Annotated in this window: 107 protein-coding genes and 2 pseudogenes (2 of these 109 running past the window's edge); 54 read left to right on the plus strand and 55 right to left on the minus strand. The window is 64.2% G+C overall.

Annotated features, from left to right (window positions below):
- The 8 genes and pseudogenes from cysW to ML401_RS31275 form a co-directional block, all read right to left on the minus strand.
- Positions 1-747, minus strand: partial view of a sulfate ABC transporter permease subunit CysW gene (cysW, locus tag ML401_RS31240; protein WP_212067888.1) — the 5' portion only. The gene continues 189 nt to the left of window position 1, outside the view; the window shows 747 of its 936 coding nt (coding positions 1-747); the start codon lies at positions 745-747; its stop codon lies beyond the left edge, outside the window.
- 9 nt (positions 748-756) lie between these two features.
- On the minus strand, positions 757-1542 hold the full coding sequence (cysT, locus tag ML401_RS31245) for an ABC transporter permease (protein ID WP_376717395.1): 786 nt from the start codon (positions 1540-1542) through the stop codon (positions 757-759).
- Positions 1543-1626: 84 nt separating this feature from the next.
- Positions 1627-2628, minus strand: coding sequence for a sulfate ABC transporter substrate-binding protein (locus ML401_RS31250; protein ID WP_249156596.1), 1002 nt, complete (start codon positions 2626-2628; stop codon positions 1627-1629).
- 124 nt (positions 2629-2752) lie between these two features.
- Entirely contained in the window at positions 2753-3484 is a 732-nt protein-coding gene (locus tag ML401_RS31255) for a phosphoadenylyl-sulfate reductase (RefSeq protein WP_285807965.1), read from the minus strand.
- Positions 3481-3996: a DUF934 domain-containing protein gene (locus ML401_RS31260; RefSeq protein ID WP_285807966.1), complete on the minus strand. Its 516-nt coding sequence runs from the start codon at positions 3994-3996 to the stop codon at positions 3481-3483. The genes ML401_RS31255 and ML401_RS31260 overlap by 4 nt, the downstream gene beginning before the upstream one ends.
- A complete protein-coding gene (locus ML401_RS31265; protein ID WP_194404439.1) occupies positions 3983-5638 on the minus strand; it encodes a nitrite/sulfite reductase in 1656 nt (551 codons plus the stop codon). Before ML401_RS31265 ends, ML401_RS31260 begins: the two co-directional genes overlap by 14 nt.
- A gap of 11 nt (positions 5639-5649) precedes the next feature.
- Positions 5650-5967 (minus strand): DUF2849 domain-containing protein, encoded by a 318-nt coding sequence (locus ML401_RS31270; protein ID WP_135166566.1) that lies wholly within the window; start codon positions 5965-5967, stop codon positions 5650-5652.
- A 35-nt stretch (positions 5968-6002) separates the two neighbouring features.
- Positions 6003-7031: pseudogene (locus ML401_RS31275) on the minus strand (SAM-dependent methyltransferase); the annotation flags it as partial.
- A 244-nt stretch (positions 7032-7275) separates the two neighbouring features.
- Between ML401_RS31275 and cysD the strand changes: the two are divergent.
- The 4 genes from cysD to ML401_RS31295 all read left to right on the plus strand — a co-directional run bounded on the left by cysD (position 7276) and on the right by ML401_RS31295 (position 12801).
- On the plus strand, positions 7276-8070 hold the full coding sequence (cysD, locus tag ML401_RS31280; RefSeq protein ID WP_211415885.1) for a sulfate adenylyltransferase subunit CysD: 795 nt from the start codon (positions 7276-7278) through the stop codon (positions 8068-8070).
- A gap of 19 nt (positions 8071-8089) precedes the next feature.
- Positions 8090-10006 carry an adenylyl-sulfate kinase gene (gene cysC / locus ML401_RS31285; protein WP_211415884.1) on the plus strand — a complete coding sequence of 639 codons (1917 nt, stop codon included), beginning with the start codon at positions 8090-8092 and terminating at the stop codon, positions 10004-10006.
- 300 nt (positions 10007-10306) lie between these two features.
- Entirely contained in the window at positions 10307-12472 is a 2166-nt protein-coding gene (locus ML401_RS31290) for a malate synthase G (RefSeq protein WP_285807967.1), read from the plus strand.
- A gap of 128 nt (positions 12473-12600) precedes the next feature.
- Complete coding sequence (locus ML401_RS31295) at positions 12601-12801, plus strand: CsbD family protein (protein WP_164718867.1); 201 nt, start codon at positions 12601-12603, stop codon at positions 12799-12801.
- Between the two features lie 58 nt (positions 12802-12859).
- On the opposite strand, the gene ML401_RS31300 is transcribed toward ML401_RS31295, so the two are convergent.
- Positions 12860-13015 carry a Thivi_2564 family membrane protein gene (locus ML401_RS31300; protein ID WP_008546817.1) on the minus strand — a complete coding sequence of 52 codons (156 nt, stop codon included), beginning with the start codon at positions 13013-13015 and terminating at the stop codon, positions 12860-12862.
- A gap of 270 nt (positions 13016-13285) precedes the next feature.
- Between ML401_RS31300 and ML401_RS31305 the strand changes: the two genes are divergently transcribed.
- The gene (locus tag ML401_RS31305; RefSeq protein WP_285807969.1) at positions 13286-15379 is read left to right on the plus strand and encodes a methyl-accepting chemotaxis protein; all 2094 of its coding nucleotides are present in this window, start codon (positions 13286-13288) and stop codon (positions 15377-15379) included.
- Between the two features lie 36 nt (positions 15380-15415).
- Here ML401_RS31305 and ML401_RS31310 read toward each other — a convergent pair whose 3' ends face one another.
- Together ML401_RS31310 and ML401_RS31315 are read right to left on the minus strand one after the other, a co-directional pair.
- Positions 15416-16069 (minus strand): DUF2865 domain-containing protein, encoded by a 654-nt coding sequence (locus ML401_RS31310; RefSeq protein ID WP_212067882.1) that lies wholly within the window; start codon positions 16067-16069, stop codon positions 15416-15418.
- A 16-nt stretch (positions 16070-16085) separates the two neighbouring features.
- A complete protein-coding gene (locus ML401_RS31315; protein ID WP_285807970.1) occupies positions 16086-16862 on the minus strand; it encodes a L,D-transpeptidase in 777 nt (258 codons plus the stop codon).
- A gap of 209 nt (positions 16863-17071) precedes the next feature.
- On the opposite strand from ML401_RS31315, the gene ML401_RS31320 reads away from it, so the two are divergent.
- The 5 genes from ML401_RS31320 (at position 17072) to ML401_RS31340 (ending at position 21193) form a co-directional block, all read left to right on the plus strand.
- On the plus strand, positions 17072-18184 hold the full coding sequence (locus ML401_RS31320; RefSeq protein WP_285807971.1) for an AI-2E family transporter: 1113 nt from the start codon (positions 17072-17074) through the stop codon (positions 18182-18184).
- A 78-nt stretch (positions 18185-18262) separates the two neighbouring features.
- Positions 18263-18634, plus strand: a complete 372-nt coding sequence (locus ML401_RS31325; protein ID WP_259217658.1) for a YqjD family protein — start codon at positions 18263-18265, stop codon at positions 18632-18634.
- Between the two features lie 93 nt (positions 18635-18727).
- Positions 18728-19183, plus strand: coding sequence for a hypothetical protein (locus tag ML401_RS31330; RefSeq protein ID WP_194404448.1), 456 nt, complete (start codon positions 18728-18730; stop codon positions 19181-19183).
- A gap of 177 nt (positions 19184-19360) precedes the next feature.
- Positions 19361-20503 (plus strand): OpgC domain-containing protein, encoded by a 1143-nt coding sequence (locus tag ML401_RS31335; protein WP_285807972.1) that lies wholly within the window; start codon positions 19361-19363, stop codon positions 20501-20503.
- A 75-nt stretch (positions 20504-20578) separates the two neighbouring features.
- Positions 20579-21193, plus strand: coding sequence for a TetR/AcrR family transcriptional regulator (locus tag ML401_RS31340; protein ID WP_194404450.1), 615 nt, complete (start codon positions 20579-20581; stop codon positions 21191-21193).
- Here the strand turns inward: ML401_RS31340 and ML401_RS31345 are convergent.
- From ML401_RS31345 to urtA, 15 genes are all read right to left on the minus strand, one after another.
- Entirely contained in the window at positions 21190-22851 is a 1662-nt protein-coding gene (locus ML401_RS31345) for an HWE histidine kinase domain-containing protein (RefSeq protein WP_285807973.1), read from the minus strand. The genes ML401_RS31340 and ML401_RS31345 overlap by 4 nt on opposite strands.
- Before the next feature lie 295 nt (positions 22852-23146).
- Positions 23147-23770, minus strand: a complete 624-nt coding sequence (gene ureG, locus ML401_RS31350) for an urease accessory protein UreG (RefSeq protein ID WP_194404452.1) — start codon at positions 23768-23770, stop codon at positions 23147-23149.
- Between the two features lie 40 nt (positions 23771-23810).
- Complete coding sequence (locus ML401_RS31355; RefSeq protein WP_376717396.1) at positions 23811-24539, minus strand: urease accessory protein UreF; 729 nt, start codon at positions 24537-24539, stop codon at positions 23811-23813.
- On the minus strand, positions 24520-25155 hold the full coding sequence (ureE, locus tag ML401_RS31360; protein WP_211415875.1) for an urease accessory protein UreE: 636 nt from the start codon (positions 25153-25155) through the stop codon (positions 24520-24522). The genes ML401_RS31355 and ureE overlap by 20 nt, the downstream gene beginning before the upstream one ends.
- 12 nt (positions 25156-25167) lie before the next feature.
- Entirely contained in the window at positions 25168-25467 is a 300-nt protein-coding gene (locus tag ML401_RS31365; RefSeq protein WP_007599815.1) for a putative quinol monooxygenase, read from the minus strand.
- Positions 25468-25595: 128 nt separating this feature from the next.
- Positions 25596-27311, minus strand: a complete 1716-nt coding sequence (gene ureC / locus ML401_RS31370) for an urease subunit alpha (RefSeq protein WP_285807974.1) — start codon at positions 27309-27311, stop codon at positions 25596-25598.
- A gap of 34 nt (positions 27312-27345) precedes the next feature.
- Positions 27346-27885 (minus strand): HD domain-containing protein, encoded by a 540-nt coding sequence (locus ML401_RS31375; protein ID WP_285807975.1) that lies wholly within the window; start codon positions 27883-27885, stop codon positions 27346-27348.
- Positions 27886-27942: 57 nt separating this feature from the next.
- Entirely contained in the window at positions 27943-28248 is a 306-nt protein-coding gene (locus ML401_RS31380; RefSeq protein ID WP_035708642.1) for an urease subunit beta, read from the minus strand.
- Between the two features lie 9 nt (positions 28249-28257).
- Complete coding sequence (locus ML401_RS31385) at positions 28258-28560, minus strand: urease subunit gamma (RefSeq protein ID WP_007605424.1); 303 nt, start codon at positions 28558-28560, stop codon at positions 28258-28260.
- Between the two features lie 24 nt (positions 28561-28584).
- The gene (locus tag ML401_RS31390; RefSeq protein ID WP_285807976.1) at positions 28585-29415 is read right to left on the minus strand and encodes an urease accessory protein UreD; all 831 of its coding nucleotides are present in this window, start codon (positions 29413-29415) and stop codon (positions 28585-28587) included.
- A gap of 36 nt (positions 29416-29451) precedes the next feature.
- Complete coding sequence (urtE, locus tag ML401_RS31395; protein WP_285807977.1) at positions 29452-30147, minus strand: urea ABC transporter ATP-binding subunit UrtE; 696 nt, start codon at positions 30145-30147, stop codon at positions 29452-29454.
- Between the two features lie 3 nt (positions 30148-30150).
- Positions 30151-30912 carry an urea ABC transporter ATP-binding protein UrtD gene (gene urtD, locus ML401_RS31400; RefSeq protein WP_194404457.1) on the minus strand — a complete coding sequence of 254 codons (762 nt, stop codon included), beginning with the start codon at positions 30910-30912 and terminating at the stop codon, positions 30151-30153.
- A 4-nt stretch (positions 30913-30916) separates the two neighbouring features.
- The gene (gene urtC, locus ML401_RS31405; protein ID WP_211415869.1) at positions 30917-32086 is read right to left on the minus strand and encodes an urea ABC transporter permease subunit UrtC; all 1170 of its coding nucleotides are present in this window, start codon (positions 32084-32086) and stop codon (positions 30917-30919) included.
- Positions 32083-33690, minus strand: a complete 1608-nt coding sequence (urtB, locus tag ML401_RS31410) for an urea ABC transporter permease subunit UrtB (protein WP_285807978.1) — start codon at positions 33688-33690, stop codon at positions 32083-32085. Before urtB ends, urtC begins: the two co-directional genes overlap by 4 nt.
- A gap of 84 nt (positions 33691-33774) precedes the next feature.
- Positions 33775-35097 carry an urea ABC transporter substrate-binding protein gene (gene urtA / locus ML401_RS31415; protein WP_194404460.1) on the minus strand — a complete coding sequence of 441 codons (1323 nt, stop codon included), beginning with the start codon at positions 35095-35097 and terminating at the stop codon, positions 33775-33777.
- A gap of 505 nt (positions 35098-35602) precedes the next feature.
- Here urtA and ML401_RS31420 point away from each other — a divergent pair.
- The 3 genes from ML401_RS31420 (at position 35603) to ML401_RS31430 (ending at position 37958) form a co-directional block, all read left to right on the plus strand.
- The gene (locus ML401_RS31420; RefSeq protein ID WP_285807980.1) at positions 35603-37165 is read left to right on the plus strand and encodes a DEAD/DEAH box helicase; all 1563 of its coding nucleotides are present in this window, start codon (positions 35603-35605) and stop codon (positions 37163-37165) included.
- Between the two features lie 24 nt (positions 37166-37189).
- A complete protein-coding gene (gene infA, locus ML401_RS31425; RefSeq protein ID WP_008131890.1) occupies positions 37190-37477 on the plus strand; it encodes a translation initiation factor IF-1 in 288 nt (95 codons plus the stop codon).
- Between the two features lie 268 nt (positions 37478-37745).
- Positions 37746-37958, plus strand: coding sequence for a cold-shock protein (locus ML401_RS31430; RefSeq protein ID WP_194404462.1), 213 nt, complete (start codon positions 37746-37748; stop codon positions 37956-37958).
- Between the two features lie 97 nt (positions 37959-38055).
- On the opposite strand, the gene ML401_RS31435 is transcribed toward ML401_RS31430, so the two are convergent.
- From ML401_RS31435 to ML401_RS31450, 4 genes are all read right to left on the minus strand, one after another.
- A complete protein-coding gene (locus ML401_RS31435) occupies positions 38056-38670 on the minus strand; it encodes a TadE/TadG family type IV pilus assembly protein (protein WP_211415866.1) in 615 nt (204 codons plus the stop codon).
- Between the two features lie 23 nt (positions 38671-38693).
- Positions 38694-39275 carry a TadE/TadG family type IV pilus assembly protein gene (locus ML401_RS31440; protein WP_211415865.1) on the minus strand — a complete coding sequence of 194 codons (582 nt, stop codon included), beginning with the start codon at positions 39273-39275 and terminating at the stop codon, positions 38694-38696.
- A 231-nt stretch (positions 39276-39506) separates the two neighbouring features.
- Positions 39507-40004, minus strand: coding sequence for a pilus assembly protein N-terminal domain-containing protein (locus tag ML401_RS31445; protein WP_211415864.1), 498 nt, complete (start codon positions 40002-40004; stop codon positions 39507-39509).
- A 156-nt stretch (positions 40005-40160) separates the two neighbouring features.
- Complete coding sequence (locus ML401_RS31450) at positions 40161-40988, minus strand: sterol desaturase family protein (protein WP_285807983.1); 828 nt, start codon at positions 40986-40988, stop codon at positions 40161-40163.
- Between the two features lie 268 nt (positions 40989-41256).
- On the opposite strand from ML401_RS31450, the gene ML401_RS31455 reads away from it, so the two are divergent.
- The 10 genes from ML401_RS31455 (at position 41257) to ML401_RS31500 (ending at position 50188) form a co-directional block, all read left to right on the plus strand.
- Positions 41257-41421 (plus strand): Flp family type IVb pilin, encoded by a 165-nt coding sequence (locus ML401_RS31455; protein ID WP_194404467.1) that lies wholly within the window; start codon positions 41257-41259, stop codon positions 41419-41421.
- 76 nt (positions 41422-41497) lie between these two features.
- On the plus strand, positions 41498-41638 hold the full coding sequence (locus ML401_RS31460; protein ID WP_212063449.1) for a hypothetical protein: 141 nt from the start codon (positions 41498-41500) through the stop codon (positions 41636-41638).
- Positions 41639-41762: 124 nt separating this feature from the next.
- The gene (locus ML401_RS31465) at positions 41763-42287 is read left to right on the plus strand and encodes a prepilin peptidase (RefSeq protein WP_194404469.1); all 525 of its coding nucleotides are present in this window, start codon (positions 41763-41765) and stop codon (positions 42285-42287) included.
- Between the two features lie 128 nt (positions 42288-42415).
- Positions 42416-43216: a Flp pilus assembly protein CpaB gene (gene cpaB / locus ML401_RS31470; RefSeq protein ID WP_211415863.1), complete on the plus strand. Its 801-nt coding sequence runs from the start codon at positions 42416-42418 to the stop codon at positions 43214-43216.
- 11 nt (positions 43217-43227) lie between these two features.
- Entirely contained in the window at positions 43228-44703 is a 1476-nt protein-coding gene (locus tag ML401_RS31475) for a type II and III secretion system protein family protein (RefSeq protein ID WP_194408458.1), read from the plus strand.
- A gap of 19 nt (positions 44704-44722) precedes the next feature.
- Entirely contained in the window at positions 44723-45457 is a 735-nt protein-coding gene (locus ML401_RS31480; protein ID WP_194404471.1) for a CpaD family pilus assembly protein, read from the plus strand.
- On the plus strand, positions 45454-46722 hold the full coding sequence (locus tag ML401_RS31485; RefSeq protein WP_211415862.1) for an AAA family ATPase: 1269 nt from the start codon (positions 45454-45456) through the stop codon (positions 46720-46722). Before ML401_RS31480 ends, ML401_RS31485 begins: the two co-directional genes overlap by 4 nt.
- 21 nt (positions 46723-46743) lie before the next feature.
- A complete protein-coding gene (locus ML401_RS31490) occupies positions 46744-48213 on the plus strand; it encodes a CpaF family protein (RefSeq protein WP_194404473.1) in 1470 nt (489 codons plus the stop codon).
- Positions 48214-48226: 13 nt separating this feature from the next.
- Entirely contained in the window at positions 48227-49204 is a 978-nt protein-coding gene (locus ML401_RS31495; protein WP_194404474.1) for a type II secretion system F family protein, read from the plus strand.
- A gap of 9 nt (positions 49205-49213) precedes the next feature.
- Positions 49214-50188 (plus strand): type II secretion system F family protein, encoded by a 975-nt coding sequence (locus tag ML401_RS31500; protein ID WP_211415861.1) that lies wholly within the window; start codon positions 49214-49216, stop codon positions 50186-50188.
- A gap of 56 nt (positions 50189-50244) precedes the next feature.
- On the opposite strand, the gene ML401_RS31505 is transcribed toward ML401_RS31500, so the two are convergent.
- Both ML401_RS31505 and ML401_RS31510 read right to left on the minus strand, forming a co-directional pair.
- Entirely contained in the window at positions 50245-51060 is an 816-nt protein-coding gene (locus ML401_RS31505) for a tetratricopeptide repeat protein (RefSeq protein WP_285807984.1), read from the minus strand.
- Positions 51061-51238: 178 nt separating this feature from the next.
- Complete coding sequence (locus ML401_RS31510) at positions 51239-51442, minus strand: hypothetical protein (protein ID WP_285807985.1); 204 nt, start codon at positions 51440-51442, stop codon at positions 51239-51241.
- A 199-nt stretch (positions 51443-51641) separates the two neighbouring features.
- Here ML401_RS31510 and ML401_RS31515 point away from each other — a divergent pair, with 199 nt between their 5' ends.
- Positions 51642-53015, plus strand: coding sequence for a M17 family metallopeptidase (locus ML401_RS31515; RefSeq protein ID WP_285807986.1), 1374 nt, complete (start codon positions 51642-51644; stop codon positions 53013-53015).
- The gene (locus ML401_RS31520) at positions 53008-53862 is read left to right on the plus strand and encodes a C40 family peptidase (RefSeq protein WP_285807987.1); all 855 of its coding nucleotides are present in this window, start codon (positions 53008-53010) and stop codon (positions 53860-53862) included. The genes ML401_RS31515 and ML401_RS31520 overlap by 8 nt, the downstream gene beginning before the upstream one ends.
- A 6-nt stretch (positions 53863-53868) precedes the next feature.
- Here ML401_RS31520 and ML401_RS31525 read toward each other — a convergent pair whose 3' ends face one another.
- The 6 genes from ML401_RS31525 to ML401_RS31550 form a co-directional block, all read right to left on the minus strand.
- Positions 53869-55506 carry an ABC transporter ATP-binding protein gene (locus ML401_RS31525; protein WP_285807988.1) on the minus strand — a complete coding sequence of 546 codons (1638 nt, stop codon included), beginning with the start codon at positions 55504-55506 and terminating at the stop codon, positions 53869-53871.
- Positions 55507-55510: 4 nt separating this feature from the next.
- Positions 55511-56689: an ABC transporter permease gene (locus ML401_RS31530; RefSeq protein WP_194404481.1), complete on the minus strand. Its 1179-nt coding sequence runs from the start codon at positions 56687-56689 to the stop codon at positions 55511-55513.
- A complete protein-coding gene (locus ML401_RS31535; protein WP_194404482.1) occupies positions 56689-57798 on the minus strand; it encodes a microcin C ABC transporter permease YejB in 1110 nt (369 codons plus the stop codon). Before ML401_RS31535 ends, ML401_RS31530 begins: the two co-directional genes overlap by 1 nt.
- 2 nt (positions 57799-57800) lie before the next feature.
- On the minus strand, positions 57801-59687 hold the full coding sequence (locus ML401_RS31540) for an extracellular solute-binding protein (RefSeq protein WP_285807990.1): 1887 nt from the start codon (positions 59685-59687) through the stop codon (positions 57801-57803).
- A 14-nt stretch (positions 59688-59701) separates the two neighbouring features.
- Positions 59702-61597 carry an extracellular solute-binding protein gene (locus ML401_RS31545; protein ID WP_285807991.1) on the minus strand — a complete coding sequence of 632 codons (1896 nt, stop codon included), beginning with the start codon at positions 61595-61597 and terminating at the stop codon, positions 59702-59704.
- Between the two features lie 210 nt (positions 61598-61807).
- On the minus strand, positions 61808-62362 hold the full coding sequence (locus ML401_RS31550) for a cytochrome c family protein (RefSeq protein ID WP_194404485.1): 555 nt from the start codon (positions 62360-62362) through the stop codon (positions 61808-61810).
- A 219-nt stretch (positions 62363-62581) separates the two neighbouring features.
- Here ML401_RS31550 and ML401_RS31555 point away from each other — a divergent pair, with 219 nt between their 5' ends.
- A complete protein-coding gene (locus ML401_RS31555; RefSeq protein ID WP_194404486.1) occupies positions 62582-63322 on the plus strand; it encodes a 3-deoxy-manno-octulosonate cytidylyltransferase in 741 nt (246 codons plus the stop codon).
- 38 nt (positions 63323-63360) lie between these two features.
- Entirely contained in the window at positions 63361-64221 is an 861-nt protein-coding gene (locus ML401_RS31560) for a prephenate dehydratase (protein WP_211415851.1), read from the plus strand.
- Positions 64222-64345: 124 nt separating this feature from the next.
- On the opposite strand, the gene ML401_RS31565 is transcribed toward ML401_RS31560, so the two are convergent.
- On the minus strand, positions 64346-65359 hold the full coding sequence (locus ML401_RS31565; RefSeq protein ID WP_285807992.1) for an LLM class flavin-dependent oxidoreductase: 1014 nt from the start codon (positions 65357-65359) through the stop codon (positions 64346-64348).
- A gap of 381 nt (positions 65360-65740) precedes the next feature.
- On the opposite strand from ML401_RS31565, the gene metF reads away from it, so the two are divergent.
- A complete protein-coding gene (gene metF, locus ML401_RS31570) occupies positions 65741-66661 on the plus strand; it encodes a methylenetetrahydrofolate reductase [NAD(P)H] (protein ID WP_285807993.1) in 921 nt (306 codons plus the stop codon).
- A 6-nt stretch (positions 66662-66667) separates the two neighbouring features.
- On the plus strand, positions 66668-70516 hold the full coding sequence (gene metH, locus ML401_RS31575; protein WP_285807994.1) for a methionine synthase: 3849 nt from the start codon (positions 66668-66670) through the stop codon (positions 70514-70516).
- A 279-nt stretch (positions 70517-70795) separates the two neighbouring features.
- Here the strand turns inward: metH and ML401_RS31580 are convergent, their stop codons facing one another.
- Together ML401_RS31580 and ML401_RS31585 are read right to left on the minus strand one after the other, a co-directional pair.
- Positions 70796-71425 (minus strand): glutathione S-transferase family protein, encoded by a 630-nt coding sequence (locus tag ML401_RS31580; protein WP_285807995.1) that lies wholly within the window; start codon positions 71423-71425, stop codon positions 70796-70798.
- A 131-nt stretch (positions 71426-71556) separates the two neighbouring features.
- Positions 71557-71859, minus strand: a complete 303-nt coding sequence (locus tag ML401_RS31585) for a helix-turn-helix transcriptional regulator (protein ID WP_285807996.1) — start codon at positions 71857-71859, stop codon at positions 71557-71559.
- Between the two features lie 27 nt (positions 71860-71886).
- Between ML401_RS31585 and ML401_RS31590 the strand changes: the two genes are divergently transcribed.
- The 3 genes from ML401_RS31590 to ML401_RS31600 are packed head-to-tail and all read left to right on the plus strand — an operon-like array spanning position 71887 to position 73307.
- Complete coding sequence (locus ML401_RS31590; RefSeq protein ID WP_285807997.1) at positions 71887-72876, plus strand: threonine/serine dehydratase; 990 nt, start codon at positions 71887-71889, stop codon at positions 72874-72876.
- Positions 72877-72887: 11 nt separating this feature from the next.
- Entirely contained in the window at positions 72888-73064 is a 177-nt protein-coding gene (locus ML401_RS31595) for a hypothetical protein (RefSeq protein ID WP_285807998.1), read from the plus strand.
- A gap of 48 nt (positions 73065-73112) precedes the next feature.
- Entirely contained in the window at positions 73113-73307 is a 195-nt protein-coding gene (locus ML401_RS31600; RefSeq protein ID WP_376717397.1) for a hypothetical protein, read from the plus strand.
- A 69-nt stretch (positions 73308-73376) separates the two neighbouring features.
- Here ML401_RS31600 and ML401_RS31605 read toward each other — a convergent pair whose 3' ends face one another.
- The 10 genes and pseudogenes from ML401_RS31605 to ML401_RS31650 form a co-directional block, all read right to left on the minus strand.
- Positions 73377-73952 (minus strand): hypothetical protein, encoded by a 576-nt coding sequence (locus ML401_RS31605; RefSeq protein WP_285807999.1) that lies wholly within the window; start codon positions 73950-73952, stop codon positions 73377-73379.
- Positions 73953-73968: 16 nt separating this feature from the next.
- Positions 73969-74643, minus strand: a complete 675-nt coding sequence (locus ML401_RS31610; protein WP_285808000.1) for a pYEATS domain-containing protein — start codon at positions 74641-74643, stop codon at positions 73969-73971.
- 284 nt (positions 74644-74927) lie between these two features.
- A complete protein-coding gene (locus tag ML401_RS31615) occupies positions 74928-75521 on the minus strand; it encodes a GNAT family N-acetyltransferase (RefSeq protein ID WP_285808001.1) in 594 nt (197 codons plus the stop codon).
- Positions 75522-75632: 111 nt separating this feature from the next.
- Positions 75633-77136: pseudogene (gene glpK / locus ML401_RS31620) on the minus strand (glycerol kinase GlpK).
- 266 nt (positions 77137-77402) lie between these two features.
- A complete protein-coding gene (locus ML401_RS31625) occupies positions 77403-78176 on the minus strand; it encodes an SDR family NAD(P)-dependent oxidoreductase (protein WP_211415842.1) in 774 nt (257 codons plus the stop codon).
- A 149-nt stretch (positions 78177-78325) separates the two neighbouring features.
- Positions 78326-79468, minus strand: coding sequence for a pimeloyl-CoA dehydrogenase small subunit (gene pimD, locus ML401_RS31630; RefSeq protein WP_211415841.1), 1143 nt, complete (start codon positions 79466-79468; stop codon positions 78326-78328).
- A gap of 181 nt (positions 79469-79649) precedes the next feature.
- The gene (gene pimC / locus ML401_RS31635) at positions 79650-80840 is read right to left on the minus strand and encodes a pimeloyl-CoA dehydrogenase large subunit (RefSeq protein WP_194404498.1); all 1191 of its coding nucleotides are present in this window, start codon (positions 80838-80840) and stop codon (positions 79650-79652) included.
- A 16-nt stretch (positions 80841-80856) separates the two neighbouring features.
- Positions 80857-82044, minus strand: a complete 1188-nt coding sequence (locus ML401_RS31640; protein ID WP_194404499.1) for an acetyl-CoA C-acyltransferase — start codon at positions 82042-82044, stop codon at positions 80857-80859.
- Complete coding sequence (gene pimA, locus ML401_RS31645) at positions 82041-83723, minus strand: dicarboxylate--CoA ligase PimA (RefSeq protein ID WP_285808002.1); 1683 nt, start codon at positions 83721-83723, stop codon at positions 82041-82043. Before pimA ends, ML401_RS31640 begins: the two co-directional genes overlap by 4 nt.
- 145 nt (positions 83724-83868) lie before the next feature.
- The gene (locus ML401_RS31650) at positions 83869-85965 is read right to left on the minus strand and encodes a 3-hydroxyacyl-CoA dehydrogenase NAD-binding domain-containing protein (RefSeq protein WP_285808003.1); all 2097 of its coding nucleotides are present in this window, start codon (positions 85963-85965) and stop codon (positions 83869-83871) included.
- Between the two features lie 131 nt (positions 85966-86096).
- Here ML401_RS31650 and ML401_RS31655 point away from each other — a divergent pair, with 131 nt between their 5' ends.
- The 9 genes from ML401_RS31655 to ML401_RS31695 all read left to right on the plus strand — a co-directional run bounded on the left by ML401_RS31655 (position 86097) and on the right by ML401_RS31695 (position 96025).
- Positions 86097-86963 carry an IclR family transcriptional regulator gene (locus ML401_RS31655; protein WP_194408460.1) on the plus strand — a complete coding sequence of 289 codons (867 nt, stop codon included), beginning with the start codon at positions 86097-86099 and terminating at the stop codon, positions 86961-86963.
- A 66-nt stretch (positions 86964-87029) separates the two neighbouring features.
- Positions 87030-87827 (plus strand): ABC transporter ATP-binding protein, encoded by a 798-nt coding sequence (locus ML401_RS31660; RefSeq protein WP_211415837.1) that lies wholly within the window; start codon positions 87030-87032, stop codon positions 87825-87827.
- The gene (locus ML401_RS31665; protein ID WP_008135694.1) at positions 87824-88537 is read left to right on the plus strand and encodes an ABC transporter ATP-binding protein; all 714 of its coding nucleotides are present in this window, start codon (positions 87824-87826) and stop codon (positions 88535-88537) included. Before ML401_RS31660 ends, ML401_RS31665 begins: the two co-directional genes overlap by 4 nt.
- 13 nt (positions 88538-88550) lie before the next feature.
- Complete coding sequence (locus ML401_RS31670; RefSeq protein WP_194404503.1) at positions 88551-89429, plus strand: branched-chain amino acid ABC transporter permease; 879 nt, start codon at positions 88551-88553, stop codon at positions 89427-89429.
- Positions 89430-89431: 2 nt separating this feature from the next.
- Positions 89432-90451, plus strand: a complete 1020-nt coding sequence (locus ML401_RS31675; protein WP_211415836.1) for a branched-chain amino acid ABC transporter permease — start codon at positions 89432-89434, stop codon at positions 90449-90451.
- 38 nt (positions 90452-90489) lie between these two features.
- On the plus strand, positions 90490-91725 hold the full coding sequence (locus tag ML401_RS31680; protein ID WP_211415835.1) for an ABC transporter substrate-binding protein: 1236 nt from the start codon (positions 90490-90492) through the stop codon (positions 91723-91725).
- Positions 91726-91846: 121 nt separating this feature from the next.
- Positions 91847-93073, plus strand: a complete 1227-nt coding sequence (locus ML401_RS31685) for an ABC transporter substrate-binding protein (protein ID WP_285808005.1) — start codon at positions 91847-91849, stop codon at positions 93071-93073.
- Positions 93074-93316: 243 nt separating this feature from the next.
- Positions 93317-94546: an ABC transporter substrate-binding protein gene (locus ML401_RS31690; protein WP_285808006.1), complete on the plus strand. Its 1230-nt coding sequence runs from the start codon at positions 93317-93319 to the stop codon at positions 94544-94546.
- Positions 94547-94741: 195 nt separating this feature from the next.
- On the plus strand, positions 94742-96025 hold the full coding sequence (locus ML401_RS31695) for a glycerate kinase (RefSeq protein ID WP_285808007.1): 1284 nt from the start codon (positions 94742-94744) through the stop codon (positions 96023-96025).
- Between the two features lie 31 nt (positions 96026-96056).
- On the opposite strand, the gene ML401_RS31700 is transcribed toward ML401_RS31695, so the two are convergent.
- A complete protein-coding gene (locus tag ML401_RS31700; protein ID WP_194404509.1) occupies positions 96057-96578 on the minus strand; it encodes a MarR family winged helix-turn-helix transcriptional regulator in 522 nt (173 codons plus the stop codon).
- Between the two features lie 176 nt (positions 96579-96754).
- On the opposite strand from ML401_RS31700, the gene ML401_RS31705 reads away from it, so the two are divergent.
- From ML401_RS31705 to ML401_RS31715, 3 genes are read left to right on the plus strand one after another with little or no spacing between them, the layout of a single operon-like run.
- Positions 96755-97795: a branched-chain amino acid ABC transporter permease gene (locus tag ML401_RS31705; protein ID WP_285808008.1), complete on the plus strand. Its 1041-nt coding sequence runs from the start codon at positions 96755-96757 to the stop codon at positions 97793-97795.
- A gap of 7 nt (positions 97796-97802) precedes the next feature.
- Positions 97803-99572, plus strand: coding sequence for an ATP-binding cassette domain-containing protein (locus ML401_RS31710; RefSeq protein WP_194404511.1), 1770 nt, complete (start codon positions 97803-97805; stop codon positions 99570-99572).
- Positions 99569-100300: an ABC transporter ATP-binding protein gene (locus ML401_RS31715; protein WP_194404512.1), complete on the plus strand. Its 732-nt coding sequence runs from the start codon at positions 99569-99571 to the stop codon at positions 100298-100300. Before ML401_RS31710 ends, ML401_RS31715 begins: the two co-directional genes overlap by 4 nt.
- A 71-nt stretch (positions 100301-100371) precedes the next feature.
- Here ML401_RS31715 and ML401_RS31720 read toward each other — a convergent pair whose 3' ends face one another.
- Entirely contained in the window at positions 100372-100995 is a 624-nt protein-coding gene (locus ML401_RS31720; protein ID WP_212067848.1) for a pyridoxamine 5'-phosphate oxidase family protein, read from the minus strand.
- Between the two features lie 121 nt (positions 100996-101116).
- On the opposite strand from ML401_RS31720, the gene ML401_RS31725 reads away from it, so the two are divergent.
- Positions 101117-102001 carry a LysR family transcriptional regulator gene (locus ML401_RS31725; protein WP_211415829.1) on the plus strand — a complete coding sequence of 295 codons (885 nt, stop codon included), beginning with the start codon at positions 101117-101119 and terminating at the stop codon, positions 101999-102001.
- 147 nt (positions 102002-102148) lie between these two features.
- Here ML401_RS31725 and ML401_RS31730 read toward each other — a convergent pair whose 3' ends face one another.
- Positions 102149-102568 carry a PaaI family thioesterase gene (locus ML401_RS31730; protein WP_211415828.1) on the minus strand — a complete coding sequence of 140 codons (420 nt, stop codon included), beginning with the start codon at positions 102566-102568 and terminating at the stop codon, positions 102149-102151.
- A gap of 219 nt (positions 102569-102787) precedes the next feature.
- The gene (gene pobA, locus ML401_RS31735; RefSeq protein ID WP_212067847.1) at positions 102788-103957 is read right to left on the minus strand and encodes a 4-hydroxybenzoate 3-monooxygenase; all 1170 of its coding nucleotides are present in this window, start codon (positions 103955-103957) and stop codon (positions 102788-102790) included.
- 264 nt (positions 103958-104221) lie between these two features.
- Between pobA and ML401_RS31740 the strand changes: the two genes are divergently transcribed.
- The 9 genes from ML401_RS31740 to ML401_RS31780 all read left to right on the plus strand — a co-directional run.
- Positions 104222-105238, plus strand: a complete 1017-nt coding sequence (locus ML401_RS31740; RefSeq protein WP_194404517.1) for a TRAP transporter substrate-binding protein — start codon at positions 104222-104224, stop codon at positions 105236-105238.
- A gap of 211 nt (positions 105239-105449) precedes the next feature.
- Positions 105450-105959, plus strand: a complete 510-nt coding sequence (locus ML401_RS31745) for a TRAP transporter small permease (protein ID WP_194404518.1) — start codon at positions 105450-105452, stop codon at positions 105957-105959.
- A 2-nt stretch (positions 105960-105961) separates the two neighbouring features.
- Positions 105962-107281 (plus strand): TRAP transporter large permease, encoded by a 1320-nt coding sequence (locus ML401_RS31750; protein WP_194404519.1) that lies wholly within the window; start codon positions 105962-105964, stop codon positions 107279-107281.
- 206 nt (positions 107282-107487) lie between these two features.
- Entirely contained in the window at positions 107488-107946 is a 459-nt protein-coding gene (locus tag ML401_RS31755) for a DUF3237 domain-containing protein (protein ID WP_285808010.1), read from the plus strand.
- A gap of 252 nt (positions 107947-108198) precedes the next feature.
- Complete coding sequence (locus tag ML401_RS31760; RefSeq protein WP_194404521.1) at positions 108199-109008, plus strand: crotonase/enoyl-CoA hydratase family protein; 810 nt, start codon at positions 108199-108201, stop codon at positions 109006-109008.
- Positions 109005-110888 (plus strand): feruloyl-CoA synthase, encoded by a 1884-nt coding sequence (locus ML401_RS31765; RefSeq protein WP_194404522.1) that lies wholly within the window; start codon positions 109005-109007, stop codon positions 110886-110888. The genes ML401_RS31760 and ML401_RS31765 overlap by 4 nt, the downstream gene beginning before the upstream one ends.
- A gap of 25 nt (positions 110889-110913) precedes the next feature.
- Positions 110914-111675, plus strand: coding sequence for an SDR family NAD(P)-dependent oxidoreductase (locus tag ML401_RS31770; RefSeq protein WP_063200588.1), 762 nt, complete (start codon positions 110914-110916; stop codon positions 111673-111675).
- A gap of 9 nt (positions 111676-111684) precedes the next feature.
- A complete protein-coding gene (locus ML401_RS31775) occupies positions 111685-112104 on the plus strand; it encodes a thioesterase family protein (protein WP_212067841.1) in 420 nt (139 codons plus the stop codon).
- A 78-nt stretch (positions 112105-112182) separates the two neighbouring features.
- A protein-coding gene (locus tag ML401_RS31780; RefSeq protein ID WP_194404524.1) for an ABC transporter substrate-binding protein crosses the window boundary here: on the plus strand, positions 112183-112641 show its start. Its footprint extends 693 nt past the window's final position; 459 of the gene's 1152 nt are visible here — the first part of the coding sequence; the start codon lies at positions 112183-112185; its stop codon lies off the right edge, out of view.

Genomic DNA, 112641 nt, shown 5'->3' on the forward strand with positions numbered 1-112641 from the left:
GACGGAGACCGCGCCGAATTCGCCCATCGCGCGCGCGTTGCAGAGCAGCACCCCGTAAAGCACGCCCCATTTGATGTTGGGCAGCGTGACGCGAAAGAAGGTTTGCAGACCCGAGGCGCCGAGCGAGACCGCGGCCTCCTCCTCCTGCGTGCCCTGCTCCTGCATCAGGGGGATCAGCGCACGCGCCACGAACGGGAAGGTCACGAAGGTGGTGGCGAGCGCGATGCCGGGCACCGCGAACAGGATCTGGATGTCGTGATCCCTCAGCCAGCTACCGAAATAGCCTTGTGCGCCGAACAGCAGCACGAAAACGAGGCCCGAGATCACCGGGCTCACCGAGAACGGCAGGTCGATCAGCGTGATCAGGAAGGTCTTGCCGGGAAAATCGAATTTGGCGATTGCCCAGGCCGCGACCAGGCCGAACACGAGGTTGAGGCCGACGGAAATCGCCGCGACGATCAACGTCAGCTTGATGGCGGCCTGCGCCTCCGGCTCGGCGAGCGCGGCGAAATAGGCGAGAATCCCCTTGGAGAAGGCCTGCGCGAACACGACCACCAGCGGCAGCACCACGAAGACCGACAGAAAGATCATCGCCAGCGCGATGATGACGATGCGCACCGCGCGCGGCTCGGTGCGCAGGCTGTCGCGCGCGGCCGCCGCATGCGCACGCGCCTTTGCACGCGCCTTGGCACGCACCTTGGCATCGGGAGCCGAAGGCGAAACGGACTCTGCGATCTGCATCGTCATGGTCCGCCCTCACCGTTCCGGAATCCGGCTCTGCGCCCAGCGCTGGAGCCGATTGACGGCGAAGATGATGACAAAGGACACCACGAGCATGACCACCGCAATGGCGGTCGCGTCGGCGTAGCGGAATTCGGAGAGCCGGATCACGATCAAGAGCGGCGCGATCTCGGAGACGTTGGGCAGATTGCCGGCGATGAAGATCACCGAGCCGTATTCGCCGACCGCGCGGGCGAAGGCGAGCGCGAGCCCGGTGAGCAGCGCCGGGGCCAGCGAGGGCAGGATCACGCGGATGATGGTCTGCCAGCGGCTGGCGCCCAGACTGCCCGCGGCCTCCTCGATCTCGGGATCGAGATCCTGCAGCACCGGCTGCACCGTGCGCACCACGAAGGGGATGCCGATGAAGATCATGGCGAAAAAGATGCCGACCGGCGTGAACGCCACCTTGATGCCGAGCGCCGCAAGCGGCGCGCCCAGCCAGCCCTTCTCGGCGAACAGCGCGGTCAAAGCGACGCCCGCGACCGCCGTCGGCAGCGCGAAGGGCACGTCGACGATGGCATCGAACAGCCGGCGGCCGGGAAAGCGGTAGCGCACCAGCGCCCAGACGATGATGCTGCCCATGACGAGATTGACGCAGGCCGCCGCGAAAGCGAGGCCGAAGGAGACGCGCAAGGCATTCAGGGTGCGGCGGCTCGACAGGATATTCCAGAACTGTTCGGGACTGAGCTCGAGCGATTTCAGGAACAGCCCGGCGAGCGGAATGAGAATAATGACGGACAGCCAGGACAGCGTCAGTCCCATCGTGAGACCGAAGCCCGGCAATGTCCGGCGTCGTGCTGCGATTGCGCTCACCAGGCCACCTGTTACCGCTGCGACAGCGCCCGATCAGTTCTTGTAGATCTGGTCGAAGATTCCGCCGTCGGCGAAATGTTCCTTCTGTGCCTTGGTCCAACCACCGGAAACTTCGTCGATCGTAAATAGTTCGACCTTGGCGAAAGCGTTTTCATATTTCTTGGCGATCTCGGCATCGCGCGGACGGTAGAAGTTGCGCGCGGCGATCTCTTGCCCCTCCTTGGTGTACCAGTACTGGAGATAGGCGTCGGCGGCGTTGCGAGTGCCTTTCTTATCGGCGACTTTGTCGACGATCGCGACCGGCGGCTCGGCGAGGATGGATTGCGGCGGCGCCACGATCTCGAATTTTTCCCGGCCGAACTCCTTCAGCGCGAGAAACGCCTCGTTCTCCCAGGCCAGCAGCACGTCGCCGACGCCGCGCTCGACGAAGGTCACGGTGGCGCCGCGCGCACCGGTATCGAGCACCGGCACCTGCTGATAGAGCTTTCCGATGAAATCCTTGGCCTTGTCGGCCGAGCCGAGCTTCTTCTGCGCAAAACCCCAGGCCGCCAGATAATTCCAGCGCGCGCCGCCCGAGGTCTTGGGATTCGGCGTGATCACGGCGACGCCCGGCTTGATCAGGTCGTCCCAGTCCTTGACGGCCTTGGGATTGCCCTTGCGGACGAGGAATACGATCGTCGAGGTGTAGGGTGATGAATTCTGCGGCAGCCGCTTCTGCCAATCGGCTGTGGTGAGGCCCTTGGCGGCGATGGCATCGATGTCATAGGCCAGCGCGAGTGTCACGACATCGGCCTGCAAGCCGTCGATCACCGCGCGCGCCTGCGAACCGCTGCCGCCATGCGACTGCTTGATCTCGACGCTCTTGCCGGTCTCCTTCTGATAGGCATTCGCAAATGCCTTGTTGAACTCGGCATAGAGCTCTCGCGTCGGATCGTACGACACGTTCAACAGGTTGATGTCAGCGGCGAGAGCCGAGCTTGCCAAGAAACCCGTCAAGACCAGGCCTGCTGCGAGCGGAACGATACGGCGCATCATGTCCATCTCCATTCACTTCGCCGACGTCGGTGTCAGCGAAGACATGCAGGCGAAACTCGCGGCGAAACGCGCCTAAGTCAACAAAACCGGATTTTCTTGTTCGCAGCGTGGCGACGTGGCTGTGCTACGAAGTCTTCGTCGTGTGGATGCCGCATTCTGTCTTGGCTCGGCCGCGCCAACGACCGGCGCGTTCATCCTCGTCCTCGGCCGTTCTGCTCGTGCAAGGCATACACCCAACCGACCGGAAACCGGACGCGGCCAGGGGGTGACGCGGCAATTTGGCGCGGACGAAGATCGCCTCGAGTTCCTCGCGCGAAACGTTGGCGAAGGGATTGAACTTCAACCGCACACCGTCGTCCTCGACGACGGGAATGTCGGTGCGCGCATTGCCCTGGAAACGCTTGCGGCCGTTGAGCCAGGCATCAAAGGGCTTCAACGCGCGCGCCAGCGGCTCCACCTTGCGGATGCGGCAGCAGGCGTCGGGATCGGAGAACCAGAGGTCGCGGTCGGGATCCTCGCGCGACAGGGTCTCCTCGGCCGGCTTGATCGAGCGGACATCCTTCAGCCCGAGCGACGCGATCAGCGTGTCGCGATAGGCGAGCGTCTCCTCGAACAACCAGCCGGTATCGAGGAAGATCACGGGGATCGCCGGGTCGACATCCGCCGCGACCTTCAGCAGCGTCGCCGATTCCGTGCCAAAGGACGACACCAGTGCCAGCTTCTCGCGCCCGACCGTCTTCAGCGCGGCAGCGATGATTTCCGCGGGCGAGGCGGTGCGCAAGCTCCGATCGAGCTCCTCCGCTGAAGGGAGCGTAGAGACAGAGACCGGAGTGAGCTGGGACGCAACGACGTTCACGTGCCAACACCCTCGGAATGACGCAACTGCATGCGCCGGTGCAAAGCCGTGATGCGGCCGTCGCCGGTCGGCTGGTAGAATACCGAATAGCGCTTTGCGGTCTGCATGAAGGCTTCCGCGTCGGCCTGCTTCTTGACCTCGAACGAATCGAAGCCGGCGCGCAGCATGAACACGAACTGGTCGCGCAGCACCTGGCCGGTGGCGCGCAAATCGCCGCGATAATTGTAACGCTCGCGCAACAGACGGGCCTGGCTGTAGGCACGGCCGTCGCGGAAGGTGGGGAACACCAGCGCGACGACGGCGATCTTGCCGAGATAGGGTACCAGCTCGCTGATATCGCGGTTGTTGGGCCAGATCACGCCGACCTTGCCCGAACGATCGAGCAACGTGTCGGCCTCGCCCAGGAAGCGTTCGGCCGGCACCAGGATGTCGCCGCCCTCGGGCAGCGGCGTGTCGACGGCGAGCTTGACGAAGCTGTCGCCCGTGATCTTTCCGCCGTTAACGAGTGGCATAGACGCGCTCCTTGAAGGGTTCGACGCCGAGGCGCTTCACGGTGTCCATGAACAGCTCTTCGGGCCGCTCGCGCAGCGCCAGATAGGCTTCCACGACGTCCTCGATGACGTCGGCGACCTCGTCGAACTTGACGCCCGGCCCGATCAGGGTGCCGAGCGCGGCGTTCTCGTCGGCACGGCCGCCGATGGTGATCTGGTAGACTTCCTCGCCGTTCTTCTCGACGCCGAGAATGCCGATATGGCCGACATGGTGATGGCCGCAGGCGTTGATGCAGCCGGAGATGTTGATGTGGAGCCGGCCGATCAGATTGGCGAGCTCGTGATTGGCGAAGCGACGCGTCAATTCCTGCGCGATCGGGATCGAGCGCGCATTCGCCAGCGAGCAATAATCGAGACCCGGGCAGGCGATGATGTCGGAAATCAGATTGACGTTCGGGGTTGCGAGCCCGAGCTTGTCGAGCGCCTTCCACAGCGCCGGCAGGTCGCGCTTGGCGACATGCGGCAGCGCGAGGTTCTGCTCGTGGCCGACGCGGATCTCGCCGAATGAATATTTGTCGGCGAGATCGGCCAGCGCGTCCATCTGCTCGGCGGTGGCATCGCCCGGAGGCGCGCCGATCGGCTTCAGCGAGATCGTGACGATGGAATAGCCCTGCACCTTGTGCGGGGCCACCGAGTTCTTGCGCCAAGCCTCGAAATCGGGATCAGCCGCGGCCTGACGCAGCTCGTCCGGCATGTGCGGCAGCTTCTCGTAAGCGGGGTAGGTGAACCGCGAGCGGATGTCCTCGATCACCTCGTCGTCGATCTGGAGCGAGGAGTTGCGGATATGCTGCCACTCCTCCTCGACCTCGCGGGAGAATTTCTCGATGCCGAGCTCGTGCACCAGGATCTTGATGCGCGCCTTGTAGATATTGTCGCGGCGGCCGTACTGGTTGTAGACGCGCAGGATCGCCTCGATGTAGCTCAGGATATCGCGGCCATGCACGAAATGCTTGATGGTCTTGGCGATGAACGGCGTGCGGCCGAGGCCGCCGCCGACCAGCACCTCGAAGCCGGTCTCGCCCTTCTCGTTCTTGATCAGGCGGAGACCGATGTCGTGGATCTTGATCGCGGCGCGGTCGTGGTCCGAGGCGGTGATCGCGATCTTGAACTTGCGCGGCAGGAACGAGAATTCCGGATGCAGCGTGGTGTGCTGGCGGATCAGTTCCGACCAGATGCGCGGATCCTCGATCTCGCCCGGCGCGACGCCGGCCCACTGGTCCGAGGTGACGTTGCGCATGTTGTTGCCGGAGGTCTGCATCGCATGGATGCCGACCTTCGAAAGATCTTCCAGCGCGTCCGGAAGCTCGGCGAGCTTGATCCAGTTGAACTGGATGTTCTGCCGCGTGGTGAAATGGCCGTAGCCGCGGTCGTATTTCCGCGCGACATGGGCGAGCGCCCGCAGCTGGTTCGTCGCCAGCGTGCCGTAGGGAATCGCGACACGGAACATGTAGGCGTGCAGCTGCAGATAGACGCCGTTCTGCAGGCGCAGGATCTTGAACTCGTCCTCGGTGAGCTCGCCGGAGAGGCGTCGCTTCACCTGGTCGCGGAACTCCGAGACGCGCTCGTTGACGAGCGTGCGGTCGATTTCATCGTAAGCATACATAAGAAGATGCCTTAAGCCTGGGCCGACTGTCCGATGGTCACACCGGTGCGGCGGATCTGTTCGCGCAGATTGCCGGGTTCGATCTTGCCGTCCGCGCCGACCTGCACGGGAGCGATATAGGGTCCGATCGCGCCGACGTCATCGGCGACGGACTCCGCAAGCAACGCCTTGGCCTCGTCGGAGTTGCGCACGATCGCAGCTTCCGACAGGTCCGCGGACCAGCTCTTGGCGGCGGTGCGGTAAACCACGATGCCGTCCCAGGTCCGGTTGGCGGTCACGATCGAGGGGCCGGCGATCTTGATCTTCTTTTGTTCAAGCGGAGAGGTCATTCGGCTGCATCCAATAGGTCAGAGATGATGGGGTTGGGTGTCTCGAGATCAGCGGCGCCGCCGAGTCCTGCGGTAATGCCGGGAATGATCGAATAAGCGACGCCGGCGGCGCGCAGGGCTGCCACTTCTTCACCGCCGCGCCCGACCACGAAGGAATCGCCGACCTTCAGCCGCACCACCCGCTGCCCGGCTTGCGCGGCCTCGATCATGCGCTGGTTGATGGCGTCCCCGCCGATGCCGGGCTTGCCGACCGCAACGCGCGTGGTGTCGCGGCGGATGCGGTCGAGGATTTCGCCAGAGACCAACTCGTCATGGAAGACGATGTCGGCGTCCTGCAATGTGCGCAGCGCCTTGATGGTGAGAAGATCAGGGTCGCCGGGACCGGCGCCAACCAGCGCGACCGAGCCTTCCGGCTTGTCGGCACGCGCGAAGGCGGAGGGATCGGAAATCGCCTTCAGCGCGACGTCCGCCTCGCTCTTGCGACCGGCGAGCACGGCGGCACCGATCGGACCGTCGATCACCCGCTCCCAGAAGCGGCGGCGCAGCGGAAACTCGGCGATGCGCTCGTTAATGGATTTGCGGAAGCCGCCGATGAACTCGGCGAGTTCGCCGATGCGCGCCGGAAGCAGCGCCTCGATCTTCTCGCGCACGCGCCGCGCCACCACCGGCGATGTACCGCCGGTGCCGACCGCGACCACGACATCGCCGCGATCGACGATCGCAGGAAAGATGAAGCTCGAATGCTCGAGATCGTCCATGACGTTGACGGGCAGGCCGAGCGCCTTGGCCCGAGCCGACATCGCCACGCCGACATCGCCTGCGCCGGCGCAGACGACGGCGATGACGCCCGCGAGATCGGCGGTGAGCGGATCGCCCGTCAGGACGTCGACACGCGCCGCGTCTTCCACGCTGAGGCCGAGATCATTGTTGCCGTCGATCGCGTGCACGCGGATGCGCGCGCCGGCCGCGGCGAGCACGCGCAGCTTGGCGCGCAAAAGCTCGCCCGCGCCGATGAGAGCCACCGGACCGGCCTTGAGATCGAGGAACACCGGCAAGAACCGCATACGATACTCGCTTCCCCCACATCCGGGGTTGACTGGAATTATTTTCTATATATGTGTCGTTTCAAGCTCGCAAAGAGAAATTTTTTCTTCTCTTCTGCACCGCGACTATAGAATTTTCGCCTCCAAACGCAAAGTGGCAGAGATGCATCTTCTCAAGGACGATTCCGCAGCTGTCGGAGTGAGCAGCCAAGTCCCCGTCGCACGCTCGGGCTCACAAGAATTTTCTGCCGATGTTGCGCCGAGCATGGACCATCTCGACCAGCTCGAGGCGCAGAGCATCTACATCTTCCGTGAAGCCTTCGCCCGGCTGAAGAAGATCGCCCTGCTGTGGTCGCTCGGCAAGGACTCCAACGTCATGATCTGGCTGGCGCGGAAAGCGTTCTTCGGCAAGATGCCGTTCCCGGCCCTTCATGTCGACACCGGCAAGAAGTTTCCGGAGATGTACCGCTTTCGAGATCATTACGGCAAAGAGTGGGATCTCGATCTGCGCGTCGAGCCCTGCCCGCCCATCGATGCCGTCGATCCGACGCTGCCGCCGGCCGCCCGCTCCGCCGCGCGCAAGACCGAAGGTCTCAAGATGGCGCTCGGCAAATACGGCTTCGACGGCCTGATCGCCGGCATCCGCCGCGACGAGGAAGCGACCCGCGCCAAGGAGCGCGTGTTCTCGCCGCGCGGCCTCGAAGGCAATTGGGACGTGCGCGACCAGCCGCCGGAGTTCTGGGATCACTTCAACGCCTCGCCGCCGCAAGGCGCGCATTTGCGCATCCATCCGATCCTGCATTGGACCGAGGCCGATATCTGGGCCTACACCAAGCGCGAGAACATCCCGATCATCCCGCTTTATCTGTCGCAGAACGGCAAGCGCTATCGCTCGCTGGGCGATCAGGACATCACCAATCCGGTCAATTCGACGGCGTCGACCATCGACGAGATCCTGATCGAGCTCGAGCAGACCAAGGTGCCGGAGCGCGCCGGCCGCGCGCTCGACCACGAGACCGAGGACGCCTTCGAGCGCCTGCGCGTCGCCGGCTATCTCTGATCAAGGACGCGAGCGCGATATGAACATGATCGTCACCCCGACTTCGCCCGCCACGCCGAACGGCACCACCCGTCCGCAAGTGCGCATCGTCATCGTCGGCCATGTCGACCACGGCAAGTCGACGCTGGTTGGCCGCCTGCTGCACGAGACCGGCAGCCTGCCCGACGGCAAGCTCGAGATGCTCAAGGCCGTGAGCGCCCGGCGCGGCATGCCGTTCGAATGGTCGTTCCTGCTCGATGCGCTGCAGACCGAGCGCGACCAGGGCATCACCATCGACACCACGCAGATCCGCTTCCGCACCAATTCGCGCGACATCGTGCTGATCGACGCGCCCGGTCACGCCGAATTTTTGCGCAACATGATCACCGGCGCCTCGCAGGCCGACGGTGCGGTGCTGATCATCGACGCGCTGGAAGGCGTGCGCGACCAGACACGGCGGCACGGCTATCTCTTGCATTTGCTCGGCGTGAAGCAGGTCGCGATCGTCGTCAACAAGATGGACCGCGTCGACTTCTCCGCCGATCGCTTCAAGGACATCAGCGACGAGATCTCGGCACATCTCAACGGCCTCGGCGTGAAGCCCACGGCCGTGATCCCGATTTCCGCCCGCGACGGCGACGGCGTCGCGGAGCACACCGATCGGATCGGGTGGTACAAGGGACCGACCGTGGTCGAGGCACTCGACGCCCTCGAGCCGGCGCGGCCGCTGGAAACGCTGGCGCTGCGGCTGCCGGTGCAGGCGATCTACAAGTTCGACGACCGCCGCATCGTGGCCGGCCGCATCGAGTCCGGCAGCCTCATTGCCGGCGACGAGATCGTGATCATGCCGGCCGGCAAGATCGCCAGGATCAAGACCGTCGAGAGCTGGCCGGTGACGCCGGTCGCGGGGCGGCAGGGCGCGGGCCGCTCGGTCGGCATCACGCTCGACCGCGAATTGTTCATCGAGCGCGGCGACATCGTCGCGCATGCCGGCAGTGCCCCGCGCGAGACGCGCCGGCTGCGCGCCCGCATCTTCTGGCTGCACGACAAGCCGCTCGCCAAGGGCGACCAGCTGCTGGTTCGCTGCGGGCCGAAGGAAAGCCGCGCCACCGTGGTTGCGATCGAGAAGGCGGTCGATCCGGGCGAGCTGTCGAGCACCGAGAACAAGGCGATCGGCCGCAACCATGTCGGCGAGATCGACATTTCTCTCTCGAATCCGATTGCCACCGATCCCTACACCGAGAACCCGCGCACCGGACGTCTCGTGATCGAGGTCGCGGGGCGCATCGCCGGCGGCGGCCTCGTGCTGTCGGTCGATGCCGGCCAGCGCGCCCTGCCCGTCGACATCGTGCCGGTGGAATCGGCCCTGCGTCCTGACGAACGCTCCGCGCGCTATCAGCACAACGGTGCCGTGGTCTGGCTCACCGGCCTGCCCGCGTCCGGCAAGTCGACGCTCGCCAAGGCACTGGAGCGGCGTCTCTTCACCAATGGCGGCTCGCCGATCCTGCTCGACGGCGACACGCTGCGCGCCGGCCTCAACAGCGATCTCGGCTTCTCTGCCGCGGACCGCAGCGAGAACATCCGCCGCCTCGCGGAGGTCGCGACGCATCTGGCGCGTAACGGCCACATCGCCATCGTCGCCGCCGTCTCGCCGGCCCGTGAGGACCGCGCCACCGCGCGCCGCATCGCCGACACCGCGTTCCGCGAGATCCACGTCGCGACGCCAGCCGAAGTGTGCGAGGGCCGCGATCCCAAGGGCCATTACAAGAAGGCGCGCGCCGGCGCCCTGGCATCGTTTACCGGCATCGGCAACGACTACGAAGCGCCGCAGGCAGCCGAGCTCGTGATCGACACCTCGACACGGACCGTCGCCGAGGCGGCCGACGAGATCGAACAGATGCTGAAGACGACGGGCGTGCTGTTCGATGAAGCCGTGGACCTCGCCGCGAATATCTGAGCGCACGGTTGGTTGGCGCGCTCACTGCCAACACGCAGACGGTACGTTCCCTCCTTCCTTGCGGGGGCCCACAAGGGAAGAGGGAGCGCAGTCGTGCGCGCGGCGCGACGTTGGGCTCAATCGCTGTAAAACCAGCGGCCTTCCCCACCTCATCTTGACATTTTGACAAGCCCCCGGGGGTCTTCTCACCGCCCCTTTTTTGGGGCTAATAGGCCCCCGAAAGCCGCCCCTGGGGGCGCATTTTGCTGCTATCGGGTCAAAAGCAGCCAAAAACAGCCATTTCCAACAAGAAAGCCCATCATGAAACGCGTCGACGCCCACGGATTGAAGATCGCCCCTGTCCTGTTTGACTTCATCGCAAAGGAAGCGGCCCCGAAAACGGGCATCGCGCCGGACGCGTTCTGGGCCGGGGTTGCCGCCATCATCAAGGACCTGGGGCCGAAGAACCGCGCGCTGCTGGCGGTGCGCGACACGCTGCAGGCCAAGATCGACGACTGGCACCGCGCCAATAAGGGCAAGGCCTTCGACCTCAACGCCTATACCGCCTTCCTGAAGGAGATCGGCTATCTCGTTCCGGAGCCGGCGACCCAGAAAGTCGAGACCGCCAATGTCGACGACGAAATCGGCAAGATCTGCGGCCCGCAGCTCGTCGTGCCCCTCACCAATGCGCGCTACGCGCTGAACGCGGCCAACGCGCGCTGGGGCTCGCTCTATGATGCCTTCTACGGCACCGACGCGATCCCGCATGATCCCACGGAGAGCGGCAAGGGCTACAACAAGGCGCGCGGCGACAAGGTGATCGCCAAGGCCAAGGCGTTCCTCGATGCCGCCGTGCCGCTCGCGACCGGCAGCCACACCGATGTCACCGCCTACAGCGTCGTCGCGGGCCAGCTCGCAGTGAAGCTGAAGAGCGGCAACGCCACCGCACTGAAGAACGCTGCGCAGTTCGCCGGCTTCCAGGGTGATGCGGCTGCGCCCTCGGCCGTGCTGCTCGCCAACAACGGCCTGCATGTCGAGGTCAAGATCGACCGCAACAGCGCGATCGGCAAGGACGATCCGGCCGGCGTCGCCGACATGATCATGGAGTCCGCGGTCTCCACCATCCTCGACATGGAGGACTCGGTTGCCGCTGTCGATGCCGAGGACAAGGTGCTGGTCTACCGCAACACGCTGGGCCTAATGAACGGCACGCTGTCGGCCGATTTCGAGAAGGGCGGCAAGACGCTGACGCGCTCGCTCAACGCCGACCGCAGCTACAAGACTCCCGACGGCAAGGGCGAGATCAAGCTGCACGGCCGCAGCCTGCTGCTGATGCGCAATTGCGGTCACCACATGTTCACCGACGCGGTGCTGGACGAGAAGGACGAGGAGATTCCGGAAGGCCTGCTCGATGCCGCCGTCTCCGGGCTTCTTGCCATTCATGACTTGAAAGGCAACTCCAAGGTCAAGAACAGCCGCACGGGATCTGCCTATATCGTCAAGCCGAAGATGCACGGCCCGGACGAGGTGTCGCTGACCTGCGAGATCTTCGGCCGTGTCGAGCAGATGCTGGGCCTGCCCGAGAACACGCTCAAGGTCGGCATCATGGACGAGGAGCGGCGCACCACCGTCAACCTCAAGGCCTGCATCCAGCGCGCCTCCAAGCGCATCATGTTCATCAACACCGGCTTCCTCGACCGCACCGGCGACGAGATCCACACCTCGATGGAAGCGGGCCCGATGATCCGCAAGAACGAGATGAAGGCGCAGCCCTGGATCAAGTCCTATGAGGACTGGAACGTCGACATGGGCCTGACCTGTGGCCTGCCCGGCCATGCCCAGATCGGCAAGGGCATGTGGGCCGCGCCCGACAAGATGGCCGACATGCTTCAACAGAAGCTGGGCCATCCGCAGGCCGGCGCCACCACCGCCTGGGTGCCCTCGCCGACCGCCGCGACGCTGCATGCGCTGCACTATCACCAGGTCAACGTCACCGCGCGGCAGGAGGAGCTGGCCAAGGGCGGACCGCGCGCAAAGCTCTCGGACATCCTCACCATTCCGGTGTCGAAGTCGAACTGGGCACCTGACGACGTCAAGCAGGAGATCGACAACAACTGCCAGGGCATTTTGGGCTACGTCGTGCGCTGGATCGACCAGGGCGTCGGCTGCTCCAAGGTGCCCGACATCCACGATGTCGGCCTGATGGAAGACCGCGCCACGTTGCGCATCTCCAGCCAGCACCTCGCCAACTGGCTGCACCAGGGCGTGATCACCGAGGCGCAGGTGATGGAGTCGCTGAAGCGCATGGCCGTCGTCGTCGACAAGCAGAACGCCGGCGATGCCATCTACAAGCCGATGGCGCCCGCCTTCGACGGCGTCGCCTTCAAGGCCGCGTGCGACCTCATCTTCAAGGGGCGTGAGCAGCCGAACGGTTACACCGAATACATCCTCACCGCGCGCCGCCGCGAGGCCAAGGCGGCCGGCTGAGCCCTGTCACTGGATCAAAGCCCCGGCTACCCGCCGGGGCTTTTTTATTGGGCGAAAGGTCGCGCTACGCGTCGGAACAGGCCGCGTACGCCTCGCGTTATCGGGCCATCAAACCACGGGAGATGGTCATGGACTGGAATCGAATCGAAGGAAACTGGAAGCAGTTCAAGGGCTCGGCCAAGGAGAAATGGGGCAAGCTCACTGACGACGATCTCAGCTTGATCGAGGGACGCCGCGAGCAGCTCGAGGGCCGGCTCCAAGAACGTTACGGCAAGGCCAAGGACCAGGTTCGTCAGGACGTCGACGACTGGCTGAAATCGCTGCACTGAAGCAGCACGAACGAAGCCCCGGCGAAAGCCGGGGCTTTTTCTTGAACGTAGCCCCTCGCTAGAACACCGCGAGATATTTCAACAAGGACACGATGCCGATGATGATGACGATCACGCGCGCGATCTGCTTGGCGCGGCCGTCCATCGGCAGCATATTGATGAGATAGAGTACGAGAATAACGACGAGAAAAGTGACGAGCACGCCCACCAGCATCGCGAGACCCCCTTCAGGCAAATTGCGACCGCTGCTCTAACGCCCGTAGCGCGACTCGGTTCCATCTCGGCAACCCATTGCAACTTATAGTAAATCAGTAATTCTACGATCCCCCGGCCTGCCTAAAATTTTACCCTTCCCCTTTCAGATGCGACGACCGTTTGCGCTCTGAGCCGCAAACGGCATGCGATTGCGGATCTGCCACGCCCCCAGTTGTCGATGTTGCCGGGCGTTCGTTTGAGCTTTGCACTTGGGAATTGGGGGACTTCGATGTTCAATCGTCTGACCGTGTCCGCGCTGCTGAAGGCGGTGATCGCGATCACATCGGCCTGTGTGGTGATTGCGCTCTCGCTCACCGCCTACGAGTCCTGGGACCGCCTCAAGACCGCCCAACGCATCTCGCAGATCGCCGACGCGTCCGCCGATCTGTTCAAGGCGATGCACAATCTGCGCACCGACCGCTCGACTACCAATCGGTTGCTCAACGCGACCGAGCCGATGGACGCGGAGATCGAGAAATATCTCCGCGGGATCCGGGACGCCGAGATGCCCGCCATGGCGCATGCGCTGGATCTGCTGCCGGCGATGGACTTCCCGCAATCGGGTACGATGGTGCCGGAGCTCGCGCGCCTCCACAAGCAGCTGACCGAACAGCAGAAGCAGTTCTGGGAGGATGTCGCCAAACCGAAGGACCAGCGCCGCGCCGGCCTGCCGAAGGCCTATATGGAGACGACGCAGGGCTTGCTCGATACGCTCGACAAGCTCTCGAACGCCCTGGCTGCCACCGTCAATCACCAGGACGCCGCGATCGATCAATTGCTGTCGATCAAGCAGAACGCCTGGCTGCTCCGCAACACCGGCGGCGAAGCCTCGCTGGTCGTCTCGACCGGACTGAACGCCGGCCGCGTCACGCCCGAGGCCCGCCTCGCCTACACCCAATATGTCGGCGGAACAGCCGCGATGTGGAAGGCGCTGGAATTGTCCACCTCGGGCATGCAACTGCCGTCGGCCTTGTCATCCGCCATGGCGGCGGCCAAGACCGGATATTTCGATCCGCAGTATCTGGCCCTGCGCGACCGCCTGGTGGCCGCGCTCGCCGCGGGCGAAAAGGCCGAGATGACCGCGAACCAGTGGACCCCCGTGACGGTCGGCCGCCTGTCCAGCGCCGTTGCCGTCGCCGAGACCGCGCTTGACGCGGCCAAGAACCACACGCTGGAGCAGCGCTCCGCAGCGCAACGCGCGCTGATCATGCAGCTTGGACTGCTCGCGCTCGCCATCGGCCTCGCCGCAGCGGCGATCATGCTGGTCAGCCGCCGCGTCATCACCCCGCTCAACACCATCCGCGACGCCATGCTGAAGGTCGCCGGCGGCGACCTTGCCGTCGACAGCGGCTATCTCGACCGCCAGGACGAGATCGGCGCACTTGCCGGCGCGCTGGAAACCTTCAAGCAGCAGGCCACCGACAAGCTCAAGATCGAGCAGCAGGAGAGCGAGCGCAATGCGGGCGCTGCCGCACGCCAGCGCGCCGTGGAGGCCTATGTCGGCGAGTTCGAGGGCGCGGTGCGCAAGACGCTGGGCGAATTGAGCGAGGCCTCCGGGGAGATGCGCAAGACCTCGGGTGACCTCTCCGCCGTGTCGCGCCAGACCAACGACCGCGTGCAGGTCGCCGGCAAGGCCTCCAACGACGCCTCGATGAGCGTCGACAGCGTGGCCGCGGCCGCCGAGGAGCTTTCAGCCTCGATCAACGACATCAGCCAGCAGGCCTCCCACGCCGCCGGCATCGCCAGCCGGGCCGTCAATCAGGCGCGCGAAACCGACAGCACCGTGCAGGGGCTGGCGCAGTCGGCGGGACGCATCGGCGAGGTCGTCGGCCTGATCAACACCATCGCGGCGCAGACCAATCTGCTGGCGCTCAACGCCACGATCGAGGCGGCGCGCGCCGGCGAGGCCGGCCGCGGCTTTGCCGTGGTCGCCTCCGAGGTGAAGTCGCTGGCGAGCCAGACCGCCAAGGCGACCGAGGAAATCTCCGAGCAGATCGCCGACATCCAGAAGGTCGCGGGCGATGCCATCAACGCGATCCAGGCGATCGGCGGCATCATCGGCGAAGTGAACGAAGTGGCGACCGCGATTGCCGCCGCCGTGCAGGAGCAAGGCGCGGCGACCCAGGAGATCACCCGCAGCACGCAATATGCGGCCCAGGGCACCAAGAACGTCTCGGACAATATTACCGGCGTCAAAGCCGATGCGGACGCTGCCGCTGCAGCCGCCGACAATGTGAAGCAGGCGTCCGAGATGCTGGAGACGCAGAGCCGCCAGCTCGGTCACGAGGTCAGCGACTTCCTCGGCAAGATCCGCGCGGCGTAGGCACGATGGCGCCGCGCCAAATTGAAAATCTTGCCGCTACTCCTTCGCCACCACGGGCACCTGGCGGAATTTGGCGCGCACTGACTCCGGCAGCGGCGAGAAATTCATCGCGACGCCCCGGCGATCGCCGGCGTTGCGACTGGCGACAACGAGACCGTCAGTGCCGGCAACGATATCGCCCTTGCGCAGCGTGGGATCGTCCTCGACCTTGACCTGCGCGAGCCCGACAGGGTCCTTGCCGTTACAGGTGCAGCCCGCGACGATCTCGTTGCGATAGCGGTACGCGTTGGGCAAGTCGGAATAGGATTTGCCTTTGTCAGTCGTGGCGTCGTCGATGTTGCCGCCATAAACCAGCGAGGTCTCCGACGACGGACAGAAGCTCTTGCACGATTGCGCCTTGCTCTCCGCGTCGTTGCCTTGCGCCGGGAAGTAGCGGCCATCGCAGCCGCGGACGCAATAGGCGGTGCCGCCGCCATAGGAGGCGCGCTGGCGCGGCCCTTCATAGCGGGGCATGTCGTCGTTCGGGAACGGCGTGCGGATCTCCGGCGGTGGCCGCATCCGGAAGCCACCGAACAGCGCCGAGAAGAAATCTTCCGCATGCGCCGACGGCGCCAGTGCTAGACCGGAGGTGGCGACGGCGAGCAGTGCCGCTGTGCCAACGGCTAGTTTGCGGATTGATCGTTTACTCATGTGACCTCACGGAACTCTAGTTCACGGCCGACGACGCCGAGATATTAAGCGCCTGCCGACCCGAGGGGAGCGTTGTCACGGCCGGACGCTTGCGCACGGGATCGCCGCCCTTGGCCATCAGCGGAGCGTTCCTCGGCAACACCACGACCTTCGCACCGACATTGACGCGACCGAACAGGTCGGTGACATCCTCGTTGGTCATGCGGATGCAGCCGGAGGAGACGAACTTGCCGATCGTGGAGGGATCGTTGGTGCCGTGGATGCGATATTCACTTGAGCCGAGATACATCGCACGCGCGCCGAGCGGGTTGCCGGGGCCGCCGGCGACGAAGCGCGGCAGATAGGGCTGACGCGCGATCATCTCTGCAGGCGGATGCCAATCCGGCCACTCCGCCTTGCGGCTGACGCTCTGCACGCCGGACCAGGTGAAACCTTCGCGGCCGACGCCGACGCCATAGCGGATCGCACGGCCGTTGCCGAGCACGTAGTAAAGATAGGTGTTGTTGGTATCGATCACGATGGTGCCGGCCGGCTCGCTGCGATCAAAGCCGACGATCTGCTTGCGCAGGCGATCGGGCAGCTGGGCATCCTCGTCGGTTGCCTGCGGCGTTGCGTTCACGGAGCCCTGCGCGTAGCCCTGGTCCTGCGGGTACGCTTGCGGCTGCATCGGCGAATAACCGAAGGTCTGCGCGCTCGCGGCGCCGAGGGGGACCACGAGCAGAGTGGTTGCGAAGGCGAACGCGGTGACCGCGCGCGGCGAGAAGCTGCGACGGACTGCAGAGAACTTTGTCATGTGCTGCCCCGTTTGGATGCGTGCATCAGGGTGATGCGCTTCCCGTAGAACGCCGCGGGGGCGACCCGAGTTCCGGCGCAACGCGCGGCAGGCTTGTCACAGTCAAGCGAGCACATCTTCACGAAGCCGCGATGGAACCAGCTTAAGGCTCGCGCATTACCCGTTACCAATGGGCGCGCGGTGCGAGGCTTCCGTGCGGGAGAGAGATTGTGCGCGTCCTTCCGAGTGAACGTCCGATTACCGGTAACAGCGAAGGCGCTCCGCTTCCCGACAGCCATGTCGAACTGCCGCCGGTCATCCGCCGCACCGAATTCGTCGCCTTTGCGCTCGCAGGCCTGCTGCTGATTGCCGTCGTGACCGTGCTTTACGTCGGAAGGGCATTCTTCCTGCCTGTGGTGATGGCCTTTGTCGTCGGCACCATGCTGTCGCCCGCGGCCGGCTTTCTGGAGCGGTACAAGGTCCCGCGCGCAGTCGGTGCCGTTCTGATCGTGGTCGCAGGTACCACGGTGGTCGCCTTCGTCGTGGCGTTGATCGCCTCCCCGGTGATGGAGTGGAGCACGCGCCTGCCGGAGCTCGGCGCGCAACTGAAGGACAAGCTGCACGTGTTCGACCGGCCGCTTTCGTTGTGGCGGGAGACGCAAGCCATGATCGGGGGGTCGGAAGGCCTACCGAGCTTCCAGATGCCGAAAGTCGAGTGGGTGCAGCCGACGCTGGAATTCCTGTCACCGACCTTCACCGAATTCCTGCTGTTCTTTGTCACCTTGATCCTGTTCGTCGCCAGCTGGCGCGACCTCAGGCGCGCCATGATCATGAACTTCGGCGATCGTGACGCGCGGCTTCGCACGCTCCGGATTCTCAACGAGATCGAGGAGCATCTCGGCAATTATCTCCTGACCGTCACCCTCATCAATGTCGGCGTCGGCATCGGCACCGGCCTCATTTGCGCGCTGACCGGCATGCCCAATCCAGCCGGGCTCGGCGCGCTCGCGGCGACGCTCAACTTCATTCCGATCATCGGGCCGGTTGCGATGTTCGCCGTGCTGGTCGTTGTGGGGCTGGTTGCCTTTCCGACCATCAGCGGCGGCCTGATGGCGGCACTCGCCTTCGGCGGTCTTACCTTCCTGGAAGGGCACTTCATCACCCCCACCATCATCGGCAGGCGGCTGGCGCTGAATGCACTTGCAGTCCTGCTTGCGCTGGCATTCTGGACCTGGATGTGGGGCCCGATGGGCGCGTTCCTGTCGTCGCCCCTCCTGATCGTCGCGCTGATCCTGAAAGAGCATCTCATGCCGGTGGATGCACCGCAGCTTCCGCAGGGCTGACCGGTTTCCACGAACGGAACTTCCCCGGTGACGAAACGTTTTCCGGCTATCTCAGCCGCCAACAGTTCGGAGCTCCCGATGTCCACGCCCAATGCCGAAGCCGGGATGAGAGATTGGACCGACAAAGCCACCAGAGAACGCCTCGAGAAGGATGTAGCAGCCGTGAAAAGCGATATCGCCGCCCTCACCGACCAGATTACCGACGCGCTCAACACTTTTGCCAATTCCACCAGCAAGCAGGCTCGCCGCGGTTACCGCCAGGCGCGCGAGAATGTGGACACTGCAATGGACGACATGTCGGAGCGCGGCGGTGCAATGATGGACGCCGCCCAGGAGGCCTACGGATCGATCGAGGAGACGCTCGAAGACGCGATCACCCAGCGGCCGCTCGCGACCGTCGGGCTCGCGCTCGGCATCGGCTTCCTGATCGGGGCCGCGTGGCGGCGGTAGGAAGCGTAAAGGAACATGAGAACGGCGGCGCTACCGCGCCGCCGATGCTGGCTTGTGGACGAATAGGCTTGTGGGGATTTGAGGAGCAAGGCCATGTTTCAGCGCATTATCGACGGGATCAGCGCATCCACGGGTACGACTGTGCGGCTGACCTCCCTGGCCGCAGGCGCGGCTTTTGCGCTGTTCATCACCACCTGCTTCCTGTGTGCGGCGGCATTCATTTCCGTGCTCAACAAATATGGTCCGGTGCAGGCCTGCCTCGCGGGCGCCGGTGTCTTTTTTCTGCTGACCCTGGCCGCCGCAGTGAGCTACTGGGCTTACAAGCGAGAGCTGCGTAAGCAAGCCCAGATCGCGGCCGAGCGTGCCGCGAAATCGGCGTCGCAGAGCATGCTCGCGGACCCCATGCTGCTCGCGACCGGGCTCCAGATCGTTCGGGCCATCGGGGTCAAGCGGCTGTTGCCGATCCTGGCGATCGGTGGCGTCGCACTGGGCATCATGGCGAGCCGCGCCGGCGTGTCCGACGAGGTATCGGCCGAACCGGCCGAGTAAGGACCGGGACCACGTTAAGAAAATTTCGTAGTGAGACCTGGCGGGTGCGCGGCGGCATTTATTGGCCGGTTTTGCGCAATTTTAAGCGGATGATCGTTACCTCACGCAAACGCTACTCGGATGGGCAGGCGGTTGCCGGTAAAAGCGTCATCCTGATTCCCAAAGCTATTTTACTCAATGAACCCGTCCGTCAAGGCGAACCTCGCCGCATTCCACCACGACGCCAGGCTGTATTTGACGCTCGGTATCGCCAATTGGTCGGTTTTCGTCGACCACATCCCCAATAACGTCGTCAACCTGCTGACGCTGCGCAACTTCGGCTTCAGCGGCGCTGCCGATCTGTTCGTGTTCGTGGTGGGTTATGGCGTCGCCATCATCCATGGCCGGATCGCGCTGGAGCGCGGCTATCTCGTCGCCGCAACGCGCATTTTCCGGCGCGTCTGGCGGCTCTATGCCGCCTATGTCGTGCTGTTCGTGATCTACATCGACACCATCGCCTATGTCGCCTCGCAGTCGATGGCTCCGGAAATCATCCACGAATACAACATTTCGGGGATTCTCGAGCACCCGCTGCGCATCCTGGTCCGCGGCCTCGTGCTGCAGGAGGAGCCGCTCAATCTCGATCTGCTGCAATTGATGATCCCGCTGATGGCCTTTTTTCCGCTCGCGCTGTGGGGCCTGTTGCGGCGGCCGAACCTGACGCTGGCGGCATCGATCGCGCTGTACCTTGCCGCACGCTGGTTCGACTGGAATTTCCGGGTCTATCCGGACCAGGAATGGACCTTCAATCCGCTGTGCTGGCAGATGCTGATGGTGCTCGGCGGCTGGTTCGCCGTGACAGGCGCGCCGGGGCGCGCGCTCCGCGACATGCCCTGGCTGCGGATACTCGCCGGGGCCTATCTCATATTCGCGATGGCCGTCACCATGCTGCGCCATTCGCCGCAATTGTCCGGCTATTTGCCGGACCTTCTCCTCGACAGCATCGCGCCGACCGACAAGGAAAACCTCGCGCCCTATCGCGTGGTTCACTTCCTCGCACTCGCTTTGCTGGCAACTCACCTCATTCCCGCCGATCACCCCGGACTGCGGCTGAAGCCGCTCCAGGCGGTCATCAGATGCGGCGAGGAATGGCTTGCCGTGTTCTGCGTCGGAGTGTTCCTGTCTTTCGCCGGCCATCTCATCCTGATCACCAGCGCCAATCTGGTCGTGATGCAGATCGTGGTGAGCCTCGCCGGATTCGCGGCGATGACCGCGGTGGCCTATTACGTCGCCTGGTCGAAATGGCAGGATCTGCCCGCGGCCATGCGGCAGCAGGCCTGAAGCGCGATTCCGCTAGGTTGACCGCCGCCGCTGCGCTATCCCGGTAAAGGAGCGGGTTGCGCGGGGAGACCGGACGTGGTGACGGCGAATGGCGGGGATGACGGGGCCGACAGCGCCCCCCGGCGCGGCCGGCCGCGATCGATCGAGACCAGCAACGCCATTCTCGAAAGCGCCTATGTGCTGATGGCGTCCACCGGCCTTGCCGCCACCACCATCGACGCAGTCGCCCGCCACTCCGGCGTCTCCAAGATGACGATCTACAAATGGTGGCCGTCCCGCGAGGCGCTTCTGATCGACGCCTTCCTTCAACACGCCGCGCAGATGCTGCCACTTCCCCCGGTGAGCTCCGGCAGTCCCGCGGCGCGCGCGCGCCGTCACGCCGCGGCCTATGCCGAGGCGCTCCAGGGCGAGTTCGGCAAGGTGCAGCTCGCCGTCATCTCCGAATGCATTTCCAGGACCGGCTCTGCCGAGCTGTTCTATGCCCGCTATCTGCAGTTCCGCCGCGACGCGCTGGTGGAGATGATTGCGGCAGGCCAGCAGGACGGCAGCATCCTGGCCGCAGGGCCGGCCGAGGATCTCTACGACGCGATCTACGGCGGCCTGTTCTACCGCTACGTCTTCGGCATCGCGCCGATCACGCCGGCCTATGCGCGCAATCTGGTCGATCTGATCTTGCGGCCGAAAGCCTAGCCGCGCGCAGGCCGAACCGGAGCCGAGATCTTGTCCGTGCGATCGCGTTCGGTCATGTCGACCACCGTCTCCATGGGAGCGGTCAGCTCATAGACGTAGGAGGCCTCGGTGAAATAGCGCTTGGCGGTGCCGCCGAGCGCCTCGGGGGCGACACGGTCGAGCAGGATCAGGCCGAAATCGGAATCGGGGCGGCGCGTCGCCTCGCTGGTGTTGAACTCCTCCCAGCGAAAATTGAAGATCTCTTCGGTCCCCTCACCCGTCACCGTCCAATTAGCCGTGATGTGCGGATGCTTGCCAACCAGCGACAGGCCCTCGTCCGAATGCGAGGCGAGTTCGAAGAACAGCAGCGAGAGGCTCTGCGCCGCGCGTGCGCTCACCGCAATATCCGGACCGGTGACGGCGATGCGGTCGGCATGCGGGATGGCTCGCGCCTCGAACAGGCCCTTCAACTTGACGCCCTGCCATTGGCTCTCGCTGAGCAGCGAGACCACGTTGGACATGGCATGGATGCGCCCGATCAGGAGCTCGCGGGCGACATCGATGTCCGAGCCGTGGCGCAAGGTGCGCGTCACGATCGACTGGATCACCGCTAGGATATTCTTGACCCGATGGTTGAGCTCGTCGATGACCGCGGTCAGCCGGCGCTCGAAGCCGATCCGGACCTGGATTTCCCGGCTGAGCCGCAGATTGTTGTAGGCGACATAGCCAAACAGACCGCACACCATCGCAGTGATCGCAAAGCCGATCGCCGCCACGATGATCGCAGTCTGCTCGGCACGACGCACCGAGTTGGTCTTCGCGTAATAACCGAGTTGCCAATCACGGCCACCGAAGCTCACCGTGCGCGTCGCCGATGGCGCCGCTCCGTCCGCCGCCACGTTGCGCGTCGAGACCACGCCCTGGTCGTTGGCGATCAGCTCGCCGCCCTCCTTGCGCGGATCCCTGAGCGCGACGGAGAACAACGACATGTCGTCATTGGTCAGCATCAGCGACGCCAGTTCGTAGGAGAACGTGACGAACCCAGCCGGCTCGGTTGCCCCCTCGGGAATGACGGGCGCAGCCACGACGACGCCGACCGGCCCGTTTGCGCGCAGCAGCGGAACCGGGTCCGAAGCCACTGACCTCTTCTCAATCCGCGCACGCGTCAGCATGGCGCTGCGAACCTGGTCCTGATCGTAACTGCGGCCCGGCAGAGCCTTGGTCTCGTCGCTGCGCGGCTCGAGATCCAGCAGCACGTCGATCGGCTGGGTAATCTCGGCCGGATTGATCGGCTTGTCGTCATAGTTGCGGATCGTCGGATTCGGGAAGCCGGCGCCCCCAATCGCGGTCTGCGCCGCCGTCAACTCGTTCGGCTTCAACCGGGCGATCCAGCCGGCCACCACGAAATCCGTCTTGAAGGCGTAGATGGCCGAGCGCAGCGGCTCCAGCATGTTCGGCTTGATCACGGACGGCGTGCGGAACAGGCCTGAGGCGACACGCGCAAGCAATTCGCGCTCGGTGAGCCGGTCCTGAACCAGGCTGGCATGCACGTCGATCGCACGCGCGAGCGCGATCCGGTCCAGCGCCAGCTCCTGGTCGTGGACGCGATAGGCCGCAAGCCCGGAGAGCAAGGCTCCGAGCAGAGCAATGAAACCGATGATGAAACCCAGCCGGACCACGCGACTACTCAGGCGAAAGCAGGAGGTCGGCAATAAACAAGGAGCATATGAACGCCGCTCGAACGGCCATGTGCCGAAACAGAGTGAACCCTGGTGGCAGAGATAATGGAGGAGGAGACATCGGCACGCAACGTAGGTCGCCTGAAAAGCTTAATCCGCCCGGCCGATGGTCTGGCCAGGATGGATCGCCCGGGCACCGGAGGTAATCAATCGCCGTGTCCGAAATTTGTTCCGCCATTGCGGCCCGGCCCCTAGGGTTAACGGCGAAAAACGCGTGCGCCAAGTCGTCGCGCCGTCAGCCCGCCCGTTTCAGGCCGCCTTTGGCCTCAATGAAGCCGATGATCCGGTCGAGCCCTTCGCTCTTCTTCAGGTTGGTCATGACGAAGGGACGCTCGCCGCGCATGCGCCTGGCGTCCGTGTCCATCTTCTCCAGGGAGGCGCCGACATGGGGAGCGAGGTCGATCTTGTTGATGACCAGGAGATCGGACCGGGTGATGCCGGGGCCGCCCTTGGACGGGATCTTGTCGCCGGCAGCGACGTCGATCACGTAGATGGTGAGGTCGGCCAATTCAGGGGAAAAAGTGGCAGCGAGATTGTCGCCGCCGGATTCGATCAGCACGAGATCGAGCCCGGGAAACTTGGCGCGCATGTCCGCGACCGCAGCCAGATTCATCGAGGCATCCTCGCGGATCGCGGTGTGCGGACAGCCGCCGGTCTCGACGCCGGCAATGCGGTCCGGCGTCAAAGAGCCCGATCGCACCAGGAACTCCGCATCCCATTTGGTGTAGATGTCGTTGGTGATGGCGGCGATGTCATAGCGTTCGCGCATGGCCTTGCAGAGCAGGTCCATCAGCTGGGTCTTGCCCGATCCGACCGGACCGCCGACGCCGACACGCAAGGGGCCGTGAGATTTCGACATGTCGTTCGCTTTCTCCCGATGGGTTGAAGGCGCGGCGCCCTCACGAGCGGAACAGCCGCGTATATTGGGTCTCGTGCCGCAGGCTGGCGAGATCGGCGCGGAAGGTCGCGCCGCCGAGATCGTCCAATGTCGCATTCAGCGCACGATGGGCGGTCGCGGCCACGGCGGCTTCCAGCCTCACCAGCACGCGCTGGCTGTCGGTCTGGCCGAGGGGAACGAGGCGGCTGGCCGCAGAAATCCAGTTCGAGACCAGCGCATGCAGGAAGGCGTGCAGCGTCGACCCCAGCGGCACGCCGTGCACGGCTGCGACCACACCGACCGCGACCGGATAGACCGGCGGCGTGTGGCACGCCGCAACCATGGCATCCAGCCCGTCGGCATCCCACGCCGCACGCGCGATGTCGATGAAGGCGCGGCCTTGCGAGCTGGTCTCCAGTTGCCGCTCGCGCGAGGGCACGAAGGCCGCGGCAAGCTCGGCGATCTCGTTCAACGCGACCTTCTCGCCCGCCTCTGCGGCGCGATAGGCGTGGACCAGAAACGTCGCATCGCAAAAGCCGGAGCCGTCACTGAGCATCGCGTCGAGCCAGTCGGCCAGCGTTGCAACATCGACGATGTCCCCCGCCTCGACCGCCCATTCGATGCCGCTGGAATAGGAGAAGCCGCCGACCGGGAAGGCCGGCGACAGCCAGGTCATCAGCCGATACAGCGCCGCCGCCTCGCTTTCGTCGAGGCCGCCGGCGCCGACCCGCTCATTTGTGGTCATGAGCATGCTTGTGGCCGTGGTGATGGTCCGGATGGTCGCAATGCTCGTCATGGTGATGATCGTGACCGTGGTCATGCGCGGCATGACCATGCTGGTGATCATGTCCGTGGTGATCATGGTGATCGTGACCATGATCATGATGATGGCCATGATCGTGATGCGCGTGGTCGTCATGTCCATGCGCGTGGCCAGCATCGGCATAGGCGCCGCCTTCGGGATCGAACGGCGCCTCGATCTCGATCACGCGCGCGCCGAGGCCCTTCACCATGGCCTCGATGACGTGATCGCGGCGGATGCGCAAGGCCTTCGCCATGATCTGGGTCGGCAGATGACGGTTGCCGAGATGCCAGCCGACACGGATGAGGTGATGCGGATCGCGGCCGCGGATTTCCAGCAGCGGCTCGGGTGCCGCCACCACTTCGACCAGGCGACCGTCCTCGAGCACCAGCGCATCGCCGCCGCGGAGCGCTGTGGCGTGCTCGAGGTCGAGCAGGAATTCGAGCCCCCGCGTGCCCGTCATCGCCATGCGGCGGCGGTGCCGATCGTCGAAATCGAGCACAACCGTGTCCGCCGGCGTTTCCGTGAAGCGGTGCTGTCCCTTGACCTGCGTCGCCCGGATCATGCTTTTACCCCGTTACCGTGTCTCGACCTTCTCGGGCGTGATCACTTCGATCTTCGGCGGCGCCGTGAAGCACTTCACCGCGACGCGGCCGAACGTCTTCATATGCTCCATGGCACGATGCGGCACCAGCGCCTCGGCGTTCTCCCACTGCTCGACGAACACCATCTTGGCAGGATCGGTGACGCTCTCGTGCAGATCATAGGCGATATTGCCGGGCTCTTTCCGGGTCTCCTTGATGCAGGCGGTGGCGGCCGCAATGAATTCGGCGCGCGTTTCGGGCTTGATGGTCAGGGTGGCGACGACGTAGATCACGAGGAATCCTCCCGGCTTTTCTTTTGGGGTTCAATACCGGGCGGGACATTAGACCAGGCGGGATCGAACGCAAAATCGCAAGAAGCCGTCCCCGGACACAAGCCGGGGACATGCGTTGAGGCGCTATTTCAGTACATGAAATATCGCTGGGCCATCGGCAACACCTCGGCGGGTGCACAGGTGAGCAGCTCGCCGTCGGCACGCACCTCATAGGTCTCCGGATCGACCTCGATATTGGGCGTGGCGTCGTTGTGGATCATGCTCTTTTTCGAGATCTTGCCGCGGGTGTTCTGCACCGCATAGAGCTTCTTCTCGATGCCGAGCTTTCGCGCGAGACCACCGGTGATCGCGGCTTTCGAGGTGAACACCACAGAGGACGCCGTGCGCGCCTTGCCGAAGGCACCGAACATCGGCTGGTAGTGCACCGGCTGCGGCGTCGGGATCGAGGCGTTGGGATCGCCCATGGGGGCTGCGACGATCGTGCCGCCCTTGACGATGCAGTCCGGCTTGACGCCGAAGAAGGCCGGCGACCACAGCACGAGATCGGCCATCTTGCCCTTCTCGACCGAGCCGATCAGCTTCGACACACCGTGGGCGATCGCGGGATTGATGGTGTATTTCGCGATGTAGCGCTTGACGCGAAAATTGTCGTTGTCCTTGCCCTTGTCCTGCGGCAATGACCCGCGCTGCTTCTTCATCTTGTCGGCGGTTTGCCAGGTCCGGATGATGACCTCGCCGAGCCGGCCCATCGCCTGGGAGTCCGACGACATCATCGAGAGCGCGCCGAGATCGTGCAGGATGTCCTCGGCGGCGATGGTTTCTTTCCGGATGCGGCTTTCGGCGAAGGCGAGGTCTTCCGCAATCGAGGGATCGAGATGGTGGCACACCATCAGCATGTCCAGATGCTCGTCGATGGTGTTGCGGGTGAAGGGCCGCGTCGGGTTGGTCGAGGACGGCAGCACGTTCTTCAAGCCGGCGACCTTGATGATGTCAGGGGCGTGGCCACCGCCGGCGCCCTCGGTGTGGAAGGCGTGGATGGTGCGCCCCTTGAATGCCTTGATCGTGTCCTCGACGAAGCCGGATTCGTTCAGCGTGTCGGTGTGGATCATGACCTGGATATCGTGCGCGTCGGCGACCGACAGGCAGTTGTCGATCGCGGCCGGCGTCGTGCCCCAGTCCTCGTGCAGCTTCAGCGCGCAGGCGCCGGCCTTGATCATCTCGACCAGGGCTGCGGGCCGCGAGGCGTTGCCCTTGCCGGAAATGCCGAGATTGACCGGGAAGGCGTCGAACGACTGGATCATCCGCCCCATGTGCCACGGCCCCGGCGTGCAGGTGGTGGCGAAGGTGCCGTGCGAGGGGCCGGTGCCGCCGCCCAGCATCGAGGTGACGCCGGACATCAACGCGTGCTCGATCTGCTGCGGGCAGATGAAATGGATGTGGCTGTCGAAGCCGCCGGCCGTGAGGATCTTGCCCTCGCCCGCGATCACGTCGGTGCCGGGACCGATGATGATGGTGACACCCGGCTGGATGTCGGGATTGCCGGCCTTGCCGATCGCGGAGATCATGCCGTCCTTGATGGCGACGTCGGCCTTCACAATGCCCCAGTGATCGACGATCAGCGCATTGGTGATCACGGTATCGGCCGCGCCCTGCTTGTTGGTGACCTGCGACTGCCCCATGCCGTCGCGGATCACCTTGCCGCCGCCGAACTTCACCTCCTCGCCATAGGTGGTGAAATCCTTCTCGACCTCGATGATGAGGTCGGTGTCGGCCAGCCGCACCTTGTCGCCCGTGGTGGGGCCGAACATGTCGGCATAGACGGAACGCTTCATCTTTACGGACATCACAAGCCCCGTTTGCGGTTGAACGTTTGGTGGATCACAGCAAGGCCTTCGCTGCTTTCACGGCATCATCGAATTTCTCGTCGAGCCACGCATTACCGCCGCGGCAGCCCGCAACGACTTGCGTGGCCCATCCACTGTAGTCGGCGAGGTCGTCAAGCTCCTCGGTGGTCGGATCCGTCTGAAGGCGTGCCCCTATATTGCTGATCTTGTCGGCGATCTTGATCAGCTTTGCGCCCGGCGATTTGTGGGGCGCGTCCTCGATCTGTTTCTGCCGCCGCTCGGCCTTCGGCAAGCTCATGTCGTCGGTGCATTCGACCACGAGCGAAGCGATGCGCGCGGAAAATCTCTGCGCAAGCTCCTCGCGCGTGGTGTCGGTGTCCTCGATCGTATCGTGCAGCCAGCCGGCCGCGACCAGCTCGGCATCGGCGCCGTCGGTCGCGGTCGCAAGCAGGTTCGCAACCTCGGCGAGATGATTGATATAGGGCTCGCTGCCGCGCCCCTTGCGCGCCATGCCGTTGTGGCGCTGCGCGGCGAGCTCGGCAGCTTCGGAGATGAGACGGACGGGGGAGAGCATGGCAAGTACCTCCATTCTCGCCTCAACCGTGCCGTGCCGCGCTCGTTCCTGCGACGCTCACAGCTTCCCCATCACGTCGCCGCGGAAACCGTAGATCGTCTTCTTGCCCGCCATCGCCACCAACTGCACGTCGCGGGTCTGGCCGGGTTCGAAACGCACCGCGGTGCCGGCGGCGATGTCGAGACGCATGCCGCGGGACTTCTTGCGGTCGAATTTCAGCGCCGGGTTGGTCTCGAAGAAATGGTAGTGCGAGCCGACCTGGATGGGGCGGTCGCCGGTGTTGGCCACCGTCAGCGTCACAGTCTTGCGGCCCGCATTGAGCTCGATCTCGCCGTCCTGGATGAAGAGTTCGCCGGGGATCATGCTGCTCTCCTACCTGATCGGCTCGTGCACGGTGACGAGCTTGGTGCCGTCCGGAAACGTCGCCTCGACCTGGATGTCGTGGATCATCTCGGGGATTCCAGGCATCACCTGGTCGCGGGTCAAGACCTGCGCGCCGGATTGCATCAGTTCGGCGACGGTGCGGCCGTCGCGCGCGCCTTCGAGGATGAAATCGGAAATGATCGCGATCGCCTCGGGGTGGTTGAGCTTGACGCCGCGGTCCAACCGGCGGCGGGCCACGATCGCGGCCATCGAGATCAAGAGCTTGTCCTTTTCGCGGGGAGACAGGTTCATGCAGAATCTCTTCCGTTCAACACTTCAATTCAGCCAGAGCCGCGGTAGGGCCGCGCCGGTGCGCGCCAGCACGGCCATCATGTCGGCGCGCAAACGCGCCGCATCTTGGGCAAAGAACCGCGCCATTGCAAAGCCATTCCAGGCCGAGATTCCGACCTCCCCGGAGAACGAGTCCGAGGCCTCGCGGATGCGCTCGACCAGAGCCTCGTCACCGGGGACGATCAGGGCCGTGCCGATCGCCGCCCCGCTCTTGGCAACTGCCGATCGCGCGAGCTTTGCGCCGATATTGCCGTCGAGCCTCACCGTCTCGGCGAAGACCAGCCGGCCACCGCGCCGCAGCCGCCAGCGGTCGACGAACTCGCCCTGCTCCATCCGCTCGCCCATGGCGGTGCGGCCGAACACGACGATCTCGCAAAGCAGGAGCGACGCCGCTTCGTCGAGCGCGATGTCGAAGCGGCGATGGACACGGGCGCGATCAAACAGGATCGTCTCCTGCGGCAGCCAGGCGAGATGCGCACCCGCGGCGACCTTCAGCCCGATATTGAGCTCTGCCGCCTGCCCCGGCGCGCGATAGACCTTTTCTGCGGCCGCCGTCGTCAGCGTCAGCCGCGAGCTGGCTGCGGCCGTGATCTCGATGTCGAAGCGATCCCCACCCGCAACGCCGCCGGCCGTGTTGACGAACACGCCGGATAGCCCCTCGTCTTCCGGCGAAGGGAAGCGGACGCGCAAGGAGCCGGATTCATGCAAGGTGCCGCGCCGGGTAACGCCATCGCGCGCATGGACGTCGAAGCGCACCGCGCCACGGGCACGGTTGGCTTCGAACACCGAAGATGTCGTCAAAACGTCGCTGCGCATCCCTCTCCCCGGCCGGCCGCGGCAGAAATCCTGGGACTACAGCGCCATCTGGCGGCTGATTTCGGCCGGGTCGAGATTGGAACGGTTGCAGGTGAACTTCACCGCGCCGCGATCCATCACGGCGAAACTGTCGCCGAGTTCGCAGGCAAAGTCGAGATATTGTTCGACCAGCACGATGGCGATGTTGCCGAGATTGCGCAGGTACGAGATGGCACGGCCGATGTCCTTGATGATGGAGGGCTGGATGCCCTCGGTCGGCTCGTCGAGCAGCAGAAGCTTCGGCCGCATCACCAGTGCGCGGCCGATCGCGAGCTGCTGCTGCTGGCCGCCTGAGAGGTCGCCGCCACGACGGCCGAGCATGGATTCCAGCACCGGAAACAGCGAGAACACGTCGTCCGGAATGTGCTTGTCCTCGCGCTTGAGCGGACCGAAACCGGTCTTGAGGTTTTCCTCGACCGTCAGCAGCGGGAAGATCTCGCGTCCCTGCGGCACGAAGCCGATGCCCTTGCGCGCCCGCTCATAGGGCTTCAGACCGGTAATGTCGCTGCCGTCGAGCACGATCGCACCCGACGAGATCGGATATTGCCCGACCATGGCACGGAGCAGCGAGGTCTTGCCGACGCCGTTGCGCCCGAGCACGCAGGTGACCTTGCCCGGCTCGGCCGAGATGGACACGCCGCGCAGCGCCTGCGCGGCGCCGTAGAACAGGTTGATGTCCTTGACCTCAAGCATCGCTCAGCGCCCCAGATAGACTTCGATGACCCGCTCGTTGGACGAGACCTGGTCGATGGTGCCTTCCGCGAGCACCGTGCCTTCGTGCAGGCAGGTGACCTTGACGCCGAGCTCGCGCACGAACGTCATGTCGTGCTCGACCACCATCACGGTATGGGTCTTGTTGATCTCTTTCAGCAGTTCAGCGGTCAGATGCGTCTCGACGTCGGTCATGCCGGCGACGGGCTCGTCGACGAGCAGCAGCTTCGGATCCTGCGCCAGCAGCATGCCGATCTCGAGCCATTGCTTCTGGCCGTGGCTGAGGCTGCCGGCAAGGCGATTGCGGGCGTCGGTGAGGCGGATCGTCTCCAGCACCTTGTCGATGCGCTCGGACTCGGCCTTGCTGCCGCGCCAGAACAGCGTGCCGCGGACCGAATGGTCGACGTTCAGCGCGAGCAGGAGGTTGTCCTGCACGGTCTGGCTCTCGAACACGGTCGGTTTCTGGAACTTGCGGCCGATACCGAGCTCGGCGATGCGGGTCTCGTCCAGCCGCGTCAAATCAGTGACGCCGTCGAACAGAACCGTACCCTCGTCGGGCTTGGTCTTGCCGGTGATGATGTCCATCATGGTGGTCTTGCCGGCGCCGTTCGGGCCGATGATGGCGCGCATCTCGCCGGGCTCGAGGGTCAACGACAAATTGTTGATGGCGTGGAAGCCGTCGAACGAGACGTGCACGCCGTCCAGGTAAAGCATCGCGGAGGTCGCGCGGTTGTCCATGACGTTCATCGCGCTACTCCGCCATCTTGGGTTCGGTGACGCCGTCCTCGGCCGCAGCGCTCGTTGAGGCCGCGGCGATGCGCTTCTCCCTCGAGGAGTCCCACCAGGCATTGAAGGTGCCGACGATGCCCTTTGGCAGCAGCAGCGTCACCAGGATGAACAGCGCGCCCAGCATGAACAGCCAGTAAGGCGCGAGCATGCCGGAGGTGAAGAACGTCTTGGCGTAGTTGACGACGACGGCGCCGAGCGCCGCGCCGACCAGCGTACCGCGGCCGCCGACCGCGACCCAGATCACCGCCTCGATCGAATTGCCCGGCGCAAACTCGGAGGGATTGATGATGCCGACCTGGGGGACGTAGAGCGCACCGGCGACGCCGGCCATGCAGGCCGATACCGTGAACACGAACAGCTTGTAGGATTCGACGCGGTAGCCCAGGAAGCGCGTGCGCGATTCCGCATCACGCACCGCGATCAGCACCTTGCCGAGCTTCGACGAGACGATGGCGCGGCAGATCAGGAAACCGACGATCAGCGCCAGGCAGCTCAGCGCGAACAGCGCCGCGCGGGTGCCCTCCGCCTGCACGTTGAAGCCGAGGATGTCCTTGAAGTCGGTCAGGCCGTTGTTGCCGCCGAAGCCGAAATCGTTGCGGAAGAAGGCGAGCAGCAGCGCATAGGTCATCGCCTGCGTGATGATCGAGAGATACACGCCGGTGACGCGGGAACGGAAGGCGAGCCAGCCGAAGCAGAAGGCGAGCAGGCCGGGCACGACCAGCACCATCAGCGCGGCGAACCAGAACATGTCGAAGCCGTACCAGTACCAGGGCAGCTTGGAGTAGTTCAGGAACACCATGAAGTCGGGCAGAACAGGATTGCCGTAGACGCCGCGGGTGCCGATCTGCCGCATCAGGTACATGCCCATCGCGTACCCGCCGAGCGCGAAGAACGCGCCGTGGCCGAGCGAGAGAATGCCGCAATACCCCCAGATCAGGTCGATCGCCAGCGCCAGGATGGCGTAGCAGACATACTTGCCCCAGAGCGCGACGAGATAGGTCGGCACTTGCAGGAACGAGCCCGCGGGCAGCAGCAGGTTGGAGAGCGGGATGAGGATGCCGCAGGCCACGACGACGGCAAGGAAGACCGTCGCGCTGCGGTCCAGCGATCGCGTCAGCATGTGAGGGGTCATGCTTCCACCGCACGGCCCTTGAGCGCGAACAGGCCGCGCGGCCGCTTTTGAATGAACAGGATGATCAGAACCAGGATGGCGATCTTGCCGAGCACGGCGCCGGCGACCGGCTCCAGGAATTTGTTGGCGATGCCGAGCGTGAAGGCGCCGACCAGCGTGCCCCAGAGATTGCCGACCCCACCGAACACCACGACCATGAAACTGTCGATGATGTAGCTCTGGCCGAGATTGGGGCTGACATTGTCGATCTGCGACAGCGCCACGCCGGCAATGCCCGCGATACCCGAGCCGAGGCCGAAGGTCAGCGCGTCGACACGCGAGGTGGCGATGCCCATCGAGGCCGCCATGCGACGGTTCTGCGTCACTGCGCGCATCTCGAGGCCCAGTGCGGTGTAGCGCAGCATTGCGAGCAGGATCGCGAACACGGCCAGCGTGAACACGAGGATCCAGAGCCGGTTATAGGTGATGGTGATCTGGCCGAGCTCGAACGCGCCGCTCATCCAGGAGGGATTGCCGACCTCGCGGTTGGTCGGGCCGAACATGGTGCGCACCGCCTGCTGCAGCACCAGCGAGAGACCCCAGGTGGCCAGCAGCGTCTCCAGCGGACGGCCGTAGAGGAAGCGGATGATGCTGCGCTCGATCAAGACGCCGATGGCGCCGGCGACGAGGAAGGCGAGCGGCACGGCGATCAAGAGCGAATAGTCGAACAGGCCGGGATAGCGGGTACGGATCACCTCCTGCACCACGAAGGTGGTGTAGGCCCCGATCATCACCATCTCGCCATGGGCCATGTTGATGACGCCCATCACGCCGAAGGTGATGGCGAGCCCGATCGCGGCGAGCAGCAGCACCGAGCCGAGCGAGAGGCCGTACCAGGCATTCTGCACCGTGGACCAGACCGCGAGCGAAGACTGGATCGAGCTGATCGCACTGGCCGCGGCCTTGGTCACCGAGGCCGGCTGGTCGCCCATGCCGGTGAGCAGCGCCAGCGCTTCCTGGTCGCCGCGCGCCTTGAGCGTGGCAACCGCCTCGAGCTTCTCGACCTCGGAGGCATCCGTCTTGAACAGCAGGATGGCCGCGCGAGCCTCACCGAGCGCAGCCTTGACCGATTTGTTGGTTTCCTTGGCGAGCGCGCCGTCGACGGCCTCGAGCGCCGTCTCCTCATGCGACTTGAAGACGGACTGCGCGGCCTGCAGGCGCGTCCCGACATCCGGCGATTGCAGCGTCAAGCCGCCGAGCGCAGCATCGACGCTGCGGCGCAGGCGGTTATTGAGGCGCACGGCGCTCGCGCTGTCGGGAACGCTGGCGACCGCCTCGCCGGTCGCGGCATCGATCGACTTGCCGTCGGTGCCCGTGACGTAAACCTTCTTGCTGTCAGGATCGGCCATGAGGCGGCCGTCCTGGAGCGCGCTGATGATGGGAAAAGCCAGCTTGTTGCCGCTCCCGGCAACCACGCCGATCGCCTCTTCCGTGTCGGAGAAATCGTCATTGGCGAATTTGGCGACCCCGTCCTCGAACGGACCGGCGAAGGCCGGCAGCGCGAACGCGATCAGCAACAACGAGAGCGCAAGCGAGCAGAGGCGCGCGGACAAATAGGCTGGCACTGTGAATGACCCCGGCAGAAATGGGTGGAGAAGGCGGCGGGATCGCCGCCTTCTCCGATCGTGCAATGGCGTGTCAGATCCGGGTCAGGAGCCGGAACCGAGGCACTTGTTGGTCTTGGTGTTGAAGTTGCCGCACTTCTTGCCGACCCAGTCGCCGATCAGGTCCTTGGAGCCGTCGAGCTCCTTCGACCAGGCATCGCCCGCGACGAGGCCCGGGGTCTTCCAGACCACGTCGAACTGGCCGTTGCCCTTGATCTCGCCGATGAACACCGGCTTGGTGATGTGGTGGTTCGGCAGCATCTTCGACACGCCGCCGGTCAGGTTCTTGGCTTCGATGCCCGGGAGAGCGTCGATCACCTTGTCGGGATCGGTCGACTTCACCTTCTCGACCGCCTTGACCCACATGTCGAAGCCGATCACGTGCGCTTCCATCGGATCGTTTGTCACGCGCTTCGGATTCTTGGTGTAGGCCTGCCACGCCTTGATGAACTTCTCGTTCTCCGGCGACTTGATGGACTGGAAGTAGTTCCAGGCGGCGAGATGGCCGACCAGCGGCTTGGTGTCGATGCCGGCGAGCTCTTCCTCACCGACCGAGAACGCGACGACCGGGATGTCCTTCGCCTTGATACCCTGGTTGCCGAGCTCCTTGTAGAAGGGAACGTTGGCGTCGCCGTTGATGGTCGAGACCACCGCAGTCTTCTTGCCGGCCGAGCCGAACTTCTTGATGTCGGCCACGATCGTCTGCCAATCGGAGTGACCGAACGGCGTGTAGTTGATCATGATGTCTTCCTGGGCGACACCCTTGGACTTCAGGTAGGCTTCCAGGATCTTGTTGGTGGTGCGCGGATAGACGTAGTCGGTGCCCGCGAGCACCCAGCGCTTCACCTTCTCTTCCTTCATCAAATAGTCGACGGCGGGGATCGCCTGCTGGTTCGGTGCCGCGCCCGTGTAGAACACGTTGCGCTCGCTCTCCTCACCCTCGTACTGCACGGGGTAGAACAGGATGCTGTTCAGCTCCTTGAACACCGGGAGCACCGACTTGCGCGACACCGAGGTCCAGCAGCCGAACACGACCGAGACCTTGTCCTTGGTGATCAGCTCGCGCGCCTTTTCGGCGAACAGCGGCCAGTTCGAGGCGGGATCGACGACGACGGCCTCGAGCTTCTTGCCGTTCACGCCGCCCTTCTTGTTCTGCTCGTCGATCAGGAAGAGGATGGTGTCCTTCAGCGTGGTTTCGCTGATGGCCATGGTGCCGGAAAGAGAGTGCAGCACACCGACCTTGATGGTGTCGTCGGCGGCCTTCGCGCCGGTCAATGGAGCCAGTCCGAGCATCAGTCCGGCGGTCGCGGCGAGAACGCCACGGCGGCTAAATGACGCCGCTATATCGTGAATGGATTTGCTAAGCATGAGTGTCTCATCTCCCTGACGCAGACGTGAAAACGCTGCGAAACGGCCCCACGGCCGCCTGCGATTAACGGATTCGCAAGAACCGTGCCATGGACTGAGCACCCATCAACCAATTGGTTTCGCTAAACAAATCGCCCGAAATCAAAGTTTCGCCATTAAGAAGCAGCTCAAAACTTGAGCAATTCAAATGTATGCCGAAGCGGCAGGCGGTCTATTTTTTGAGCAAAATGCTAGCTCTGGCTAAATTTCCGGCATAACTATTTCTGCACCGCAACCGCCGTTTCGGGCACGCTTGCCTTGAAAGCGCCCGCTGAATGTTCCATATGAACTGCCGAGACCTCTTTCGAATCAAGGGGTCGTTGCGAGCCGCGTGTTCTTAAGCCCCCTACGGGCCTCTGGCTTGCCCCATATCTCCCAAGCCATCCGACACCCTAAACACGCAGGTGTCTTCTCGACACCCTTTTGCGCGCGCCGCGCTGAATGCGCCGGGCGTTGCGCTTTTGACATGGAAAGAACCCATCTTTTGACTTCGTTTCAGGATTTCGGCCTCGCCGAACCGATCGCGCGTGCTCTCGCCGAAGAGAACTACGTCACTCCCACCCCCATCCAGGCCCAGACTGTTCCGATCGCGCTGACCGGGCGCGACGTCGTCGGCATTGCCCAGACCGGAACCGGCAAGACCGCGTCCTTCGCGCTGCCGATCCTGCACCGCCTGCTCGAGAACCGCATCAAGCCGCAGCCCAAGACCTGCCGCGTCCTGGTGCTGTCGCCCACCCGCGAGCTGTCCGGCCAGATCCTCGATAGCTTCAACGCCTATGGCCGCCACCTCCGCCTGGCCTCGACGCTCGCCATCGGCGGCGTGCCGATGGGCCGCCAGGTCCGTGCCCTGATGCAGGGCGTCGACGTGCTGGTCGCCACCCCCGGCCGCCTGCTCGACCTCGTGCAAAGCAACGGATTGAAACTTTCGAGCGTCGAATTCCTCGTGCTCGACGAAGCCGACCGCATGCTCGACATGGGCTTCATCAACGACATCCGCAAAATCGTCGCGAAACTCCCGATCAAGCGGCAGACGCTGTTCTTCTCGGCCACCATGCCGAAGGACATCGCCGAGCTCGCCGACGCCATGCTGCGTGACCCCGCCCGCGTCGCGGTGACCCCGGTCTCCTCGACCGCCGAGCGGATCAACCAGCGCATCGTCCAGGTCGACTTCTCCGCCAAGCCCGCCTTCCTGACCAAGCTGCTGAAAGACGAGCCGGTCAACCGCGCACTGGTCTTCACCCGCACCAAGCACGGTGCCGACAAGGTGGTGAAGTCGCTCGAGAAGGCCGGCATTCCCGCCAGCGCCATCCACGGCAACAAGTCGCAGAACCATCGCGAGCGCACGCTCGCCCAGTTCCGCTCGGGCGAGATCCGCACCCTGGTCGCCACCGACATTGCCGCCCGTGGCATCGATGTCGACGGCATCAGCCACGTCATCAATTTCGACCTGCCCAACGTGCCGGAAACCTATGTCCACCGTATCGGCCGCACGGCGCGCGCCGGCGCCGAGGGCACCGCGATCTCGCTGGTGGCCGGCGGCGAGGAACTCAGCTACCTCCGCGACATCGAGCGGCTGATCAAGGTGGCGCTGCCCCGCGAAGACCTCCGTACCGATGCCGGCCGCCGGGACGCCGGTCCTCCCCCGTCCCAGCAACGGCAGGGCCGGCCGGGTGGCCGCCCGGGCCAGCGTCCGCAAGGCGCCCGGCACGGCGACGGACGGCGTGGCGACGAACGGCATGCCGACGGACGCCATCATAGCGCCGGCAGGCCCGGCGAAGGACGGCCCGGCGAAGGACGTTATGGCGAGGGCAGACCTGTTGATGGCAGGCCCGGAGAGGGCCACAAGGCCTCCAAAGGGTCTCGCCGCCGCCGCGGTTCGGGTGGTAAGATGAATTCCTCACCAGCCGATCGGTCGGAACAGCGTCCCGCGCATAGCGCCGGCAAGCCTGATGGAATACAAGGCGTTGCCTTTTTGCGTCGCGAGAGTCGCCCCAACGGCCGACCGAACCGCAATCCTCATTCGAACTAACAGTCCACGACTGGAGACCCCCACATGGCTAAGGAAGAGCTGATCCAGTTCGAAGGACTGGTCACCGAAATCCTCCCCGACGCCCGCTACCGCGTGCAGCTCGACGCCGGACACGAGATCGTCGCCTACACGGCCGGCAAGATGAAGAAGAACCGCATCAAGACGCTGGCGGGCGACCGCGTGACGGTGGAGATGTCGCCCTATGACCTGGAGAAGGGCCGGTTGATTTTCCGCCACAAGGACGAACGTCCCAGCGGGGTGGGTGGACCGCCTCGTCCCGGACAGCGCGGCGGTCAGTTCCGTCGCCGCTAGCCTATGGTTGGCGCGCAAGCGCGGAAATAAAATGCCGATCCTTATTTTGATCCGCCGTGCACCCACGGCGGATCAAAAAATCGTGCGCGCCCCGATTGTTTTGAGTCCCCAATTCCGATAAAAGGAATTTATCGATTTTCGGCCGGACGACATTAGCATCCACCGGTACAGCCGGTTCAGACACGCTGACGACCCTTCCAAAAATTCGATCTAACCGGCCCGCGCGAGCGGGCTCCAACATTGTGTTATCTGAGAAGGGACTACCCCCGTGAGCATGGGAACCGTGAAGTGGTTTAACGCGACCAAAGGCTTCGGCTTCATTCAGCCCGACGATGGCGGCCAGGACGTGTTCGTCCACATCAGCGCCGTGGAACGTGCCGGCCTCGGCACGCTGCGTGAAGGTCAGAAGATCTCCTACGAGATCGTGGCCGACCGTCGTTCCGGCAAGTCGGCGGCAGACAATCTCCGCGACGCAGGCTGAACCCGCCGGGCCTCGCCCGATCGGCTCGCAAGAAAACAAGAAGGCCGTGCGCACCGCACGGCCTTTTCATTTTCATTCTACGCCGTGCTCGAGGACATCAGCACGAGGACGGTACGCCGTTGTAGGGAACGCAAGTGACCTGGCGCGGCCGCGTGTAGGACAGATCGCTCAGCGGCAGGCTCGACTTCAACACGTAGCCCACCGACGGCGTGTAAGTGTAGCTCGCCTCGCTGAGGATGAGGTAGGTCGACGGAATGAGCAGCGTCGATGGAATTTCGTTGGTCACCTTGTCGCCGGCCTTCCGAGCCGAGGTCGCCAGCGTCGCTTGCGTCGCGCCACTCGCGATGGTTCCGGCCTTGCTCCACTGGACCGTGGCAATGCTGTTCGCATCGATATAGATCTGGGAAATCGCGCCTTTCACGAGCGTTGCGTCGTAAGGCATGATGATCGAGATGCTGGCCGTGAACGTGTTCTGCATGTCGGAATCGGCAAGCGTCGTCGACTGCGACGTCAGATCGGACAGGGTCCGTGCAATCAACGTGACCTTTCGATCGATCGCCACCGCCGACGAGAACTCGACGGTGCCGAAGAACATCACCAGCATCAGCGGGACGATGACCGCGAATTCGGTCGCCGCGAGCGCGCGCTTGTCGGCGACGAAGTCACGCAATGAGCAGCGGGCATTTCCCAAGAAATTCGCAATCGCCTGCATTGGTCCGCCCAGATCCATCTGCCTCAGAAGGGTTCGTTCTTGAAGGCTGCGGTCGCCACCAGCAGCCGCTTGTTGCTGCAACCAATGTTGTAGCCGAGGCCGGTGACAACGAGCGGCCACTGATAGAACAGCCGCACCACGACGACCTGGCTGGCGCTGCCGGGATTGTATTGCACGCCGGCCGGATTGAAGGTGCAGGAATCGCCGTAATTGGTGAGGCTCAGCGTCGTGAAGGAACTGGTGCTCACCACGTCGACGTAGAGCTTATTGCAATCGAACAGCGCCGGGATCTGGCTGCAGACATAGGCCTTGAACGTGGTCTGATCGCACGCCGACACCGTGTTGGGCACCGTCTGACAGGCCGCAACCGAGCCGCCCTGCGCTTGCGCCTGACCGGTCAGAATCGCGCGTGCCGAAGCTTGGGTGATGGTCTCGAGCACCTGGCCTGCGAAGAACACCAGCGCCGTCTCGATGATGGCGAACAGCAGCCCGAAGAAGATCGGAGCAACCAGCGCGAACTCGACTGCCGCAGAGCCACGGCGGCTGCCGCGAAACCGGCTTAGCGCCTTGCGGAGCGTAAATCTCGTAGACGGAAGCGATGGCATCGCGTCAAATTCCCCAGCAGCGGCGATCCTCTGCTTCATTCAATAGCTAAAACTGATTGTTTAAGTGTTGCAGGCGATTCACGCTGCGCGAACCGCACGGCTAAGGATGCGTTAACCACGCGCGCCGGCGGCAGGAAAAACGGCGCGCGCAGCCGGACGTCGCCTTGCGTCCGGGAAGCGCCAAGGCGGATCAGGCGATCCACCCCGGCGCGAACCGGTCAATCGGTCTGGCTAGTTGGATTTGGTGGCCGCACCGGCGTTGCCGCTGGCACTGCTGCTCAGCGAACCGGCCTGGTTCATCGTGTTGTTGAAGTAGGTGTCGCTGTCGCCGAGCGTCACCCGGCGTTGGCAAAGCGGCATGCAGCTATAGGACTCGCGCTCGATCCCGCGATAGACGGTGACGAGCCGGTCGCTCGGGCCTTCGACCTGGATCTGGCGGTCGACCAGAATCTCGCCGCTCCGGTCGAGCGCGATGAAATTGGTGGCACCGTAGCCCTTGCCGGTCACGACGATCATTCCGCCGGGCTGCAGCGTGACATCGGCGATCAGGGGATTGCCGACCACGATGGTCGCCACCTTGCCGGGCAGCCGCACCAGCTTGGCCTGGTCGACATTGACGGCGATGGTGTCGGCGGTCGGTTCGGCAAGGCCGGCAGCCGGCGATGCCAGCACGGCGGCAGCAACCAGAAGACAGACCCGCGCATGACGGCGCAGCAATTCTTTACGCATACTCTTACCCCCGGGACGTCACAAACCGGCAGAAGCGAACGGATAACAACGGAGCCGGTGCCCGACCCGGCTAACCTGCCCTTAATTCATGAACGTTCCGCAAACTCGCAGACGATTGTTCGACGGACCGGCATTTGCGCGGTCGCTATCTCCAGCCTAGCGGCGGAACGGATAGGCCAATTGGCCCGCGATCTCCTTCGGTATGGCCGCTTCGTCCTTGCCGTAGTCCTGCGGAAGCTGCCCCTCCGGCATGCGGAAGGTGCCGAACAGCACGTCCCAGACCGGGAACGTCCCGGCGAAATTCGTGTTGCCGCCCTCCGCGAGCGAGGTGTGGTGCCAACGGTGGAACACCGGGGTTGCCAGCAGATATTTGAACGGTCCGAAGGTCCAGTTCAGATTGGCGTGCACGAAGGCCGAATGGAAGGTGGTGAACGGGCCAACCCAGAGCATGATGTTCGGGGAGATGCCGGCCATCAGCAGAACGACGTCGACGCTGATCGTCCCGAGCATGAGATTAATGGGATGGAAGCGGGCCGCGGAAATCCAACCGATCTCCTCCGACGAATGATGAATGGCGTGGTACTTCCAGAAACCGCCGTCGTGGAAAAGCCGGTGGATCCAGTACAGCATGAAATCAGACAGCACCACGAACAGCAGGGCTTGCACCCACAGGGGCAGCTGCGCCAGCGGACCATGGCCGTTGTCGTAGAAGGCGATGAGTTCGTCGGCATCGTGGATGTTGAAGACGGCGCCGGCGCCGACGATCAGCAGTCCGATCCGCATGGTACGGGCGAACACCGGAACGAAGAACCAGTAGCAGATGTCGGTGATGATCTCCCGCTTGCGCCACCACGGGGCGCCGGGATTGCAAGCCCAGAAATGCTCCAGCACGGTGAAGACCGCCGCGAGCACGAAGGTGACGGGGACCACTTTCGCGATGGTCTCGCCGAGCATCAGGGCGACTTCCATGGGCAGGCTCGACATCGTCGCCTCTCTCCGCGAATTCCAATCCTCTTACGCCTACTCCGTGAAATTTAAGGGAGGATGAAGCGGCCGCTGCGCTGGCGAAGCATCTGGAACCGGAGAGAATTGAAGACCCGGCTTTAAGGCGAAATTCACTCTGGACCAAAGCATCTCGCCAGAAGCCGGTTTGCGCGATCGAATTAACTCTACCGAAAGAGCTCGGCTCTCATGTTCACCGCGTCATAGACAGCGCCGAACGAGGCGATCCCAACCGAATGGAGTTTTGTTCATGAAGAACTTGATTGCGCGTTTTGCGAAGGATGAGTCCGGCGCCACCGCCATCGAATACGGCCTGATCGCCGCCGGCATCGCGCTGGCCATCATCACCGTCGTCAACAGCCTCGGCACCACGCTGAACGCCAAGTTCACAGCGATCAGCACCTCGCTGAAGTAAGCGACAAGCGAACGACGGCAAAAGCCCCGGACCTCCGGGGCCTTTGTTTTTCTGAAGACGGCGAGTTCCAGTGGCGTTGCGCGAGTACAGAACCGATGCCGCGGTCGCGGCGAACGAGGCGGTGGCGGCGCAGGCCGGCTCGCCGGTCTATTGGGTCTGCCTTGCGCTGCTGCTCGCGACGGTCGCACTCGCCGCGCGCATTGCCAGCCTCTGGTAAGCACGCGTTCCGCGGTTTCGGCCCCGCGTGCCCCTCGCTGCCGTTGTCGGTTTGTTTAGCAACTCGTGGCTAGACTCCGGCGACGCCAGTTCCCGCGGCAAACTCAGGCCTCAAGACGCAGCCCATGATCCTCGACCTTGCGCGCCTTCTGCTCTTCCCTGCCCTGATGGCGTTCGCCGCCGCGAGCGATCTCTTCACGATGACGATCTCGAACCGCGTGTCGCTGGCGCTGGTCGCAGGCTTCTTCGCGCTCGCCCTCGCCGGTGGCATGGCACCTTACGAGATGCTCAGTCATGTCGGCGCCGGCGCGCTTCTCCTCGTCATTGCCTTTGCTTGCTTTGCAATGGGCTGGATGGGCGGCGGCGATGCCAAGGTCGCCGCCTCCGTCGCGCTGTGGTTTGGTTTCACGCCCCTGATGGATTTCCTGCTCTACGCCTCATTGTTCGGGGGCGCGCTGACGCTGCTGCTGCTCCAGTTCCGGCAATGGCCCCTGCCTTACGGCCTGGCGGGACAGGCCTGGCTTGCACGGCTGCACGACAAGCAAACCGGCATTCCTTACGGCATCGCGCTCACGCTTGGCGCGCTGATGGTCTACCCGGAGACCGAATGGGTGAAGGCGATCGACCTCGCCCACCTCGCACTGCGCTGAACGCGCCGGGTAAACCCGGCGTTAAGGCGATTTAGATACGCCTCATTAACCATGCTTTGACGAATAGCTGGTCAACTGCCGATTACGGCGGCGGCAGCGTCGCGGCGTCTTGTTGGAAAGTGAAGCGTATGAATAGGGCACGCATTGTCGTCCTGACGGTCGCCATCTGCGCCGGCGGTGTGGCCGCGTACCTGGCGAGCGGCTCGGACCAATCTGCGCCGCCTCCGGCGGCTCCGGTCGCACAGCTTCCAACCGTCGACGTTCTCGTGGCCAAGAACGACATCGGTCTCGGCCAGACCGTGAAGCCGGAAGACGTGCAATGGCAGACCTGGCCGGCCGCGACCGCCAGCGCCACCTTCATCCGCCGCAACGAGCGTCCAGAGGGCGCGACCCAGGTCACCGGTTCCATCGCCCGCGCCCCCTTCATTCAAGGTGAGCCGATCCGCGACCAGAAGCTGGTCAAGGCCGAAGGCTCCGGCTTCATGGCGGCAATCCTGCCCACCGGCATGCGGGCGATCTCGACCGAGATCTCGCCGGAAACCGGCGCGGGCGGCTTCATCCTGCCCAACGATCGCGTCGACGTCCTTCTGACGCGCCGGCTGAAGAACCCGGACCAGACCAGCGGCGCCCCCGACGTCGTCACCTCCGAGATCATCCTGGCCAATATCCGCGTCCTGGCCATCGACCAGGCGCCAAAGGAGAAGGACGGCCAGAACGCGGTGGTCGGCAAGACCGTCACCCTCGAGCTCAATCCCGCGCAGACCGCGACACTCTCCGCGGCCCGCCAGAGCGGCACGCTGTCGCTGGCGCTGCGCAGCATCGTCGACGTCAAGATGAGCGAAATCACGCTCGATGATTCCGCGCAGAAGCGGGACGGTATTTCGATCATTCGCTACGGCATTCCAAGTCAGACGGCGAAAGCACGATGAAGACAGTCGATATGAAGCACAGGGTGGATTTGACGACGATGCGAACCTCGGCGGTTCGCGCCCTGTCGTTTTCGGCCGCTTTCGCGCTGGCGCTCAACCCGGTGTTGAACCCCGTGGTCGCCGCCGATTACCGTCCCGTGGCCTCGGCCGCCGCGGATGGCCAGATGAACGCGCGCTTCCTCTCGCTCGGCGTCGGCAAATCCATCGTGATCGACCTGCCGCGCGACATCAAGGATGTGCTGGTCGCCGATCCCAAGATCGCCAACGCGGTGGTCCGCTCGGCGCAGCGCGCCTATATCATCGGTGCCACGGTCGGCCAGACCAATATCGTGTTCTTCGATTCCGCGGGGCAACAGATCGCGGCCTATGACATCGCGGTCAAGCGCGACCTCAACGGCGTGCGCGCCGCTCTGAAGCAGATCTTGCCCAATTCGGACATTCAAATCGACGGGCTCGGCGACGGCATTGTCCTGACCGGCACGGCGGCGAATCCGATGGAGGCGCAGCAGGCCAACGATCTCGCGGCGCGCCTGGCCGGCGGCGCCGACAAGGTCGTGAACTCGATCGTGGTGCGCGGCCGCGACCAGGTCATGCTCAAGGTGACGGTCGCGGAAGTCCAGCGCACCATCGTCAAGCAGCTCGGCATCGACCTGAGCGCCAGCCTCAACTACGGCACGTCGGTGGTGAGCTTCACCAACTCCAATCCGTTCACGGCTCTCGGCAAGAACCTCGTGGACGGCAACAATTTGACGACGAAGTTCGGCGGCGCGTCGTCGGTGCAGGCCACCCTGCGCGCGATGGAAACCGCGGGCGTGATCCGCACGCTGGCCGAACCGAACCTGACCGCAATCTCCGGTGAATCGGCAACGTTCATCGCCGGCGGTGAATTCCCGGTCCCGGCAGGCTATGCGTGCGACCCCACCACCCATGTCTGTACCACCCAGATCAGCTTCAAGAAGTTCGGCATCTCGCTCAACTTCACCCCCGTGGTGCTGAGCGAAGGCAAGATCAGCCTGCGCGTGATGACCGAGGTCTCGGAGCTCTCGAACGAAAACGCGATCACGCTGTCGCAGGCCGTCACCTCGACCTCGGTGAATTCGCTGACGGTGCCCTCGATCAGGACCCGCCGCGCGGAGACCTCGCTGGAAATTCCCTCCGGCGGCGCGATGGCGATGGCCGGCCTGATCCAGCAGCAGACCAAGCAGGCCATCAGCGGACTGCCGGGACTGATGCAGCTCCCGGTCCTCGGCACGCTGTTCCGCAGCCGCGACTTCGTCAACAACGCGACCGAGCTGGTCGTGATCGTGACCCCCTATGTCGTTCGCGCGGTGGCGCCAAAGGACCTGTCGCGACCGGATGACGGCTTCACCCCGCCTGCGGATCCTCAGGCCCAGCTGCTCGGCAACATCAACCGCATCTACGGCGTGCCCGGCCGGACCGAACCGGCCAAGAACTACCGCGGCACTTACGGCTTCATTACCGACTGATGCGAAACGGGGATTCACGATGATCACAAGACCACCCCAGCTTCGCAAACGCGCCATTCGCCTCGGCGGTGCGCTCGTCGGCATGGCGCTCGCGCTCGGCGGCTGCCAACACGACGAGGTCGTCACCGCTTCCATTCCGGACGACTACAAGCAGCGCCATCCGATCGCGATCGAGGAGCAAAACCGCTCGATCGTCGTCTTCGTCGGCCATGCCCGCGGCGGCTTGACCGCTGCCCAGCGCGCCGACGTGATGGGCGTCGCATCGGCTTGGTTGCACGAGGGCACAGGCGCCATCCGCATCGACGTGCCGTCCGGCACGCCCAATGCGCGTCCGGTCGCGGACTCAATGCGCGAAATCCAGGCGATGCTGGCCGGGGCAGGCGTTCCGCCGCGGGGCATCAATGTTCGCCCCTACCAGCCCGACGACAAGCGCTTCCTGCCGCCGATCCGCCTCACCTATTCCAAGGTCGCCGCGATCGCGGGCCCCTGTGGCCTGTGGCCCGACGACATCGGCCCTTCGATCAAGAACAAGACCTGGTTCGAGAACAAGGACTATTACAATTACGGCTGCGCCTACCAGCGCAACCTCGCCGCGATGGTCGACAATCCGTCGGATCTCGAGCAACCACGACCTGAAACGCCGTCCTACACGCCCCGGCGCATCACCGGCTTCGAGAAGTATCGCAAGGGAACGACGAGCGCGACCACCTATCCCGAGGCCGACAAGGCCAAACTCAGCGATACCGGCAAATGATCAGCTACGCTCGCCAGACACAAGAAGAGCAGCCGGACGCAGCGCCTCCGCCGGTCGAGGAGCATATTGCCCCAGCGCCCCGCGTCTCGGTCCAGGCCTTCTGCGAGACCGTGGAAACCGCTGCCGCGGTCCAGTCGGCCGGCGAGGATCGCCGTCTCGGCAAGGCCCACCTCAAGATCCAGATGGGCGGCATGGCGGCCGCGATCGAAGCCTACCGCTCGGCTCCCACCCCGAACGTGATCGTGCTCGAGAGCGACGGCCGCAACGACCTGCTGGGCGGGCTCGACCACCTCGCCACCGTCTGCGACGCCGGCACCCGCGTGGTCGTGATCGGCCGCATCAACGACGTCATGCTCTACCGCGAGCTGGTGCGCCGCGGCGTCAGCGACTATGTGCTCGCGCCGGTCGGCGCGATCGACGTCGTACGCTCGATCTGCAACCTGTTCTCGGCGCCGGAAGCCAAGGCGGTCGGCCGCATCATCGCCGTGGTCGGGGCCAAGGGCGGCGTCGGGGCGTCCACCATCTCCCACAACGTCGCCTGGGCGATCGCACGCGACCTCGCAATGGACGCCGTCGTCGCCGATCTCGACCTCGCCTTCGGCACCGCCGGGCTCGACTACAACCAGGATCCGCCGCAGGGCATTGCCGACGCCGTGTTCTCGCCCGACCGGGTCGACACCGCCTTCATCGACCGCCTGCTGTCGAAATGCACCGACCATCTCAGCCTGCTGGCGGCGCCGGCGACGCTCGACCGGGTCTATGATTTCGGCACCGACGCCTTCGACTCCGTGTTCGACACGCTGCGCTCCACCATGCCCTGCATCGTGCTCGACATCCCGCACCAATGGTCGGGCTGGACCAAGCGCGCCTTGATCGGAGCGGACGACATCCTGATCGTGGCCGCCCCTGACCTCGCCAATCTGCGCAATACCAAGAACCTGTTCGATCTGCTGAAGGCGGCGCGCCCCAACGACCGGCCGCCGCTCTACTGCCTGAACCAAGTCGGCGTGCCGAAAAGGCCCGAAATCGCCGCCGCGGAGTTCGCCAAGGCAATCGAGAGCCAGCCGATCGTTTCGATCCCGTTCGAGCCGCAGATCTTCGGCTCGGCGGCCAACAACGGCCAGATGATCGCGGAGATCTCCGCCAACCACAAGTCGATCGAGATGTTCCTTCAGATCGCCCAGCGCCTGACCGGCCGCAGCGAGACCAAGAAGCAAAAGTCCTCCCTGTTTTCACCCCTGATTGACAAGTTGCGGGGAAAATAGACCCCCGCGTGGAGTTGTTAAGTGTTCGGTAAGCGTAGCGGAACAGACACCGACCTTCGGGCGCCCAAGCCCGGCGCCGTGTCGCTCGAGCCTGCCCAGGCTCCGGCGCCGACGGTGTCGCGCGCCCCGCCTCCGCCGGCCGTCGCTTCGCCGCCGCTTGCCCCGGTCAAGGCGCCGCCGCCTCCCCCCATGGAGAGCCGGCGTTCGGACAATTATTACGAGGTCAAGGCGACCATCTTCGGCGCGCTGATCGAGGCGATCGACCTCGCCCAGCTCGCCAAGCTGGACTCGGAATCCGCGCGCGAGGAAATCCGCGACATCGTCAACGAGATCATCGCGATCAAGAACATCGTGATGTCGATCGCCGAGCAGGAAGAGCTGCTCGACGACATCTGCAACGACGTTCTGGGTTACGGTCCGCTGGAGCCGCTGCTGTCGCGCGACGATATCGCCGACATCATGGTCAATGGCGCCAACACCGTCTACATCGAGGTCGCCGGCAAGATCCAGCGCACCGGCATCCGCTTCCGCGACAACCAGCAGCTCCTCAACATCTGTCAACGCATCGTCAGCCAGGTTGGCCGGCGCGTCGACGAATCCTCGCCGATCTGCGACGCACGCCTCGCCGACGGCTCGCGCGTCAACGCCATCGTGCCGCCGCTGTCGATCGACGGCCCGACACTCACCATCCGCAAGTTCAAGAAGGACAAGCTGACGCTCGATCAGCTCGTCAAGTTCGGCGCGATCTCGCCGGAAGGCGCCGAGATCCTCCAGATCATCGGCCGCGTCCGCTGCAACGTGCTGATCTCCGGCGGCACCGGCTCCGGAAAGACCACGCTGCTGAACTGTCTGACGAATTACATCGAGCACGACGAGCGCGTCATCACCTGCGAGGACGCCGCCGAGCTCCAGCTCCAGCAGCCCCATGTGGTGCGGCTGGAAACCCGTCCGCCCAATATCGAGGGCGAGGGTCAGGTCACCATGCGCGAACTGGTACGCAACTGCCTGCGTATGCGGCCCGAACGCATCATCGTCGGCGAAGTCCGCGGACCCGAGGCGTTCGACCTGCTGCAGGCCATGAACACCGGCCATGACGGCTCGATGGGCACGCTGCACGCCAACAACCCGCGCGAAGCCCTGTCGCGCTGCGAATCCATGATCACGATGGGAGGCTTCTCGCTTCCCTCGCGGACCATCCGCGAAATGATCTGCGCCTCGATCGACGTCATCGTCCAGGCCGCGCGCCTGCGCGACGGCTCGCGCCGCATCACCCACATCACCGAGGTGATGGGCATGGAAGGCGACACCATCATCACCCAGGACATCTTCCTCTACGACATGATCGGCGAGGACGCCAACGGCAAGATCATCGGCCGCCACCGCTCGACCGGTATCGGCCGCCCGAGGTTCTGGGAACGCGCCCGCTATTACGGCGAGGAGAAACGCCTTGCCGCCGCGCTCGACGCCGCGGAAGTGGCGCCGACGACGTGAGCAGGTCAGCGCCATGAACATACAGGTTCTCGCCCTCGCATTTCTTGCCACCGCAGCGGTCGGCGGCATCGCATGGGTCTTCCTCTATCCGCTGCTCTCCGGGGAACGGAAGGCGGAAGGCCGGCGTGCCTCGATCGCCCGCGCAGACGCGCCCGCGGCCAAGCAGAGCGAAAAGAGCCAGCGATCGCGCCGCGAGCAAGTCGAGACGTCGCTGAAGGATCTCGAGGCACGGCGTCAGCAGGAAAAGAGCGTTCCGCTCAATATCCGCTTGTCCCAGGCCGGCCTGGATTGGACGCCGCAGAAATTCTGGATCGTGTCCGCCGTGTTGGCGGGCGTGCTGTTCGCAGGAGCCCTGTTCGTCGGCGGTGGCTTGCTCGGCGCCGCCGGCCTGGCCTTTGCCGGAGGTTTGGGCCTGCCGCGCTGGGCCCTCGGCTTCCTGAAGAAGCGCCGGGAAAACCAGTTCCTGAAGGCACTCCCCGACGCGGTCGACGTCATCGTCCGCGGCATCAAGGCAGGCCTGCCGCTGTTCGAATCGATCAAGGTCGTCGCTGCGGATGCACCGGAGCCGCTGCGCAGCGAGTTCCTCGCCATCATCGAAACGCAGGCGATCGGCATGCCCTTGGGCGAGGCATGCTCTCGGCTCTATGAGCGCATGCCGCTGCCCGAAGCCAACTTCTTCGGCATCGTCATCTCGATCCAGCAGAAATCGGGCGGCAATCTCTCGGAGGCGCTGGGCAACCTCTCCAAGGTGCTGCGCGACCGCAAGAAGATGAAAGAGAAGATCCAGGCGATGTCGATGGAAGCCAAGGCCTCGGCCGGCATCATCGGTTCGTTGCCGCCGATCGTGATGTTCCTCGTTTACCTCACGACGCCGCACTACATCTCGCTGCTTTGGACTCATCCCACCGGCCAGCTGATGCTGGTCGGCTGCGTCGTCTGGATGTCGATCGGCATCATGGTGATGAAAAAGATGATCAATTTCGACTTTTGACGGTGCCGTATGGTCGAGTTCCTCGTTTCGAAACTGCATGACGTCCGCTTCATGACCATGTTGCTGGCGGCCATTGCCGCCAGCGCCACCGTCTATACGCTGGTGATGCCGCTGTTCGCCGGCGAGGGACTCTCCAAGCGCATGAAGGCGGTCGCGAGCGAGCGCGAGCGCATCCGGCAGCGCGAGCGTGAGCGCCTTCACAAGAACGAAAAGGTCTCGCTGCGCCAGACGCCGAAGCAGCTCGTCTCCAAGGTCGTGGAAGACTTCAACCTCACCAAATGGCTCGCGCAAGAGGCGGCGCGGGACAAGCTCATCATGGCCGGCTACCGCGGCCAGGCGCCCTACATCACCTTCCTGTTTGCCCGCATGGTCGCCCCGATCGTGCTCTTCGTCGGCTCGGTCATCTACGTCTTCGTGATCGCGCACATGGATAAGCCGATGCCGATCAAGATCGGCATCTGCGTCGGCGCGGCCTATCTCGGCCTCCAGGCGCCGATGCTGTTCCTCAGGAATGCGATCTCCAAGCGCCAGCTCTCGATCAAGCGCGCCTTTCCCGATGCACTCGACCTGCTGCTGATCTGTATCGAATCCGGCATGTCGGTCGAAATGGCGTTCCGTAGGGTCGCCGTCGAAATCGTGGGACAGTCGATCGCGCTGTCGGAAGAGTTCACGCTGACCACGGCCGAGCTGTCCTACCTGCAGGATCGCAAGGTCGCCTATGAGAATTTGGCGCGGCGCACCGGGCTCGAAGGCGTCAAGTCGGTCTGTCTCGCGCTTCAGCAGGCGGAACGCTACGGCACGCCCCTGGGTCAATCCTTGCGTGTCATGGCACAGGAAAACCGCGACATGCGCATGAACGAGGCCGAGAAGAAGGCCGCCGCGCTGCCACCGAAGCTGACGGTGCCGATGATCCTGTTCTTCCTGCCCGTGCTGTTCGTGGTCATTCTCGGACCGACCGGCATCAAGATCACCGAGATGCAGTGAGATGCGCCACTGACCGCAGGCGGTCCGTGAGACGATCTCGGCAGTTGAAGATCAGATCAGTCGGGCTGGCTGAGCGAGGCGACCGGGGTCCGCTTCGGCGCCCCGCGATGGCCGTCGCTGCGGCTCAGCATTTCCTTGAGATAGGTGACGTTGGCCGCGGCCTGATCCGGCGGCAGATCCGCCTTCACGATGGTTTCGGCCTCGGCGAAGCGACCCTGGAGACCGACGACGAGGCCGAGATTCTGGCGCACGCGGCTGCTGGCGCGCGGCGAGGCGTAGGCCTGCCGCAACACCTCTTCGGCCTTGGGCAAATCCTTCGACAGCATGTAGGACAGGCCGAGATTGGAAAGCACGCCCGGATCACCCGGCGCGATCTTGAGCGCGCTTGCATAATAGGAGCGCGCCTCATCGTGACGGCCCATCTGGTCCAGCACGGTGCCCTGCACCGAGAGCAGGCGCCAGTCCGGATTGTCGGGCGAATGCGCTTTCGACAGGACGTCGTAGGCCTGCTGGAAATTGCCGTTGTCGGCGAGCGCGCGGCCGTATAGCGCGAGTAGCGCCTTGTTGCCGGGATTGGCGATGGTCGCCTGCTCGAGCACGGCGGCGGCCTGGGCGCGTTGACCGTTGGCACGCAAGGCCTGGCCATAGGCCAGCGCCGCTTCGGAGTCCTTGGGATTGGCGCGGTAGCGCTCGCCATAGACCTCGACGGCGCGCGCGGGATCGGTCGGAGCCGCCTCTGCCCGTGGTCCGCCGATCGAGCCCGTCACATCGGAGAGTTTCGACATGCCCGTGCAGCCGCCGAGGCCCATGGCCACCGCCGCGACCAGCGAAGTGGACGCAAGAAGCCGGGCAAGACTGAACCGTTGACGCATGACGCCTTGACTCTCGAGCCGATTGATCGAGCCGAACGCGCCAGCAATAGGCTGTTAACCCTAACGGCCGGTTAACGCCCCTTCCGGCCCCCGCTCTCGCGGCGGCGTGTAAGGCCGGGCTTCACTGCCGAGGCCGAGCGACCTCGCCTGCCGTTCAGATCCCGCAGCAATTGCCGTCTCAATATTCGATGGCAAGGCGCTTGCGGATTTCGTCGATGCGCTTGTCGAGCGCATCGAACCGCGCGTGGACGGAGCGGTCGTGAAGATAGAAGACGTAACCGCCGGCAAGGAGCGCGAAGATCCAGTGATGGTGCTCGACATAGCCAAAAATCGCCTCGACGGCATGGCCGACAAATGTGACCACGCTCCACACAAATTCCATTGCATTTCCTCCCGGCGCGCGTGTCGTCGGTCGCCGGATCTCCATTCCTGGCGGCCATTGCCGGAACCTAGCATGGCCCCCTTGCCGCGAGTAGCGGCTCGCCAGACGGTGACTGCAAAGCCGATTGCAGCCACGGCGAAACTCTGCGAAGTCTCGTCCGTTCGCACGACCCGTTTGATCCGACGATCCGGACCCGCCAATGCCTTCTGTCTTCGAGACGTCGCCCACCGCCATCCCAATCATTTTCGTCACGAAATCGAGCTGGGATCAGGTCGCCGAGACGTTGCCGCCGGCGCAGCGCCAGTTCGCCACCGCGAGCGCCTTTACCGCCAAGCCGGGCGGCTATCTCGCGCTGCCCGCGTCCGACGGCACGATCGCGCAAGTGCTGTTCGGCCTCGAAGACGATTCGGCAAGATCGCGTGACCTGTTCCGGCCCGGCGCCCTGCCCGGCCTGCTGCCGCCGGGCATTTATCGCTTCGCCAATGCAGCACACGATACGCGGCTGGCCGCGCTCGCTTTTGCGCTGGGGCGCTACCGCTTCGCGCGTTACCGCAAGGCCGACAGGCCCGACGTCCGGCTGGTGCCGCCTGAAGGTGTCGACGCGACTGAAATCGACCGGATGGCAGACGCGGCAATGCTGGCGCGCGACCTCATCAACACGCCGTCCAACGACATGGGGCCCGAGGAACTGGCCGCCGCCGCGCAGGACCTCGCCGCGGAATTCGGCGCGAGCTTCGGCTGCACCATCGGCGACGAGTTGGAGAAGCACTTCCCCCTGATCCACGCCGTCGGCATGGCATCGAGCCGCGCGCCGCGGCTGATCGACATCGGCTGGGGCGATCCTGCTCATCCCAAGGTGACGCTGGTCGGCAAGGGCGTCTGCTTCGACACCGGCGGGCTCGATCTGAAGCCGTCGAGCGGCATGCTGATCATGAAGAAGGACATGGGCGGCGCCGCCAACGTGCTGGCGCTGGCGCGCATGGTGATGGATGCGAAGCTGAAGGTGCGGCTGCGCGTGCTGATTCCGGCGGTCGAGAACGCGGTCGCCGGCAATGCCTTCCGTCCGCTCGATATCTTCACCTCGCGCAAGGGCATCACCGTCGAGATCGGCAACACCGACGCGGAAGGCCGCCTGGTGCTCGCCGACGCGCTGGCGCTGGCCGACGAGGAGAAGCCCGACCTGCTGATCGATTTGGGCACGCTGACCGGCGCGGCGCGTGTCGCGCTGGGACCGGATCTGCCGCCCTTTTACACCAATGACGAAACCCTTGCCGCCGACCTTTCGCGCTGCGCGGTGAAGGAGAATGATCCGTTGTGGCGCATGCCGCTGTGGGCGCCTTACGATAATTGGCTGGACTCCAAGACGGCTACCATCACCAACGCGCCATCGGGCGGCTTTGCCGGCTCGATCACCTGCGCACTGTTCCTGCAGCGCTTCGTCGAGCATGCCGACAGCTGGCTGCATGTCGACATCTATGGCTGGACACCGTCGGCGAAGCCCGCGCGCCCCGAAGGCGGCGAGTGCCAGGCCGCACGCGCCATCTACACCTTGCTGAGCGAGCGCTATGCATGATCCAAAATACGATCCGCGGCTGACGCCGGCCCGGGGCGACGTCGCCGCGAAATATCTCGAAGGCAAGGTGGCGGCGGATCGCTTCGTCACCGGCGAGGAATGCGAGGTGGTCGAACCGGTCGCGCCGGTGCGCGAGCAGCCGTCCTCGAACGCGATGCTGATGACGGAGGCCCTGCGCGGCGAACGCGTCACCATCTACGACCGCAACGGCGAGGGCTGGGCCTGGGGCCAGCTCAATGACGACGGCTATGTCGGCTGGCTGCCGGACGCGGCGCTCGCGAAGCCCACGGCGGGCCCGACCCACAAGGTCAGCGCCCTCAGGACGTTTGCCTTCCCCGGCCCCTCGATCAAGCTGCCGCCGGCCGACACGCTGGTCATGGGATCCAGGCTCGCCGTGGCGCGCGAGGATGGCAGCTTCGCCGTGACGCGCGACGGCAAATTTCTGCCGAAGACGCATATTGCTCCGCTCGATCATCGCGAACCGGACTTCGTCGCGGTCGCCGATCGCTTCGTCGGCACGCCCTATCTCTGGGGCGGCAAGAGCAGTCTTGGCATCGATTGCTCCGGCCTCGTCCAGGTCTCGCTGACAGCAGCGGGGATCGGCTGCCCGCGCGACAGCGACATGCAACTGGCCGGTCTCGGCCGCGCACTGGAGCCGCATGAGCGAAGCCGCTTGCAGCGCGGCGATCTGATCTTCTGGAAGGGCCACGTCGCGATCGTCCGCGACGGCAGCACGATGGTTCATGCCAACGCGCATCACATGGCGACAATGATCGAGCCGATCGAGCCGGCCATTGCGCGGATCAGGCAGGCCGGCAGCGAGGTCGTCGCGATCAAGCGGCTCTGACGGGGCTTACGTCGCCACCGACCCGTTCCCGGCAGTCTCCAGCCGGAACGCCGCCGCGAACAACGCACGCGTGTAGTCCGTCTTCGGATTCTTGAACAGCTCGGCGGCCTGCCCCTCTTCCACGACCTTGCCGCCGCGCATCACGATCAAATGGCTCGCCAGCGATGCGACGACGCGCAAATCGTGCGAGATGAACATGTAGGTGAGTTCGCGCTTGCGCTGCAGCTCGCGCAGCAGATCGACCATCTGCGCCTGGAACAGCATGTCGAGCGCGCTGGTCGGCTCGTCCAGCACGACGAAATCCGGCTCGAGCACCACCGCGCGTGCGATCGAGATGCGCTGGCGCTGGCCGCCGGAGAACTCGTGGGGATAGCGGTAGCGGGTGTCGGGCTTCAGCCCGACGTCTTCCAGCGCCTTGACGACGCGCACCTCGCGCTCCTCGCGCGACAGATTTGGCTGATGAACGGTGAGACCTTCGGCGATGATGTCGGCGACCGACATGCGCGGCGAGAGTGAGCCGAACGGATCCTGGAACACGATCTGCATGTCGCGCCGGAAGGGGCGCATCTCCTTGAAGCGCAGGCCCTGGATGTCATTTCCCAGGAACACGATGCGCCCGTTCGAGGAGATCAAGCGCAACAGCGCCAGCCCCAGCGTGGTCTTGCCCGAGCCGGATTCGCCGACGACGCCGAGCGTCTCGCCCTTGCGCACCGCAATGCTGACGCCGTCGACCGCCTTGATGTGGCCGACCGTCTTGCGCATCAGGCCGCGCTTGATCGGAAACCAGACCTTCAAATCATCGGCCGACATCACCACCGGCGCATCCGGCTGCGGCGGCGCCGGATCCGGCTTCGGCTCCGCCGCGAGCAAATCGCGCGTATAGGGATGTTTCGGTGCCTTGAAGACCTGCTCGACCGCCCCCTGCTCGACGATCTCGCCGTTCTTCATGACACAGACGGTGTCGGCGATGCGGCGCACGATGCCGAGATCGTGGGTAATGAAGAGCAGGCTCATGCCGAGCCGCGAGCGGATCTCGGCGAGCAGCGCCAGGATCTGCGCCTGCACGGTGACGTCGAGCGCGGTGGTCGGCTCGTCCGCGATCAACAGATCCGGCTCGTTGGCAAGCGCCATCGCGATCATCACGCGCTGGCGCTGACCGCCGGACAGCTGGTGCGGATAGCTGTTCAGCCGCGTCTCGGGCTCGGGGATGCCGACTTGCGTCAACAGCTCCAGCGTCCGCTTTCGCGCCTGCGCATTGCTGGTCGGATTGTGCAGCTGAATGATCTCGCCGATCTGCGCCTCGATCGTGTGCAGCGGATTGAGCGAGGTCATCGGCTCCTGGAAGATGATGGAGATGTCGCTGCCTCTGATCTCCCGCATCTCTGGCTCGGAGCGGTCGATCAGCTCCTGCCCCTTGAAGCGGATGCTGCCCGAGGGATGCGAGGCGTTCGGATAGGGCAGCAGCTTGAGGATCGAGAGTGCGCTGACCGACTTGCCGGAGCCGGACTCGCCGACCAGCGCCAGGCACTCGCCGCGCTTGATCTGGAACGAGACCTTGTCGACCGCGAGCGTTGTGACGCCGCCCTGGTGGAAGGCCACCGAGAGGTCGTGAACGGCAAGCAGGGGCTGGTTGATCGCGTCCATGACCTTACCTGAACGTCTTGCGCGGATCGAAGGCGTCGCGCACGGCTTCGCCGATGAAGATCAGGAGCGACAGCATGATCGCGACCGAGAAGAAGCCGGAGAAGCCGAGCCAGGGGGCCTGCACATTGGACTTGGCCTGCGACAGCAATTCGCCGAGCGAGGGTGAGCCCGGCGGTAGGCCGAAGCCCAGGAAATCCAGCGCCGTCAGTGTCATCACCGAGCTCGACACGATGAAAGGCAGGAACGTCATGGTCGCCACCATCGCGTTCGGCAGCAGGTGGCGGAACATGATGACCGGGTTGGAGACGCCGAGCGCCCGCGCCGCCTGGATGTATTCGAAATTGCGTCCGCGCAGGAATTCGGCCCGCACGAGGCCGACCAGCGAGACCCAGGAGAACAAGAGGAGGATACCGAGCAGCACGAAGAAGCCGGGCACCAGCACCGAGGACAGGATCAGCAGCAGATAGAGCGAAGGGATCGCCGTCCAGATCTCGATGAAACGCTGGAAGATCAGATCGACCCGACCGCCGAAATAGCCCTGCACCGCGCCTGCTGCGATGCCGATGACGGACGAGACGATGGTGAGGCAAAGGCCGAACAGCACCGAGATGCGGAAGCCATAGATCAGCCGGGCGACGACGTCGCGGCCCTGATCGTCGGTGCCGAGCCAGTTATATTCGAGGTCGCGGCAGCTCTTCAGGCCCTTCTTCTCCACGACCGGCTGACACTGCTTTTCGGTCAGCATCCAGGTCGGCGGCGACGGCGCCGGCGTCGGCAGGTCGAGATTGTGGGTGTCGTAGGAATAGCGGATCAGCGGCCAGACGATGCTGCCGTTCTTGTCCTTGATCAGCTTCTGCAAATAGGGGTCGCGATAGTCGGCCGCCGTCTCGAAATCACCGCCGAAGGTCGTTTCCGAATAGGTCACGAAAGCGGGCCAATAGAGATGACCGTCGAACTTGATCAGGAACGGTCGATCGTTGGCGATCAACTCGGCGAAAAGCGAGACCACGAACAGGGTGATGAAGATCCAGAACGACCAGTAGCCGCGGCGATTGGCCTTGAAGTTCTGCCAGCGCCGCCGGTTGAGCGGCGAAGGCGCGAAGGGCTTGCGCGTGATGGGAACGGCATCGCCGAGGGGCGACTTCGCTGTTGTTTCAATCGGCGTCGGCGCAGTGATCGTCATCAGACCTCCCGCGCCTCGAAATCGATCCGGGGGTCGATCCACATATAGGTCAGGTCGGAGACCAGATTGATCACGAGGCCGACCAGCGAAAAGATGTAGAGCGTGCCGAACACCACGGGATAGTCGCGGTTGAGCACGCTCTCGAAGCTGAGCAGCCCCAGCCCGTCCAGCGAGAAGATGGTCTCGATCAGAAGCGAGCCCGAGAAGAAGGCGTGGATGAAGGTGCCGGGGAAGCCCGCGATCACGATCAGCATGGCGTTGCGGAAGACATGGCCGTAAAGCACCCGGCCCTCGCTACAGCCCTTGGCGCGCGCGGTCATGACGTATTGCTTGCGAATCTCGTCCAGGAACGAGTTCTTGGTCAGGAACGTCATGGTGGTGAACGCACCAAGCCCCATGGCGATCAGCGGCAGCGTCAGATGCCAGAAATAGTCGATGATCTTCCAGTACCAGGGAAACTGCGACCAGCCGTCCGAGGTCAGTCCGCGCAGCGGAAACCAGTTGAAGAAAGAGCCGCCGGCAAACAGGATGATCAGGAGGATCGCGAACAGAAAGCCGGGAATGGCATAGCCCAGCACGAGAATGGTCGATGTCCAGGTGTCGAAGCGCGTGCCGTCTTTCACCGCCTTGCGGATGCCGAGCGGGATCGAGATCAGATAGGTGATCAGCGTCAGCCAGATGCCGAGCGAGATCGAGACCGGCAGCTTCTCCTTGATGAGCTGGAGCACGCTGACGTCGCGGAAATAGCTCTTGCCGAAATCGAAGCGCGCGAAATTCCACACCATCAGCGCGAAGCGTTCCGGCGCAGGCTTGTCGAAGCCGAACTGGGCCTCGAGCTTCTTGATGAAATCAGGGTCGAGGCCCTGCGCGCCGCGGTACTTCGAGTTGATGGCATCGCCGCCGGCACCGACCTGCCCCGGCGCACGCTGCGCAAAGTCGCTGCCGCCCGAAATGCGCGAAGTGCCGCCGGTGTCGGCGCCGGAGAGTTGCGCGATCACGCGCTCGACCGGGCCGCCCGGCGCGAACTGCACGACGATAAAGGACACGAAGAGGATTCCGAGCAGCGTCGGGATCATCAGGAGGATGCGTCGGGCGATATAGGCGCTCATGATTATTTCGCCTGCTCGAGCTTGGCAGCTTTGGCGGGTTCATGCCACCAGATGTCGGGCGCGCCCACGCCATTGGCGTAACGCGGCAGCTTTGGCGGATGGCCAAATTGGTCCCAATAAGCCAGCCGGTGCGTCTTGTTGTACCATTGCGGCACCCAATAGCGGCCCGCGCGGAACAAGCGATCGAAGGCGCGGCAGGCCACGGTCAATTCCTCGCGGCTGTCGGCCGCCATGATCTTCTCGATCATGGCATCGATCGCCGGGCTGGCGACACCAGCGAGATTGTAAGAGCCCTTGGTGTTCGCGACCTGCGAGGAGAAGAACGCGCGCATGGCATCGCCAGGGGTCGCCGACATGCTGAAGCGCTGGATCGTCATGTCGAAGTCGAAATCTTCCACGCGTGCGCGATATTGCACGGCATCGACGAGACGGAGGCTCGCTTCGATGCCGAGCGTCGCCAAATTCTTGATATAGGGCGCGTGATGCGGCTGGAGCGAAGGCTCCTCTGCCAGGAATTCAATCTTGAACACCTCCCCGCTCGGCAGCATGCGCTTGCCATCCTTGATCGGATAGCCGGCTTCGTTGAGCAGCTGCTGCGACTTGCGCAGGAGACCGCGATCCTGTCCCGAGCCGTCGGAAACCGGCGGCGCGAAGGGCGCGGCGAACACCTCGTCCGGAACCTGGCCGCGGAATGGCTCCAGCAGCTTCAGCTCTTCCGGGGACGGAGGCCCGTTGCTCGCCATGAGATCGGAGTTCTGGAACGGCGACACCGTACGGGCATAAGCGCCGTACATGATGGTCTTGTTGGTCCATTCGAAGTCGAAAGCATCGATCAGGGCCTCGCGCACGCGCGGGTCCCTGAATTTTTCACGTCGCGTGTTGATGAACCAGCCCTGCGCGCCCGACGGCGTCTCGTCGGGCACGACTTCCATCTTGACGCGCCCCTCCTTGACGGCGGCGAAATCATAGCGCGTCGCCCAGATGCGTGACGTGAACTCCTCGCGGTAGAGATAGTTCTTGCCGGTGAAGCCCTCGAAGGCGACGTCGCGATCGCGATAGAATTCATAGCGCACGACGTCGAAATTATAGGTGCCGCGGCAGGGCGGCAGATCGGCGGCCCACCAATCCTTCACCCGCTCATATTCGATGTAGCGATTGACCTCGAACTTGCCGACTTTGTACGGACCTGAACCGAGCGGGATCTCGAGCGACGATTCGTCGAACGGGTGAGCGGCGTAATACGCCTTCGAGAAGATCGGCAGGCTCGCGGCATAGAGCGGCACGTCGCGCGCCCGCCCCTTGGCAAAGGTGACGACGAGCGTCGCGTCGTCGACCGCTTCCGCGCTGACCATATCGCGCAGCTGCACAAGGATCAGGGGATGCCCCTTGGTCTTCAGCGCCGTCAGCGAAAACGCCGCATCATGCGCGGTGAGCTTCGTGCCGTCATGGAATTTCGCCTCCGGCCGCATCGTGAAGCGGTAGACCAGTCTGTCCGGCGAGATCTGCACGGATTTGGCGGCAAGCCCGTACATCGCGTCGGGCTCGTCATTCGCGCGCACCATCAGGGGCGCGAAGGTCATGTCCATGCCTTGTGCGCCGTCGCCCTTGAGGATGAAGGCGTTGAGCGAGTTGAAGGTCTGGTAGGACTGGTTATAGGCGCGCACCGACGGGATCAGCGAGAACGTGCCCCCCTTTGGCGCATTCAAATTGACGTAGTCGAAATGGTGGAAATCGGCGGGATATTTGAGATCGCCGAAGGCCGAGAGGCCGTGAGCCTCAATCCCGGCTTCCGATGCATGCGCGCCACGGATCGACCGCGCCCCCAGCGACACGCCGAGGGCGCCGCCGACACCAATGGTCAGCACATGGCGGCGTGACATCTGCGTCATGCGGGGAATATCCTTCACGACTTCTTTGCGATCCGCGCCGCCTTGTCTGCGTCGTACCACCAGATGAACGGGAAGCCGGGCTGGCCGTATTTTGGCAATTCCGACGGCCGGCCGAAACGGTCCCAGCGCGCGGTGCGCACCTTTGGATAATTCCACTGCGGCACGACGTAGTGATTCCACAGCAGCACACGGTCCAGCGCCTTGGTTGCCGCGACGAGATCGTCGCGATCACTGGCATAGATGACCCGCTCGATCAGCTTGTCGATCGCGGGATTTTTGATGCCGGCGATGTTGCGGGAGCCGGCGATGTCGGCCGTCTTGGACGACCAGAACTCGCGCTGCTCGTTGCCCGGCGACTGCGACTCGCCCCACGAATTGGTGACGATGTCGAAATCCCACTCGCGCGTCCGGTTCTCGTACTGGGTCGGGTCAACCGTCCGCACGCTGACGGCAATGCCGAGCCGCTCCAGGGACGGCTTGTAGAACAGCGTGATCCGCTCGAAGCTCGGATCCGAATTCAGCAATTCGAGGGTGAACTGGGCGCCGGTCTTGACGTCGATCAGCTTGCGGTCGCGCACCTCGTAGCCGGCCTCCTTGAACAAGCGCAGCGCCTCGCGCAGATTGTCGCGCACGGCTTCCGGACTGCCGCCGACCGGATTGGTATAGGCAGTGGTGAAGACTTCGGGCGGGACCTGGGCGCGGACGGTTTCGAGGATCTCGAGCTCCTTGCCCTGCGGCAGGCCGGTTGCCATGAGCTCGTCGATGCCGTCGAAATAGCTGCTGATGCGCTTGTACTGGCCGAAGAAGATCTGCTTGTTCATCTCCTCGAAGTCGAACGCGTAGTTGAGCGCGCGACGTACGCGCGGATCGCTGAACTTGCCGCGGCGCAGATTCGGCACGAAGGCCTGCATCACGCCCGAGCTGCGATTGGCAAATTCCTCGAGGATCACGCGCTTTTCGCTGACGGCCGGGAAGTCGTAGGCGGTCGCCCAATTCTTCGCGCTGTTCTCGGTGCGCCAGTCGACCTGGTCGGCCTTGAAAGCCTCGATCGCCACGGTGGCGTCGCGGAAATATTCGTAGCGCAGCTCGTCGAAATTGTTGCGGCCGACATTGGCAGGCAGATCGCGGCCCCAATATTCCCTAACCCGCTCCAGCGCGATCGAGCGTCCCGCAACGAAGTCCTTGATCTTGTAGGGGCCGGAGCCGAGCGGCACTTCGAGCGTGGTGGCGGACACATCGCGCTTGCGGCCCTGGGCGTCGGTCCCCTCCCACCAATGCTTCGGCAGGACCGTGAGCTGGCCCACGATCTGCGGCAGCTCGCGGTTGCCCGGCGCGTCGAACACGAACTTCACCTCGCGCTCGCCGACCTTCTCGGCCCGGACCACATGGCTGTAATAGGCCGAGTACATCGGGTGGTGCTTCTTGAAGGAATCGAGCGAGAAGATCACGTCATCCGGGGTGACCGGCTTGCCGTCGTGCCACTTGGCTTGCGGCCGCAAGCGGTAGGTGACGAAGGAGAAATCATCGGGATGGCTGACGGCCTCGGCCAGCGCGCCGTATTCGGTCGAGACCTCGTCGAGCGAGGCCGTCGTGAGGGATTCGTAGATGAATGCGACGGCACCGGCGATCTGCCCCTTCACACCCGACACGACGATGTTGAAATTGTCGAAGGTGCCGACGGCAATCTGGCGGGCGATTCCGCCTTTGGGCGCTTCCGGATTGACGTAGTCGAAGCGCTTGAAATCTGCGGGGTACTTGACCTTCCCGAACAGGGACAGCGCGTGGCGCCAGGGCAGCTCGGATGATTGCGCATGCGCCGAGCCGACGGGAGCGCCCGCCACGGAACCGAGGACGGGAAGCGCTGCGGCCGCAGTGCCGGTGAGCAGGAGATCGCGTCGGGTAATGGCCAAATCAACATCCCTGTCTTGAAGGAGGCTACTCCTTTAAGTTCCCAATATAGGCGAGGTTTCGACCGAACATGTTGCTTTTTCCTCATCTTGGAAGGCCGGTCGCCCGCTAGATGCGACCAAACGCCCCGATAAATTCACCGGGAGGCCCCGATACGGAAACGGCCAGGCTTTTCAGCCTGGCCGCTTCTTCCAAGACAGGTTCTTGAGGCCTTACTTCGACGCGGTCGGCAGCGGCTGCGGATGCTCCGACAGCGAATTCAGGTAGGCAATGACGTCGGCGCGCTCGGAATCCTTCTGAATACCGGCGAAGCCCATCGCGGTGCCCGGGATGAAGCCCTTCGGATTTGCGATGAACTTGTTGAGGTCGTCGAAGGTCCAGGTGCCGCCCTTGGCCTTCATTGCAGCCGAGAAGTTGAAGCCGTTGCGGCCCTCGCCCCTGGCCTCGCCGACCACGCCATAGAGGTTCGGACCGACGCGATTTGGACCGCCCTTCTCGAAGGTGTGGCAGGCGCCGCACTTCTTGGCGGCGGCGGCACCCTTTTCGACCGAGGCGGTCTGGAGCAGCTTTTCGATCGGCTCGGAGGCGGCAGCGGCGGCGCCGCCTTCCTTGCCATGGCCGGCATCTTCCTTCACGGCGATTTCAAAGCCCGGCTTTTCCGGCATCTTGGGCGAGAACAGCGCATTCGCGGTGAAGCTCGTCACCAGCAGAAGGAGACAGGTGCCGAGCACGGCACCAAGAATCTTATTGAGTTCGAAAGAGTCCATTTCCGGCCAGGCCCCACACCGCAAGAAGAATCGGGCGGCCGGGCGGCCGCCAGGACGAGCCTCGGGAGAATCAATCGTTCCCTATCGTTTCCCCGAGTTTTGCCATTGAGATATCGGTTTGCCCGGGGTCTGGCAACCCGTATAAGCGACCCGGCTGGCAACCCATCCCCACTCCATTTCCCGGCGCGGAAAACGCCCTGTTTCCAGGCTCTTGTCCCGATGATCGATCCTCGCATTCTGGTGCTGATCCCGGCCCGCATGGCCGCCACCCGCCTGCCCGGCAAGCCGCTCGCCGATATCGCGGGCCTGCCGATGATTGTGCACGTGCTGCGCCGCGCCGAGGCCGCTGCCATCGGCCGGGTCGCCGTCGCAACCGACACGCCGGAGATCGCCTCCGTCGTCACTGCTCATGGCGGCGAGGCCGTGATGACGCGCGCCGACCACCCCTCCGGTTCGGACCGCATCCACGAGGCCATGCAGAAGCTCGACCCCGAGGGCAAGGCCGAGATCGTGATCAACCTGCAGGGCGATTTTCCGACCATCACGCCGCAGACCATCCGCGAGGTGCTGCCGCCCTTTTCCGAACCCGCGGTCGACATCGTGACGCTGGCCTCGCAGATCCACACCGAGGAGGAGGACCTCGCCCCGAGCGTCGTGAAAGCCATCGGCTCGCCGATCGGGCCGCGGCGGTTGCGGGCACTTTATTTCACGCGCGCCACCGCGCCTTACGGCAACGGACCGCGTTACCACCATATCGGCCTCTATGCTTACCGCCGTGCGGCACTGGAGCGGTTCGTGGCGCTGCCGCCTTCGCCGCTCGAGCGCCAGGAAAGCCTGGAGCAGCTCCGCGCGGTTGAAGCCGGCATGCGCATCGACATCATGATCGTCGACAGCGTGCCCCGCGGCGTCGACACGCCGCCCGATCTCGAAACCGCGCGCAGCATCCTTTCCAAATCCTGAGCGGCTGCTACAAGGCGCCGCAGGAGCACTTTTGAGACATGAGCAAGCTGAAAATCGCGTTCCAGGGCGAGCCCGGGGCCAATTCCCACATCGCCATCGTCGAGGCCTATCCCGACGCCGAGCCGATGCCCTGCGCCACCTTCGAGGACGCGCTGTCGGCGATCTCGTCGGGCGAGGCCGATCTCGGCATGATCCCGATCGAGAACTCGGTCGCCGGCCGCGTCGCCGACATCCATCATCTCTTGCCGGCCTCCGGCCTCTTCATCATCGGCGAATGGTTTCTCCCCGTTCGGCATCAATTGATGGCGGTGAAGGGGACCAAAATCGAAGATATCAAGAGCGTCGAGAGCCATGTCCATGCGCTCGGCCAGTGCCGCCGTATCATCCGCAAGCTCGGCATCAAGCCGATCGTGCACGCCGACACCGCCGGGAGCGCCCGCGACATCTCCGAGCGCAAGGACAAGACAGTCGCCGCGATCGCCTCGCGCCTCGCCGCGAAGATCTACGGCCTCGACATCCTCTCCGAGGACATCGAGGACGAGGCGCACAACACCACGCGCTTCGTGGTGCTGGCGCGCGAGCCGAAATGGGCGGCGCAGGGCTCCGGCCCGCTGGTCACGACGTTCGTCTTCCGGGTGCGCAATTTGCCGGCCGCGCTCTACAAGGCGCTCGGCGGCTTTGCCACCAACGGCGTCAACATGACCAAGCTCGAAAGCTACATGGTCGACGGCAATTTCTTCGCCACGCAATTCTATGCCGACGTCGACGGACACCCCGAGGACAAGGGCCTGGCGTTCGCCATCGAGGAGCTGAAGTTCTTCTCGCGCGAATTCCGCATCGTCGGCGTGTATCCGGGACACCCGTTCCGCGCGACGTTCAGCGAAGCGCAGCAGGATTAGTCGCGTGTCCCGGACGCGCGAAGCGCGATCCGGGCCCCAGGAGCGGCAACACTCATAGGCGCGATAGGCCCCGGCTCAGCGGCGCATCACTGCGTGTTGCGCTGCGTCCGGGGCACGAGAATTTCTAAGTGGCTGCTTTGAGCCCGAACGCCTCCGCCAGCAGCGAATAAGATTTCTTCCGCGCCTCGTGATCGTACACGGCGGTGATCACCATTAATTCGTCCGGCTTGCTCGCGTCGATCAGCGGCTGCAGCCTCCTCTGCACCGTGGCGGGGCTACCGACGAACAGGCGGGAACGGTTGCGCAGGATCGAGGTGCGCTCGGAGTCGGTATAAGGATAGGCCAGCGCCTCCTCGACGCTCGGCAGCGGAAGATACTGGCCGCGGTCACGGCGCAGGCGGTTGAGATCGAACGAGGTGGCGAGCTTTTCGGCCTCCTCATCCGTGTCCGCCGTGATGATTGCGACGGCGAGGATCGCGTGCGGGCTCGCGCTCCAGGCCGAGGGCTGAAAACGGTTGCGGTAATGCACCATCGCGTCGATCGCATCGTGGGACGCGAAATGATGGGCGAAGGCGAAGCCCATGCCGACCTGCGCCGCCAATTCCGACGAATAGTCGCTGGAGCCGAGCAGCCAGATCGGCGGCAACGGCGTATCGTCGGGCATCGCCACGACGTTGTTGTAGGGATGACCTGAGGGGAATTCGCGCGTCTGCCACAGGATCAGTTCGTGCAGCCGCTCCAGGAAATCGTCGCCCTCGCGGCGGTCGAGCCGGCTACGCAGCGCATAAGCCGTCGCACCGTCGGTGCCGGGCGCGCGGCCGAGGCCGAGGTCGATACGGCCCGGAAACAGCGCTTCCAGCATCTTGAAGCGCTCGGCCACCACAAGCGGCGCGTGATTGGGGAGCATCACCCCGCCGGAGCCGACGCGGACATGCGTCGTCACTGCCGCGATCTGGCCGATCATGACGTCGGGTGCCGGGCTCGCGACCGAGGCAAGGTTGTGGTGCTCGGCGAGCCAGTAACGGACGTAGCCGAGGCCGTCGACATGGCGCGCCAGGTCGATGCTGTTGCGCAGCGCCGCGGCCGGCTTGGTGCCTGTGGTGACGACGGAGAGGTCGAGGACGGAGAGCGGGATCATGGCGGCATAAGGTAACGGAGGGCCGCGCGGCGACAATGGGTCGGCTGCGCAGGTCTGACGTGTGCCGGACCGCGAGCCGGAGCGGCCGCCGAAGCAGCTCGATGGGCCAATTAACGTCTAGATAACGCTTAAACCATTCTGCCCACTAGTTCTAATCCTCCAAGATCCGCATCGCTACAGACTAAACTACTGATATTATTTTATTTCACTTGAAACGGTGATATCCCACCCAGATCTAAATATGACAAATAACTCCAGTATTTCTGGCGTAAGTGGGCCATTTCCCATCTTGGATGGGCTGTCGGTCAACCCGCCTTTAGCCTATCGTGTGCACAAGCGAGACCTGACCGCCGGCCGCCAAAATCTGGAGTGAGTGGTGCCATGACCGAACTGACGACATCTGCCCGGGCCGACGGGCAAGACGGGCACCTGAAGCGGCCTGCGATCTCCTTCGAGTTCTTTCCGCCCAAGACGGAAGAGATGGAGCGCAATCTCTGGGAGACCATCAACCGGCTCGCCCCGCTCGATCCGAAATTTGTCTCTGTGACTTACGGCGCCGGCGGCTCGACCCGTGAGCGGACCCACTCGACCATCGCCCGCATTCTGAAGGAGACCGCGCTGCTGCCGGCGGCGCACCTGACCTGCGTCGGCGCCTCGCGCGGCGAGATCGACGAGATCGTCGACCGCTATCACGAGGTCGGTGTCCGGCACATCGTCGGCCTGCGCGGCGATCCCGCCGGCGGCATCGGCACGCCCTATGCGAGCCATCCCGACGGCTATCAGAGCTCGGCCGAACTCGTCGCGGGGATCAAGAAGCGGCATGCCGACATCGAGGTGTCGGTCTCGGCCTATCCCGAGATGCACCCCGAGGCGCGCGACTTCGATGATGATATCGACACGCTCAAGGCCAAGGTGGATGCGGGCGCGACGCGCGCGATCACCCAGGTGTTCTTCGATAACGACCTCTACTTCCGCTATCTCGATCGCGTCCGCGCCCGCGGCATCAACATCCCGATCGTGCCGGGCATCATGCCCATGCACAATTTCAAGCAGGCGCGCAATTTCGTCACCCGCGCCGGCACCACCGTGCCGGACTGGTTCGCCGCGAAATTCGAAGGCCTCGACGAAGATGCCGAAACGCGGAAACTGGTGGCCGCGACCGTCGCAGCCGGCCAAGTGCAGAAGCTCGCCAAGCACGGCGTCGACACCTTCCATTTCTACACCATGAACCGTGCCGATCTCGTGTTCGCGATCAGCCATTTGCTCGGCATTCGCGCCAAGAGCGCCCAGAAGGCTGCGTGACAGACAATGACCGTACCCGTTTCCGCCAAACGAACTGCCCTCCTGAATGCCGCGCGCGAGCGTATTCTCGTGCTGGACGGTGCCATGGGCACGATGATCCAGAACCTGCAGTTCGACGAAGCCGCCTTCCGCGGCGAGCGCTTCAAGAATTTCCATCGCGACCTGCGCGGCAACAATGACCTGTTGATCCTGACCCAGCCGCAGGCGATCGAGGACATCCACGCGGCCTATTTGCGCGCCGGCGCCGACATCGTTGCGACCAACACCTTCTCGACCACCTCGATCGCGCAGGCCGATTACGACCTCACCGACATTGTTTATGAAATGGCGCGCGAAGGCGCCCGCCTCGCCGGCAATGCCGCCCGCCGCGTCGAGGCCGAGGACGGCAAGCCGCGCTTCGTCGCCGGCGCCATCGGCCCGACCAACCGCACCGCGTCGATCTCGCCTGATGTGTCCAATCCCGGCTACCGCGCCGTCACCTTCGACGATCTGCGCAAATCCTACGGCGAGCAGATCAACGGCATGCTCGACGGCGGTGTCGATCTGCTGCTGGTCGAGACCATCTTCGACACCTTGAACGCCAAGGCGGCGCTCTATGCGATCGCCGAGATCACCGAAGCGCGCGGCATCGACATGCCCGTGATGGTGTCGGGCACCATCACCGACAAGTCCGGCCGCCTGCTCTCGGGCCAGATGCCGGAAGCGTTCTGGAATTCGGTGCGGCACGCAAAACCCGTCACCATCGGATTCAACTGCGCGCTCGGCGCCGAAGATCTGCGCGCGCATATCGCGGATATCGGCCGCGTCGCCGATACACTCGTCTGCGCCTATCCGAACGCCGGCCTGCCCAACGAGTTCGGCCAGTACGACGAGACGCCGGAATACATGGCGCGCCTCGTCGGCGAGTTCGCCCGCGACGGCCTCGTCAACATCGTCGGCGGCTGCTGTGGCACCACGCCGGACCATATCGCGGCGATCGCCGCCGCCGTTGCCCCGCACAAGCCGCGCATCGTGCCGGAGATCGAACCGCGCTTGCGGCTATCCGGCCTGGAGCCGTTCATCCTGACTGATGCGATCCCGTTCGTGAACGTCGGCGAGCGCACTAACGTCACCGGCTCCGCCCGCTTCCGCAAGCTGATCACCGCCGGCGACTATACCGCAGCGCTCCAGGTCGCACGCGACCAGGTCGAGAACGGTGCGCAGATCATCGACGTCAACATGGACGAGGGGCTGCTCGATTCCGAAGCCGCGATGGTGACCTTCCTCAACCTCGTCGCCGCCGAACCCGACATCGCCCGCGTCCCCGTGATGGTCGATTCCTCGAAATTCTCGGTGATCGAAGCCGGCCTGAAATGCGTGCAGGGCAAGCCGGTCGTCAACTCGATCTCGATGAAGGAGGGCGAGGAGAAGTTCATCTTTGAGGCCAAGATCGCCCGCCGCCATGGCGCGGCTGTCGTGGTGATGGCGTTCGACGAGGTCGGCCAGGCCGATACGTTTGCGCGCAAGACCGAGATCTGCAAGCGCGCCTACGACATCCTGGTGAACAAGGTCGGCTTCTCGCCCGAGGACATCATCTTCGATCCCAATATCTTCGCGATCGCGACCGGCATCGAGGAGCACAACAATTACGGCGTCGACTTCATCGAGGCGACGCGCTGGATCCGCCAGAACCTGCCGGGCGCGCACATCTCGGGCGGCGTCTCCAACCTCTCGTTCTCGTTCCGCGGCAACGAGCCGGTGCGCGAGGCCATGCACTCGGTGTTCCTGTATCACGCTATCAAGGCTGGCATGGACATGGGCATCGTCAATGCCGGCCAGATGATCGTCTATGACGACATCGATGCCGAGCTGCGCCAGGTGTGCGAGGACGTCGTCCTCAATCGCGATCCGGGCGCGTCCGAGCGTCTGCTGGCGCTGGCGGAGAAATTCCGCGGCAACAAGACCCAGACCAAGGAAGCCGATCTGGCCTGGCGCGAATGGCCGGTGGAGAAGCGACTGTCGCATTCGTTGGTCCACGGCATCACCGAATTCATCGAGCAGGACACCGAGGAAGCCCGCAAGAAGTCCTCGCGCCCGCTCGACGTGATCGAGGGCCCGCTGATGGCCGGCATGAACGTCGTCGGCGATCTCTTCGGCGACGGCAAGATGTTCCTGCCGCAGGTGGTGAAATCCGCCCGCGTGATGAAGCAGGCAGTGGCCTGGCTGATGCCGTTCATGGAAGAGGAGAAGGCGCGCAACCTTGCGAACGGCATCGGCACGGAAGGCTCCTCCTCCGCCGGCAAGATCGTGCTCGCGACCGTCAAGGGCGACGTCCACGACATCGGCAAGAACATCGTCGGCATCGTGCTCCAGTGCAACAATTTCGAGGTCATCGATCTCGGCGTGATGGTGCCCGCCGCCAAGATCGTCGAGACCGTGAAGGCGGAGAAGGCCGACATCGTCGGGCTCTCCGGCCTGATTACGCCCTCGCTCGACGAGATGGCGTTCTTCGCCGGCGAATTGCAGCGCGAGGGCCTCAAGCTGCCGCTGCTGATCGGCGGCGCCACCACCAGCCGCGTGCATACGGCGGTCAAAATCGACCCGAGCTATCGCGCCGGTCCCGTCGTCCACGTCAACGACGCCAGCCGCGCCGTCGGCGTCGCCTCGTCGCTGCTGTCGCCGGAGAAGCGCGAGGCCTATGCCGCCGAGGTGCGCGCCGAATACGCAAAAATCTCGGACGCGCATCTGCGTGCGCAGGCCGACAAGAAGCGGCTGAAGCTGGCCGCCGCCCGCGCCAACCGCGTGCCGGTCGATTTCAACGCGAACAAGCCGGTCAAGCCGACCTTCCTCGGCATCAAGAGTTTCGACGATTACGATCTCGCCGAGCTCGTCGACTGCATCGACTGGACGCCCTTCTTCCAGACCTGGGAGCTCGCCGGCCGCTTCCCCGCGATTCTCGACGATGCCAAGGTCGGCGAGGTCGCGCGCTCGCTCTATGACGACGCACGCAAGATGCTCGACACCATCGTGAAGGAAAAATGGTTCCGGGCGCGTGCCACGATCGGCTTCTGGCCGGCGAACGCCGAAGGCGACGACATCGCGCTCTATGCCGACGAGAACCGCACGAAGAAGATCGCGACGCTGCACACGCTGCGCCAGCAACTCGAGAAGCGCGAGGGCCGCTTCAACGCCGCGCTCGCCGACTTCGTCGCGCCGGCCGGCGTGCCCGACTATATCGGTGGCTTCGTCGTCACCGCAGGGATCGGCGAGGATGCGGTGGCCGATCGCTTCAAGATGGCCAATGACGACTACTCCTCGATCCTGTGCAAGGCGTTGGCCGACCGGCTCGCCGAAGCCTTCGCCGAGCGCATGCATGCCCGCGTGCGCCGCGAGTTCTGGGCCTATGCGCCAGACGAGGCGCTGTCCACCGAAGACCTGATCCTGGAGAAGTACCAGGGCATCCGCCCCGCGCCGGGCTATCCCGCCCAGCCTGACCACACCGAAAAGGCGACGCTGTTCGAGCTGCTCGACGCCGAAAACACGGCCGGCGTGAAGCTGACCGAGAGCTTTGCGATGTGGCCGGGCTCCAGCGTGTCCGGGCTCTATTTCGCAAACCCTGCGAGCTATTATTTCGGCGTCGGCAAGATCGAGCGCGACCAGGTCGAGGACTATGCCGCGCGCAAGGGCATGAGCGTCGCGGAGACCGAGCGCTGGCTCGCGCCGGTGTTGAACTACATCCCGTCGCAACAGACCGACAACACCTTTGCGGCAACGCCGGCGAACGACGAGACGTCAAAGGACCTTGCCTCTCACCCGCCGGGCTGCACCTGCGCAGTGCATCTGGTCTGGCAGAAGAAGCGCGCGGGGGCGGGGTAGGCCCACCTGCCCAAACAAAAAATGCAAAAACAACCCCATGCACAGTAGAATGGGATTGAAAAGGTTGAGTGATTTCGGGCGCGTCGGAGCCGCGTTTGCGGCGTCGGGCAAAACAGGGGTAGGATTGCATCATCGGCTGCTGTGGCGGTCTTCGCACTCCGGCGGATAGGCGCGCCCTTCACCTTGCGCTCGGTTTCGTGCCCCGGCTCTGCGGCTCAGCGTTACCGGACGATGCTAAGCATCGCCTAGGCTACGCCGCGTCCGGGACACGAGAGTGCCTCACCCTTTCGGCGGCGCCAGCGGCTGCACGATCTCCTTAAAGGGCTCCAACGCCTCGCAGCGCTCGGCGTGGGCCGCGAGCGCCGGATAGCGCGAGGCGTCGAACAGCTGCGGATGCGCCTCGCGGGTGAAGCGGACGACGCAGGCCACCGCGACGTCGGCGTGGCCAATGCGCTCACCCAGCCAATATGGCGTCGTCACCTTGGCGCGCTCGACCTCGAGCACCTTGAGGACGTCGCCGATCTGCGCCTGGCAACGCTCGACCCATAGCGCGAGCTGCTCCTTCCGCAGCACGCGTTCATAAAGCAGGCTCACCGCCTTGTCGCCAAGGCCGGACGCGAGCGCGCAGATGCGCAAATGCTTGCGCCGCTCGGTGCCGCTGCGCGGCAGCATCGCCTTCTCGGCGCCGACGAGGTCGTCGAGATAATCCAGGATGATCGTGCTCTCGATCAGCGCCTCGCCGTCATCGAGCACCAGCGTCGGCACCCGGCGCAGCGGATTGTATGGCGCGATCTTGTCGGCGTCGCCGAAGGTCGACCACGGCTTGTGCTCGAAGGCGAGGCCGTAGAGCCGCAGCGCAATCGCGACGCGGCGGACGAAGGGGGAATCATATTGGCCGATCAGGAACATGGTTCTCGCGCTTCCCGGTTGGACGAGGCAGGGCCGATCAGTCTCCACGACCAACTCGGTGCGGCGCAACAGATATCTTGGAAATGGTGCGTTGCGCCGGCTGCAACGACGCCGGCGACAGCGTCACGCGGTCAAAGCCCGTCCTGGATCGATCGCTTGATCGCGGCGATGGCCGTCTCGTTGCGCTTGTACATCGTCCACTGCTTGATCCGCTTGGCGCGCACCAGCTTGGCTGATGTGAGCACCCGCATGTGCTCGCTCACTGTCGGCGCGCTGACGCCGAGCTTTTCGGCGATCAGCAATCCGCAGACGCCGTCCTCGACCAGGTCGCCATCGGCCTGCTCGCGAAAATGCTTCCTGGGATCCCGCAGCCATTCCAGGATCTGCAGGCGGCGTTCGTTGGCGAGCGCGCGCAAGGCGATGGCAAATTTCATTTAGTCATTTTGCTAATTACCTAATTGATGTCAACTCTGCCTTGCGCTAGTCTGGAGGGCATCATGACAGCGACAATGGACATCGACATCACGCGGGAGCGGATTGCGGCGACCGAGGCCGTCATCCGCCCGCATATCAGGCGTACGCCGCTTGTTCAGGCCGATCTCGCCGATTTCGGCCTGCCCGGGGCGCCTCTCACGCTCAAGCTCGAGATGCTGCAGCATTCCGGATCGTTCAAGGCGCGCGGCGCCTTCGCCAATCTGTTGCTACGGCCGGTGCCGCGGACCGGTGTCGTCGCTGCGTCCGGCGGCAATCACGGCGCGGCCGTGGCCTATGCGGCGCAGCGGCTCGGCCTTCCCGCCACGATCTTCGTGCCTGACATCACCTCGCCGGCCAAGGCCGAGCGCATTCGAAATTATGGCGCCAAGCTCGTGATCGCGGGCAACCGCTACGCCGATGCGCTCGCCGCGAGCGAAGCCCATGTCGCGCAGACCGGCGCGCTGGCCGTCCATGCCTATGACCAGGCCGAAACCCTGCTCGGCCAGGGCAGCGTCGGACTGGAATTGGAGCAGGATGCGCCCGGCATCGACACGCTGCTGGTGGCGGTGGGCGGCGGCGGACTGGTCGGCGGCATTGCCGCGTGGTACGCTGGCAAGACGCGCATCGTCGCGGTCGAGCCGGAGCAATCGCCAACCCTGCACACGGCGTTCGAAGCGGGCGCCCCGGTCGATGCGCCGGCCGGCGGTCTTGCCGCCGACAGCCTTGCACCACGGCGCGTCGGCGAACTGATGTTTCCGATCGCGCGGGCCCATGTCGAGCGCGTCGTCCTGGTCAGCGACGACGCGATCCGGCAGGCCCAGGCCGCGCTGTGGTCGCATCTGCGCCTGGTGGCCGAGCCCGGCGGTGCAGCCGCCTTTGCCGCGGTGCTCTCCGGCCGCTATCGTCCCTCACCTACCGAACGCGTTGCGGTTCTGGTCTGCGGCGCCAATACAACGGCGGTGAATTTCGATAGCTGAGAAGGAGTGACATGACGGGCCCACGCGGACTGATGCTGATATTGATCCTGCTGCCGATCATCGGCGCTGCCCACGCGCAGGATCGCCCGATCGGCTTCCTAACGCCGTCGAAGAACATCGCCTGCGAGTTCTTCACCGATAATGGTCAGGGTGTGTTCCGCTGCGACATCATGAACATGGACGCGTGACCGCGCCGCCACGCCGATTGCGAGTTCGACTATGGCCACGCCTGCGAGATAAGCGCGAAGGGCGCCGCAGGGGGCGTCTGCGCCGGCGACACCGTGATGGACACCTCGCTGCCAGTGCTGGCCTATGGCGAGGTGTGGCAGCACGGAGGATTTACGTGCCGGTCGGAGCAGACGGGGTTGACTTGCTTCAACGCGATGCAGCGGAGGTCTTCGCTGGCAGGGGGGAGGCAGGAAGTGTTTTGAGCTCGGATGAAGCTTAGCGAAATGCGAGGACGCTGCCCCGGCTCACGCTACGCTCATCCGGGTCACGAACTAAACCCTAAACAGCAGGTCGGAAAGCAATCGCGAATTTATTGAATTCCTCGTCGGATTTGCACTGGGATGAGCTGCGGAGCTGTCGATCGACAGTGCGCTTACGTGACGACGACGAGACATGAATCCTGCAAGTCTCTTGCTTATAGCAAACGCACTGCTACTCGCTGGATTTGGGTTAGGGTTAGGGCTCAGCCAAACAGCAAAGGCCCGCCTAATTTCGAAATCGGAGAATAGCTGAATGAAAAGATCCTCACCACCGACCAATTTACTTGTTGCGGAGATCTGCGCTGGCACAAGCACCTTGTACCTGCGACGCTCGTCCACCCAACCGTTCTTGATGTCACGTTTTACATCCGAATAGCTCTCTCCTTTCTCATGCCAGGACGATAAGCGCAAGAACAGATCAGTGTCCGGATGAATGTAATGCTTGCGGGCGATCTTCCTAGAAATCGGATAGCCACGATAGACGTGATAGAGTTCGAACTCTTCGAAAATCGACCTAATCTGATTACTTTTTCCGCTGTTCTGATCGGCAAGAAGCATCACTAACGTGTCTATTATCCTTGACGACATCGCCTCTCCTTTTGAATTATGCGCTCACATCCTCTACTCTCGATTTGATCTTTTCGGCGTCTGATTCATTCGTAGCGACGCTGAACCGGTAGCCAGCACCTTCGAAATCCAAATATCGACTTACACTTGTTTCGCTTCCGTCATGAAAGACAATTCGAGCTTCACACAGCGTCGGACCGTAGGCATTCGTTCGAACGGCAAAATTGTCGGTCCCATTCGTAACAACGAACTTCGTACCATATTCATTCTGCTTGAGCCCGAAGTGTTGACCAAAATAGTATTGGACTTCCCTGACATCGTTCAAATGACCGAAGTTCTTATGGGAAAGAAGGTACACCGTGATGTCGTATGTAGGGAGCTTGTTGAACGGATGGAATTGTCCCGATGGCCGAGTCCTATGAACAAGAAATAGATTCTTGTTGTCCCTGTAACTCTTGTGCCGCTTATCAAATAGAAATTTGTCTGCTGGGACTTGCGTGTACTCAGAGCCATTCCGCAAATCAAGCGCGTCTATCTGAATCGCGCGAAACTCAAAATCCTTCCATTTTAACGCGGCTCCAGAAGCTAGCTGCCGCTGAAATTGCAGAGCGATGGATCGTAGCTCTCTGCGGAAATAGACAAGGATTACTAGAAGTGCCGCCGGCCATGCAAAGCCCGCCAGTGCTGTAAGAAAATTATTGAATTCAGCCATATCAACTTCTCAAGAAGAAATTTGAAACAACAATTGTAGGTTGACATCAACCACGAAGCAATCCGTCCTAGCAAATTTCTAACAAGCCGAAGCCCGGATTGCGCGACACTCCATCCGGGCTACAACTCCGCCGCACGTTGATGAGCCGATTGGAAGCGACGGCGCCCGCCCACACGCCGTCACTGCGAGCCCCGCGAAGCAACCCAGAATTGGTTGCGGAGCGGCACCCTGGATTGCTTCGTCGCAAGCGCTCCTCGCAATGACAGTCCGGAGGCAGTCGCGCGCTACTCAATGATCGGCACATGCTGTGCCGCATCGCGCCGTGCCGTGCCGTCGAGGCGCGGATCGTCGGCGATTTCTATCTGACGGCGGAAGGGGCGGAAGCCGGAGCGCTGGTAGAAGGCAACGGCGGAGGGATGATCGAGCGTGCAGGTGTGGACCCAGACGCGGCGGACGTTGCGCGACCAGGCGCGCTCCAGTGCGCGGTTCATCAGGAAGCGGGCGGCGCCGGTGCCGATCAGGCCAGAGGTGACGCCGAAATAGGCCAGCTCGCACTGCCCGGGCTCGCGGAAGTCGAGCTCGAGCAGGCCTTCGTCGCGGCCGTCTGCGACCAGTGCATAGACCTCGATATCCGGGGCGTGGATGATTGCTGCGAGCTCTGTGTCGCTCATGCGGGCGCGCGAGAACCATAGCCAGTCCTCGCCGACGCGGCGGAAGAGATCGCGGTACCAATCAAGTGCAGGGGCATCGACCTTGCGCAGCGACCACGCGCCGGGCGGATCGTCGCGGCGCGCGGGCCGTGCGGTCATTTCCAGATGGGTGACGACGGCGGCGATCTTGCCGGCGGGGACATCGGAATAGCCGTCGGGGAGAGTCATTTGTTCTCACACCGTGTAGCCCGGTTGGAGCGAAGTGCAATCCGGGATTTGTGCCACAAGCGACAGCAGTCCCGGATTTCGCTGCGCTCCATCCGGGCTACGAGTCTGCCACTACCCCTCCCCCTCGTCGCTCGCCAGCACGCCCTTCACCGCCCTTGCCCACCCCGCCAGCTTCCGCTCGCGTGTCGCCTGGCTCATGTTCGGCTTGAAGCGGTGCTCCAATCGCCAATTGTCGGCGAACTTCGTCGGCTCGGGATAGACGCCGGCGTTGAGGCCGGCGAGATAGGCGGCGCCCAGCGCCGTGGTCTCCTGGATCACGGGGCGGTCGACGGGGGCATCGAGCAGATCGGCGAGACGCTGCATGGTCCAGTCCGACGCGGTCATGCCGCCGTCGACGCGGAGCACGACGCTGGCGGTCTCCGAGCTCGGCCAATCCGCGCGCATCGCAGCCCAGAGATCGAAGGTCTGGTAGCAGACGCTTTCCAGCGCGGCGTGGGCGAGCTCGGCGGGGCCGGTGTTGCGGGTGAGGCCGAACAGCGCGCCGCGCACGCGCGGATTCCAGTAGGGCGCGCCCATGCCGACGAAGGCGGGAACGAGATAGACGCTCTGCATGGAGTCGGACTGGTCGGCGAGCGGTCCGGTCTCGGCGGCGTGCTTGATAATGCCGAGACCGTCGCGCAGCCATTGCACCGCTGAGCCCGCCACGAAGATCGAGCCTTCCAGCGCGTAGGTGCGTTTTCCCTCGAGCTGATAGGCAACGGTGGTCAGCAGCTTGTTCTTGGAGACAACCGGCGTGGTGCCGGTGTTGAGCAGGGCAAAACAGCCGGTGCCGTAGGTCGACTTCATCATGCCCGGGCGGAAGCAGGCTTGACCGATGGTCGCCGCCTGCTGGTCGCCGGCGATGCCGGAGATGGCGATGGCGCCACCGAACAGATCGGGCGTGCTCTCGCCGAAGCGGGCGGAGGAATCCTTCACCTCGGGCAACATCGAGCGCGGCACGCCGATGATCTCCAAGAGCTCGTCGTCCCACTGGCCGGTGTGGATGTTGAACAGCAGCGTGCGCGATGCGTTGGTGGCGTCGGTGGCGTGCACCTTGCCGCCGGTGAGGCGCCAGAGCAGGTAGCAATCGACGGTGCCGAACATCAGCTCGCCGCGGGCGGCGCGCGCGGGCGCCGGGAACGTGGTCGAGGATCCACGCGACCTTGGTGCCGGAGAAATAGGGATCGATGATCAGGCCGGTCTTCTGCGAGATCACGGGCTCGCGGCCTTCCGCCTTCAGTTTGGCGCAAATGTCGGCGGTGCGGCGGTCCTGCCAGACGATGGCGCGGTGCACGGCCTGCCCGGTGGCGCGGTCCCACACCACCGTGGTCTCGCGCTGGTTGGTGATGCCGATCGCGGCGATGTCCTTCGCGCTGATGCCGGCCTGCTCGATCGCCTCGCGGCAGACCATCACCGTCGAGGTCCAGATGTCCTCCGGCTCGTGCTCCACCCAGCCCGAAGCCGGAAAATGCTGCGGGAATTCCTGCTGCGCTTTGGCAGCAATCGAGATATCGCCGCGGAACACGATCGCACGCGAGGAGGTGGTGCCCTGGTCGATGGCAAGGACGAAAGACATGGCGGCTTACCTTGGCGGTTTTCCCTGGAGGGGTCATCAAGTCGCGCCAAAGGGAGCGGATTAGGGCGGCAAGGTCAAGGTTGGATGCAGGCGAGCGGCTACTTCCCTTCTCCCCTTGTGGGAGAAGGTGGCGCGAAGCGCCGGATGAGGGGTTCTATCGGCGAAGAATAATGCGAGAGGGGGCCACACGCGGAGAGAGACCCCTCACCCGTCTCGCCGCTGCGCGGCGATCCACCCTCTCCCACAAGGGGAGAGGGAAAGCAGGCCTACACCGCCGCCGTGGTCACACCGCCGTCGATGACGATGGTCTGTCCGGTCATGAAGCTCGATGCGTCCGAGGCGAGGTAGGCTACGGCGCCGGCGATTTCGTCGGGTTCGCCGATGCGGCGGAGCGGGGTGGTGGCGGTGCGGCGCTTCAGATTGGCTTCGTCTTCCCAGAGCGCGCGGGCGAAATCGGTCTTGACGAGGCCCGGTGCGATGCAGTTGACGCGGACGCCTTTCGGGCCCCACTCGCCGGCGAGCGAGCGGCACAGCGCGAAATCGGCCGCCTTGGAGATGCCGTAGGCACCGATCACGGTGGAGCCGCGCAGGCCGCCGATCGAGGAGATGATGACCACGGAGCCCTTGCCGCGCTCCGCCATTTGCGGGATGGCGAGCGCGGAGAGCCAGATGTTGCTCTTGACGTTCGAGCCCATGATCTTGTCGAAGGCTTCGTCCGTGATGTCGAGCAGCGGGCCGTAATAGGGATTGACGGCGGCGTTGCAGACGAGGATGTCGATCTTGCCGTAATGCTTGGTGGCGCCTGCGATCAGTGCCTCGACCTCGGCCTTGCGGGCGATGTTGCAGGGGATGACGGTGGCATCGCCGCCGGCCGCGATGATGCCGTCGGCGACTTCCTGGCAGGCGTCGGCCTTGCGCGAGGAAACGACCACCTTGGCGCCGAGCCTGGCAAGGAGTTCGGCGGAGGAGCGGCCGATGCCGCGGCTGGAGCCGGTGACCACGGCGACCTTGCCGGTGAGATCGAACGGGGTGTTTTTCATTTGTTCGCCTTCTTCCTGGTCATTCCGGGGCGCCACGAACTCGCGAGCTATGGTGCGCAAGTGCGCACCTGAGAATCCATTTCACTACGCGTACTGCCGCCCGATGGATCCCGGGTTCGCGCTACGCGCGCCCCGGGATGACAGCGTGGCTAGATCAACCCGCCCGCGTCGGCGACGCGGCGCTGGTGGTAGTCGGTGTCGCCGAACGAGTTCTCGATCATGGTGAGGCGCTTGAAGTAGTGGCCGATCTTCGCCTCCATGGTCATGCCGATGCCGCCGTGGAGCTGGATCGCCTGCTGTCCCACGAATTTCAGCGACTTGCCGATCTGCACCTTGGCCGCGGCGATCGCGTTGCTGCGCTCCTTGGCGTTGTCGAAATCGTTGGCCATGGTCGCGAACATCGACATCGAACGGGCCTGCTCGGCGGCGACGAACATGTCGGAGGCGCGGTGCTGCAGCGACTGGAACGAGCCGATCGCGACGCCGAACTGCTTTCGGGTCTTGATGTACTCGACGGTGGTCTTGAGCGACTCGTCCATCAAGCCGACCGCCTCGGCGCACAGCGCGACGCGGGCTTCGTCGACCACCCGCTCGATCAACGCGAGGCTGTCGTCGGGATTGCCGAGCACGGCATCAGCGCCGACCTCGACACCGGTGAAGGTGATGTCGGCGGCGTGCAGGCCGTCCTGCGTCGGGTAGGACTTCTTCGTCACGCCCTTGGCATTCGCCGGCACCAGGAACACGCCGATTCCGGTCTTGTCGCGGCGCTCACCCTTGGTGCGCGCGGTGACGACGAGCGTGTCGGCGTTCTCGCCGTTGAGCACGACGAACTTCTCGCCGTCGATGATCCAGCCGTCGCCCTTCTTCTTCGCCGTGGTCGAGACGTCGAACAGATCGTAGCGCGAGTTCTTCTCGAGCTGGGCGAACGCCAGCGTCTTGCTGCCGTCGATGATCCCCGGCACATGCGCGGCCTTCTGCGCATCGGAGCCGGCATGGCGCAGGAAGCCGCCGCCGATCACGACCGTTGCCAGATACGGCTCGAGCACCAGCGCCTTGCCGAGCGCCTCCATCACGATCATGGTTTCGACGCCGCCGCCACCGAAGCCGCCATCCGCCTCGCTGAACGGCAGGCCGAGCAGGCCCTGCTCGGCGAGCTTGAGCCAGACGGTTTTGCTCCAGCCGCCCTTCTCCGCCATGTATTTCTTGCGGCTCTCGAAATCGTAGGAGTCGGTCAGCAGGCCGTCGATGCTTTCCTTGAGAAGCCGCTGCTCCTCGTTTAGATCAAAATCCATTTCTCTTTCCTCGTACCCGGACTTATTTGGCTTCGTCATTCCGGGATGGCCCGAAGGGCCGGACCCGGAATCCATCTCACCTCAGCGTATGCGGCCCGATGGATTCCGGGTTCGCGACTTCGTCGCGCCCCGGAATGACGGTGGACTATTGCCCTCTCCGCCTTCGCGGAGAGGAAACGGATCACAGCCCCAGCACCGCCTTGGCGATGATGTTGCGCTGGATCTCGTTGGAGCCGCCGTAGATCGAGACCTTGCGGTTGTTGAAGTAGCTCGGCGCGATCTGGGCGGTCCAGTCCATGGCTTCGTTCGAGCCGTCGTCGCCGTGCACGTCGTAGGGCGCGGCGAACGGGCCGATCACTTCCATGAGCAGCTCGGTGGTGGTCTGCTGGATCTCGGAGCCCTTGATCTTCAGCACGGAGGATGCCGGATTGGGCTTGCCCTTGCCGTGCTTGCCCTCGTCGGCGACGACGCGCAACTGGGTCAGCTCGAGCGCCTTCAGCTCGATCTCGCAGGCCGCCAGCTTCTCGCGGAACGCCGCATCCTGGATGATCGGCTTGCCCGCGGATTCGACCTTGCCGGCGAGATCCCTGATGCGGCGCAGCCGCTCCTTGGAGACACCGACGCGGGCGATGCCGGTGCGCTCGTTGCCGAGCAGAAATTTGGCGTAGTCCCAGCCCTTGTTCTCCTCGCCGATCAAATTCTCGATCGGAACCTCGACGTCGTCGAAGAAGACTTCGTTGACTTCATGGCCGCCGTCGATGGTCTGGATCGGGCGCACGGTGACGCCCTTGGACTTCATCGAGAACACGATGAAGGAGATACCCATCTGCTTCTTGGCGTTGTTGTCGGTGCGGCAGAGGCAGAAGATCATGTCGGCGTGCTGCGCCAAGGTGGTCCAGGTCTTCTGGCCGTTGATGATCCACTTGTCGCCACGGCGCTCGGCCTTGGTCTTCAGCGAGGCGAGGTCGGAGCCCGAGCCCGGCTCGGAGAAGCCCTGGCACCACCAATCGTCGACATTGGCGATGCGCGGCAGGTACTTCTTCTTCTGCTCCTCATTGCCGAAGGTGTAGATGACCGGGCCGACCATGCTGACGCCGAAGGCGAGCGGCTGCGGCGCCGGATAGGACTGCAGCTCCTCGTTGAAGATGTAGTGCTGCACGGAGGTCCAGCCCGTGCCGCCATATTGCTTGGGCCAGTGGCTGACGCCCCAGCCCTTCTTATTGAGGATGCGCCACCAAGTCACCATCTCGTCCTTCGAGAGGTGGCGGCCCTCGACCATCTTGCGCCGCGTATCCGGCGGCACGTTGTCGCGGAAGAACTGCCGCACTTCCTCGCGAAACGCCTGCTCTTCTTTCGTGAATGCGAGATCCATCGGATCCTCCTGTGAATTACTGCAAAATCTCGAACAGCCCGGCCGCGCCCATGCCGCCGCCGACGCACATGGTGACGACCGCGTATTTCGCCTTGCGGCGGCGGCCTTCGATCAGGGCATGGCCGGTGAGACGCGCGCCCGACATGCCGTAGGGATGGCCGACCGCGATCGCGCCGCCGTCGACGTTGATCTTCTCGGGGTCGATGCCGAGCTTGTCGCGGCAATACAGCACCTGCACCGCGAACGCTTCGTTGAGCTCCCAGAGGCCGATATCGTCGACGGTGAGGCCGTGGCGCTTGAGCAGGCGCGGCACGGCGAAGACCGGGCCGATGCCCATCTCGTCCGGCTCGCAGCCGGCCGAGACGAAGCCGCGGAAGATGCCGAGCGGCGCAAGACCGCGCTTGGACGCTTCCTTGTCGCTCATGATCACACTGGCGCTGGCGCCGTCCGAGAGCTGGCTGGCATTGCCGGCGGTGATCGAAAAGCCTTCGCCGCGCACCGGCTTGAGGCCGGCGAGGCCCTCGATCGTGGTCTCGGGACGCGGACCCTCGTCCTGCGACAGCGTGACGTCCTTCATCGAGACAGTGCCGGTCGCCTTGTCGGTGACCGCCATCTGCGTCGTGATCGGCGCGATCTCGTCCTTGAACTTGCCGCCCTGCTGGGCCGCGGCGGTGCGGCGCTGGCTCTCCAGAGAATATTCGTCCTGCTTCTCACGCGAGATACCGTAGCGCTTGGCGACGACTTCCGCCGTGTCGATCATGGGCATGTAGACCTCGCCCTTGATCTTGAGCAGCGCCGGGTCCTGGGCGTGGAAGCCGTTCATCTTGTCGTTCTGCACCAGCGAGATCGACTCGCCGCCGCCGCCGACCGCGATCTCGACGCCGTCGAAGATCACCGAGCGCGCGGCGAGCGCGATCGCCTGCAGGCCCGAGGCGCATTGGCGGTCGATCGTGGTCCCGGCGACGGTGACGGGAAGGCCGGCGCGAAGCAGCGCCTTGCGCGCGATGTTGCCGCCGGTCGCGCCCTGCTGCAGCGCGGCGCCCATCACGACGTCCTCGATCTCCTTCGGATCGACTTTCGCGCGCGCGACGGCTTCGCCAATGGCGTGGCCGAGCAGCGTGGCGCCCTCGGTGGCGTTGAGCGCGCCGCGATAGGCCTTGCCGATCGGGGTACGGGCGGTGGAAACGATGACGGCGTCGGTCAAGAACGACCTCCTGATGCGTGTTGAACGGATTGTGACGGTTTCTGCTGCTGGCGCAATTCGTGGCGCGACAATTTTCCGACCGGCGTGCGCGGCAAATCGTCGACGAATTCGACGGCGGCCGGCAATTCATGCTTGCCGAGCTTGCCGGCGACCTGGGTGCGCAGCTCGTCGAGCGAGAACGGCTTTGCGTCCGGCTTCAGCTTGATGAAGGCTTTGGCGGCTTCGCCCCGATATTGGTCGGGAATGCCGAGCACGATCACTTCGTGCACGCCCGGGATGGTGTAGATCGCCTGCTCGATCATCTGCGGATAGACGTTGAAGCCGCCGGAGATGATCATGTCCTTCTTGCGATCGACCAGGAAGAAATAGCCGTCGGTGTCGACATAGCCGATGTCGCCGGTGAGGAAGCGGCCGTCGACGAAGGCGTCGGTAGATCCCTCCGGCTTGTTCCAGTAGCCCTTGGTGACGTTCGGGCCCTTGATGCGGATCTCGCCGACCTCGCCCGGCGGCAGCACGCGCCTGGGATCGTCCAGGGCAACGACGTCGAGCTCGATGCCCGGCAGCATCAGGCCGATCGAACCGGGCTTCTCCGGGCCCGTGGGCGGATGACCGGTGCCGGGCGAGCAGGTCTCGGTCATGCCCCAGCCGCTCTTCAGCTTCTTGCCGACCTTGCGCTCGAAGAAGCTCGCGATCTCCACCGGCAGCGGCGCGCCGCCGGAGCCGATGGTGGCGAGCGAGGAGAAGTCGCGCCTGTCGAGATCGGGGAGCGCGGCGATCGCGATCCACATCGTCGGCACGCCCGGAAAGTAAGTCGCGCGCTTGACCTCGATGTCGCGCATCACGGCTTCGACGTCGAAGCGCTGATGCAGCGAGATCAGATTGCCGCGGCTGAGCGAGGACAACAGCACGACGGTGAGCGCATAGATATGAAACAGCGGCAGCACGCAGATCACGCGCTCGATCACCTCGCCGCGCGCGGCGCGGTTCGGCTTGCCCCAGACATCGTAGATCGACACGGCCGAGGTGAGATTGCCGTGGGTCAGCATCGCGCCCTTGGGCAGGCCGGTGGTGCCGCCGGTATATTGCAGCAGCGCGACATCGTCGGCCGTCACGGACGGCCATTGCGCAGGGGTAGCCGCGCCCTCGACGAAGGCCTTGAAGGTGACGATGCGGGGATCATCGGGGATCGCCGCCTGCGGCGTGCCGACCTTGCCCCAATGATCGTCCTCGCAGACGACGAGGCGATCGATCAGTCCCTTGTCCAGGAATTTCAGCGCGGTCGGCAACAAGGCCTGGAGGTTCGAGGTGACGAGCAGGCGCGAGCCGGAATCCGAGACCTTGTGGGTCAGCGCGATCTCGCCGTCGAGCGGCGACAGATGCGCAACGCGAGCGCCCGCCTTCAGCGCGCCGAAGAAGTTGACGGGGTGGTCAGGCGAATTGCCGAGAAACAGCGCGATCGACGTACCCTTGCCGCAGCCGGCGCGGAGGTATGCCGCGGCGGCGCGCTCGGCCATCGCGGCGAGCTCGGTATAGGTGATCGGACGGTCTCGAAATTCCAGCGCGGTGCGCGGGCCGTAGTCGGCAGCTGCCTTCGACAACAGGTCGGGCAACGTGCCCTGGACGATGGTGTCGTCCCAACGCACGCCCTCGGGATAAAACTGTTCGCCGGGATGGGTCATTATTTGCATCACACTCGGTCGTCATTCCGGGGCGATGCGAAGCATCGAACCCGGAATCCATTGGGCCGCACGCCCTGAGGACAGATGGATTCCGGGCCTGGCCCTTCGGGCCATCCCGGAATGACATGCGGATAGAATACGGCCATCAAGCCGCCTTCGACGCCGCCGCCAGCGAAGCGAAGGTCTTGCCTTCGGCCGCGAGCTTCTTCAGCAGCGGGGCGGGCTCGAGGCTCGGATCGTTGGTCTCCTTGGCATAGAAGGCCAGGCGATCGGCGATGTGCTTGAGGCCGACGCTGTCGGCCCAGAACATCGGGCCGCCGCGGTAGATCGGCCAGCCATAACCGTAGAGCCAGACCACGTCGATGTCGGAGGGACGCGCCGCGATGCCCTCCTCCAGGATCTTCGCGCCCTCGTTGATCATCGGATACATCATGCGCTCGAGGATCTCCTCGTCGCTGACGATTCGCTTCTTGCGGCCAAGACGCAACAGCGTCTCGTCGATCAACTTCTCGACCTCCGGATCTGGCATCGGCGCGCGGGAGCCGGCTTCGTACTTGTAATAGCCCTTGCCGGTCTTCTGGCCGAAGCGGCCGGCTTCGCACAGCGCGTCCGCGATCTCCGACTTGATGCCGCGATCTTTCCGCGAGCGCCAGCCGATGTCGAGGCCGGCGAGGTCACCCATCGCGAACGGTCCCATCGGCATGCCGAATTTTGTCACGACGGCATCGACCTGCTGCGGCAGGGCGCCCTCGAACAGCAACTTCTCGGACTGCTTGCCGCGCTGGGCGAGCATGCGGTTGCCGACAAAACCGTCGCAGACGCCGACCACGGCCGGCACCTTCGCGATCTTGCGCGCGATGGAGACGGCCGTGACAAGAGCGTCCGGCGCCGTCTTGTCGGCGCGCACGATCTCGCACAGCTTCATAACGTTGGCCGGCGAGAAGAAGTGCATGCCGAGCACGTCCTGCGGACGCTTGGTCGACTTCGCGATCTCGTCGATGTTGAGGTAGGAGGTGTTGGAGGCGAGCACGGCGCCGGGCTTGACGTATTGGTCGAGCTTGCCGAACACTTCCTTCTTCACCGCCATGGTCTCGAACACGGCTTCGATGACGAGGTCGGCATCGCCGACATTCTCGATGCCGACGACGCCGTTGATCAGCGCCATGCGCTTGGCGGGCGCGTCAGCCGGGATGCCGCCGCGCGCCGCGGTCGCTTCCCAGTTCTTCTGCATGATGCCCATGCCGCGCTTGAGCTGCTCCTCACCGGTCTCGATCAGCGTGACGGGGATGCCGGCATTGGCAAAGGACATCGCGATGCCGCCGCCCATGGTGCCGGCGCCGAGGATGGCGACGCGGTTCACGGGGCGCGACTTTGTGCCTTCAGGGACGCCGGCGATCTTGGCGGCTTCGCGCTCGGCGAAGAAGGCATAACGCTGCGCCTTGGACTGATCGCTGGCGACGAGCTTCAGGAAGCCCTCGCGCTCCTTCTTCAGACCTTCGTCGAAAGGTAGGTCAATGGCGTAGCCCACGGCGTCGGCGGCGGCGAACGGCGCCTCCAGGCCGCGCGACTTCTTGGTCATGGCGGCGACCGCATTGGTGAAGATCGAGCGGTCGGCCTTGGCGGCTGCGATCTTGGAATCGTCGTCGCGCAGCCGCCGCAGCGGACGCTTCTCGGCCAGCAGCTTGCGCACGAAGGCTTCGCCGCCCGATGCCGGTCCCTCGACGATCTCCTCGATCAGGCCGTTCTTCAGCGCTTCCGCAGCACCGATGGGATCGCCGCCGACGATCATCTTGACGGCGAGCTCGGGACCAACCGCGCGCGGCAGGCGCTGGGTGCCGCCGGCGCCCGGCAGCAGACCGAGCTTCACCTCGGGCAGGCCGAGCTTGGCTTCCTTGACGGCGACGCGGAAATGACAGGCGAGCGCGACCTCGAGGCCGCCGCCGAGCGCGGTGCCGTGGATCGCTGCAACCACCGGCTTCGGCGAGTTCTCGATCTCGGAGAGCACGTCGTTGAGGGCGGGCGGCTTCGGCGGCTTGCCGAATTCGGTGATGTCGGCACCTGCAATGAAGGTGCGGCCGGCGCAGGTCAGCAGGATGCCCTTGATGGCGGGATCGGCGATTGCGGCCTTGACGCACTCCAGGATGCCACCGCGGACTGCGGCACTCAGCGCGTTGACCGGAGGGCTGTTGACCGTGACGATCCCGACCTCGTCATGACGCTCAAGCTTGACCACTTCGCTCACGGTGTTCCCTCCTTGGTGGGGATTAACTTTTGTTCGATTTCGCGGTGCGGAATTTAATTCCGCATCTTGACGGCAGGGTTATTTTGAAGCACGTGGCTTGTCAACGACTCCGCGCAAGAAGCAGATCAGGGATGAAGCGTACAGGAAAGAAGACTGCGACCGATCGGAATTTCGTCGTCGCGCTTTCCCGCGGACTGGACGTATTGCGAGCATTCCACCCCAATGACGGCCTTCTCGGCAATCAGGAGATTGCGGCGCGCACCAATCTGCCGAAGCCGACGGTGTCGCGGCTGACCTACACGCTGACCAAGCTGGGTTATCTTGCGCCGGTTCCCCGCTTCGAGAAGTACCAGCTCACGCCCGCCGCAATGTCGCTCGGCTACGCTGCGCTCGCCAATCTCGGCGTTCGGCATTTGTCCGAGCCGTTCCGCGAGGACGTGATGCGCGCGACCGGCGGCGCCGTCGCCGTCGGCGGGCGCGACCGTCACAGCATGATCTATTTCGGGCAAAGCCGCGGCAGCGAGACGGTCGGCGTTCAACTTGACGTCGGCTCCCGCGTGCCGATTGCAACCAGTGCGATGGGCCGCGCCTATTTCTGGGCGCTCGACGACGACGACCGCGCGGAGCTGTCGCGTCTGTTGCGCGAGCATTACGGCAGCCGCTGGCCCAAGATGCGCGACGGGCTGGAACGTTCTGGCGAAACCGTCGCGAAATACGGCTTTGCGATTTCGGTCGGTGACTGGCACGACGACATCGGCGCCGCCGGCGTCGCACTCAAGCTCAACGACGGAACCGGACCTTACGCATTCAATTGCGGCGCGCCCGCATTCCGCTTCACGGAAGAGCGTTTGATCAACGACATTGGACCGCGTCTCCTAGCGATGGTAAGGAACATCGAAGCGGCGCTCGGGGGTCTGATGCCGCATTCCAAAAAAGACGTCAGCAAAAAGCTGAAATCAGGAGGGAAAGTTGCGCGTTTGGCCGAGGGGATCAGATAGTCTTTGTCATCGTCGGGAGCGGTTCGCATCGCCCCTTCGCTCACTGAACGACGTGAGCGAGACGAGATGACGCAGGCACAGCTCGCGCAGGGGACATCGCCCCTGCTCGCGGTTCGCGACGTCAGCGTCGTGTTCGGCGGCATTGTCGCGCTCAACGGTGTGTCCTTTGACATGCACAAGGGCCAGATCCTCGGCTTGATCGGGCCCAACGGCGCCGGCAAGACCACGCTGTTCAACTGTCTGTCCCGGCTCTATCAGCCCTCGTCCGGCGACATTCTGATGGAAGGCGCAAGCATACTGACGCGGCCGCCGCACCGGATCGCCGAGATCGGGATTGGCCGCACATTCCAGAACGTGGCGCTGTTTCCGAACCTCTCGGTGATGGACAATGTCCGCGTCGGCACGCACGCCCGGACCTCCAGCGACATCATCAGCGACTCGCTGCGCCTCGCCTGGATCCGCCGCAGCGAGACCGACGTCAACAAGAAGGTGCACGAGATCCTCGCCTACCTCGACCTCGAGGACGTCGCCCACACCGTCGTGTCCGGGCTGCCCTTCGGCACGCAGAAGCGCGTCGAGCTGGCCCGCGCGCTCGCGGCCGACCCGAAGATCCTGCTGCTCGACGAGCCCGCCGGCGGCCTCAATCACGAGGAAGTCTACGTGCTCGGCGACCTCATCCGCCGCATTCGCGACGAGCGCCATATGACGGTGCTGCTGGTCGAGCACCACATGGGCCTCGTGATGTCGATCGCCGATCACGTCGTCGCGCTGAATTTCGGCAAGAAGCTCGCGGAAGGCACGCCGGCCCAGGTGCAGGCAGACCCCGACGTCATCAAGGCCTATCTCGGGAGCAAGGACCAATGACGACACTGCTCAACGTCAAGGACCTGCGCGCCTATTACGGCCAGGTCCAGGCGCTCCACGGCCTGTCCTTCTCGCTGAACGAGGGATCGCTGACGACGCTGCTGGGCGCCAATGGCGCCGGCAAGACCACCACGCTGCGCGCGATCTGCAACATGGTGCGCTCGACGGGCGGGATCGAGTTCGACGGCAAGCCGCTGAACAACCGCTCAACCGAGAGCATCGTGCGGTTCGGTATTGCCCATGTGCCGCAGGGCCGCGGCACCTTCACCACCATGACGGTGGAGGAGAACCTCCAGCTCGGGGCCATCACCCGCAAGGACAGCGCTGGCATCGTCTCCGACATCGAGCGCATGTATGCACACTTCCCCGTGCTGAAGCAGCGCCACACCCAGCAGGCCGGCACGCTCTCCGGCGGCGAGCAGCAGATGCTCGCGGTCGCCCGCGCCCTGATGCTGCGGCCGCGGCTGATGCTGCTGGACGAGCCGTCCTTCGGACTCGCGCCGCTGGTCGTGCGCGACCTGTTCGGCATCCTCGGCAAGATCAACCGCGAGGACAAGGTGTCGATCCTGGTGGTCGAGCAGAACGCCCAGCTCGCGCTCGAGCTCGCCGACCAGGCCTATGTGATCGAGACCGGCCGCATCGTGATGTCTGGCAACGCCAAGGACATCGCGAACAACGAAGAAATCCGCAAATCCTATCTGGGTTACTGAGGGAGCTGGGACAATGGAGCTGTTCACCAACCAGGTCCTGGCCGGCATTGCCACGGGCGCGATCTATGCCTGCATGGCGCTCGCCGTCGTCATGATCTACCAGGCCATCGACCATCTCAACTTCGCGCAAGGCGAGATGGCGATGTTCTCGACCTTCATATCCTGGCAGCTGATGCAATGGGGCGTGTCTTACTGGGCCGCCTTCGTGATCACGCTGGCATTCTCCTTCGTCGCCGGCATCGCGATCGAGCGCATCCTGTTCAAGCCGCTTGCGAAAGCGCCGGTGCTGACCAATGTCGCCGGCTTCATCGCGCTGTTCGCGATCATCAACTCCTCGGCCGGCCTGATCTGGGACTTCACCATCAAGCAGTATCCGACCCCGTTCGGCTCCTCGCCGTTCCTGGGCAGCCAGCTGATCTCGACCCACCAGGCCGGCATGATCGGCGTCACCGTGCTGCTGCTGCTCGGCCTCTACTTCTTCTTCCAGTACACGCGGATCGGTCTTGCGATGCGCGCAGCCGCCTCGGTGCCTGAATCGGCCCGCCTCGTCGGCATCAACACGAGCTGGATGATCGCGCTCGGCTGGGGCATGGCGACCGCCATCGGATCGATCGCCGGCATGCTGATCGCACCGGTGGTGTTCCTCGAGCCCAACATGATGGGCGGCGTGCTGATCTACGGCTTTGCCGCCGCGGTGCTCGGCGGATTGTCGAGCCCGTTCGGCGCCGTGGTCGGCGGCTTCCTGGTCGGCGTCTTCGAGAACCTCGCCGGCACCTACATCCCCGGCGTCGGCAACGAGCTGAAACTCCCGATCGCGCTCGCGCTGATCATCTCCGTCCTGGTCGTCAAACCCGCTGGCCTGTTCGGCCGGCAAATTGTCAAGCGAGTTTGATCATGAGCGCTGCAGAAGAAGTCGTTGCAGAAGGCCACCAGGCGGTCGAGGCGGTTCCTAAGCGAGCCATGACGCTCGGCACGGGCACCTCGCTCCTGGTGCTGGCGGTGCTGTTGCTCGTGCCGGTGTTCGTCAAGAACTTCATCATCTTCCAGATGACGATGCTCTTGATCTACGGCCTTGCCGTGCTGGCGCTGAACATCCTGACGGGCGGAAGCGGCCAGTTCTCGCTCGGCCAGAGCGCATTCTACGCCGTTGGCGCCTATACGTCGGCGGTGCTGATGGAGTACTTCAACGTCAACTACGCGCTGACCATTCCGATCTCAGCGGTGGTTTGCTTCGGATTCGGCTACCTGTTCGGCAAGCCGGCGCTGCGGCTTTCTGGCGTCTACCTCGCGCTCGCGACCTTCGCGCTTGCAACCGCTATGCCGCAACTCCTGAAGCTGAACTTCCTGGAACACTGGACCGGCGGCGTGCAGGGCCTCGTCGTCACCAAGCCGGACGCGCCGTTCGGCCTGCCGATGTCGCAGGACATGTGGTTGTACTATTTCACGCTCGTCGTGACGCTCGCGATCTACATCTTCTCGGTGAACCTGCTGCGCTCCCGCTCGGGCCGCGCCTTCATGGCGATCCGCGACAACGAGATCGCGGCCTCCTCGATGGGCGTCAACGTCGCACTGTACAAGACACTGGCCTTCGGGGTGTCCGCCGGCATCACCGGCGTTGCCGGCTCGCTGGGCGCCATCGCGGTCCAGTTCGTCGCGCCGGACAGCTACACCATCACGCTCGCGATCTCGCTGTTCCTCGGCATGGTGGTCGGCGGCGTCGGCTGGCTGCCCGGCTCGTTCGTCGGCGCTGCCTTCATCATCTTCGTGCCGAACATGGCGGAGAGCATCTCCAAGGGCCTCTCCGGCGCAGTGTTCGGCGTGCTGCTGTTCCTCGTCATCTACCTCGTGCCGCACGGCGCAAGGCAGATTGCGATCATGGGCCAGCAATTCGCCGGCAAGCTCAAAAGAAACTGAAACCCTCAAAGACTGTTGTTTAAACCAAGGAGACCGAATTGCATTTTGGAAGAACACTGCGAGCCGCCGCGCTGGTCACGGCAACGGCGGCCATTGCCCTCACCTCCGGCGCTGCACTCGCCCAAAAGAAATACGACACCGGAGCGTCCGACACCGAGATCAAGATCGGCAACATCATGCCGTACAGCGGTCCGGCGTCGGCCTATGGCATCATCGGCAAGACCGAAGAAGCCTATTTCAAGATGATCAACGACAAGGGCGGCATTAACGGCCGCAAGATCAACTTCGTCACCTATGACGACGGCTATTCGCCGCCGAAGGCCGTCGAGCAGGTGCGCAAGCTGGTCGAGAGCGACGAGGTTCTGGTCGTCTTCAATCCGCTCGGCACGCCCTCGAACAGCGCGATCCAGAAGTACCTCAACGCCAAGAAGATCCCGCAGCTGTTCGTCGCCACCGGCGCCACCAAGTGGAACGATCCGAAGAACTTCCCCTGGACCATGGGCTGGCAGCCCTCCTACCAGAGCGAAGCGCAGATCTACGCCAAATGGCTGATGAAGGAGAAGCCCGACGCCAAGGTCGCGATCCTCTATCAGAACGACGATTTCGGCAAAGACTACCTCAAGGGCACCAAGGATGGCCTGGGCGCCAAGGCCTCGTCCATGATCATCATGGAAGAGAGCTATGAAGTGTCCGAGCCCTCGATCGACGGCCACATCGTCAAGATCAAGGCGGCCAATCCCGACGTGCTTCTGATTTATGCGACGCCGAAGTTCGCAGCCCAGACCATCAAGAAGACGGCCGAGCTCAGCTGGAAGCCGCTGCAGATCCTCACCAACGTGTCGATCTCGGTCGGCAGCGTGATGAAGCCGGCCGGCTTCGAAAACGCGCAGGGCGTGCTGTCGGCGGCCTATGCCAAGGACTCCACCGATCCGCAGTGGGCCAACGATCCCGGCATGAAGAAGTGGAACGAGTTCGTCGACAAGTACATGCCCGGCGCCGACAAGTCCGACACCAGCATGGTCTATGGCTACGGCGCGGCGTCGACCCTCGCCAAGACGCTGGAGATGTGCGGTGACGACCTCACCCGCGCCAACATCATGAAGCAGGCGGCGAGCCTGAAGGACTTTGCCCCGGATACCCTGCTGCCCGGCGTCAAGATCAACACCAGCGCCACCGACTTCGCTCCGATCGCCCAGCTCCAGATGCAGCGTTTCAAGGGTGAGAAGTGGGAACTGTTCGGCGAGATCATCAGCGGCGACGTCGCCTCCGAGTGACACGCTGACGCAATAGTCCAACTATCGAGAAGCCCCCGCGAGCGATCGCGGGGGCTTTTTGTTGACGGCCGGCGTCAATCTTGTTCAATGCAGCGCCGACGCAACTCGGGGCAGGAGAACAATGACCGCCGTTCGTTTTCAGGTTGCGGCCCTCTGGACCGTCCTCGCTTTGTGCACTGCAATGGGCAGCCCGGCACTGGCGCAAAAGAAGTACGACAGCGGCGCCTCCGATACCGAGATCAAACTAGGGAACATCATGCCCTATAGCGGCCCGGCCTCGGCTTATGCCGCGATCGGCAAGGCCGAGGAAGCCTATTTCAACAAGGTCAATGCCGAGGGTGGCGTCAACGGCCGCAAGATCAAGTTCATCTCCTATGACGACGGCTATTCGCCGCCGAAGACCGTGGAGCAGGCGCGCAAGCTGGTCGAGAGCGACGGGGTGCTCCTTATCTTCGGCTCGCTCGGCACCTCCACCAACGGCGCCATCCGCAAATACCTGAACGAGAAGAAGGTGCCGCAATTGTTCGTCGCGAGCGGCGCCACCAAGTGGAACGATCCCAAGCAATACCCCTGGACCATGGGCTGGCAGCCGAGCTACGCGAGCGAGGCGCGCATCTATGCCAAGTACATCATGAAGGAGGCGCCGGACGGAAAGATCGGCGTGCTCTACCAGAACGACGATTTCGGCAAGGACTATCTGAAGGGGCTGAAGGATGGCCTCGGCGCCAAGGCCTCGATGATCGTGCTGCAGGAGGCCTACGACACCTCCGAGCCGGCGATCGACGAGCACATCGTGAAGCTGAAGGCTTCGGGCGCCGACGTCTTGATCAGCATTACCACCCCGAAATTCGCCGCGCAGGCGATCAAGAAGGCGGCGGAGATCAACTGGCATCCCGTCCACATCGTCTCCAACGTCTCGGCCTCCGTCGGCGGCGTGATCGAGCCGGCCGGCCTCGAGATCTCCCAGGGCCTCCTGTCGGCGAGCTACCTCAAGGATGGCACCGATCCGCAGTGGAATGCCGATGACGGCATGAAGAAATTCTATAACTTCCTCGCGCAGTACGATCCCAAGGCCAACAAGCTCGATGCCGGCGTCGTGTTCGGTTATGCCGCCGCGCAGACAATGGTGAAAGTGCTGCACATGTGCGGCGACGATCTCACCCGCGAGAACGTCATGAAGCAGGCCGCTTCCTTGAAGGATTTCGCACCCGACACGCTGCTGCCCGGCATCAAGATCAACACCGCCCCGGACAATTTCGCCCCGATCGAGCAGTTGCAGATGATGCGTTTCAAGGGCCGTAAATGGGAGCTGTTCGGCGACATCATCTCCAGCGAGATGGGCCACTGACGTCGCGCAATTCAAGATAGCCTACTGGCGAGTTAATCAACTCAAGACAGCGGCCCCTTCTCGCAGTCGCACACGGAAAGCCGCCCGTCCGTGACTACTAAAGACGCAGCCCCTGCGACGCCGTCGCAGGGGCTTTCTGTTGAAGGTCGCAGCTAAATCGTATTGAATTGCGGTCGCGTTACCAAAAACAATCAAGCCAAGAAAAGGGACGCACACACACCAAGAAAAATTAGGGAGATTGGAATGCCCGCTGTCACCGGCAAGCTTGCGACCGCGTCACTGGCACTCGCGCTCATTGCGGCCTCGACCTCGATTGCATCGGCCCAGAAGAAATACGATACCGGCGCGACCGACACCGAGATCAAGATCGGCAACATCATGCCCTACAGCGGACCGGCCTCCGCCTATGGCATCATCGGGCGGACCGAGGCCGCCTATTTCAAGAAGATCAACGACGAGGGCGGCATCAACGGCCGCAAGATCAACTTCATCTCCTACGACGATGGCTATTCGCCGCCGAAGACGGTGGAGCAGGCGCGCAAGCTGGTCGAGAGCGACGAGGTGCTGTTCATCTTCAACTCGCTCGGCACGCCGCCGAACTCGGCGATTCACAAATACATGAATTCCAAGAAGGTGCCGCAGCTGTTCGTCGCCACCGGCGCAACCAAGTGGAACGATCCGAAGGACTTCCCGTGGACCATGGGCTGGCAACCCAACTACCAGAGCGAAACGCAGATCTATGCGAAGTGGCTCTTGAAGAACAAGCCGGATGCCAAGATCGCCGTGCTGTTTCAGAACGACGATTACGGCAAGGATTACCTGAAGGGGCTGAAGGACGGCCTCGGGGCGAAGGCCTCTTCGATGATCGTCATGGAGGAGAGCTATGAGACCTCCGAGCCGACCGTCGACAATCACATCGTCAAGCTGAAGTCGACCGGCGCCGACGTCTTCATGAACATCACGACGCCGAAATTCGCAGCGCAGGCGATCAAGAAGAACGCCGAGATCGGCTGGAAGCCGCTGCACTTCCTCAACAACGTCTCGGCTTCCGTCGGCAGCGTGCTCAAGCCCGCCGGCTTCGAGAATGCCCAGGACATCATTTCCGCCGACTATCTCAAGGACGTTTCCGATCCCGAGTGGAACAACGATCCCGGCATGAAGGAATTCCTCGCCTTCATGACCAAGTACTTCCCGGAGGGCGACAAGCTCGACCATGGCACCATCGTCGGCTACGGCGTGGCGCAGACTCTCGTCCAGGTGCTGAAGCAGTGCGGCGACGATCTCACCCGCGCGAACATCATGAAGCAGGCCGCCAGCCTGAAGAACTACCGCACCGAGGTGCTGCTGCCGGGCATCCAGATCAACACCTCGCCGACCGACTTTGCACCCATCAGCCAGCTCCGGCTCGAGAGGTTCAAGGGCGAGAAGTGGGAGCTGTTCGGCGACGTGATCAGCGCCGACGTCGGCGGCTAGACGGCTGAAATACACGACGACGAAAGAACCCCCTGGGCGCATCGCACAGGGGATTCTTGCTTGCGTTCCGATTATGATCACGCGATTGCACAATCGAATGACGGTAAAGCCCGCTTACGCTTTGGCGGCCAATGCGGTAGGCATGTGACCGGCGCGCTCGCCGCCAGTGTTTCTGTCCGCCCAAGGCTTTTCGTCATGACCGACCGACGTCCTCTGCTCCGCGCACTCTACGACGCTGCCGTTGCCGCCGCCCATCCGAGCACAATTCTGGCGCCGCATTTGCGGCCCGCGCCGAGGGGACGCGTGATCTGCCTCGCCGCCGGCAAGGGCGCGGCAGCGATGGCCGCGGCCGCGGAGCGCCATTATTTCGACACGCTCCAGCTCGCACCGGAACGCCTCGTCGGCATCGCCACAACGCGTCACGGCTACGGCGTGCCGACGCGCCGCATCCGCGTGGTCGAAGCCGGTCATCCCGTGCCCGATGAAGCCGGGCTGAAGGGCGCCGCCGACACGCTCGCGCTCGCTGGCGAAGCCGGGCCGGACGATCTCCTGCTGGTGCTGCTCACCGGTGGCGGCTCGGCGAACTGGATCGCACCGAGCGAGGGCATCAGCTTCGCGCAGAAGCAGGCGGTCAACAAGGCGCTGCTGCGCTCGGGTGCGCCAATCGGCGAGATGAATACGGTGAGAAAACACCTGTCGCGGATCAAGGGCGGCCGGCTCGCCCGCGCCGGCAAGAATGCCGCCGAGATCGTGACGCTCGCGATCTCGGATGTGCCGCATGACGATCCGTCCGCCATCGCCTCCGGCCCGACCGTGCCCGATCCGACCACGCTGGCCGATGCACGCGCCATCGTCGCGAAATACAAGCTCGACATCGACGATGCCGTCCGCCGCGCGCTCGACGATCCCGCCAACGAAAGCTGCAAGCCCGATGATGCCGCCTTCGCGCGCGCGCATTTCGAACTCATTGCGCGGCCCAAGCAGTCGCTCGACGCCGCGGAGAAGCTCGCGCGGCAATCCGGCTACGAGACCATCGACCTCGGCGCCGACCTCGAAGGCGAGGCGCGCGAAGTCGCCGCCGCTCACGCCAGGATGGCGCTTGACGCACGCGCGCAAGGCAAGCGCCTTGCAATCCTCTCCGGCGGCGAGCTCACGGTCACCGTGCGCGGCCAGGGACGCGGCGGGCCGAACCAGGAATACGCGCTGGCGCTCGCCAGCCTGCTCAAGGACACGCCTGATATTTCTGCGCTGGCCGGCGACACCGACGGCGCCGACGGCGGTGCCGGCCACCCGACCGACCCCGCGGGGGCGCTGATCGATGCCGCGACCTTCGCGAAGATGAAGGCGCTAGCGCTGCAACCGCAGGCCTATCTGGACAACAACGACGCCACCGCCTTCTTCGAGGCGACCGGCGATCTGCTGCAACCGGGCCCGACGCTGACCAACGTGAACGATATCCGGGTGATCCTGGTGGATTGAGGCTGCTCTTACCCTCCCCTGGAGGGTAAGATCAGAACTCGCTCGCGATCTTCGAGAGCATCGCGATCAGGGCTTCGCGGTTGCTCTGCCCGAGCAGATCGTTCAGCCGCGCCTCGTGCTTGGTGGCGACGAGCTTCTTGGCGCGGGCCAGCACGGCCTTGCCCTTGTCGGTCAAAACCAGGATGTGCGAGCGGCGGTCGTTGGTGGAGCGGATCCGCGCGCAAAGGTCGCGGCTCTCGAGGTTGTCGAGCATCGCCACGAAGTTCGGCCTGAGGATGCCGAGGGTGGAGGCGATCTCGGTCTGGTTACGGCCGGGATTCTTCTCGACCAGCAGCAGCACCGAGAACTGCGCCGGCGTGAGCTGGAGCGAGGCCATGCACCGCAAGAAGTTCTCGAACACCTTGAGCTGCGCCCGCTTCAGGACATAGCCGAGCTGTTCGGAGAGTTCGCCGAGCTGGAGGGCTTCCGCCTGCGGCTCGCTCGCGTCCTTGCGGCCCTTGGCCGCCTCGCCGGGCTTTTCGGAGGACTTTTCCGCGGTTTTGGAAACGGTCATCGCCTCGTGCTCGTATTCCCGCTAAATTCGGGGCGGGTCGCCCCTCACCCTTGAAGTTATATTTGATAATTGTTATGGACCATATCAAATATCGCATGCGTTTTTCAATGGCTGTGAGCGGACCGTCCACCACAATCGGGGGGACCGGTCCGAATCTTTAGGGGGAGCGTCCGGTCTTGAATACCACCATCATGCTGTTCCTGGTGCAGGACGGCATTACCAACGGCGCGATCTATGCGCTGCTCGGCCTGGCGCTGGTGCTGGTGTTCGCCGTCACCCGCGTCATCCTCATTCCCCAGGGCGAATTCGTCACCTATGGCGCGCTGACCTATGCCTCGCTGGCCGCGGGCCAGATGCCGGGGACGGCCAAGCTCGCGCTGGCGCTCGGCGTCGGCGCCTTCGCCTTCGACCTGTTCGAACGCCGCAAGGCGCTGCACGGGCGACTGGTCGTGCGCAGCCTGATCACCAACGTCGTGCTGCCTGCCATCGTGCTGGCGCTCACCGTGTACTTCGCCGCCCAGAAGCCGCCGGTCGCCATTTGCATCGCGCTGTCGCTGGTGATCGTGGCGATGATCGGCCTCTATCTCTACCGCATCGCGTTCCAGCCGCTGGCGCACACCTCGGTGCTGGTGCTGCTGATCGCCTCCGTCGGCGTCCACCTCGCGCTGCAGGGCCTCGGCCTGCTGTTCTTTGGCGCCGAAGGCCAGCGCGGACCGGCCGTGCTGTCCGGCGCCTTCACCGCCGGCGCGCTGCGCTTCACCGGCCAGAGCCTCACCGTCTACGGCATCACCATCGCCTTCATCGTCGGGCTCTGGCTGTTCTTCGGCCTGACGCTCTACGGCAAGGCGCTGCGCGCGACCGCCGTGAACCGGCTCGGGGCGCGGCTCGCGGGCATCCGCACCACGTTGTCGGGGCAGATCGCCTTCCTGCTGGCCTCCGTGATCGGCGCGCTGTCGGGCATCATGATCGTGCCGATCACGACGCTCTATTACGACTCCGGCTTCCTGATCGGCCTGAAAGGCTTCGTCGCCGCGATCATCGGCGGCCTCGTCAGCTACCCCCTCACCGCCGTCGCGGCGTTGGTGGTCGGCATCGTCGAGGCGTTCTCGTCCTTCTATGCCTCCAACTACAAGGAGGTGATCGTTTTCATGCTCTTGATCCCCGTGCTGCTGCTGCGCTCGCTCGCCGCGCCCGCCGTCGAAGAAGAGAAGGACTGAGGCCAAGATGCAGAGCCGGCTTCCCATCATCCTCTTCGCAGCTGTCATGGCGGCGATCCCGTTCGTCCCGGGCATGCCTCCGTTCTGGATCGTGCTGCTCGACAATATCGGCCTTGCGGCGTTGGTCGCGATGGGCCTCGTGCTGCTGACCGGCGTCGGCGGCCTGACCTCGTTCGGCCAAGCCGCCTTCGTCGGCTTCGGCGCCTACACCACCGCGGTGCTGTCGACGGCCTATGGCCTGTCGCCCTGGCTGACGCTGCCGCTGTCGCTGGCAGTCAGCGGATCATTGGCGGTGCTGCTCGGCCTGATCACCGTCCGCCTCTCCGGCCATTATCTGCCGCTCGGCACGCTCGCCTGGGGGCTCGGCCTGTTCTACCTGTTCAGCAAGCTGGAGTTTCTCGGCCGCAACGACGGCATCTCGGCGATCCCGCCGCTGTCGATCGGCACGTTCAAGATGCTGTCGCCCGGCTCGATCTATTACGCGATCTGGGTCGCCGTGATCCTCTCGGCCCTGCTGACGATGAACCTGCTGGACTCCCGCACCGGCCGCGCCATCCGCGCGCTGCGCCGCGGCCATGTCGCGGCCGAGGCGTTCGGCGTGCACACGCCGCGCGCCAAGCTGCTGGTGTTCATCCATGCCGCCGTGCTCGCCGGCCTCTCCGGGTGGCTCTACGCGCATCTCCAGCGCGCGGTGAACCCGACGCCGTTCGGTGCGCAGGCCGGCATCGAATATCTCTTCATCGCGGTGGTCGGCGGCGCCGGCTATGTCTGGGGCGGCGTGCTGGGCGCGGCCATCGTCGTGGTCCTGAAAGAAGTGCTGCAGAGCTATCTGCCGCTGATCCTGCCCGGCTCCGGCCAGGTCGAGACCATCGTGTTCGGCATCATGCTGGTCGCGCTGCTGCAGCTTGCACCCGGCGGCCTCTGGCCCTGGCTGATGTCCTTCCTGCCGGAGCGGACGAGTGGCAAGAAGCCCGACACCTCCCTGAAGCTCGAGCAGCGCACCCGCGCCCCCGGCGAGAGCAGCATCCTGCTCCAGGTCGACAAGGCGCGAAAACAGTTCGGCGGCGTGGTCGCGGTCAACAACGTCTCCTTCGACGTCCAGGCCCGCGAGATCGTCGCGCTGATCGGCCCGAACGGCGCCGGCAAGAGCACCACCTTCAACCTGATCACCGGCGTGCTATCGGCGACGTCAGGCTCGGTCTCGGTGCTCGGCAAGAAGGTCGACAAGGCGCCGCCACAGGAGATCGTCAAGCTCGGCATCTCCAGGACCTTCCAGCATGTGAAGCTGGTCCCCGACATGACCGTATTGGAGAATGTCGCGATCGGCGCGCATCTGCGCGGCCATTCCGGGCCGATCTCCTCGATGCTGCGGCTCGATCGCGCCGACGAGGCAAAACTGCTTGCGGAAGCCGCCCGTCAGATCGAGCGCGTCGGCCTCACCGAGCAGATGCACCAGCTCGCGGGCTCGCTCTCGCTGGGACAACAACGCATCGTCGAGATCGCCCGCGCGCTCTGCGTCGATCCGATGCTGCTGCTGCTCGACGAGCCCGCCGCGGGCCTGCGCCACATGGAGAAGCAGCGGCTAGCTGCGCTGCTTCGCGAGCTGCGCGACGGCGGCATGAGCGTGCTCTTGGTCGAGCACGACATGGGCTTCGTCATGAACCTCGCCGACCGCATCGTGGTGCTCGATTTCGGCACCAAGATCGCGGAAGGCACCCCCGCCACGATCAAGACCAATCCGGAAGTGATCAAGGCCTATCTCGGAGTGGCGGCATGAGCGCGCTGTTGTCCGTCGCCGACGCCCACGTCGCCTATGGCAAGGTCGAAGCGGTTCGCTCGGTCTCGCTCGAGGTCGGCGCCAACCAGATCGTCACCATCGTCGGCGCCAACGGCGCCGGCAAGACCACGCTGCTCTCGGCCATCATGGGCATCCTGCCGCTGAAAGGCCGCGTCGCCTTTGCGGGGCAGGACCTGGCGCGGCTCGACATCGAGGACCGCGTCGCGATGGGCCTCGGCCTCGTCCCCGAGCACCGCGAATTGTTCGTGACCATGAATGTCGAGGACAATCTCGAGCTTGGCGCCTTCCGCATCGAGCGGTCCAAGGCGAAGGCCTCGATGGAGCGCGTCTACACGCTGTTTCCGCGGCTGAAGGAGCGGCGCAAGCAGCTCGCCGGCACGCTGTCGGGCGGCGAGCAGCAGATGCTCGCAATGGGCCGCGCGCTGATGGGCGCGCCGAAACTGCTGATGCTGGACGAGCCGAGCCTCGGCCTCGCCCCGATCATCGTCGCCGACATCTTCCGCATCGTCACGGAGCTGCGCAGCAGCGGCGTCTCCGTGCTGCTTGTCGAGCAGAACGCGCAGGCCGCACTGAAGATCGCGGACCAGGCTTACGTGATGGAGCTCGGGGAGTTCGTACTCAGCGGCAAGGCCAGCGACATCGCCGCGAACGAGCGGGTCGCGGCGAGCTATCTCGGCTTCCAGCATGAAGGTGAAAGCGCCGTTTAGCGCCGGCGAACTCCCCCTTTCTCCCCTTGTGGGAGAAGGTGGCCGAGCGTGTCGTCTCCTCTATTTGAAGATCAACCGGCTGCCTTCTCCCCCTTCAACGCCGCGACCTCCGCCTCGAGCTCTGCGATCCTGGCATCCCTCGCCGCCAGCGCGGCCGCGACATCGCCCGCATCGAACTTCTGCGGAATGTGCTGCGGGCAGTTGGTGTCCCACGCCGCAATCTTGAACAGGATCACCTGCTCTGGGCGGGCGCGGTAACCCTTCGGCATCAGCGACGTTGTCAGCGCCTCGTCGTCCTCGACGATTCGCGCCTCGCCCCAGATCTTCACGCGGCGGCGGTGGGCATAATCCATCACGAAAATGTAGGCCTTGGGATTCTCCGACAGGTTGCCTTGCGTGATGTATTGCCGGTTGCCGGCGTAGTCGGTGAAGGCCAGGGTCTGCTTGTCCAGCACCTTCAGGAAGCCCTTGGGCCCGCCGCGGTGCTGGATGTAAGGCTGGCCGTCGGCCGAGGCGGTGGCAAAGTAGAAGCTGTTGGCATCGGCGAGGAACGCCGCGAGGTTCTCATCGACCTCGGTGCGCCATCCTCGCTGCTCGGCATGGGCGTAGCCTTCGCGCGATCCCTTTCGGGTCTGGATCGCTTTCACCGCCGGCGAGAAGGCGACGTCGCTGGCGTAGGTGTGAGTTGCCGTCATCGGAATAGCTCCTGAAATTCCGGCGCATTGCTGCGTCTTTCAGCGCTTAATCTGGACCTTTCCGGCGTTAAAACAATCGAGCGGCTTGACACTTCATCGTTGCAGTATATGCAATAATGCCGTGGACCGCCTCGAAGCAATGCACGTCTTCGTCACCGTCGCCGATCTCAGCGGTTTTGCGCCGGCGGCGCGGAAGCTGCGGCTGTCGCCCTCGGCGGTGACGCGGATGATCGCGGCGCTGGAGGAGCATCTCGGCGCCCGGCTGCTGCAGCGGACCACGCGGCAGGTGACGCTCACCGACGTCGGCACGCGCTATCTGGAGCGCGCGCGGCGCATCCTCGCCGATGTCGAGGAGGCCGACGGCTCCGCGCGCGAGGAGCGCAACCGGCCGAGCGGACGGCTGGTGGTCTCGGCCCCCGTCGGCTTCGGCCGGCTGCATGTCGGGCCGGTCATGACCGATTATCTCAAGCGCTACCCCGAGGTCACCGCCGAGCTCAGGCTGTCGGATAACCTCGTCAATCTCGTCGAGGACGCCGTCGACGCCGCAGTGCGGATCGGCCACCTCGCCGATTCCTCGCTGGTGGCGCGCCAGGTCGGCGAGATGCGGCGGATCGTGGTGGCGGCGCCGGGCTATCTGAAACGGCATGGCGAGCCGAAGACCCCACAGGAATTGCTCGCGCATCAGACCATCGCATTCGGCCCATCCACGACCTGGCGCTTCGTGCAGGACGGCCGCGAGATCGAGGTGGCGCCGAACCCGCGCTTCGCCAGCAACAGCGCCGACGCGGCCCTGCAATATGCCGAAGCCGGCGGGGGCGTGACGCGCGTGCTGGCCTATCAGGCCGCCGAGGGCTTGAAGCGTGGGCGGCTCAGAATCGTGCTCGCACCATACGAGCAGCCGACGCTGCCGATCCACATCGTCTATCCGACCTCGCGCCTGCTCTCGGCCAAGGTGCGCGCGTTCATCGATCTCGTGGTGGAAAGGGCGGAGTGGCGGTTCGGGTAGGTCTCTAGTCCCGGACGCGCGGCAATGCGTAGCGTTGCTGCGCAGAGCCGGCACCCAGACGGCGGTACTGTAGCATGTCGACGGATGGGCCCCGGCTCTGCGGAGCGGCACTTCGCGCCGCACCGCGTCCGGGGGCACGGGAGAGCATCACCCCTTCTTCGGCACCACGCGGAACGTCCCGCTCGCCCGGGCGATCACGGCGTCGTCGGCCTTTGCGAGGCATTGCGCGAAGCAGATCGTGTTGCCGGTCTTGATCGCCTCGCCCTCGAGCGCGAGCCATTGGCCGATCTCGGCGGCGCCGGCATAGTCGACCGACAGCGAGATCGTCACGAACGACGTGGTCCATCCCGTCGCCTGCGCGCAACTGTAGCCCATGGCGGCATCGGCCAGCGCCGCGATCAACCCGCCGTGGATCAATCCGCGGGCATTGGTATGCGGCGTCGCCAGCCGCAATCCCACGGTGACGCCCTTGTCGGTCTTCTTCGAATAGAGCGGCTCCCAGGGATCGGTGAGCGGGGCTTTGCGGAAATGCGGCTCGAAGCCAGCGGGAATGTCGGGAGAGGTCATGGCTGTCTCGCGTTGCTGAGGTCGGAAGCATTGAACGCGACAGCCGTAACGAGCGCATCAATTACAAAGTTTTAAACGGGATTTGCGCAGATGTTTGAAACGGGCTCGACCGTCATTGCGACGAGCTCTTGCAACGAAGCAGTCCAGACTGTCTCCGCGGAGAGATTTCTGGATTGCTTCGCTCCGCTCGCAATGACGGAGGATCCGGTAACGACGTGCCTAAAACGGCAGCCCCACGTAGTTCTCCGACAGCGACGTCATTGCCGCCTGCGACTGCGTGACGTAGTCGAGCTCGGCGAGCTGGATGCGCGCGCCGATGCTGCCGGTATCGGGGAATTTGTGCAGCATCGAGGTCATCCACCAGGAGAAGCGCACGGCCTTCCATACCCGCGCCAGCGCCGTGGCGGAATAGGCGTCGATGCCGGCGCTCGACTTCTCGTCGTAGAACTCGCGCAGCGCGCTCGACAGATAATGCGCATCGCTGGCGGCGAGGTTGAGACCCTTGGCGCCGGTCGGCGGCACGATGTGGGCGGCATCGCCGCACAGGAACAGCTTGCCGAAACGCATCGGCTCGGCGACGAAGCTGCGCAGCGGCGCGATGCTCTTCTCGATCGAGGGGCCCGTGACGAGGCTGTCGGCGGCCTCCTGGTCGAGCCGGCGCTTCAACTCGTCCCAGAAGCGATCGTCCGGCCATTGATCGACATGGTCGTCCAACGAACACTGCACATAGTAGCGGCTGCGTCTGGTCGAGCGCATGGTGCAGAGCGCAAAGCCGCGGGCGTGGTTGGAGTAGATCAGCTCGTGGCTGACCGGCGGCGTCTCCGACAAAATGCCGAGCCAGCCGAACGGATAGACCCGCTCGAACTCCTCGATCGCCGAGGCCGGAACGCTGGCGCGGCTGACGCCGTGGAAACCGTCACAGCCGGCGATGAAGTCGCAATCCAGCGTGTGAGTGACGCCGTCCTTCACCCAGGTTACGCGCGGGTGACTGCCGTCGAAATCATGCGGCTGCACGTCCCTGGCCTCGTAGACCGAGATGAGACCGGCGGCCTTGCGCGCATTCATCAGGTCGAGCGTGACCTCGGTCTGGCCGTAGATCATGACCGTCTTGCCGGTCGCGGCCTTCATGTCGATGCGATGACGGCGGCCGGAAAAGGCGAGCTCGATGCCCTCGTGCACCAGACCTTCGGCATGCGCCCGGGTTCCGGCGCCGACCTGGTCGAGCAGCGCGACGGTTCCCTCCTCCAGCAGGCCGGCCCGGATGCGGCCGAGCACATAGTCCGGGCTCTGCCGCTCCAGGATGACGTTATCGATGCCGTAGGCATGCAGCAGTTGCCCAAGCAACAATCCGGCTGGCCCGGCCCCGATGATTGCGACCTTTGTCCGCAATACTTGCTCCTTCCGATCCTGTAGGCTTTTGGCAGGGCCGCTTGTCGCGCCGGCCCGCGGACGATAATTATATCATATAACGTTTGGGCAAAAGGGGAGCGATGGTCGCCCGGGCAGCGACAAAATCCATGCAACATGGCTGACGTAGATGGCGCGCCGAGGCGAGTGCCAATTCCGGCTTGAACGCGCCGGCCAATTAGATAACATGTTAATTAACGAGACCGGGCCATCGAAGCCCGCCGTCGAAACAGGGAGAGACGCGTGATGAGAAAAGCCTGTCTGGCATTGCTGCTGGCCGCGAGCGTGACGCCTGCCTTGGCGCAGGACAAGACCTTCGATCTGAAGATCTCGCACTGGGTGCCGGCATCGCATCCGCTGCAGAAGTCGCTGGAGGACTGGGCCGCGGCGGTCGAGAAGGATTCCGGCGGCACCATCAAGGGCAAGGTGTTTCCCGCCCAGCAGCTCGGCAAGGCGTTCGACCATTACGACATGGCGCGGGACGGCATTGCCGACGTCACCTACGTCAATCCCGGCTACCAGCCCGGCCGCTTCCCGATCATCGGCGCCGGCGAACTGCCGTTCCTGATCTCGGACGCCAAGGGCGGCTCGATGGGGCTGGACGCCTGGTATCGCAAATACGCCGAGAAGGAGATGAAGGACGTCAAGTACTGCCTCGCCTTCGTCCACTCGCCCTCCTCATTCCATTCCAAGACCAAGAAGATCGTCATGCCCGAAGACGTGAAAGGCATGAAGATCCGCCCGGCGCACGCCACCATGGCGAACTTCGTCACCTCGCTCGGCGGCACCAACGTGCAGTCCTCGGCACCGGAAGTTCGCGACATCATCGAGCGCGGCGTGGCCGACGGCGTCACCTTCCCCTGGGGATCCCTGGTGCTGTTCGGCATCGACAAGGTGACCAAATACGACATGGAGGCGCCGCTCTACACCACGACCTTCGTGTTCGTGATCAACAAGGACAAGTACAATGCGATGTCCGACAAGCAGAAGGCCGCGATCGACAAGAACTGCTCGGTCGAGATGGCCGGCGTGGTCGGCGAGCACTGGGGCAAGTTCGAGGATGCCGGCATCGACAAGGTGAAGGCCGAATCCGGCCACGAGGTCTACAAGCTGACACCCGAGCAGACCGCCGCCTGGAAGAAGGCCGCCGAGCCGCTGGTGAAGACCTGGAGCGAGGGTGCCAAGAAGGGCGGCGCCGATCCCGATGCCGCGCTGGCGGAGCTCAAGGCCTCGCTGAAGAAGTACAACGCGCTGGCGGAGTGAAGCCGGACTGCGGCCGCGCACTCGCTGCACCTCTCCCGCTTGCGGGAGAGGTCGCGCCGAAGGTGCGGGTGAGGGATTTCTCCTCTTGGGCGTTCTCGATTGTGGAAGCACCCTCTCCCCAACCCTCCCCCGCAAGCGGGGGAGGGAGCGCTCCTTCTTCGCGGCAACAGCTGAACCCAGCTTCGCTAATTCTAGATAGGACTCATCGCCCATGAAGCGCTCCTGGATGGACCGCATCATCGACACGATCGAATGGATCGCGGCCGGCTTCGTCGGCATTGTCGCGCTCGACATCTTCCTGTCGGTGCTGCTGCGCAACACGCTGAACTATTCGATCCCCGACAGCTTCGACATCGGCCGCATGCTGCTCGGCATCCTCATTTTCTGGGGCATCGCGGCGACCTCCTATCGCGGCACCCACATCACGGTCGACCTCGTCTGGGGCAATGTCGGGCCGCGCTATCAGCGCTGGATCGACGTGTTCGCAACCTTGGTTCTGCTGTTCGTCGTCACCGTGCAGACCTGGACGCTGTTCGACAAGGTGCGCGGCACCTACAACGACAACGTCCAGACCTTCGACATGCACATGCCGACCTGGCCGTTCTTCGCGATCGCCTGGATCGGCGACGTTTCCGCCGTGCTGCTGATCGCGATCCGCACCTACCGATTGATCTTCCATCCTGAAGACATGCACGATCCCAAATTGAAGGCGACGGAGTAATCATGAGCACCGATGCCGTCGCCTTAATCGGCTTCGTTTCCCTGTTCGCCCTGATGCTGCTGCGCGTGCCGGTCGGCATGGCCATGGGCCTCGTCGGCGTGTCCGGCTTCGCCTATCTCGTCAACGGCAATGCGGCGCTGAAGCTGGTCGGCCAGACCTCGATGCGCACGGTCACCGACTACACGTTCGGCGTCATCCCGATGTTCCTGCTGATGGGCTCGTTCGTGTCCAATTCCGGCATGAGCCGCGAGCTGTTCCGCGCCGCCAACGGTTTCGTCGGACACTTACGCGGCGGGCTCGGAATCGCCACCGTCGGCGCCTGCGGCGGCTTTGCCGCGATCTGCGGCTCATCGGTTGCGACCGCCGCGACCTTCTCCGCCGTCGCTTACCCCGAGATGCGCCGCTTCGGCTATCCGCAATCCTTTGCCACCGGCGTGATCGCCGCGGGCGGAACACTGGGCGCGATGCTGCCGCCCTCCACCGTGCTCGCCGTCTACGGCATCATCACCGAGCAGGACATCGGCAAGCTGTTCATCGCCGGCATCATTCCGGGCCTGCTGGCGATGTCGATGTACATGATCACGATCTTCCTGATCGGCTATTTCCGGCCCGACTTCCTGCCCAAGGGCAAGGTGACGCCGTGGCGTGAGCGCTTTGCCGGCCTGAAGGAGATCTGGGCGCCGGTGCTGCTGTTCGTGTTCGTGATCGGCGGCCTCTACGGCCTGCCCTTCCTGCCGCGCTTCACGCCGACGGAAGCCGGCGGCGTCGGTGCCGCGGGCGCCTTCATCATCGGCGTGGTCACCGGGCGGCTCGACCGCGAGAAGATCCTGGCCTCGCTGCTGCAGGCGACACGCACCGCGGCCGCCGTCTTCACCGTGCTGATCGGCGCGCTGATCTTCGGCTATTTCCTCACGGTGACGCAGACGCCGCAGAAAGTGACCGAGTTCCTCACCGGCCTCGGCCTCGGCAGCTACGGCGTGCTGGCGCTGATCATGGTGATGTATCTCGTGCTCGGCTGCCTGATGGACGCCATGGCGATGATCATCCTCACCGTGCCCATCATCTTCCCCGTCATCACGCATCTCGGCTTCGACCCGATCTGGTTCGGCGTCATCATCGTGATGACGGTCGAACTCGGCCTGATCCACCCGCCGGTCGGCATGAACGTCTTTGTCATCAAGAGCGTAGTGAAGGACGTCTCCTTCTCCACGATCTTCAAGGGCGTGATCCCGTTCGTGGTCACCGACCTGATCCGCCTCGTGATCCTGATCGCCTTCCCGCTGCTGGCGACCTGGCTGCCGACACGGATGATGGCGAATTAGGAGACGTGATAGAGCGGCGAGTTATCTTCCCCTCTCCCCCTGTGGGAGAGGGTGGCTCGCCGCGATAGCGGCGAGACGGGTGAGGGTCTCTCTCCGCATGCACCTGCGTTTGCGGAAGCAACCCCTCATCCGGCGCTACGCGTCACCTTCTCCCACAAGGGGAGAAGGAAGGGCAGCGGGGCACTGCGATACATTGGAGGCGACCGATGATCCCCATCCTCGAGACCAAATACGTCTTCACCATCACCGCGCGCATCGGCGACGTCGTGACAGCCGGCGAGACCGGGATCGGCGTTCGCCGTATCATTCCGATCATCGGCGGCGAAGTGACGGGCGCGATATCAGGCAAGGTGCTCCCCTTCGGCGCCGACTTCCAGACCATCCGCCATAACGAGCTGATCGATCTCGAGGCGAAATATGCCTTCGAGACCGACGACGGTGCCGTGGTCTATGTCGAGAACAAGGGCATGCGTTTTGGCCCGGTCGAACTGCTGCAGAAGCTCAAACGCGGCGAGCCGGTCGATCCCAAGCTGATCTATTTCCGCACCGTGCCGAAGTTCGAGACCGGGCACGAGAAATATCGCTGGCTGATGGAGCACATTTTTATCGGCTCGGCCGCGCGCCATGCGGATCGCGTGGTGATCGACGTGCATCAGGTGGTGTGACAACATCCTCCATCGTCGTCCCTGCCCGGTGCGCAATTGCGCACGGGGCGCAGGAAGCCATACCGCGTGATTTATCGAGTGCGGGCGGTTGGCGTACCGAACGACGAGCCTTCGCCAAACTCCTCCCTGGGGTTATGAGTCCCTGCGTGCGTGCGCAGGGACGGCATAGTGTGCAGAGCAGCATTCTGCGGCCCGTGACCTTGACTCCCCCAAAATTCGTTATACAACATAACTATTCTGACAAGGACGCAAATGACACAGGGAAACGCCGAGACCGCTGATGCGGGTGCCTCCGGGCTGCTCCGGATCGAGAGGGCGGACCGGGTTCTGACCGTGGGTCTGAACCGGCCGGCCAAGCGCAATGCGCTGAACGACGGCATCATCCTGGAAATCGGCGCGTGTTTCGCCAACCTGCCCGAGGACATCGGCGCGGTCGTCATCCACGGCATCGGCGATCATTTCTCCTCGGGCCTCGACCTCTCCGAGCTGACCGAGCATGACGCGACCGGCGGCCTGCTGCATTCCCAGATGTGGCACCGGGTGTTCGACCGCATCCAGTACAGCCGCGTTCCCGTGATCGCGGCGCTGAAGGGCGCCGTGATCGGTGGCGGGCTGGAGCTGGCCTGCTCGGCGCATATCCGCGTCGCCGAACCCTCGACCTATTTCGCGCTGCCCGAGGGACAACGCGGCATCTTCGTCGGCGGCGGCGGCTCGGTGCGGCTGCCCCGGCTGATCGGCGTAGCCCGGATGATGGACATGATGCTGACGGGCCGCGTCTACAGCGCGACCGAAGGCGCCTCCTACGGTTTCGCGCAATATGTGACGGAAAGCGGCAACGCGCTCGGCAAGGCGATGGAGCTTGCCACGAAGGTCGCCTCCAACGCGCCGCTGACGAATTTCGCCGTGCTCCAGGCGCTGCCGATGATCGCGGAGGCCAATCCGCAGACCGGCCTCCTCATGGAATCGCTGATGGCGACCGTCGCGCAGAGCGACAAGGAGGCCAAGCGGCGGATCCGCGAATTCCTCGAGCACAAGACCGCAAAGGTGAAGCCCAAGTCATGAGCGCGCAGCCGTCCTCTTCCAGCATGGAGCGCGGCGCGAGCACTTTCCCGCTGCGGCCCATCTCGTTCGGCGATCCCGTCGTCGACATCGAACGTCGCGACGACGGCACGATTTACCTGCGGCCCAAACAGCCGCTCGGCGACTATCCCGTCCGCATCACCGACCGCCTGCATCATTGGGCGGCGACCACGCCGGATCGCGTCTTCATGGCGGAGCGCGAAGGCGGCCGCGGCTGGCGCAAGATCACTTACGCCGAGCTGCTCACCGCGAGCCGGCACATCGCGTCGAGCCTGATTGCGCGCGGCCTGTCGGCGGAGCGGCCGGTCGTCATCCTCTCCGGCAATTCGATCGACCACGCCTTGCTCGCGTTCGGCGCGTTCTATGCCGGCATTCCGTTCTGCCCGGTGTCGCCGGCCTATTCGCTGGTGTCGAAGGATTACGGCAAGCTGTCCTATCTGATGAAGCTGCTGACGCCTGGCCTCGTCTTCGCCGAGGATGCCGACAAGTTTGCCGATGCGCTCGCCGCCAATGTCTCGCTCGGCACCGAGATCGCAGCGTCCTACGGCCATGTGCCCGGGCGCGACGTCACCCTGCTCGCCGACCTCATGGCGGCGCCGATCCGCGGCGATCTCGACGAGGTCCATGGCAGGATCGGCCCCGACACGATCGCAAAGTTCCTGCTGACCTCGGGCTCGACCGGCAACCCGAAGGCCGTCATCAACACCCAGCGCATGATCTGCGCCAACCAGGTGATGCTGCGCGAGACGCTCGCCTTCCTGAAGGACGAGCCGCCCGTCATCATCGACTGGCTGCCCTGGAATCACACCTTTGGCGGCAACCACAATATCGGGCTGACGCTCTACAATGGCGGCTCGATGTATCTGGACGCCGGCAAGCCGATGCCCGGCGGCATCGAGGAGACCGTGCGCAATCTCCAGGAGATCTCGCCGACGGTCTATTTCAACGTGCCCAAGGGCTATGAATCGCTGCTGCCCTATCTGCGCGACGACCAGGGCCTGCGCGCAAAGTTTTTCGACCGGCTGCACGCGATGTTCTTCTCGGGCGCCGCGCTCTCGCCCTTCATCTGGGACAGTCTCGACGAGCTCGCGGTGAAGGAAAAAGGCTATCGCGTGCCGATGCTGACCGGACTCGGGGCGACCGAGACCGCACCGTTCTTCATGTCGGTCAACCCACGCACCAGCCGCTCGGGCCATGTCGGCCTGCCGGTGTCGGGCAACGACGCCAAGCTGGTGCCGAACAACGGCAAGCTGGAGGTACGCGCCAAGGGGCCGAACGTCATGCCCGGCTATTGGCGCCAACCCGACATCAGCGCGAAATCCTTCGACGAGGAGGGATTCTACAAGATGGGCGATGCGCTCAAGCCCGCAGACCCCGACGATCTCAACGCCGGCTTCGATTTCGACGGCCGCGTCGGTGAAGATTTCAAGCTCGCCAGCGGCACCTGGGTCAGCGTCGGCCCCCTGCGTGCACGCCTCACGGCGGCCTGCGCGCCGCTGGTGCGCGACGTCGTCATCGCCGGCATCAACCGCGACGAGGTCTCCGCGCTGGTCGTGCTCGACCTCGACGGTTGCCGGCTGATCAACCCGACGCTGCCAACCGACGATCTCGTCGTCGCGACGCGCGACCGGCTGGTGCGCGAAGCCTTTCGCGAGCGCCTGACGCGCTTCCTCAGCCAGGCCACGGGATCCTCGACGCGGATCACGCGCGCGATCCTGATGGACGCACCGCTCTCGATCGACAAGGGCGAGGTCACCGACAAGGGCTCGATCAACCAGCGCGCCGTGCTCGAGCACCGCGCAGAATTGATCGAGGAGCTCTACGCTGCCAATCCGTCGGGCCGTGTGATATCGGTTGGATAAGAAATCATCGCATTAGGAGAACGCCATGTTGTTGAAGGATCAGGCAGCCATCGTCACCGGCGGCGCATCGGGACTGGGCGCTGCCACCGCGCGAAAACTGGCGGCGCAGGGAGCCAAGGTCGCGGTCTGCGACCTCAATACCAAGCTTGCCGAGACGGTAGCCGCCGAGATCAAGGGCGTGGCCGTGACCTGCGACGTCTCCGATGCCGCCTCCGCTGAAGCTGCGGTCGCGCAGGCCGCGAAAGCTCATGGCCCGGCGCGCGTGCTGGTCAATTGCGCCGGCATCGGTGTTGCCAAGCGCGTGGTCGGCCGCGACGGCCCGATGGCGCTCGCCGATTTCGACAAGGTGATCAAGGTCAATCTGATCGGCACCTTCAACATGCTGCGCCTTGCGGCCACCGAGATGTCCAAGCTCGAGCCGCAGGCGACCGGCGAGCGCGGCGTCATCATCAACACGGCGTCCGTCGCGGCCTATGACGGCCAGATCGGCCAGTCCGCCTATTCGGCCTCCAAGGGCGGCATCGTCGGCATGACGCTGCCGATCGCGCGCGAGCTCGCGCAGTTCGGCGTCCGCGTGCTGACCATCGCACCCGGCCTGTTCCTGACGCCGCTGCTGGCGAACCTGCCTCAGGAAGCCCAGGACTCGCTCGCCGCCGCCATCCCCTTCCCGCGCCGGCTCGGCCAGGCCGACGAATTCGCCGCGCTCGCGCTGCACATGGTCGAGAATGCGTACCTGAACGGTGAAGTGGTGCGCCTCGACGGCTCGCTGCGCATGGCGCCGAAGTAAGGCCAGCCCATGTTCGTGAACCGGCGCGAGGTCCAGATCCAGTGGGGCGATTGCGACCCCGCCAACATCGTCTATTACCCTCGCTATTTCGCGATGTTCGACGATTCGACCTCGACCCTGTTCGAGGTCGCCGGGTTCTCCAAGCAGGACCTGGTCCGCAAATACGGCCTGGTGGGCATCCCCATGGTCGACACGCGGGCCAAGTTCTACATCCCTTCGACCTATGGCGACTGGATCACCATCGAAACGAAGATCGAAAGCATCAAGCGCTCGAGCTTCGAGGTGAAGCACAATGTCTACAAGGGCGAGTCGCTGGCGATCGAGGGGTTCGAGACCCGCGTGCTGGTCGGCCGCGATCCCGTTAACCCCGACAAGCTGAAATCGGCACCATTCCCGGCGGAAATGGTAGCCAAATTCACGGGAAGCTAAATCGCCGCATCACCAAAAGAGGGGGCTGAATTACCCCCCGATTTCTGCTTTCAAAGAAACACGTAAAGGGAGGAATAAATGAAACGCTTTTACCTGACTGCCGCGATCGCCGCGGCGACGCTGGCCCTGCCGGCGCTGCCCGCACTGGCCCAGACCAGCGACATCACCATCGGCATCACCACCACCACGACCGGTCCCGGCGCAGCACTCGGCATCCCCGAGCGCAATGCGCTGGAGTTCGTGCCGAAGGAAATCGGCGGCGTGCCGCTGAAGGTGATCGTGCTCGACGACGGCGGCGATCCCACCACGGCAACCACCAACGCCCGCCGCTTCGTGACCGAATCCAAGGCTGACATCATCATGGGCTCGGCGCTGACGCCGCCGACGATCGCGGTCTCCAACGTCGCCAACGAAGCCGGCATTCCGCATTTCGGCCTCGCACCGTTCCCGATCACGCCGGAGCGCATGAAGTGGTCGGTGGCGATGCCGCAGCCGATTCCGATCGTCGGCAAGGTGCTGTACGACCACATGAAAGCC

Origin of the sequence: Bradyrhizobium sp. 62B, from assembly GCF_030272265.2 — a bacterium.
Taxonomy (GTDB): Bacteria; Pseudomonadota; Alphaproteobacteria; order Rhizobiales; family Xanthobacteraceae; genus Bradyrhizobium.

What these genes read in the sequence shown, in the direction of transcription:
- cysT (WP_376717395.1), bottom strand. Translation starts at nt 1,542, where the DNA reads ATGGGACTGACGCTGTCCTGGCTGTCCGTCATTATTCTCATTCCGCTC.
- ML401_RS31250 (WP_249156596.1), bottom strand. Translation starts at nt 2,628, where the DNA reads ATGATGCGCCGTATCGTTCCGCTCGCAGCAGGCCTGGTCTTGACGGGT.
- ML401_RS31260 (WP_285807966.1), bottom strand. Translation starts at nt 3,996, where the DNA reads ATGCCACTCGTTAACGGCGGAAAGATCACGGGCGACAGCTTCGTCAAG.
- ML401_RS31265 (WP_194404439.1), bottom strand. Translation starts at nt 5,638, where the DNA reads ATGTATGCTTACGATGAAATCGACCGCACGCTCGTCAACGAGCGCGTC.
- ML401_RS31270 (WP_135166566.1), bottom strand. Translation starts at nt 5,967, where the DNA reads ATGACCTCTCCGCTTGAACAAAAGAAGATCAAGATCGCCGGCCCCTCG.
- cysD (WP_211415885.1), top strand. Translation starts at nt 7,276, where the DNA reads ATGGACCATCTCGACCAGCTCGAGGCGCAGAGCATCTACATCTTCCGT.
- cysC (WP_211415884.1), top strand. Translation starts at nt 8,090, where the DNA reads ATGAACATGATCGTCACCCCGACTTCGCCCGCCACGCCGAACGGCACC.
- ML401_RS31290 (WP_285807967.1), top strand. Translation starts at nt 10,307, where the DNA reads ATGAAACGCGTCGACGCCCACGGATTGAAGATCGCCCCTGTCCTGTTT.
- ML401_RS31295 (WP_164718867.1), top strand. Translation starts at nt 12,601, where the DNA reads ATGGACTGGAATCGAATCGAAGGAAACTGGAAGCAGTTCAAGGGCTCG.
- ML401_RS31300 (WP_008546817.1), bottom strand. Translation starts at nt 13,015, where the DNA reads ATGCTGGTGGGCGTGCTCGTCACTTTTCTCGTCGTTATTCTCGTACTC.
- ML401_RS31305 (WP_285807969.1), top strand. Translation starts at nt 13,286, where the DNA reads ATGTTCAATCGTCTGACCGTGTCCGCGCTGCTGAAGGCGGTGATCGCG.
- ML401_RS31310 (WP_212067882.1), bottom strand. Translation starts at nt 16,069, where the DNA reads ATGAGTAAACGATCAATCCGCAAACTAGCCGTTGGCACAGCGGCACTG.
- ML401_RS31315 (WP_285807970.1), bottom strand. Translation starts at nt 16,862, where the DNA reads ATGACAAAGTTCTCTGCAGTCCGTCGCAGCTTCTCGCCGCGCGCGGTC.
- ML401_RS31325 (WP_259217658.1), top strand. Translation starts at nt 18,263, where the DNA reads ATGTCCACGCCCAATGCCGAAGCCGGGATGAGAGATTGGACCGACAAA.
- ML401_RS31330 (WP_194404448.1), top strand. Translation starts at nt 18,728, where the DNA reads ATGTTTCAGCGCATTATCGACGGGATCAGCGCATCCACGGGTACGACT.
- ML401_RS31335 (WP_285807972.1), top strand. Translation starts at nt 19,361, where the DNA reads ATGAACCCGTCCGTCAAGGCGAACCTCGCCGCATTCCACCACGACGCC.
- ureG (WP_194404452.1), bottom strand. Translation starts at nt 23,770, where the DNA reads ATGTCGAAATCTCACGGCCCCTTGCGTGTCGGCGTCGGCGGTCCGGTC.
- ML401_RS31355 (WP_376717396.1), bottom strand. Translation starts at nt 24,539, where the DNA reads ATGCTCATGACCACAAATGAGCGGGTCGGCGCCGGCGGCCTCGACGAA.
- ureE (WP_211415875.1), bottom strand. Translation starts at nt 25,155, where the DNA reads ATGATCCGGGCGACGCAGGTCAAGGGACAGCACCGCTTCACGGAAACG.
- ureC (WP_285807974.1), bottom strand. Translation starts at nt 27,311, where the DNA reads ATGTCCGTAAAGATGAAGCGTTCCGTCTATGCCGACATGTTCGGCCCC.
- ML401_RS31375 (WP_285807975.1), bottom strand. Translation starts at nt 27,885, where the DNA reads ATGCTCTCCCCCGTCCGTCTCATCTCCGAAGCTGCCGAGCTCGCCGCG.
- ML401_RS31380 (WP_035708642.1), bottom strand. Translation starts at nt 28,248, where the DNA reads ATGATCCCCGGCGAACTCTTCATCCAGGACGGCGAGATCGAGCTCAAT.
- ML401_RS31385 (WP_007605424.1), bottom strand. Translation starts at nt 28,560, where the DNA reads ATGAACCTGTCTCCCCGCGAAAAGGACAAGCTCTTGATCTCGATGGCC.
- ML401_RS31390 (WP_285807976.1), bottom strand. Translation starts at nt 29,415, where the DNA reads ATGCGCAGCGACGTTTTGACGACATCTTCGGTGTTCGAAGCCAACCGT.
- urtE (WP_285807977.1), bottom strand. Translation starts at nt 30,147, where the DNA reads ATGCTTGAGGTCAAGGACATCAACCTGTTCTACGGCGCCGCGCAGGCG.
- urtD (WP_194404457.1), bottom strand. Translation starts at nt 30,912, where the DNA reads ATGAACGTCATGGACAACCGCGCGACCTCCGCGATGCTTTACCTGGAC.
- urtC (WP_211415869.1), bottom strand. Translation starts at nt 32,086, where the DNA reads ATGACCCCTCACATGCTGACGCGATCGCTGGACCGCAGCGCGACGGTC.
- urtA (WP_194404460.1), bottom strand. Translation starts at nt 35,097, where the DNA reads ATGCTTAGCAAATCCATTCACGATATAGCGGCGTCATTTAGCCGCCGT.
- ML401_RS31420 (WP_285807980.1), top strand. Translation starts at nt 35,603, where the DNA reads ATGGAAAGAACCCATCTTTTGACTTCGTTTCAGGATTTCGGCCTCGCC.
- infA (WP_008131890.1), top strand. Translation starts at nt 37,190, where the DNA reads ATGGCTAAGGAAGAGCTGATCCAGTTCGAAGGACTGGTCACCGAAATC.
- ML401_RS31435 (WP_211415866.1), bottom strand. Translation starts at nt 38,670, where the DNA reads ATGCAGGCGATTGCGAATTTCTTGGGAAATGCCCGCTGCTCATTGCGT.
- ML401_RS31440 (WP_211415865.1), bottom strand. Translation starts at nt 39,275, where the DNA reads ATGCCATCGCTTCCGTCTACGAGATTTACGCTCCGCAAGGCGCTAAGC.
- ML401_RS31445 (WP_211415864.1), bottom strand. Translation starts at nt 40,004, where the DNA reads ATGCGTAAAGAATTGCTGCGCCGTCATGCGCGGGTCTGTCTTCTGGTT.
- ML401_RS31450 (WP_285807983.1), bottom strand. Translation starts at nt 40,988, where the DNA reads ATGTCGAGCCTGCCCATGGAAGTCGCCCTGATGCTCGGCGAGACCATC.
- ML401_RS31455 (WP_194404467.1), top strand. Translation starts at nt 41,257, where the DNA reads ATGAAGAACTTGATTGCGCGTTTTGCGAAGGATGAGTCCGGCGCCACC.
- ML401_RS31465 (WP_194404469.1), top strand. Translation starts at nt 41,763, where the DNA reads ATGATCCTCGACCTTGCGCGCCTTCTGCTCTTCCCTGCCCTGATGGCG.
- cpaB (WP_211415863.1), top strand. Translation starts at nt 42,416, where the DNA reads ATGAATAGGGCACGCATTGTCGTCCTGACGGTCGCCATCTGCGCCGGC.
- ML401_RS31475 (WP_194408458.1), top strand. Translation starts at nt 43,228, where the DNA reads ATGAAGCACAGGGTGGATTTGACGACGATGCGAACCTCGGCGGTTCGC.
- ML401_RS31480 (WP_194404471.1), top strand. Translation starts at nt 44,723, where the DNA reads ATGATCACAAGACCACCCCAGCTTCGCAAACGCGCCATTCGCCTCGGC.
- ML401_RS31485 (WP_211415862.1), top strand. Translation starts at nt 45,454, where the DNA reads ATGATCAGCTACGCTCGCCAGACACAAGAAGAGCAGCCGGACGCAGCG.
- ML401_RS31495 (WP_194404474.1), top strand. Translation starts at nt 48,227, where the DNA reads ATGAACATACAGGTTCTCGCCCTCGCATTTCTTGCCACCGCAGCGGTC.
- ML401_RS31500 (WP_211415861.1), top strand. Translation starts at nt 49,214, where the DNA reads ATGGTCGAGTTCCTCGTTTCGAAACTGCATGACGTCCGCTTCATGACC.
- ML401_RS31505 (WP_285807984.1), bottom strand. Translation starts at nt 51,060, where the DNA reads ATGCGTCAACGGTTCAGTCTTGCCCGGCTTCTTGCGTCCACTTCGCTG.
- ML401_RS31510 (WP_285807985.1), bottom strand. Translation starts at nt 51,442, where the DNA reads ATGGAATTTGTGTGGAGCGTGGTCACATTTGTCGGCCATGCCGTCGAG.
- ML401_RS31515 (WP_285807986.1), top strand. Translation starts at nt 51,642, where the DNA reads ATGCCTTCTGTCTTCGAGACGTCGCCCACCGCCATCCCAATCATTTTC.
- ML401_RS31520 (WP_285807987.1), top strand. Translation starts at nt 53,008, where the DNA reads ATGCATGATCCAAAATACGATCCGCGGCTGACGCCGGCCCGGGGCGAC.
- ML401_RS31525 (WP_285807988.1), bottom strand. Translation starts at nt 55,506, where the DNA reads ATGGACGCGATCAACCAGCCCCTGCTTGCCGTTCACGACCTCTCGGTG.
- ML401_RS31530 (WP_194404481.1), bottom strand. Translation starts at nt 56,689, where the DNA reads ATGACGATCACTGCGCCGACGCCGATTGAAACAACAGCGAAGTCGCCC.
- ML401_RS31535 (WP_194404482.1), bottom strand. Translation starts at nt 57,798, where the DNA reads ATGAGCGCCTATATCGCCCGACGCATCCTCCTGATGATCCCGACGCTG.
- ML401_RS31540 (WP_285807990.1), bottom strand. Translation starts at nt 59,687, where the DNA reads ATGACGCAGATGTCACGCCGCCATGTGCTGACCATTGGTGTCGGCGGC.
- ML401_RS31550 (WP_194404485.1), bottom strand. Translation starts at nt 62,362, where the DNA reads ATGGACTCTTTCGAACTCAATAAGATTCTTGGTGCCGTGCTCGGCACC.
- ML401_RS31555 (WP_194404486.1), top strand. Translation starts at nt 62,582, where the DNA reads ATGATCGATCCTCGCATTCTGGTGCTGATCCCGGCCCGCATGGCCGCC.
- ML401_RS31560 (WP_211415851.1), top strand. Translation starts at nt 63,361, where the DNA reads ATGAGCAAGCTGAAAATCGCGTTCCAGGGCGAGCCCGGGGCCAATTCC.
- ML401_RS31565 (WP_285807992.1), bottom strand. Translation starts at nt 65,359, where the DNA reads ATGATCCCGCTCTCCGTCCTCGACCTCTCCGTCGTCACCACAGGCACC.
- metF (WP_285807993.1), top strand. Translation starts at nt 65,741, where the DNA reads ATGACCGAACTGACGACATCTGCCCGGGCCGACGGGCAAGACGGGCAC.
- metH (WP_285807994.1), top strand. Translation starts at nt 66,668, where the DNA reads ATGACCGTACCCGTTTCCGCCAAACGAACTGCCCTCCTGAATGCCGCG.
- ML401_RS31580 (WP_285807995.1), bottom strand. Translation starts at nt 71,425, where the DNA reads ATGTTCCTGATCGGCCAATATGATTCCCCCTTCGTCCGCCGCGTCGCG.
- ML401_RS31585 (WP_285807996.1), bottom strand. Translation starts at nt 71,859, where the DNA reads ATGAAATTTGCCATCGCCTTGCGCGCGCTCGCCAACGAACGCCGCCTG.
- ML401_RS31590 (WP_285807997.1), top strand. Translation starts at nt 71,887, where the DNA reads ATGTCAACTCTGCCTTGCGCTAGTCTGGAGGGCATCATGACAGCGACA.
- ML401_RS31595 (WP_285807998.1), top strand. Translation starts at nt 72,888, where the DNA reads ATGACGGGCCCACGCGGACTGATGCTGATATTGATCCTGCTGCCGATC.
- ML401_RS31605 (WP_285807999.1), bottom strand. Translation starts at nt 73,952, where the DNA reads ATGTCGTCAAGGATAATAGACACGTTAGTGATGCTTCTTGCCGATCAG.
- ML401_RS31610 (WP_285808000.1), bottom strand. Translation starts at nt 74,643, where the DNA reads ATGGCTGAATTCAATAATTTTCTTACAGCACTGGCGGGCTTTGCATGG.
- ML401_RS31615 (WP_285808001.1), bottom strand. Translation starts at nt 75,521, where the DNA reads ATGACTCTCCCCGACGGCTATTCCGATGTCCCCGCCGGCAAGATCGCC.
- ML401_RS31625 (WP_211415842.1), bottom strand. Translation starts at nt 78,176, where the DNA reads ATGAAAAACACCCCGTTCGATCTCACCGGCAAGGTCGCCGTGGTCACC.
- pimD (WP_211415841.1), bottom strand. Translation starts at nt 79,468, where the DNA reads ATGGATTTTGATCTAAACGAGGAGCAGCGGCTTCTCAAGGAAAGCATC.
- pimC (WP_194404498.1), bottom strand. Translation starts at nt 80,840, where the DNA reads ATGGATCTCGCATTCACGAAAGAAGAGCAGGCGTTTCGCGAGGAAGTG.
- pimA (WP_285808002.1), bottom strand. Translation starts at nt 83,723, where the DNA reads ATGACCCATCCCGGCGAACAGTTTTATCCCGAGGGCGTGCGTTGGGAC.
- ML401_RS31655 (WP_194408460.1), top strand. Translation starts at nt 86,097, where the DNA reads ATGAAGCGTACAGGAAAGAAGACTGCGACCGATCGGAATTTCGTCGTC.
- ML401_RS31660 (WP_211415837.1), top strand. Translation starts at nt 87,030, where the DNA reads ATGACGCAGGCACAGCTCGCGCAGGGGACATCGCCCCTGCTCGCGGTT.
- ML401_RS31665 (WP_008135694.1), top strand. Translation starts at nt 87,824, where the DNA reads ATGACGACACTGCTCAACGTCAAGGACCTGCGCGCCTATTACGGCCAG.
- ML401_RS31670 (WP_194404503.1), top strand. Translation starts at nt 88,551, where the DNA reads ATGGAGCTGTTCACCAACCAGGTCCTGGCCGGCATTGCCACGGGCGCG.
- ML401_RS31675 (WP_211415836.1), top strand. Translation starts at nt 89,432, where the DNA reads ATGAGCGCTGCAGAAGAAGTCGTTGCAGAAGGCCACCAGGCGGTCGAG.
- ML401_RS31685 (WP_285808005.1), top strand. Translation starts at nt 91,847, where the DNA reads ATGACCGCCGTTCGTTTTCAGGTTGCGGCCCTCTGGACCGTCCTCGCT.
- ML401_RS31690 (WP_285808006.1), top strand. Translation starts at nt 93,317, where the DNA reads ATGCCCGCTGTCACCGGCAAGCTTGCGACCGCGTCACTGGCACTCGCG.
- ML401_RS31695 (WP_285808007.1), top strand. Translation starts at nt 94,742, where the DNA reads ATGACCGACCGACGTCCTCTGCTCCGCGCACTCTACGACGCTGCCGTT.
- ML401_RS31700 (WP_194404509.1), bottom strand. Translation starts at nt 96,578, where the DNA reads ATGACCGTTTCCAAAACCGCGGAAAAGTCCTCCGAAAAGCCCGGCGAG.
- ML401_RS31710 (WP_194404511.1), top strand. Translation starts at nt 97,803, where the DNA reads ATGCAGAGCCGGCTTCCCATCATCCTCTTCGCAGCTGTCATGGCGGCG.
- ML401_RS31715 (WP_194404512.1), top strand. Translation starts at nt 99,569, where the DNA reads ATGAGCGCGCTGTTGTCCGTCGCCGACGCCCACGTCGCCTATGGCAAG.
- ML401_RS31720 (WP_212067848.1), bottom strand. Translation starts at nt 100,995, where the DNA reads ATGACGGCAACTCACACCTACGCCAGCGACGTCGCCTTCTCGCCGGCG.
- ML401_RS31730 (WP_211415828.1), bottom strand. Translation starts at nt 102,568, where the DNA reads ATGACCTCTCCCGACATTCCCGCTGGCTTCGAGCCGCATTTCCGCAAA.
- ML401_RS31740 (WP_194404517.1), top strand. Translation starts at nt 104,222, where the DNA reads ATGAGAAAAGCCTGTCTGGCATTGCTGCTGGCCGCGAGCGTGACGCCT.
- ML401_RS31745 (WP_194404518.1), top strand. Translation starts at nt 105,450, where the DNA reads ATGAAGCGCTCCTGGATGGACCGCATCATCGACACGATCGAATGGATC.
- ML401_RS31750 (WP_194404519.1), top strand. Translation starts at nt 105,962, where the DNA reads ATGAGCACCGATGCCGTCGCCTTAATCGGCTTCGTTTCCCTGTTCGCC.
- ML401_RS31755 (WP_285808010.1), top strand. Translation starts at nt 107,488, where the DNA reads ATGATCCCCATCCTCGAGACCAAATACGTCTTCACCATCACCGCGCGC.
- ML401_RS31760 (WP_194404521.1), top strand. Translation starts at nt 108,199, where the DNA reads ATGACACAGGGAAACGCCGAGACCGCTGATGCGGGTGCCTCCGGGCTG.
- ML401_RS31765 (WP_194404522.1), top strand. Translation starts at nt 109,005, where the DNA reads ATGAGCGCGCAGCCGTCCTCTTCCAGCATGGAGCGCGGCGCGAGCACT.
- ML401_RS31770 (WP_063200588.1), top strand. Translation starts at nt 110,914, where the DNA reads ATGTTGTTGAAGGATCAGGCAGCCATCGTCACCGGCGGCGCATCGGGA.
- ML401_RS31775 (WP_212067841.1), top strand. Translation starts at nt 111,685, where the DNA reads ATGTTCGTGAACCGGCGCGAGGTCCAGATCCAGTGGGGCGATTGCGAC.